Below are 115,343 nucleotides of genomic sequence, written 5' to 3'. Positions count from 1 at the left end.
ATGGTGACACCCAGTTTTTCCTGAACCTCGGCCAGTTCTTCAGAGGCATCCGCGTAGAATAGATTGATAAACTGCACATTTTCCAACTTCAACAAGTCACCCAGATCATCAATCAAATGGGCGGCATCCCGACTTCTGACCATCGAAGAAGTCCCGCTGCGCCAAGCAAGACCAACTTTTTTGCCGTCACCCAAACCATCCAGCCAGCTTTGCCAATTCTGTGCCTGATCCACATCCACAACAAGCGGGACAGCGTCTGTCTTGGTAAAACTGTCCAAGTCAGGGCGCAGATAACGTGCCAACGCCCCGATCGGCATATGATAGTCATATGTCGTTTTACGATTTTTGCGTCGTGGATAAACGTTAAAATCCGGGAAACTTCTTTGATAGAGCGACACCAATTTGGCCTCGCATTCGATATCCACCTGCTTGATCCCGGCTGGCAGGTCACGCAGCATGGAAACAAAGCTTAGCTGATCACCAATCCCTTGTTCCGCCCATATCAAAATCTTTTTACCTTCAAGGTCTTCCCCACGCCAAAAAGGCCCGTCGGGGCGGTTGAGCAATTGGGGAAAACGTGCTTCCAGACGATACCAGGCCTCTTCCAGATCACGGCCAAGTTTGACCATCATGCCGCCGGACTTACCATAAGCTTCAATCATTTCCGGATTGCGCGCCAAGGCTTCGTTGTAGTGAACGAGGGCCTGTTCGTAATCCAGTTTCTGGTCACAAAGCATCCCCTGGCAATAGCTGTAAAGCGCATGGTCCGCGTGGTGTTCTTTCAGTTTTTTCAGATAATCCCCAGCCTGATCAAATTCATAAGAAATGGCATAATGCTGCACCATTTGCGACAGCCCGAACAAATGATCCGGCTGAATATCCAGAATTTTAACCAGCGTCGCCTGAATATCTGACTGCCCCTTCACCCCCTGATAGCTTGCCTTTTCAACAAGGCCATCCAGATGATCCGGGTTGCTTTCAAGAAAGCTATCAATCAGTCCCTGATACTGTACGATATCTTCCTGATGATAATAAACACGCCCCAACAGACGGGTTGCAGCCCAATCCTGCGGGTCAGCTTTAATCCGTTTTTTAAGAAACTGAACAGCTTCGCGTTCGCGATCAAACTGGCGCAGGGTCTGGACCATTTTTTCCAGTAGCGCACCTGACTTGACCAAAATTTCACAACCCAGCACCAGCATATCACAGGCTTTTTTCTCAAACCCGAATGCCATCAGCGCATTGGCTGCGTGTATCATCGGCTGGTCGGAGATTTTACCTGTTTTGGTCAGCGCAACAAAGCTCGCCCACTTTTGATTGGGCATGGCCTGCTTTTCGACCTTTTTATCAAGGATCGAAATCAGGTTATGGAATTTGCGAACGTTCTTTTCCACTTAGGAAGGCTCAGATTTTTTAGAAACCAGAACGGGCGCATTCTCTTTTTCGCGCAGAACATCGACATCTTCATATGTTTTTGCAGAGGTTTGCGGACGCTGTTGTTCTTCAAGGCTACGTGTATCCGGTGGTGTAACAATCCCGCCAGAGATCACCATTTTCACCGCTTGTTCTACCGTCATACTAAGTGGGATCAGGTCGCGCTTTGGAACAAACAACAGGAAGCCAGATGTCGGGTTTGGTGTGGTAGGCAGGAAGATATTTACACATTCGTCTTCCGTCAGGTTCTGAACTTCCCCTTCTGTAGTACCTGAGACAAAACCTATGGCCCAGATGCCGCGACGGGGATATTCAACCAGCACTGCTTCACGAAAAGCCTGTGATTTCTGCGCCAACACGGTTTCAAAGATTTGCTTTACCGCACTATAGATACCGCTGACCACCGGCATACGTGCCATGATCCCCTCGCTGATGCGCACCAGAAGCTTCCCCACGAAGCCAGCTGTCAGCATGCCAACCAACGTCAGGACAATGACAACTACAAGCAAACCAAGGCCTGGCAGGCCAAATGGCAGATAGGTTTCTGGGTTATAGGCTGCGGGGATCAAAGGTGTGACTTTTTCATCAACAAAATCGATGAACAGCCAGGTAAATAAAATCGTGATAGAGATAGGCGCAATGACAAGAATACCTGTCAAAAAATAGGCACGCAAGCGTCCAAGGACGGTCAGGCCTTTTGGTTTTCCGGCATCTTTATCAGTATTATCTTCTTGCGTCATAGCAGCTGTCCCTAGTTGGTAAATTCACGTTTATGCGCGAATGCAGGCATGGTATAGTTTTTAAGTGAGATTAAAAAGAACGAAATGTGAGATAAATGCAGAATTGGGTTGTTCAATACGTCTATGCCACTGAAAAAGGCGAAAACGGTGTCTCTATCGTTCATATCGCAGCAGAAGACGAGGCAGCAGCCAAAGAAATTGCCCAACAAAAAGCCATGGCGGAAGAATATATCTTCACCATCCACCCACAATCTGACGAACAATTCTTAGGAAGCGTCAAACATCAAGCCAATCTTTTGGTCGGCAATGGTGAAGTAATGGATTCTGAGGGGGAATAAAGTCGCTTAAGACTTGTATTTCGCCAGTTCCTGCCCCATACGGCGAATATTTTTCACGAAAATATTGATCAGACCACGCACGAACGGGTCCGCCTTTGCCAATTTGCTTTCAAACACATCGCGAGTAATGATTACGAGGGTGGTTTGCTGAACAGCGCGCGCCGCCGCCATACGGGGAGAATTGTCGATTAGGGCCATTTCCCCAAAAATACCGCCTTTGTTGATGGTCCCCAAAACCACTTCTTTACCGTCGATCATCTTGAAGATTTCAACCATGCCGCGTTCAACAATATAGGCCCGGTCCCCCGGTTCGCCTTCTTTGAAAATCTTATCCCCAGCATAAAAAACTTTACGGTCAATAAAGCGTTTCGCTGCGTGTCCTTGCGCCATTCATGAAACCTTTCAGGATCATTTGTAGTTGGATTTATATTAACTGTTTAAATTAATTATGCAATCCAGTCTAATAGCACAAGGTTAAAAAAATACATTTGATGAAGGTTTTGTATGCGTACTTACCCCGACAGACCCTGGGTTGGCATTGGCGTTGTCGTCCATAGAGGGGAAGAAATCCTGCTCATTAAACGTGCAAAGGAACCTAACAAAGGGATCTGGAGCCTGCCGGGTGGCGCGCAGCATGTGGGTGAAACCGTTTTTGACGGCGCCGCACGTGAAGTTCTGGAAGAAACCGCGATCTACATCAAAGACCCACAATTCATCGACTGTGTTGATTCCATTCACACCGATGAAGATGGACGGGTCAAGTATCACTATACCTTGATCGAGGTTTCCTGCCTTTATGACCACGGTGGTCTAAAAGCCCTGGACGATGCGGCAGCAGCCCGTTGGGTACCCTATTCCAAACTGGGAGAATATGATCTCCCCGCTTTTACACAGCGCGTGATTGATCTGTCTTATCGTTCGCGGAAGGCTTCGTTGACCGAAGAATAAACAGGTTTCAGCAGATACTGCAGCAGTGTCTTTTTACCTGTTGTCACGTCAGCCTGAACTGTCATCCCCGGCATGATCCGGTTGCTTTCCGGGTCATAGCCCACATAGCTTCGATCAAGGGTGATAGTACCTTTATAGTATGGGTCTTCCTGTTCATTCATAAAGGTGGTGGCTGAGATGTTTGTCAGCTCCCCCGTGATCCCGCCGTAACGGGCATAATCAAAACTGGTAATCTTAACCGTAACAGGCTGACCGACACGCATGTGACCAACATCCTTGGTTTCAATCTTCGTTTCAACAATCAGTTCTTTATCCAGCGGAACGATTTCAGTGATCGTTGCACCCGGTGCCAACACACCGCCTACCGTCGAAGCTTCGAGGCCTTTTACGATTCCGCGAACAGGGGCAACGACTTCCAAACGATTTACACGGTCATCCAGTTTTGCCAAGGCTTCTCGAACCTGGGCCAGCTCTGATGTTACCGTTCCCATTTCCTGCAACGCCTGTTCTTTGGCTTTAGCGATATCCTGTGCCAGTCTACTTTTTGCCTCTTCGTGAGCTTCAATCGCTTTGAGACGTTCCTGAACCAGTTTATTCACCTCGCCACGTGATTGGTTCGCCTGACGTTTCAGGTCAAGATAGACGACTTTGGATGTCAGCCCCTGCTTATATAGCTTTTCACGCATCCGAAGTTCATCTTCAATGATGCTCGTCTGTTGACGTTCCGTTGCCTCTTTTTCATCCATAACATCCAGTTCTGTACGTGTTTGTTCAATCTGATTGAGCAATACCTGTCTACTACTGTTCTGGGAACTGGTTTGCACTTGATAAATGGCTTCCTGATCTTTCACCAGGTTTGCGTATTCTTTTCCGACAATGGAAAAATCAGGTTCACGGTCCAGACCAACCGCACGCAGTCGTTCCGCTTTCAACAACAAAGATGCACGACGAGCTTGCATTTGTGCACGTTCAGAATAAGCAGCCGCAGGGTCAAGGCGTAACATAATGTCGCCCGCCTCTACGATCTGGCCTTCACGCACCAGAATTTCTGAAACGATCCCACCCTCAAGGTGCTGAATGGTTTGAATACGGCTGGAAGGCACAACTTCGCCAAAAGAAATCGCAACCTCATCCACTTCTGTCACATAGGACCAGAGGATAAAGGCAACAATAACCAGACCAACCGTCATCATTCCAGCACGGATTAATGAGGAACTGCCTGCTTCTTCCAATACAACGGATTGCGCCAAATAACGCGTTTGGCGTGACCCGATTTTAAACTGGACCGGATGAAGCGGCTTATCACCCTGATCGTTGTTCGTTGTAACTTCTTGACCACTCATAGGAAATCTTTCGGCAAGTGGGGTTTTACATCATCAGTTGGACCATACATTTTCATATGACCATTTTCCAGCCACAGGATTTTATCTGCAATTTTCAAGTGACTTGGCCGGTGGGTCACAATGAAACTACAAACACCTGTTTCTTTCAAATCGCTTACTGTTCTCATAAAGGCCTGATCGTCATCGAAGTCAAGCCCATTGCCCGGTTCATCAAACAACATAATGCGCGGATTTTTAATAAAACAGCGCGCAAGGTTCAGGCGTTGCTGAAAACTGGTTGGCAACTGTCCACCTGTGCCTTCGCCAATCCGCGTCCAGAACCCTTTGGGCAAGTCTTCAATATCTTTCAGAACATTTGCTTTTTCACAGGCAGCCGCGACTTCTTCGTCGGATGCTGCCGGATTTGAAAGACGCAGGTTCTGGGCTATTGTACCATAAAAAAACTGTGTTGTTTGTGGCGCATAACCAATCATTTGCCTTAATTCAACCGGATCAAGCTGTCGAATGTCGGTTTGATCCACACGAATACTGCCAGCCTGCGGCACATACATTCCCAATAAAAGCTTTAAAATCGTAGACTTACCCGAACCGTTACCACCCAGGATGGCCAAAACTTCGCCCGGCTTGATATCAAAATTCACACCAACCAAAGCAGGATCTGCTTCGGGGGAATAACGCAGGGAAACACGACCAAACTCGATAAAACCCTCAATTTTGCGGTTTGAATTCACCACGTGGTCTTTATGTTCGGAATTAATGTTCATCAGATTGTTGATCTGCGTAATCGAAGAGCGTACCTGTTCCACACGGGTCAAGGTCACAAAACCGGACTGCAGCGGGCCTAACACGCGCCAAACCAGGATCATGGAGGCAACCAGTCCGCCAATGGTCATCACACCGTCAAATACGCGAAAAACACCAAAGCCGATCGTTGCCACACCTGATGTAATCATCAGAACATGAGAAATCGTAGTCAGGTAGGTCGTCACTTGCGTGGACTTAAAGCTCGCCATAGAAGCCTGTGCAGACAGTTCACGATAACGCGCCAACCATGTTTCTTCGGCATTGGTATATTTAATCGCCCGCATGGAAGAAATGGTTTCGATCACCAGTTCCTGACGCTTGGACCCAAAACGCGCCGTCGCACTGATCGCATCCCGGATCATCGGTCCAAAAGCCAGTGCGACCAACCAGAACAACACCAACATAAAGATAGGAACAATTGCAACGGCGCCACCCAAAATGAAGATAACTGTAATAAAGATGAAAGAAAACGGAATTTCAAACAGCACCACAGCCATCGGGCCTGTGAAAAAATCACGTACAGATTCGAAGTCTTTGATCCGGGCAACCTGCGCACCAATAGTGGCACGTTCGGTAAAGGCTGGCGGCAAGAACATGATCCGCTTGAAGACCTCGTTCCCGACTATGTGATCAATCCTGGCACCAACAAAAGCAAATATCCGCGTTCGAATTTTACGCAAGACATAGTCGCAGATTATGGCAATTGACACGCCGACACCAAAATAGGCCAGCGTGGACATAGAGCCTGTTGCAACCACCTTGTCATAGACCGCCATCACAAACAGCGGTGTTGCCAAGGCAAGCAGGTTTAGCAGCAAGGTCAGGCCAAGAATTTGATAAACCAGAGAACGGAACCGTTCCATGACCATCCAAAACCAGCCGATTTTCTGTTGAACAAGCTTCTGTTCATCCACATCAACAGATTTAAAAAAATAAGCTGTCCCTTTCAGGACCATGTCATTGCCGCTTAGCGTGACATAATCCCCTGACCCGCCGCTAAAGACACGCAAGCCAAAATCGCTACGTGCCAACGGAATGCAGGCAGCACCATCGTCAGGGACAAACAGGCAGGGCATCAAGCGAGGGTCAATTTTATGAAGTTCAATACGTTCCGGGCGACTTGAATATTGCAGGTTTGCCATTACGTTACGGAAACCTGTGAGATCGAGTTCATCGGCAAAGTGCGGCATAGCTTCCGCGATATTACGTTCCTGACCGCGCCAGCTTAGGGATAAAAGCAGCACTTCAAGGCAGGCAGCAAAATCTGAAATTTCGCGCAGGTTTGCAAGCAGAGGCGACTTTTTAATTGCTTCTGCCGTCGGGACCAGCGGCTTTGATTCCGCGGGGACCTGAGCGACTTCTATTTGCCCTAACGCTTCAGCCATCGGTCTTTTCCGTTTCCTGCTTGGCGCGTTTCTTCAACACAAATTTCGGTTTTTCAGTCACAGAAGCCTGATCGGCCGTTGGCGGAATAACCTTGATCTTGGACTTGATCTGTTTAACTTTTTCTACCTCAGGCACATCCACACTTTCAACATCCTGCACTTTCGCTGGTGCTTTCTGTAACACCGGACGCTTGGGCATGGCATCCCCCATTTGGGTGGCCTGCATTTTTTCAGCATTTTTAAGTTTCGTTCTTTCCAAAACCTGTTCTGCCATCGTTTTAGGCGCAGTTTTTTGGCCTTGTTCAGTTGGGTGTTGAACGACAGGATTCTGTGCAGTTTGTTGCGGCTGAACGGGTGCTTGAGGCTGCACAGGCGGCTGTTGCGGTGCAACGGGCGCCGCAGGAGCAGCCGGTGCAGGTGCAACGGGACCTTTCGGACCTTCTACCTGCGGACCTGGGGCTGCAGGCGGTGGAGTAAACTGTTCTGCTTCACGTTTGATCAATTCCCCATTATTCAAATCATAAACTTCATCCGCCATGCGCAACAGCGATGGACGGTGAGAAACCAGAATCAAAGTACGTTTACCGCGTGCCTGTTCCAAAAATTCCGTCAAAACGCGATCGCCCGCGCTATCCATCGCAGCGTTGGCTTCGTCGAATAACAGGACCACAGGATCAGACATCAACGCACGCGCAATCGCTACCCGCTGTTTAATACCGCGTGGCAGAGAATCGTAAGCGCCGTTACCAACATGCGTGTCATACCCCAAAGGCATACGCGCAACCACATCGTCCAAACCAAGAAGCCGGGCCATACGGAGGGCCTTTTCTTCCAGTTCGGGCTTGAACATGGTCAGGTTATCAAGAATTGTTCCGTTAAACAGCACACCATGCTGCGGCAGATACGCGATCTTTCGACGTACACTGGAAGGATCAATCTCGTTAATTTCCTGTCCACCGATCAGAACCTCCCCTTGCGAGGTACGCATGGCGCCCATCATTAAATATAGAAGCGAGCTTTTACCACTGGCATTGCCGCCGGAAATGCCGATAATCTGGCCGGGTTCCACGGTCAGATTTACATTCTGAAACAAAGGTGGTTGGTCTTCTTCAAACTGCAGAGCCACATTACGCAATTCAATATGACCTTCATATTCGGCGCCAATTGCAGGCAGGTTACCTTGCGTTTCTGGTTGTAATTCAAAGATCTCGCGCATCTTGTCGCGGGCCAGTTGGATTGACTGGAAGCGCGCCCAAATCCCGACAGCGCGTTGCAACGGCTGCATAGAACGGCCTGACAACATGGTACAGGCTGCCAAACCACCAACAGTCAATTGACCATCAATAACAAACGTGCTGCCAAAACCAACGACAGCAAACATGGTTACCTGAGAATATAAAGCCCCAAGCCCCATTGCGGTGGAGCTGTGGCGCGTCACATCATAATCGGTTTTCGCACAAGCTTCCTGCAGACGTTCATAACGGCGCAGCATCTGGGTTTCCATCGCCATTGACTTTAATGTATGAATGCCGCGCAAGACTTCGATAATAAAGTTGAAGCGACGTTCGTCGGCCTGCATCCGTTCAGCCAGGGCGCTACGAAGACTTCCCCCGACCCGCCAGGCGCTCAGGGCAAACAAAGTGATCAGAACAATGGGAACAAACACCAGGCTACCTGCAAGATAACTGATCAGCATCAGGAAGATAAACGCAAAAGGCAGATCAAACAACGTCATCATCGCCTGGCCTGCATAAAATTCTTTAAGTGTACCTAAGGATCCAATACGTTCCAGATGAACACCGGAACCTTCTTTTTCAAAATCATTCACACTGGTTGAAAGTACACGTTCAATCGCCGCACATCCGGCCATATGTTCAAAACGTGCCCCGACCCAGCCACTCAGATAGGCTCGACCGATACGAAGCGCGGCCTCCAGCAACAACGCAATTGCGATGCCGCCAATCAACATCGCAAGCGTATTAAGAGAACTATTCGGTAAAATCCGATCGTAGATCTGAAGCAATGACAATGGCATGGCCAAAGACAACAAATTAATAAAAAGGGAAGCCAAAAGTATGTCAAACATACCGAAGGGGATTTTGGAATTTTTCCCCAACCGGGCAAGCCAGTCGACCTTTTTATCTTTGTCGCGTTTGAACATCTATTTCAATTCTCAATCCCTAATCGCATGAGGCGCAATTCTTATTCATTAATGCCAGCTATAGCACATTCTCAGTTGAATGCAATTTACATAAAATTTTATCTATCTCAATTCCAGACATAACTTAAGCAGATCATAACTCAAACAATTGCACTATTAACCTACAGCCCCAATCACAAACAAACTATTAAGAAATCTGTTTAAAATATGCCTTTAACACCATTTATTTAACTTCCTCTCCAAAATACAGCCTCACCTTGCGAAAGGTTTCATCCTTCCACAATAATTTAGGATAAACCGGCGCCACCACAAGCGCACAAGGCCGATTCCAGCGATCAATTAATAGTGATTCGCACAAAATAAAAAGGATTTTGATCGCAATACGGTTAACTAAAAAGAAACACCTTCCCTGACATGATGATCCATACTTGCGCGTAATGGGATAATTTCCTAGTATCCGCGCTGCTTGGTATGGGTTGACACAAGAGAATATGGGTAATGTTCATTAAACAAAGAAAATCACGACATAAGTTGCCGTTGAAAACGATCTTCGCAACCTGCACTGCCCTTATGTCTTTGCACACATTCCAGGCACAAGCACAGCTTTCTATTATGGGAGTGCTGGATACGCGTTCTCTCCATAAGCCCCGCCCTGCCCCGGTTGTGCAGCAAGCACCACAAACGCAACAACAAAGTCAGCAGCAAATTCAGGCAGTACCGACGTACACCCCACCCCCCGTTTATACGGCCCAACCCAGCCTGAACAATGCCCCACGTACAGCTTTTTCAGCTGAAGAAATTGGGTTCCATAAAGACCTGGGGGTCATTACCGCAAAAGGTAATGTCGAAATTATCCATGATGATCGGGTCCTGATTGCAGATACGGTTTCCTATAACCAAAATAAAAATGTCGTAACCGCATCCGGGAATGTCCAGGTCATTGACCCGGAAGGCAACGTGACCTTAACAGAATATCTTGAAATCACATCTGACCTTAAAACAGGCATCGCAAAGAAACTGGTTTTATCCCTTGCGGACCGCTCTGTCATTACAGCGGCAAACGCACAGCGCAAGGAAGGTCGTTATACCATCGCAGAAGACGCGACTTATTCCCCTTGTGAAAAATGTCAGGATGACCCGGAACGACCCCTCGCCTGGAAACTGACAGCGAAAGAAATCGTTCACGATGGCAAGCAGCGACGTTTGGAGTATTCAGATGTCTTCTTTGAAGTGTTTGACGTACCTGTCCTCTATTTCCCCTATTTTACACATCCTGATCCAACGCGAAAAAGAGAAAGCGGCTTCCTATCGCCCAGTTTTGGATCACGCGGAACCCTTGATGGCTTTATTACTGCGCCATTTTTCGTCAATATTGATGATTCAACGGACCTGACACTGGATCCGACTTATTATTATAACCTTCAACAAGCTCATCTTGGGGCAGAATACCGCCAGCACCTGACAACCGGTGAAATTCGTCTGGGTGGCAGTCTCACCTATGCAGATGGTGGTGAAGGTGCAACCTCTACAGAAAAAGAGGAATTCCGTGGTCACATTGATAGCGAAGGCGTGTTCAATGTTGATCAGACATGGCAATGGGGGTTTGATATCAACCATGCGACTGACGAAACCTATATCCGCCGTTATGGCGTAGATGACCGCTCTGACAACTCCCACCTGGTCTCAGAACTCTATATGGAAGGGTTCCGTCATCGCAATTATATGAAAACAAACCTGAATATTTATCAGGAACAACGCGAAATCAACACCTCTGATCTGCAGGATGCCAAGGTGGAATATCAGTTCCAACATCTCAGCAACCCAAGTTCCACCGGGGCTTACACACGACTGGATGGCGATTTCTACACCGTTAACCGGAAAAACGATGTGCGCACGTCACGCCTTTCCGCCGATACCTCCTGGGTTGTCCCCTATACTTCTGACACGGGTGATTTAATTACGCTGGATGCAAATCTGATCACAGCGGCCTATTACATGTCACGCTTCATCCCGGATAACGATTCAAATAAATATTCGGGTGCGCAGGTTCGGGCTGTACCAAGCCTGAGTATGGAATGGCGTAAGCCTTTGAGTCGGACACAAATGAACGGCCAGGCAAATGAAATCTTTGAACCGATTGTAAAGGTTAAAGTCGCACCGAACGTTGGTCAAAACCATAAAATCGCCAACGAAGACAGCCAGGATTTCGAATTTGACGACACTAATCTGATGAAGACCAACCGCTTTACCGGGATTGATGAAATCGATGGCGGTCAGCGAATTGATTTTGGTTTCAACTGGGGTATTTTTGGACGTGAAGGTGGCTACAGCCAGATGTTTATCGGGCAGAGCTATCGCATGCGCGACGATGACACGTATGACACCAACTCTGGTCACAAAGATAATCTTTCAGACATTGTTGGTCGCGTAGAAGTTAGCCCATCAAACTTCCTTGATGTTCTCTACCGCTACAGATTGGACAAAAGCAACATGTCCCTCAATCGCAGCGAAACCGGCTTTACAGTTGGACCAAAATCAACACGGTTCAACCTGTCTCACCTTTTTATTGAAGGCTCGGGTGATGATTCTGAATATGGTACCCGAGAGGAAATTTACGGTAAGCTCGACAATAAAATCAGCAAGAACTGGTATAGTTCTATCGACGGGCGCTATCGACTAAACGATCCTGAAGGCGGCATCTCATATGGCGGCAAGCTTGGCTATGCCGATGAATGTACTGAGCTTTATCTGGATGTACGCCGCTCCTTCTCCGAAGACAGAGACATTGAACCAAGCGATTCCATCACCCTTCGTCTTGAACTGAAAAATCTTGGTGGTGTTGGCATCTTCTAAAAGATCATAACGAACCAATAAAAAAGGGTTGGAAATCGTCCAACCCTTTTTTTTGTTTCCTGGCGAATATCTGACTAGTCAGTCATTCTTACTTTTACGTAAGAACCCGGTGCATCTTCAAACGCCTTGTACTTGTCACTGCCCGGTGTGCGCGCCTCAACTTTGCCACCAGAATGACGTGAAATCCACTTCTTCCAGTCCTGCCACCATGACCCTTCATGCTGAGTTGCCCCATTCAGCCATGCATCCGGCTCTGATGGTTTCTTGGTGTTTGTCCAATAGCCGTATTTCCCAGAGTTTTCAGGATTGATGATCCCGGCAATGTGACCAGAACCACCCAGAACGAACTTGCACGGACCAGACACACGTTGTGTCAGCGCATAAGTCGATTTCCAAGGTGCAATGTGATCATCGTGCGTAGAGATCATATACATTGGCGTTTCGATCTTGCCCAGATCAATCGGCACACCGTTCAGTTCGATACCATTCGGCTTGCACAGCTTGTTTTCCAAATACATTTTGCGAAGATAGAATTTATGCATCATCGCCGGCATCCGGGTCGGATCAGAGTTCCAGTACAACAAATCAAACGGGAAAGGTTCTTTCCCCATCAGATAGTTGTTTACAAAGAATGACCAGACCAAATCGTTGGCGCGCAACAGGTTAAACACCTGCGACATCTCGGACCCTTCCAGATAGCCCAGGCGTTCCATATGCGCATCCAGCAGTTCCATCTGTTCGTCATCGATGAAGACGCGTATTTCACCACATTCTGTGAAATCTGTCAGAGTTGTAAACAGCGTTGCTGATTTAACCTTGTCAGCCTGATCAGTCGCAGCAAGATAAGCCAGCGTACAGGATGTCAGCGTCCCACCGATACAGTAACCAGCCATATTAACCTGATCTGCGCCAGTGATCTCTTTAATCACGTCGATTGACGCCAATGGACCTTCCTGCATGTAACAGGAGAAATCTTTATGCGCCAGTTTTTCGTCCGGGTTAACCCAGGAAATCACAAAGACCGTATGGCCCTGATCAACTGCCCATTTAATGAGGGAGTTTTTGGGCTGCAAATCCAGCACATAAAACTTGTTGATCCATGGCGGAACGATCAAAAGCGGGTTTTTGTTTACTTTTTCCGTTGTTGGTTCGTACTGAAGCAGCTGAATAAGCTGGTTTTGATAAACGACTTTACCCGGCGTAGAAGCAACGTTTTTGCCCAGTTCAAACGCATTAACGTCCGTCATGGATACTTTCAGCTTGCCCTTGCCCTCTTCCAGATCATCCAGGAAGTGCTGGAACCCTTTCAACAGGCTTTGACCCTGGGTTTCCACAGCTTCTTTGATCACAGTCGGGTTTGTCGCCACAAAATTACTTGGCGCCAATGACTGTACAAAGTTACGGGTATAGAAATCGACCTTGGCTTGCGTACCTTCATCAATGCCTTTTACGTCAGACATTGTGCTTTTGATCCAGCGCGCCGTCAGCAGGTAATATTGCTTCACCGCATCGAAATAAATTTCTTCTTCCCAGGCTTCGTCTTTAAAGCGGCGGTCCCCACTCACCGGTTTTGCGACGGGCTCTGACTCCTGCCCCAGCATACGCTGCGTTACGTGCTGCCAAAGGGCGGTATATTCCTGCCACAGGTTTGCTTGTGCCTGTGCCAGTTTTTGCGGGTCCTGCATCAATTGTGCGGACGCTTTCATAAAGGCTTTACCAACCACATACGGGTCGGGAATTTGGAAGCCATCATCTTCAGCTTGAGCTTCCAGAAATTTCGTCATGATCCGTTGTGAACGATCAGCGAAATCTTGCATAGATTCCAGAATTTCCTGTTGATCCACATTTAGCAAATTTTGTTGTTCTTGGGTCAATCCCCGTTCCTCCCAGAATTGTTCATTTTTTTGCACACTAGATGCAGTCAAATCTAAATCATCATCAATGTCAAATTTGAAGTGTCAAAGTGATACCTAAATTAGACAAGTTTCACACGCGCTATTTTTGCATTGTGCCTATGATTTAATCACAAGCCTTTGTTTTAACTGTGCTGAAACGTCCAAATACGTGAGTTTACTTATGGTTTTAATAAATCCATAACCTGTTCATGTAATTCAGGTGTCGCGGCTGCAACCAGTCGCCCATCCCAATCCAGGGTTACCTCGCTACCGTCCCAGCCGGTTGCGATTCCACCAGCGCCTTCAATCACGGGCACCAGCGCCATCGCATCATAAGGTTGTAATCCTGCTTCGATAACTAAATCAATGTGACCCGCCGCCAGCAGCGCATAAGCATAACAGTCCGTCCCGTAACGCGTGCACTTGGCCTTTGCCTTTACACGGTCAAACGCCGCACGTTGGTCATCCGTAAACAAATCCGCATCTGTTGTAAAAAGACTGGCCTCTTCCAAAGCCACACCTGTTCGCACGTGACAGACTTTTCCGTTAAAGGTCGTCCCTTCCTTGGTCCCCACAAAGCGTTCCTGCATCATAGGAACATCCAGCACGCCGACAACGGGCTTGTTGTTTTCCAAATAAGCAATAAGCGTCCCAAACCATGGTGCCCCGCAGATGAAAGACCGTGTTCCATCAATCGGGTCCAGTACCCACATGTGCGTGCCGTCCCCATCCTTGATACCATGCTCTTCGCCAAATATCCCGTGCGCAGGATATTTGGCTTCAATCAGATCACGAATGGCTTGTTCAGCCGCCCGGTCAGCAATCGTGACCGGGCTTTCATCTGCCTTATCAATGATGGCAACATCACTGCGGAAATATTCCTTGATGACCTTGCGCGATGCTTCCGTCAAACTTTCAGCAAAGGTAATGAGTTCCTGCGACATCTTATTTGTCTACCCCGCCCATGCAGAGGTATTTAACCTCAACGAAATCTTCAACACCGTATTTGGAGCCTTCACGGCCAATGCCGGACTCTTTGATCCCGCCAAAAGGTGCAGCTTCGGTTGAGATAATGCCTTCGTTGATCCCGACGATCCCATATTCCAGACCTTCCGATACACGCCAGACACGGCCCAGATCACGGGCATAGAAATAAGCCGCCAGACCGAATGGTGTGTCATTGGCTTTCTCAATAACTTCTTCTTCGCTCTCAAACTTGTAAAGCGGGGCAACAGGACCAAAGATTTCTTCAGATGCCACACGCATGTCTGTTGTCACACCTGTCAGGATCGTTGGCTGATAGAATGTCCCGCCCAGTTCATGCGGCTCCCCGCCCATAACGACAGTCGCCCCCTTATCTTTGGCATCATTGACCAAGTCCTGCACTTTATCAATAGCCGCCTGATTGATCAACGGGCCCTGGGTCACGCCTTCTTCGTTACCATGACCGACTTTAAATTCTTTCACAGCAGCAGCCAGTTTTTCAGCAAAGGCATCATAGACACCTGCTTGTACAAAGATACGGTTTGCGCAGACACAGGTTTGTCCTGCGTTGCGGTATTTCGATGCAATAGCACCTGCCACAGCTGCATCCAGGTCTGCATCATCAAATACGATAAACGGTGCGTTGCCACCCAATTCCAATGAAACCTTTTTCACCTGATCAGAACATTGTTTCATCAACAGCTTGCCAACAGGTGTGGACCCGGTGAAGCTGACCTTTTTAACAATTGGATTGGATGTAATTTCCCCACCAACAGCAGGCGCTTTGCCTTTGTTACAAGGCAGAATGTTCAAAACCCCTTTAGGGATACCTGCCTGTTCCGCCAGTTCGGCCAAGGCCAATGCTGTCAAGGGCGTATCTTCTGCAGGCTTTACGACAGCCGTACAGCCAACAGCAATCGCAGGTGCCACTTTACGAGTGATCATAGCGAGCGGGAAGTTCCAGGGCGTGATGGCCCCGATAACACCGATCGGCTGCTTGATCACAACAACACGTTTGTCCGCCCCATGTGCCGGGATCACATCGCCATAAAGACGTTTGCCTTCTTCTGCAAACCATTCAACGAAGGAGGCACCATAACCGACTTCGCCGCGTGCTTCGGCCAACGGCTTACCTTGTTCGGTCGTCATCATGACAGCCAGATCTTCCTGATTGTCCATAATCAGTTTGAACCAGGCCTGCAGGATATTTGCACGTTCCTTTGCAGTCTTTGCCGCCCAAGGCTTTTGTGCTTTATCAGCAGCCTCAATCGCGCGTGCCGTTTCCGCAGCGCCCATATCAGCAACAGACGAAATCACTTCCCCATTTGCAGGGTTCACAATGTCAAAAGTGGCCTTGTCATCCGCATCGACCCATGCGCCGTCGATATAAGCCTGATTGTGAAGTAAGTTTGCATTTGAAAGCTGCATTATTGTCTCCGATTATTTTAAAATTTCTGTGACGTTACCTGAGCACTATCTATTGAACAAGCTTTGCGTCCAGTTCGTATGCGTTTTTTGGATCTTCGATTTCCAACACCCACAAATCATCGTCACGTTCAACCTGCCTGCGGATATAGTCATCACAGGCGCGTTCATCAACGTAACCGTCTTTCAAGCCATGCATCCAGCCGCGTTCCCCATCAATTGTGGTCACAGGGACGAAGACTGCACAGCCATCATTAAACCGATTAAGCTTAATCAGCACAGAACCTGAATCTGCATCCCCTCTGCGAATGACCATTGCGGAAATAAAATTTATATCGCACATTCGCAACTGAGACTGGACCCACAATCCTGCTTTTAATCGATCAGACACTATGATCTTCCTTTTTGATAATCGAGTAAGCCTATGTTTAAACTAAACGAGAGAATTGACAACGATACGTTTGAAATTTGTGAACTCTCCGCCTGTAAACTCCTATTGATGAATGATCAAAACTATCCGTGGATTTTGCTGGTCCCCATGTTTGCGGATGTGACAGAACTCCATCATCTCTCTATTGGAGATCAAACAAAAGTGCTGGCTGATATCAATCAAGCCTCACAGATCATGGAAGACATGTTTAAACCAAAATCCCTGAATGTTGCGGCGCTGGGCAATGTGGTCAGCCAGCTGCACATCCATATCGTGGCCCGTTTTGAAGATGATGCAACATGGCCTGGCCCCGTCTGGGGGCAAAAACCTGCAATCCCTTACGACGATGAAAAACGTCTGAACCAGCTAAAAGACGCATTCAAGTAATTGCAAATATCCGTAGAAAGAAGTAGAACCTTGGTAGCAAGACACAGGGGATCACAAAACCATGGTTGCCAAACCAATCAAACGACGCTCACGCATTCGCGAACGTAATGAAGAAGCGATTTTAAAAGCAGCAGAAGTCATCTTCGCACAGCGTGGGTTTGGCGCTGCCACAACGGCAGAAATTGCATCTGCGGCGGGCATCCCGAAAGCGAACCTACATTACTACTTCAAGACCAAAGAAGACCTCTATACCCATGTGCTGGAAAACATCCTGACCACATGGCTGAAAGCCGCAGATGATTTTGATGAAAATCATGACCCGCGCGAGGCGTTGGAAAATTATATCCGCACCAAGGTTGATCTATCCCGCACACGTCCTGAAGCGTCTAAAATCTTTGCCAAAGAAATTATCAGTGGTGCACCTTTCCTGAAAAAGCATCTACAGGATGACATCAATCCCTGGATGGATGCCAAAATCAAAATCATCAACGGCTGGATCGAACAGGGTAAAATGGGCCCGGTTGATGTACCGCACATGTTTTTCCTCATCTGGTCCATGACCCAGACCTACGCTGACTTTTCCACCCAGATGGAAATTGTTTTGAAAAAAGACAAGCTGGACCAAAAAGACTTCGACACAGCGGCAAATATGATCGTTAGTTCAATCTTTTCTTTATGCAACCTTAATTAAATTGTCATTTGTGTGATCTACGTCACGCCGCTATTAAGTCTCTACCTTTATATATTGATTGCCTCACCCGTTTAGGGGATGTGACCGGACCCGTTCTGGACTACATCAGGGGCGAACAAACAAGAAAGTCCAAAATAGGATCAGCGGAGCGCGAACAATGTTATCGACTACTAAATGGTCACAACGCGGTGAAGAACCAAAATTAAACGACTTGATGTCCGACCCAATCGTCGGCCTGATCATGGCGCGTGATAACCTGCAAGCCAATGACGTGTGGAAAGTTGTCGAAAAAGCGAAAGAGCAAATCGACAAAAAAGCCGCCTAACCCCCTTCCCTTTTGGGCAAGACAGATGTAGATTGTGACAAAAGCGTCCAAGGGTTGGGCGCTTCTGTTTTATGTAACTGGAGAATATCTATGTCAGGTCAAGTTGGCGCTGCCCACATCCTGTTAATGTATGCTGGCTCAGCCCGCTCAACAGCCACACGTTCCAAAGAAGAAGCCCTGGAACAAATCACTAAAATGAAAGCTGACATCGACGGCGGTGCAGATTTCGCTGATCTCGCAAAAAACAACTCTGACTGTCCGTCCGGTTCTAACGGTGGCGACCTGGGTATGTTTGGTCGTGGCCAGATGGTTCCTGAATTTGAAGAAGCAGCTTTCAACATGGAAGTTGGCGAAACAAGCGGCGTTGTGGAAACTGATTTCGGTTACCACCTGATCCAGCGTACCGCTTAATCCTTTCGAGGTTCATTGTGACAGGCGTTGATCTAGAACATCCCGAAGTCATCTTCATCAAGCGACTTGATGGGACGGGCTATGGTTTTTTCTATTCAACGCCTGCACAGTTTGACAATGCGGCAAATGGCTTCATCTATCCGATCAAGGAACGCATTAAAAAAGAAGCCGAAGAAAAACAGGAAACGCCCAAAAATGCGCGTGAACTGTGTTTAAAAGCCTCCATCACATCCATTGAAAAAGTGTTTGACCCCAATTGGGACGACAGCGCCGGACTGGACGGTGCACGTTGTGTTGCTGCATCCTGTGTTGCTGAAACCAAATGGGATGACACCGTGCCGCAATGTATCGTCATTGAACAGGCAGGTGACGACATCACCCTTCGTGAAGGGTTTGAATTTCTGGACCATCCGGGTTATCCGCTTTCAGTCATTCTCGGCCATAAGGGCGATGGCGGCGGGCTGTGCACTTTCTTTGATACCGAAGAAGAATTCAGACAGCAGGCAACCAGACCGCCCAGCAAGGATGTCTGGCTCCCACAATTGATCTATCGTCTTTATAAACGCACCCCGTCCATCATGACAGGTGTGCCCACACCACCTGCCGAAGAAGGCAAAGGGGTCGGTGTGGAATTCAATGCCTTTACATTAAACCGTAAGGGCCAGTTGATTGAGCGTGCCCGCTAATTAACGCAAATTCGCACGTGACAACTGATCCAAAGACTTTACACCCATCAGGCGCATATCGCGTTCGATCTCAGCACGCATCTGTTCCAGGAAACGTTCAACACCATTTTGTCCGGCTGCGGCCAACGGATAGAGGTACCCGCGACCAATCCCGACAGCTTTTGCGCCCATAGACAAAGCTTTCAAAACGTGGGTTCCACGCTGCACACCGCCATCCATCATGACATCCAGCTTGTCGCCTGCAGCATCAACCACTTCACCCAACGCATCAAAGGCAGTGCGAGACCCATCCAGCTGACGCCCCCCATGGTTTGACAGCACAACACCTGTACAGCCGATGGAGGCCGCCTGTTTTGCATCTTCCGGGGCCATCACGCCTTTCAAGCAGAACTGACCATCCCATTCAGCAACCATATCTTCGATATCTTGCCAATTCATGGTCGGGTCCAGCATCTCGGTGAAATAACGCCCGATGGAGGCTGCGCCACCGCTCATGTCGATATGTTCTTCCAGTTGCGGCAGTTTGAAACCTTCATGGGTGACATAATTGATCCCCCATGCTGGTTTAATGGCAAATTGGATCATGCCGCCCAACGTCAGACGAAACGGAATGGAAAAACCTGTGCGCAAATCGCGTTCGCGGTTACCGCCTGTGATACTGTCTACGGTCAGCATCATCACTTCAACGCCTGCCTCTTTCGCGCGCTGCATCATGGCTTTGTTCAGGCCACGGTCTTTATGGAAGTAAAACTGGTAGACCTGCGGGTTCTTATGTTTCTTGCGGACCTCTTCCAGACTGACGGTCCCAAGCGAGGATACCCCGAACATGGTGCCATATTTTTCAGCTGCAGCCGCCACAGCCCGTTCCCCCTGATGGTGGAACAGACGCTGCAATGCCGTTGGGGAACAATAGATAGGCATATCGATCTTCTGGCCCAGAACTTCAACCGACATGTCAACTTCGTCTACACCACGAAGGACATTTGGGACCAGGTCAACATTTTCAAAGCTGGAGGTATTCTTGCGATGCGTCACCTCATCATCCGCAGCCCCATCAATATAATTAAAGATCGGCCCCGGCAGACGACGACGTGCAAGTTCGCGAAAATCTTTAAAGTTATGGCAATTCTTCAGACGCATCGGTTCTCTCCTGTTATTTCATGCATAGAGAAATGACAGAATGGTAAATTTTGGTCAAGTTATTTTACCAATTTTATAAATTTACATAATATAGCGTTCATTTCTTCGGATTCCTTGAGATTTTGGTTACCAATTTTCCACTTATGCATAAATTGGTATGTGCATCTTATTCTATGTGAACCACTTCACACAGTTTCTCACATTATGTTTATCGCACTTGATTTCATTCTCATTCCTCAACCCGCTACCTTTGTGGTGCATTAAATCTGGAGTGTGTCATGCGTATTTCAACACGAGTTATTATCGGTTTTGCAGGAATGCTGGTAGTCCTTGCTGCCCTGTCCTTCATCGCTATTAAAGAAGTCAATTCCATCAACGCCCATCTGGGTGTGATCAACGAAGTCAACAGCGTCAAACAACGCTTTGTCATCAACTTTCGCGGCAGCGTCCATGACCGCGCCATTGCTATTCGCGATGTGGTCCTTGTAACATCGGATCAAGAAAGAGCCGCTTCGGTCAAAGAGATCGAAAATCTGGCTGATTTCTACGCCAATTCTGCCACACGCATGAAACAGATCATCGCGGGACGCACGGACAACACCCAGGAAGAACTAGATATCCTGGACAGCATCAACGAAACCGAACGCATGACCCTGCCCCTCATTGATCAAATCATTGACCTGAAAGCCAAAGGCAACGCGAATGAAGCACATGCCATCCTGATGGAAAATGCTCGCCCGCTATTTATCCAATGGCTCGCCCAAATCAACCAGTTCATCGACCTGCAGGAAAAATTCAATAAGGAAGCCGGCGCATCTGTCAATGAAACAGCAAGTGGTTTCCAACTGTTGATCCTCAGCGTCCTTGGTGGTGCGATTGCAATCTCCGTTGCTTTGGGCGGATGGAACATCGCCTCCATCCGTCCCTTGACCAAATCAACAGAGATTATGCAACGACTGGCAAAAGGTGACCTGAGCGTAGAAATTCCTGACAATCGTGAAAACAACGAAGTCGGTGATATCCTAAATAGTCTGGATGCCTTTAAAGAGGCAGCCGAAGAAAAGCTTGCGATTGAACAAAAACAGGAAGAGCAACATCGCCTGAATGAGGAACAGAAACGCGCCTCCATGGATAAACTTGCCGTTTCCTTTGAAGAAAGCGTCGGTGGTGTGTCCGGTCATGTTGAAAAATCTTCAAATGAATTAAAAGCTTCCTCTTCCATCATGACCAAGGCAGCCAGTCAGGCGAGTGACAAATCCTCTCTGATTGCCAGTGCTGCTGATAATGCTGCAAACAACGTACAGACCGTTGCAGCCTCCACCGAACAGCTTTCTGCCTCCATCCGCGAAATCAGCATGCAGGTCAGCAAATCAACCGAGATTGCAAGTGAAGCTGTGGAAGAAGTTGAACATACAACACAGATGGTCAGTGGCCTGACATCGGCAGCCCAACGCATCGGTGATGTGGTCAATCTGATTACCAATATCGCGGACCAAACCAACCTTCTGGCCTTGAACGCCACCATCGAAGCTGCGCGCGCGGGTGATGCAGGCAAAGGATTTGCGGTTGTGGCAAGCGAGGTTAAGAACCTTGCCAACCAGACAGCCAAGGCAACGGAAGAAATCAGCCAGCAGATTTTTGACATTCAAAACGCCACCCAATCGTCTGCAGACGCCATCGGCAACATCAGGAACACGATTCAGAATATGAATGGGATTACAGCTTCCGTTTCTGCCGCCGTTGAACAACAAACAGCAGCTACAAATGAGATTGCCCGCAGCGTGGAACAAGCCGCCCTTGGCACATCCGAAGTTTCCACCAATATCAAAGGCGTGATTGACACCATCAACGAAACATCAAGTGCGGCTGTTCAGATCGAAGCGGCGTCGCATGAACTGTCATCTCAATCAGATCACCTGAAAAAGGAAGTCAGCAACTTCCTTCAATCCGTCAAAACGGGATAAATCGCGCTTTTACATTACGGGATGCTTTTCAGGGTCACTATCCAGAAAAGCTTCCCCCAGCAACTGCTGAACGATCACATTACGCACATCTTCCATATCGAGGTTGTGCGCTTCAATCTCTTCCCTGCTTTCAGCAATGATCAGATCTGCATCCTGCATCAAGCGCAATTTCTTAAACATGTCATCCTGCGCAATGCCCATACTCTGACCAATCAGGTCCATGTAATTGACAATCTCAAACGGCCAGCTGGGTTCATGACGCACCAGTTCACGGTGATCAGAATGATAGACACCTGCAAAAGTCGTGATCCCGGCCTCTTGCCCTTTTTTCAAGAAACCAGCCAGATGCTTCTTCGCAAAATCAGGATTGGTCAATGTTGCCAATTGATAACCGACCTTCTGCATGCCCAGATCAACCACTTCAAGCCCCGGAATTGCACTTAACAATTCGATGACAGCCTCCGTCACACCGATGGAGCCTGGATATTCATGCAACGCCACCCGCTTATTAACCGGATGTTTCAGATGCGTTTTTAACTGATCCAGATGTTTGGCCAAAAAAACCGGGAACATGGTCATATCAAACGGCTTGCCGTGATCAACCGCATAGCTGGGAATCAGGTTCTCGTTAAACTGGATCTCGCAGGTTGGACACCATGATAAAACTTCAGACGCCCCGGTCTTTGCAAAGCGATCAATGGTCTTGCCACCTTGTCTGGCTGAATTTTCATCATCGCCCGACCACATCTGCAGAATGCCGCAACAGTTTGCAGGCCCGCCATGGACCTCATACGACATTTCAAGGCGATCCAGCACATCCAAACACAACAAGCCAATGTGCGGCGTTTTAAGCATGTTACAGCCCGTATAAAAGATCAGATCAGGTGCCGCATCACGTTTCGGATGCGACGATGGACTGAGCCGCCCCATCACATCCGGCGGCAACTGCAGACGTGATATCAGACGCACGCCCGTGCTCATGACCTTGAAGCTGTCTTTGCCCTGTTGCTTACGAATCTCCGGTGCATTTTTCTTTTTCAACTGACGTTTTGCCATGGCCAGCATAAAGCGCGGATTGATCCCTTCTTGACAAACAGATTTGCAGAACCCACTCGCACAACAGCTTGCCGCCCAACTTTCAGAAACTGCTGGTCCCTCTCCCGTTTTTAAGAGGGTGAGAACACCGTTTGCGACCTCTTTGGCATCAATGAAGTCCAGATCATCAATGGCAGGCGTCGGACAGACCTCAACACAAGCACCACAGGATGTGCACTTTTCGAGAATCTCATTCACACGATCATTTAAGGATTCGACAATTGATTGGGGATTAAATGCCATAACGACCTCCGAAACTTTATTTAGTCACGCTAAAATGAGAATCAAAGGAGATCAATCGAATCATTGTCGTGGTGACAATATTATCCCAATTCTAAAAACTGATTCGGAAAATAAAAAACGCTGCCAACTTAATGACAGCGTTTTTCGAAATGGCATCTCCAAGGGGACTCGAACCCCTGTTGCCGCCGTGAAAGGGCGGAGTCCTAGGCCACTAGACGATGGAGACCTAATATGTAAACAAGTAAAATAAATAAGAACAGATGTCCATATTTTTCTTGTCTTAACCGAGCAGTGATGGCGACCCCTACGGGACTCGAACCCGTGTTACCGCCGTGAAAGGGCGGTGTCCTAGGCCACTAGACGAAGGGGTCATCGCTGTCGGTGAGCGGGGTTATAGACGATGCTTTGGGCTGCTGGCAAGACCTAAATTTCATTTTTTGCACTTTTTTTTCATCTTCTAACAAAAACCTTATAAAACAGTCAGTTAGACCTTAAAAAAGATGCGTGTTCTAGGTTGCAGCGGATACAGATTTTGTAAATGCTGCATCATCAATCAGCATTTGCACAGATGTGCCCCCACCCCATGTATCCAGTTTCAAACGACCAGCTACATGAAGCTTCTGCCCATTGTGATGTAACAGGGCCTGTCCCAAGTCCGTATCAAGCGCGCGAAAGGCAATTGCCTTTAATCGAACACCGAATTGGTCGGTCAAATAACAGCGCACATGATCGCGTCCAACCACATCGGCACGCTGCACATTCACATCACCCAACACAAACCTTGGCTGCGCATTGCCCGCCCCGAATGGGCCCACCTGTTCCAACTCTTCCATCAAGGCAGGTGTCACACCGCTTGGTGAAATTACACCGTCGCAGCTATAAGTCGGCTGAACATTTTGTTCCACGATCTGCTGACCGATACGATCCTGCATAAAGGTTTTAAATTCTTCCAACTTATCTTCAGCCACCGTAAAGCCTGCGGCCATGGCATGACCGCCCCCTTTGACCAGCAAGCCTGACTGGCGGGCTGCAATAATCGTGTTGCCCAGATCAACACCTGTAACAGATCGACCGGACCCATGCCCCTGCCCGTCCGCAAGCGATATAACGCAAGCTGGCAGGCTGTAACGATCTTTCAGACGCGATGCCACAATCCCGATGACACCGGGGTGCCAGTCGGTTCCGACAGCAATCACAATGCTGGAATGATCCTGTCCGTCCACTTGGGCAATGGCTTCATCCAGAACGTTTTGTTCCAACTCTTTCCTGTCCGCATTATATCCATCCAGCTGGGCTGCGATTTCAGCCGCCAGTCCAGGATTATCGGTTGATAGCAGGTTCGCCCCAAGATAGGACTCCCCCACTCTGCCACCAGCGTTTACACGTGGACCCAGAATATATCCGGCATGATAGGCTTCAGGCGCTTCATTAACACCGGATGTATCAGCAAGCGCGGCCAAGCCCGGGTTCCCCCGTCTCGCCATCACCTTTAAGCCTTGCATCACAAAGGCACGGTTCAGCCCTTTAAGCGGCACAACGTCACAAACAGTACCCAAGGCAACCAGATCAAGCAGATTTAAAAGATTTGGCGCTTTGCGGTCATCATTGAACCATTCTGCTTCGCGCAGGGCACGGTTAACGCCCACAGCAAAGATAAAGGTCATGCCGACAGCGGCCAGATGCGCATATTGACCGTCTTCATCCATGCGCTTGGGATTAATCAGCGCCACACATTCCGGCAGCTTGACTTCGGCTTCATGGTGATCAACCACCACCACGTCCAGGCCAAGCTGTGCCGCTTTTTCCAATGGTTCAAACGATGTTGTGCCGCAATCCACGGTGACAACCACTTTGACACCTTGTTTGTGCAACAATTCCATCGCTTCAGAATTCGGGCCATAGCCTTCGCTCATACGGTCCGGGATATAGATGGTGGATTTTGCACCAACACTGTTTAAGAAACGCCGAAAGAGGGCGGATGACGTTGCACCATCCACATCATAATCACCAAAAATAGCGATCAGTTCTTCATCCTGAATGGCTTGCGCCAAACGCGCGACGGCCTCTTCCATCCCTTTGAAATGATTAGGATCAGGCAGCAGGTCACGGAGTGTCGGATTTAAAAAAGTCTGGGCATCATCCAGATTGACGTTACGTGCCGACATGACACGGCCTGTCAGTTCTGAGACCCCTAAACGCTGGGACAAGGTAATGGCGACACGTTCATCAAAGTCACGTGCCACCCACCTTTTACCGGAAACGGATTTTTCAACATTCAGAAGATAATCCATCTCTTACGTCTTATTCTTCCAGAGCACCAGATCGTTCCAGATCGTGGTAAGCTTCGATAAAACGAACCGTGCCGCTTTTTGAATTCATCACCAGCGAATGGGTCTGTGCTTTTGATCCAACGCGTTGGACGCCTTGCAACAATGCCCCGTCGGTCACACCCGTCGTGGCAAACATAACGTTGCCCTGCACCAGATCATCCAGTGAATATTTTTTTTCCAGATCTTCAATTCCCATGCTGATCGCCACTTTTCGTTCTTCTGGTTTTCTAAAGACCAGACGACCCTGGAATTGCCCGCCAATGCATTTAAGGGCTACCGCACCCAACACACCTTCAAGTGCCCCACCGATACCAATATAAACATCAATGCCACTTTTGGGCTGGCTTGTTGCGATAACGGCAGAAACGTCCCCATCCGGAATCAGTTTGATACGTGCACCTGTTTCGCGAATGCTGGCAATGATGGCTTCGTGGCGTGGACGTTCCAGAACGCAGACAACCAAATCGGCCACTTCACAGCCTTTGGCGTCTGCAATGGCACGCAGGTTTTCTTCGGGTGTTGCATCCAGATCAACGATACCTTCGGGCAGACCACCGCCAACGGCGATCTTATTCATGTAAACTGGGGGCGCCTGAAACAGCTTGCCACGTTCTGCCATCGCGACGATAGACAGGGCGTTCGGCCCGCCTTTGGCAGCAGAAGTGATACATTCCAGCGGTTCAAGGGCGAAATCAATTTCAGCCCCTTCGCCCATACCCACTTTTTCTCCGGTATAGAGGATAGGATTATGCTCCTGATCCCCTTCACCGATAACGACACGGCCATCGATATACATACTATTCAAGGCTTCCTGCAGGGCTTTTGCCGCACAGGTATCTGCCAGTTCTTCATCGCCACGTCCCATGACCGAAGACGCGGCAACCGCTGCAGCTTCTGTTGCGCGGACCGCTTCGAGCGCCAAATTGCGGTTTATTCCACCAAGTTGAGACATTAATCGCCCCTTTTATTAAAAATCTTCAATGCGAATCATACGTGGGGTTTCCACGACACTTTCCAAGGCCTCAATGCCTTCAAGCGCTTTTAACATCGCTTCTTCACTTGTTTCATGCAAAGTTAGAACCAGTGGCACGGACCCGCCAGGGGCACGTGTGCGCTGAACAACGGTTTCCATAGAAACGTCATGTTCTTTCAACACACCTGCCACATCAGCAAACACGCCAGGCTTATCCAGAACCATCAAGCGAAGATAATATGCACCCTTGTGACGTGCCAATGGTGAAGATGGCAGTTTTTCAAGCTTATCAGCAGGAACGGAGAATGTCGGAACGACAAGACCGCGTGCGATATCAACCAGATCACCCACAACAGCCGATGCTGTCGGACCTTCCCCGGCACCACGGCCTTCAAAGACAGTGCGGTCAACAAAGTTACCTTCAACCACAACCGCGTTAAAGACGTCTTCCACACGGGAAATCGGTGTTTCTTTAGACACCATGCACGGATGAACACGTTGTTCAACATGGCCGTTTTTGCGCGATGTGATGCCCAACAGCTTGATGCGATAGCCCAGTTCTTCAGCAAACTGAATATCAACGGGTGATACATGACGAATACCTTCGACCTGCACCCCGTCAAAATCAACTTCGCAGCCAAAAGCAACACTGGTCAGGATTGCGAGCTTGTGCGCCGCATCGACACCATCTACGTCAAAGCTTGGGTCAGCTTCGGCATAGCCCATGTCTTGTGCTTCAGACAGGATCACATCGAAATCACGACCTGTTTCGCGCATGTTGGTCAGCATGTAGTTACAGGTCCCGTTCAGGATACCGTACACACGGTCAAACTGATTACCTGCCAAACCTTCACGCAAGGCTTTGATGATTGGAATACCACCAGCAACGGCTGCTTCATAAGCAACAGAAACGCCTTTTTCTTCGGCTGCCTTGGCCAGGGCAGTCCCGTGATGGGCGATCAGCGCTTTGTTGGCAGTGACCACATGTTTGCCGTTTTCGATAGCTGCTTCGCACAATGCTTTTGCGATGCCGTCGGATCCGCCGATCAGTTCCACAACAACGTCCACATTGTCGTCCGTTGCCATGTCCACAGGATTGTCATACCAGGTCATGCCGTCCAGTGACACACCACGGTCACGGTTACGATCACGTGCGCTTACTGCCGTGACTTCGATGCCACGACCACAACGTGCGGAAATCGCATCGGCATTATCATTGAGAACTTTAATGACACCAGCACCGACTGTGCCGAGGCCGGCGATAGCAATTTTAATGGGTTTGTCCATAGTTCACTTAACCTAACAAACAACGGGAATAGAAAAAGGTCGAAAAATATTAGAGAGCTTCACCAGTATTATGCGTTCGCATAAAGTTTTTGATGTTTCGCACAGCCTGACGGATGCGATGGGCATTTTCCACCACACCGATACGCACATAGCCTTCGCCATGTTCACCAAAACCAACACCAGGGGCAACCGCCACTTGCGCTTCTTTCAGCAGAAGTTTTGAGAACTCAAGCGATCCAAGGTGCTGGAATTTCTCAGGGATCGGCGCCCAGGCAAACATGGTTGCTGGCGGGCTTGGGATATCCCAGCCACAGGCAGCCAGACCGTTAATCAGCAGATCACGGCGGTGTTTATAAAGTTCACGCACTTCATCTACACAGTCCTGTGGACCGTTCAGTGCAGCCGCAGCCGCCACCTGAATGGGGGTAAAGGCACCATAATCCAGATAGGATTTGATGCGTGTCAGCGCACTGATCAGTTCTTTGTTGCCTGTCGCATAGCCAATACGCCATCCCGCCATAGAATATGTTTTCGACATGGAGGTAAATTCAACAGCAATATCCCACGCGTTTTTCACCTGTAAAATGCTGGGGGGTGGGTTGTCGTCGAAATAAATCTCTGCATAAGCCAGATCAGACAAGATCCAGATACCATGATGGCGGCAAAAATCCACGATCTCTTCGTAAAACGCCAGATCACAGACACAAGCTGTCGGGTTGCTGGGATAATTGATCACAATCGCAGACGGTTTCGGCAAGCTATGCTGAACCGCACGTTTCAGGGCTTCCAGCATATCTTCGCCCGGATAGGCCGGGATATTCCGCACAGATGCACCCGCAATCATGAAACCAAAATGGTGGATTGGATAAGATGGGTTCGGCACCAAAATCACATCACCGGGTGTGGTGATGGCAGATGCCAGATTTGCCAGCCCTTCTTTTGACCCAAGCGTCACAACAGTTTCCGTTTCCGGATCGACCTTTACGCCGAAACGACGCTCGTAATAAGCAGCATTTGCATTACGCAGGCCTTTGATGCCACGAGAGACTGAATAGCCATGGGTCTTCGGGTTATTTACGGTCTCGATCAACTTATCCACAATGTGACGTGGAGTTGGAGAGTCCGGGTTACCCATACCAAGGTCGATGATATCTTCGCCCGCCGCTCGCGCCGCTGCCTTCATTGCGTTTACTTCAGCAAAGACATAAGGGGGCAAGCGTTTGATGCGATGAAAATCGTGTTCCATGACCTCAGGAGACCTTCTATATAAGAGTTAAAAATAAAATAGGCTTTCCGTAAAGGAAGCGTGTAGTTGCTTTAGACCACAGCAGCGCCCAAACGAAAAGCCTAAAATTAGGATTCTGTACCGTTTTTTAGATAAAAATCAGTAATCCACGTAGATTTCCGTGCGGCGGTTGCCTGCTTCACCGGATGGCATAACTTCCTGATAGAGCGGTTGGCTATCAGAAACACCGCCCACAAACAGGCGATCACCTGGCATGCCCAGCTTCAGAAGCTGACGGGCAACTTTGTCTGCACGGCTCAGTGAAACAGATTGGTTCACGGCCAGATGCTTTTCAGGTGCCATGTTGCGTGTACGTGAACTTGCGTGCCCAACGATACGGATCGCCCCACCCTGCTGACGATGAATATTCAGCACCTCTTTCAGGATACGGATATCTTCCGCTGTCAGATTAGCAGAGCCATTCCCAAATTGAATGGTCGCCACCTGGAAAGAGCCGGAATACATGGACGGGTTAAACTGTGCCAGTGACAAAGCCTGACCAGCCTGCACCACAGCGGGTTCTGCCGCAATCGGCGCCGTGGCTGTAAAGCTTGGCTGAACATCCGTTGTCATGACGTTGCCAAGAGATGCAACCTGTTGCTGGCGCTGCTGCATATAAGCAGGACCCTGACGGCTGACGCCACCGCTGGAAATCACAACCGTTTCGAACGGATGAGCATTTATGTCCAAAGCATTTGCAGATGGCATAGCCTGCGGTGTCGCAAGTGGACGGGTCTGTGCGATGTTGGCGGCATAGACTTCGCTGACACTGCGGTTGTCACGTTCCGGCTGAACCGTTGGCGTGTAAGGTGTTGATGTCGCAACTTGCGTTGGCACCTTCACAGGCTGACTAACCGTTGGTGCAGCTTGTGTTGGAATTTCAGTTGTCGTCACAGGCGTTGTCGGGACAGCAACAGGTGCTGGCGGCTCACTCGCGACCTCAACCTTTTTCGCATCACCCAGTGCATTTACAACTTCGCCCTGGCGCATAACAGGTTGTGCGTACTGACGCTGTGGCGTCTGTGCAGCAACAAAACCAGATTCAATTTTCTTTTGCGGGGCGGGTGCAGCAGCAGGGGTACCATCTGCAGTTTCGGTTGTTTCCGCAGTTGACGCTTCGGCCACTTCCGGCTCGTCTTCTGTGAAATATTCAACAGAGGAACGGTACCATTCAACGGGGTTAACAGCGTCAGGAACGGAAGAACAACCGACGAGCAATAGCGGCGCAGCCAAAACTGCAGCCTGCGTCATCAGCTTATTTTTCAGTGCTTTGCCCAACATGATCTTAATCCCCTTGAGTTGGCCGTTCTGGCATAAATTCGTGGTACCTTTACTGGCAATCTAAACCAATAACATCATAAGGTTAATACTAAATTACAAATTTCACGAATTTTCTTCATTTAAATAGTTCGAAGCGACGTCCACATAGTGGTCGGTGCCATGTTTTAAACCTGCAATTTGTTCTTCTGTCAGATCGCGCATTTTCTTGGCCGGATTACCTCCCCAAAGCTCCCCTGACTTGACCCGTTTTCCCGGTGTCACCAAAGCGCCCGCTGCAACCATGGCGCCAGATTCAACGACGGCACCATCAAGAACAATTGCGCCCATACCAACAAAAGCGCCATCTTCCAGCGTACAGCCATGGATCACAGCATTATGTCCGACCAAGACATCGTCGCCAATGTAAGTACCAAAACGATCAGCAGTTACATGAACGATAGTACCATCCTGAATATTGCTGCGTTTACCAATACGGATACGTTCCACATCCCCACGAAGGACACAGCCATACCAGATGCTGGATTGTTCCCCGATTTCCACATCGCCAATGATCACTGCATTTTCAGCCAGAAAAACATCATCGGCAATTTTTGGTTCCACACCTTTATATTTTCTAAGCAGAGGTTTCATCTTTTCAATCCTTCATGTCTGCATCCAATAGCGCAAAACCGCGCTGACGGCTTCGGGTTGTTCCATGGTCGATAGATGACCGCATGTTTCAATTTCCACAAGTTTCGCCTGCGGGATTTCTTCTGCCATCTGTTTTGACAGTTTCAAGGGCGTCAATTGATCCTGTCGCCCGACAACAATCAAGGTCGGACAATCAATCTTTGCAAGATCAGCAAAACTATCCACCCGGTTTAACAAAGCGGTCTGCTGGCGGATAAATCCTTTTTCCCCCACCCGATACGCCATGGCATCCACCTGTGTGACCAGTTCTTCATCTTCATAGCGACTGGGATGGATCATCTTGGGCAGCAGTGTTTCAATCACCTGCGCCATCCCCTGATCACGCGCCACTTCTGCAATGGCTTTTCTGAAAGCTGCATGATCTTCCGTATCTGCAAACGGCGATGTATTCAGCAAAGCAACCCTCTTGATCCGTTCTGGACAACGGCGCAGCAAATCAAAAGCGATATAACCGCCCATGGACAGCCCGGCGATGGAGAATTCTTTCGGTGCATCCGCCATCACCCGATCAGCAAAATGTTCGATACTGTCACCTTCGGTAAAATCAGCAACACGAATGTCATACAAAGGCGAAAGTGTCTCAATCTGATGGCGCCACAGGCTGCGGTCACACATCATACCGGGCAAAAGGTATAGTGTTTCTTTTGTCATGATTATTTGATCAGTGGTAAAATTGCTTTGAAGTTATCGGTACCGGAAACACCCAGCCATTCAAACATGACCATTTCAGCACATACAATCTGCGCACCCGCCTGACGAAGACGTTCAATCCCCAGCATCTTGTTTTTAGCTGTGCGCGAGGCAACCGCATCTTCCACCACAAAAACCTGATATCCTTTTTCAATCAGATCGAGAGCCGTCTGCAAGACACAGACATGGGTCTCCATGCCGCTGATAACAATTTGTTTGGGCCCGGCCAAGTCAATGGCTTTGACAAAGCTTGGCTCCTCCATCGCAGAAAAGGTCATTTTTGTGATGACATTTTCCTTGGCCACATGTTCTGCCAGTTCCGGCTGGGTATAGCCAATACCTTCAGGATATTGTTCCGTAACCACATGGGGGACGTTCAGGATCGTTGCGGCCCGAAGCAGTTTTACATTGGCTGCGATGGCATCTTCTTTCTTGAACATTGCATCAGCCAATTTTTCCTGAACATCGACAATCACAAACAAACTGTCTTTCGCATTCATGCGTAAAGCCATGGAGAATATCTTTCATATTGTTACTTTTTTGACACGTTAACCCATCTTGAAACAGAGTGAAAGCGCCATGATGATTGACTTCTTGTCATAATTCCCTAATATCCCGCCAACATATGTTTGGAAAGAAGTTTAAATGAAATTTGCGGACCTCGGTCTTACCGACGAACTCCTCTCTGCCGTAACTGACGCAGGATATGAAACCCCGACACCAATTCAGGCTCAAGCAATCCCACAGGTTTTGATGGGACGCGACATTTTGGGCTGTGCGCAGACGGGAACAGGTAAAACAGCCTCCTTCACCCTGCCGATGATTGATATTCTGGCGTCTGGCCGGGCACGTGCGCGCATGCCACGATCCCTGATTCTGGCCCCAACGCGGGAATTGGCGGCACAGGTTGCAGAAAATTTTGAAACATATGGCAAGAACACCAAACTTTCCATGGCCCTGTTGATCGGTGGCACATCCATGGGCGATCAGATGAAGATCATTGATCGCGGTGTTGATGTCCTGATCGCCACGCCGGGTCGCCTGCTTGACCTGTTTGAACGCGGCAGCCTGATCCTGCGCGATGTTAAAATCCTGGTGATTGACGAAGCCGACAGGATGATGGACATGGGCTTTATCCCGGATGTGGAAAAAATCGTTTCCCTGCTGCCACAAATCCGCCAGACACTCTTCTTCTCTGCCACCATGGCACCCGAGATCAAGAAACTGGCAGACAAATTCCTGATGAACCCGAAAGAGATCACCGTCGCCCGCCCGGCAACCACGGCTGATACGGTGCGTCAGGGTTTGTTGATGGTGAACTGCAAACCATCAGACGGCAAAACAAAACGAAATGCGCTGCGTAAACTGATTGAAAGCGAAGACGTCAAAAACGCTATCGTTTTCTGTAACCGCAAGCGTGACGTGGATATCGTCTGCAAATCTTTGAACAAGCATGGCTTTAATGCCGGACAGATGCATGGTGACATGGTTCAGTCCGCCCGTATGGAAACGCTGGAAAAGTTCAAAAACGACGAAATCACCTTCCTGGCCTGTAGTGACGTTGCCGCACGTGGGCTGGATGTTCCAAACCTCAGCCACGTCTTTAACTATGACCTGCCAAACAACGCAGATGATTACGTTCACCGTATTGGTCGGACAGGTCGTGCGGGTAAAGAAGGTACGGCCCTGAGCCTGTCCACACCAGGGGACAAGAAATACCTGACAGCAATTGTCAAACTGATCGGTGGCAAAATCCCGCCTGTTGAGATTGAAATCGAAGCACCAGCCCCACGTGAAACACGCGAAGCACGTGAAGATCGTAAATCATCCAAATCCAGACGAGACAGCGACAACAAACGAAGCCGCAACAATAAGCGCGACCGTGATATTGCCGATACGGTCATGGTTCAGGAAGAACCAGAAAATGGTGTTGTCATCGGCATGGGTGCCCATACCCCTGCCTTCCTGCTGCGCCCGGTAACCATTGACGAAGAAAAGCCAAAGGCGAAAGCCAAGACGGCTACAAAAAAGAAAGCCCCTGCGAAAAAGAAAACGACAACCACCCGCAAGAAAAAAGCGGAAAAGGTCGAAGAAGTTGCAGTTGAGACCGCTGTAGAAACAGAAGCAACTGTCGAAACAGCTATTGAAGAAAAGCCCAAAAAACCACGCAAGCGTCGCACCACCAAGAAAAAGGCCGAGGCTGAAAAGCCAGCAGAAGCTGAAACTGTTGTGGAAGTGCCGATTGTTGAAGGTTCAGCAGACGAAGCGGAAAGCGCTTAAGATCATACTGAATGCGTCATCCCTGCGAAGGCAGGGATCTCATTGTATCTGAAAAAGATTCCTGCCTTCGCAGGAATGACGCTGTTACTTTAAACAAAATACTCTTTAGGCGGTGCAAAACCGTTAAAGCCTTGGGATGCATACATTGTCGTGTAAGCCCCGGCTGACAACACCTGCACCTTGTCGCCCGCTTTCAGTGCCAGTGGTAGCTGATAGAAGGTGCGCTCATAAAGCGTATCACAGCTGTCACACGTTGGCCCGGCAACGATCACGGGGCCCATGTCATCTTCGCCATATTCGGTCTGGATTTTATAGATAATGGATTCATCAATGGTTTCAGCCAGCCCGCCGAATTTGCCCACATCCAGATAGACCCAGCGAATTTCCTCGCCAAAGTCTTTGATGGAAACACAGACCACTTCGCTTTGCAGAACGCCTGCCTCCGCAACAATAAAGCGACCGGGTTCGGTATAAATCATTGGCCAATTGTCGCCAAAATAGGTAGTAAAATGTTCTTTAATGAAATCCACAAAATCTGACAGTGCAGGAATTTCTTCTGAATAATTTGCCGGGAAGCCGCCACCGATATTGACCATTTCCAGATTCACGCCCTGTTCTGCCAAGGCATCAAACAGGATGGAGACATCATTGATTGCCTTACCCCAGTGCGCCGGGTCCAGTTGCTGTGACCCCACATGGAAGGAAATCCCAAACGGCACTAGGCCTTTGGTTTTTGCCTGCATCATCAGGTCATGTGCCATGTTCGACGAACAGCCGAATTTGCGCGACAAAGGCCAGCTTGCCCCTGCCCCATGGCGGTTGACCAGAATGCGGCAAAAGACGCGCGCCCCCGGTGCGACTTCGGCAATTTTTTCCAACTCTTCAATACAGTCAAAGACGAACAGATCGACACCCAGATCAAAAGCTTTCTTGATATCTCCTTTTTTCTTCAGCGTATTGCCAAAGGAAATGCGTTTCGGGTCCACGCCAACCGCCAGACATTCTTCGATTTCTCCAATGCTGGCCGCATCGAAGCAAGAACCAAGATCATTCAGACGTTCCAGGATAGGACGGGCCGGATTGGCTTTCATGGCATAATAGATATGCGCTTCTTTAAATGAAGAATTCAGTTGCGTATAGCGATCTTCCACCACATCAAGGTCCACCACCAGAAACGGTGAATTCTGATCGGCATCATTTAAAAAAGCAGAAATCTTTGGGGTCATCGAACAGCCCTTCCCATAACAGGCATTATAAAAGTCTGCGCTATATAAGGCCATTTTCAGGAAATGGAAGTGCTTTTTAAAGATGCAGGTGTTTTTTTATGACCTCAAGTCCCTGATCCAGCTGCAATTCAGTATATCCGGCAAAGCCCATGACCATCCCGCTCGGTGTATTTTTGTTTTTATAAAAAGGACTTAAGGGACGAACTGTTACCCCATCCTTTGATAAGTTCTTCGCAAACCCCACGTCATCGCAAGGATGCTTAAATGTCACACATAAATGCAAGCCACCATCGGACGGCATAACGTCCAGATAATCTTTGAATTCCTGTTCAAGGCGATCAATCAGATGATTTCGCCGCGCGGCATAAAGTTTCTTCATGCGGCGCAGATGACTGTCAAAATATCCCTCTTCAAAAAAATCCGCCAGAGCCGCCTGATGTACGATGGAGGCATGACCATCGATATAAGCTTTGGCCGCTTCAAACGCAGGTGTAACAGATTTAGGCACTACAACAAAGCCAAGGCGAAGGGTGGGAAACAAAATGCGACTGAAAGTTCCGACGTAAATCACCCGACCATCCCGATCGATACTTTGCAGGGAGGAAAGCGGCTGACCGTCAAAGCGGAAATCACAGTCAAAATCATCTTCCACCACCCAGGCCTTATGTTCCCGCGCTGTCTTTAACAGTTCCAGGCGTCGGACCAAAGACATGGTGACACCAACCGGATAGTTTCTGGAGGGCGTGACTAAAAAACTTTTGGGCGCATATTCTTTGGGAAGATCGGCAATCTTCATTCCCTCTTCATCAATCGGAACGGGCAAATGCATCACCCCGACGCCTGCCAGAACACCTGATATACCGGGAAAGGCAGGGTCATCCGTCACAACCACGTCGTCTTCATCCCACAAGACACGTCCGATCAAATCCAGCCCTTGCTGCGCGCCGGATACGATAATGATATCTTCTGCCTCACACAAACATCCACGTGTTGTGGCCAGATGTCGCGCGATATGTTGGCGCAAGGGAAGATAGCCTTTAGAGGTTTCTTCCATCCCCAGTTTGGGGCCAGACATCCGCCAACGTCTTGACAACAGGCGTGCCCAGATATCAAAGGGAAATTCATCCAACGCGGGTTTGCCCGGAGAAAAGGCAGCAGCGTTTGATCCCACCCGTTTGTGACGATAAACACCCATCCATTTTTTCGCACGCTGGCTAATCTCACCCAGCTGCATGTCTGAGTTTTCTTCAAGCTTTACGGTTTGCAGAAACTGAACATCCAAATCAGTACTGACGTAAAAACCTGCCCCGGGACGACTGCATAAAAACCCATCCGCCACCAACATTTCAAAGGCTTGATTGACTGTATTTCTGGAAATACCCAAACCTTTCGACAAGGTGCGCGATGGCGGTAAACTGGCACCGGGGCAAATTTCCCCTGCGCTGATCCGGTCGCGTAATTCCCCATAAAGAGATCGATAAAGCGGTTTCTGCGCTGTTGGTTTCCAGTCCGACAGTAATTGGGTAATCAGGATATCCATAAATTGGTACCAATATTTTTTATGAATTGGAACTTATTTTAGAACCAATATTAGGTCATTTTCTTTTCACACGAAAGGAGAAAACGAATGACCACCACTTACCCCATCACCCCACGGACCAAAATGAAGCGGGGCCATCAACGCGCTGAATATGATGTTGACCTGGTAAATTCCATTCTGGATGAAGCCTATATCTGCCACGTAGGTGCCAAAATGGCGGACCGCCCGATGGTTCAGCCGACGGTGCACTGGCGTGTGGACGACAAGCTCTATATCCACGGCTCCAGCAAAAATGGCCTGTTCCAGACGCTTATCAATGGCGAGGAAGCCTGTATCACGGTTACCCTGCTGGATGGGTTGGTCATGGCACGTTCGAGTTTTCACCACTCCGCCAATTATCGCAGCGTCATGATCTTTTCCAAAGCGACCCTGATTAATGATGATACTGAGGCACTGCACCTTCTTGATTTGATGATGAAAAAGATCACGCCAGACCGTTTCGATGGTATCCGTGGTCCAAACCCGCAGGAATTAAAGGCGACGTCGGTTCTACAATTTGACCTGAAAGAAGTTTCCGCCAAGGTCCGTACAGGTCCGCCCGTGGATGACGAAGAAGACTATGCCCTTCCCGTCTGGGCCGGTGTCATCCCACTCACACTGGAAGTCGGAAAACATGTTGACGACCCCCGCTGGGTGGAAGATCATGGGGCAACAGATTAGGAGACACTAATGTCCGGTTGGAGCTGCCCCAACGAAGTCAAAGGCGAATGTGAACATGTCCCGGGTCAAAAATGCGACCCGGGCATGAAAGGCTGTGTCTTATTTGGAAAATTTCGCTTTGCCAATAGCGATAAAAACAGCCCCCGACGCGAACGGGAACGCATAGAAACAATGGCAAAAGACAGCGAAAGACTAATGAAAAAGCGCCTTTAAGAGGCAACAACCTGATTGCGGCCATTATTTTTGGCAGCATAAAGTCGTTCATCAACCAGTTTCAGAACCTGATCATAGCTCATATCCGCCGTCCATTCGGCCAAGCCACTGCTGATGGTCATGGTCAGGACTTTGCCGTCTGCCAGAACCATCTCATTCTTTTCAACCCGTTCACGGATACGTTCGGCGAGGATCAGGGCCCCCTTCAAGTCGGTTTCTGGCAGCAACAGTGCGAATTCTTCCCCACCCAGACGGCCAAAGGCATCTGTCAGACGCAGATTATGTCCGACCAGTTCCACCAACACTTTCAGAGCATCATCACCAATGTCATGACCATGGGTGTCGTTGATGGCTTTAAAGTGATCAATATCAATCATCAGCATGCAAATCGGATTTTTGTTCCGGTTGGAACGTTGACGTTCAGCAACGCAACGTTCAATGAACGCACGGCGGTTCAGAATGCCTGTCAGATAATCCGTCGTTGCCGCTTTTTCCAGCGCAAGTTCGGTTTCTTTACGTTCCGTAATATCACTGAAGGTTACGAAAAAAACATCTACCCCACCCAGACACAGCGGTGTTGCTGAAAACAGCGATGTAAACGGCACGCCCGTGCGCGTGATCAGTTCAATCTCTTCATTCGCCACAAGCCCATTACGTTGAACCAATTCTACCAAGCGCGGACGGATTTGCGGGGTGGCGTAAAAATCTGTGGATTTATATTTTTTGATATCTTCATGGGCAACATCAAGGGCACTACCTGCCTTTTCATTCATTTCAATGATCTGCCCATCATCAATTTTGGAGATCATATAAGGCACAGGCAAGGCACCTAAAATCTTTTGCAGTCGGTCTTTTTCTTCATTCGCGTTGCGTTTCAACATCTGAATGGTCAATTGGTTACCCACACGTGCCAAAACTTCGGGCATCTGTAGTGGACGCGGGATGTAATCAGCCGCCCCTGCTTTAAACCCTTCAACCTTGCCTTCGATTGTGTCCGTTGCCGTAATAAAAATAACAGGGATGTCTTCTGTTTCGGCTTTTGCTTTTAAGCGACGACAGACTTCAAAGCCGTCCATTTCCGGCATCTGAACATCCAGCAGAATAAGGTCTGGTAGAATTTCATTTGCTTTTTCAAGCGCTTCAGGACCATCAGAGGCACAGTTGACACCATAGCCCTTACTTTCCAGAACTTTGCCCAGGACTTTCTGATTTACCACATTGTCATCGACAACAAGGATTTCACTGTTATCAATTCTTTTTTCAATATTCCAATGCATGTCTCGGCCTTTTGCCGCCCCTGTATGGGCAGAAGAATTTACGGTACTTTTTAGCGTACTTCTAAAGGTTATAGATTCCGTTAACTCATTTCAATAAGGAGAACAACCTATTCAGAAATAAGATAACGGCCCCCTACCTTGGGACCAGAGAATACTATCGCATGTTATTTTTCAAGGGAAATATCGGGGAAATATGAATCAACATCAATTTCATCCGCCCCATTCATGATCGCAGCCAGACCATCAAGGGCGCTATCGATATTCTGAGCATCTTCTTCTGTCAGGACTTCACGGGCCGAACCGAGGAAACTCAATACCCATGTGCCTTCTTCCTGCGGGCCGATCAGCATCATGTTGACTTCAACAACACCGTTGCGCCCCTCACAAAGGGCGGTGAAATCACGATTTTCAATAACCTTAACCGGCGTCCCTATGCACATGGCAGACATCCGTTCTGCGCATGTTGCGACCAGAAACCAGCCACAGGCACATCACGTTTAGTTAATTCAACACCGCGACCTTCGATTTCATCAACCAGCATATCCAGCATTTTATAAACACGTTCTTCTGTTTCCGGGCTTAGTCCCAGACTTTCTTCCAACTTATAAGGCACCATGCCAATGATGGTGACAGTTTCCGGAGATTGGCCTTGCAGCTGCAAAATACCCAGCAGATCAGACAAGCCAAGCTGGTGATTGGAAATTTTTGTCTGGAAAAAGGCAGGCACCTGTTCATCAGCCAGACGCACAAGCGTCCCTTCCGGATCACCTGTGTTAACAGAATCCGTTACGATCAGATGCTTTACATCGCGCATGGGTTCCAACAGTTCCGTGCCCGTTGTGCCGCCATCCATCATGACCACATTTTCAGGAACGTCATACAAGCCTTCCAGGGCTTCTACGGCGCGAACACCGACGCCTTCGTCCTGCATCAACACATTACCCAGACCAATTACCAGAATTTCCGTTGTCATATTTTCACCTGTCTTCAATCAGAAAAGAAAGGGTGTCAGGACGTGCTTTGAGAGGGACGGATCCTGACACCCTTTTCAAGGTTTCACCTTAAAGGGCTTTCACCTTTACGATTGGTTTTTGTTCCGTATCCACCATATGGATCGCACAGGCGATACATGGATCAAAGGAGTGTACGGTCCGCAAAACCTCCAGCGGCTTTTCTGGGTCAGCCACCGGGTTATCCATCAGGGATGCTTCATACGGCCCGATATCGCCATTTTCCGCACGTGGTCCGGCATTCCATGTACTTGGAACAACCGCCTGATAGTTTTTGATCTTGGCATCTTCAATCACCACCCAGTGCGACAGAGTCCCGCGTGGCGCTTCATGATGACCCACACCGCGAATTTCCCCTTTCGGGAAGGTTGGTGCGTTAAAGCTGTCCGTATCACCAGAGGCAATATTATCAACCAGCTTCTGCCATTGCTCTTTCAACGTATCCATCATTACACCCGCGCGGATTGCACGGGCCGCGTGACGACCGATTGTTGAATGGAAAGCCGCCAAAGGAATGTCAGAAGCTCCGGAAACCGCCTTGATTGTAGAAACCGCATCATTGACGTATTTCGTGGTGCCTTCGTGACCTTGCGCCAGCCAGACCATGACGTTCGCCAATGGCCCCACTTGTGCACGTTCCCCGTTAAAGGTCGGTGCCTTAATCCAGGAATATTGACCATCATCCTGGAAATCTGTGTATTGTGGTTCGGTTTCTCCTTCCCATGGGTGCAGGGTCTCATCACCTTCATACCAGGCATGTTTGGAACATTCCGCCACACCTTTCTGGAAGAAGGGATCGTGAAAATCTTTAATTTCTGTAATAGAAGACAGATCACCGGCTTTAATATAGCCACCTTTCAAATCAAACTTGGTACCCTTGGTATCCTGCGGGCAATCTGGAACGGTCAGGTAGTTTGTCACCCCTGCGCCATAACCAGCCCAATCCAGATAGAATGCACCAATGGCTGGAACGTCGGACATGTAAGTTGACTTCACAAAATGTTCCAGCTTATCAATCCAGCCTTTGATCATCATGATCCGTTCCATATTCAGAACCGACTGGCTGTTCATATTGACGGAGTTTGAAATCCCGCCAACAGCCAGATTTTGAATATGCGGGGATTTACCGCCCAGGATCGCAACGATTTTGTTGCAATAGTTCTGAACTTCCAGCGCCTGAAGATAGTGCGCAACCGCCAACAGGTTGACTTCCGGTGTCAATTTCATCGCCGGGTGACCCCAGTAACCGGATGCAAACGGTCCCAACTGACCGCTGGAAACGAATGTTTTCAAACGGTCCTGAACCGCTTTCATTTCGTGCGGACCGTTTAATGGCCAATCAGACAAGCTTTCGGCCAATTTCGATGTGGCAACCGGGTCCGCATCCAATGCAGACACCACATCCACCCAGTCCACAGCGGACAGGTGATAGAAATGCACGATATGATCCTGGATCGCATGTGCTGTCTGAATAATGTTACGCACCAATTGTGCATTGATCGGAACTTCCAGCCCAAGCGCGTTTTCCACCGCACGAACGGACGTGATGGCATGTACAGTTGTACATACACCACAGAAACGCTGGGTAAACAACCAGGCTTCACGTGGGTCACGCCCAACCAGGATTTTTTCGATACCGCGCCACATCTGGCCGGATGACCAGGATTTGCTGACACGACCTTCGTCGTTAACTTCAACATCGATACGAAGGTGGCCTTCAATACGCGTGACCGGATCGACTGTAATACGTGTTGTCACGATTTTTCTCCTAAATAACTAATTTCTTCACGCGTGCTTTGGCTTATGCAGCACAGGCAGTGTTTTAACGAGGACGAGGTACGCCATAATCTCAAAGGCTACGATCCCGACAGTGACCATGATTTCCGCAACGGATGGGAAATAGCTGTACCCCGGTCCCGGATCATAGGTCAGCAGGAACGCGTTAAAGCGATACATAGACCCCGCAAACAGCATGGAGACCGCCGCCCAGATCAGAACGGACGGATTGTTGCGTTTCTCGCGCGAGCTCAAAATCACAATGGGAATGATGAACAACAGGGTTTCCAGGATAAACAAAAGACTGTTCTTATCCCCTGCAAAGACATATCCCAGCTTGCCATTCATGATGATCTCAGCAAAGCGAATGACCAGATAAACACTCAAAATCCCGACAATGATCTTGCCGATTTTGGAAAGCAAATGTGTTTCATCATCCAGATCAAAGGCAACCTTGGACATAGAGGCTTCGAAGATCACGATAGAAAAACCCATGCAAAGTGCCGTCATCAGGGCAAATAGAGGTTGGAAATAAACCGTCTGCCACAATGGTGCGACCTTATAGCCCATCGCCACAAGGAAGGATCCAAGCGAAGACTGGTGCATGGTTGGCAGCAAAATGCCCAATGCGATAAAGAGGAACAGGAACTTGTTCAGAACCTTGATCACTCCATGCGCGCCGATCCGTTCAAGAAAGGCAGGTGCAAATTCGATGATAAGCACCAGAATATAGGTTGCCACACACAAACCAACTTCAAGCATGACGGCATTAAAGTTCATGTGCCAGGGCAAAAGCAGGTTATAGAATTGCCAGTAACGTCCCATATCGATAAAGGCCCCCAGACCACCCAACGCATAACCCAGCAAACTTGCCAGCAGAGCTGCGCGCATCAAGGGGTGATATTGGCCTTTGTTAAACAGATAAATGGTAATCGCCAACGCATACCCGCCACAGGCCAGGGCCGTGCCGATAACAACGTCATAAACCACCCAAATCCCCCAGGGGAAACCGCCATTCAGATTGGTGACAGCGCCCATTCCTTCAACAAAACGAACACCAAGGAAATAAAGCCCGATCACAAACAGGATCATCATGGCCATAAAGAACGGGGTAAAAATAGTTGTGCCTAACGGCTGAGCTTTACTCATGACTTATTCCTCCCCGTTTTTATCTTTGTTGCGTTTCACAAAATAGGTCAGACCTGCCAGGGCCACGGCAGGCAGCGCCATACCTTTATAGATCGTGTGTTGCAGTGTTTCTGATTGTGAAGCGTAAGAGCGATCCTCAAGCGGGGGCATACCCAGCTTATCAAAGGAAACACCCGCGATATGCATAACATTGGTTCCGCCTGCTTCTTTTTCACCCCAGATATGGTTGGTGTAATTCACCCCCAGATCTTTTTCGTGATAGCTTTCCGGTTTGGAAATATCACCACGGGGATAGTTATAGGTATCGCCCTCTTTCAGCGTCATTCGGCGCTTGGCTTCTTCCAGCAACATGTCACGCGGACCAAACAGCGTCGCACCTGTTGGGCAGGATTCTGCACAGGCTGTCATGCCGCCCTTGCTGATACGTTCCACACCTTCCTGATTACACATCTGACATTTCTGGATTTTGCCAAAGGCATCATCATATTCAAACTGCGGCACGTTATAAGGACAGCCGCCCATACAAGTCCGACAGCCAATGCAGGCGTCTGCATGGTGGGTTACGATCCCTGTTACCGGATCACGACGCATGGCCGTTACCGGACAGACAGACACACAGCCCGGGTCAACACAGTGCATACAGCTGCGTTTTTCAAAGGCAAAACCGTTTTCTTCATGGTCTTTGACCTCTGCTTTACCGTCTTTATAGATTTTAATGACGTTCAGCGTATCACCGGACAAGTCTTTCGCACTGTCATATTGCACATCGTCCCCGGAAATGACCGGGTCCATATTGTTGACTTCCTTACAGGCCGCCACACATGCCTTACAGCCTACACACAAAGTTGAATCATAGAGCATGCCCACCGCTTGGGGAGCAGGCTCCAAATTGGGCCGGGCCTCGGCAACAGTGCTTGCACATGCAGCAGCTGTCCCTACGCTCGCGGCCTTTAAAAAGGTTCTACGATCCATCACGCACCCCTCAGTCTTGACTGTCGGACGTTTCAGATGATCCGCTTTTCTTCGCTGCCATGGCTGCACCACCAACGATGGCACCAACAGCTGCACCCGCTGCCGCTGCAGCACCTGCTGTCATGCCGGATGTTTCTTCGCGTTCAGCAATTTCAGGGAAGGCATTTGGCGGTGTATGGGTCTTCACATCTGCCAGCGAGAACAACGGCTTGGTAAAGCCCACACCTTCTTCTGTGCAACCAAAGCAAGGATGACCAACACCGATCGGCCAGGTCCCGCCACCGATGTCATTAAATTCAACTGCCGGACAGTTGGAATAGGTTTCAGGCCCTTTACAGCCGAGCTTATAAAGGCAGTAACCTTTCTTGTGTCCTTCATCGCCGAATTCTTTGGCGAAACGACCAGCATCAAAGTGCGGACGACGTTCACAGTTTTCGTGGATCAAACGACCATAGGCAAATTTCGGACGATTCTGGCTATCCAATTCAGGCAGGCTCCCAAATGTCAGGAAGTGCATAATGGTTGCCAGGAAGTTATAGGGGTTTGGTGGGCAGCCCGGAATATTGACAACGGTCTTGCCCGGCAATACCGCTTGCGTACCTTGCGCACCCGTCGGGTTTGGAAAGGCCGATTGCACCCCGCCCCAGGACGCACAAGACCCAAAGGCAATGATGGCTGCGGCATGTTCGGCAGCTTCGACGGTGTGATCCAGCATGGTTTTACCCGCGATCTTACAGTAAACACCGCCGTCTTTTGTTGGAATGGCCCCTTCAACCACCAGCAGATACTTGCCTGCATTTTCTTTCATGGACAGCTCTTTCATATGTTCCACATGATGGCCGGCACCTGCATCCAGCGTCTGGTGGTATTCAAGCGAGATCATTTCTAGGATCAAGCGTTCCAGCGTTGGGTGCTCTGAACGGAGCAAGGTTTCAGACGGGCCTGTACATTCCTGACCATGCAACCAGATCACAACAGGCCGTTTCTTTGGTTTGGCAACCGCTTCTGCCATCGCGATGGCATCTGACGTCGACAAGCCCAGTGATGCGGCCACACCTGTGCAAAACTTCAGGAAATCCCGGCGACTAACACCAAGTCGTTTCTCGAGCGTTTCGAAATCACCCTTCATAATTCGGATATCCTCCCATTGTGGGGCCCTGCCCCGATGTATTAAATTCGTCCCGTCCACGCATGAGCAAGAGCTGTGCCAAACAAACAAGCTATTGATTTTAAATGCGCTTTAAATTTCGAGGAGTAATTCTCTCATACTTAAGTGGAAGGTCATTCACCTGAATTTCCCAGCGATTGAAAAGTAACTAACCACCTAACTTTAATCCCGAGTCATAAAGTCAGCTTTTACATGAATATTTTTTGATATTAGAGTAATTTTAAAACTCAAATTATGCGAAATGTGGTTTGAAAATTATTTTCAAGACCTAAACATTTCAAAACGAACAATATTTTCGAAAAGAAACTAATCATATTTAAATCAAACTGAAAAAACACCTTCCATTTTTAAGAAAATCGTGTTTGCTTAAAAGAAAAACCCCAAAACATTCTGAATAAGCTGACAAGGACGAAGACTGTGACACAGCACACGACTTCCTTTAGCGTGGAAGAAATGACGCAAAAACTTGAAACCTGCTTCAACACCATTCTGGTCGAAAACATGCAGGGAATTAATATCCTCAATCACGAACTTGAGGTCGAAGCCATTGAATTCACCAAATGGGATGGCCGTGTTATGGGGATGGTTGTCACCCCCTGGTTTGTAAATTTGATCATGCTCCCCAACGACGAAGACGACTGGCACACCTTGCCCATGGGTCAAAAGAAAACCTTCAATTTTCCGTCCAAAGACCTGGATATGATGGTCAATGAAATTGAAGGATTTGGCTATTGCCGAACCTACTCGCTTTATTCCCCCTGCAAGGATTTACCCAACCAGGAATCAGCGCGCATTGCTGCTGCCATGTTCCTGCGCGACCTGCTGGATGAAACCAAGCGCGTCACCCCGACCTATTCAGAAGAACAGATCGCAAGATACCTTAAAAAAGAAGATATGGTTCATCAGGAAGAACTGAAAAAACAATTCTCCGAACCTATTGAAATAAAAGAAGAAGTCAATCGCCGCGACCTTTTGCGCGGCAAAATCAAAAAAGACAATTAACCAATCGAGCTTGACCATGCAGGAACGCGCCACCATCCTTGTCGTTGATGACGAAGTCAGAAGTCTGGAAAGCTTAAACCGCATTCTGGAAGATGACTTCAATGTACTGACGGCCGAAAACACCATTGAGGCAGAAAAAATCCTGAAAACCGAATGGGTGCAGATCATCCTGTGCGATCAGCGCCTGCCCGGTCTAACAGGGGTGGAATTCCTGAAAACCGTGCGCCATAAATGGCCCAATATCATCCGCATGATCATATCGGGCTATACCGATTCCGAAGACATCATCAGCGCACTCAACGAAGCCGGAATTTATCATTATATTACAAAGCCCTGGCAGCCTGAAAATCTACTAATCACCATTAAAAATGCAGTCCAGCTTTTTGATCTGCAACGCTTGAATGAATCGCTTTCAATCGAGCTGAAAGTTTCTCCCGACACCTTTGAGAAATCAGTCTCAAAAAAACAGGAAAAACTTAAAAAAAATTATCAAAGTGACGATGGAATTGTGCGTTCAACCAACAGCCCGATGAATGAGGTCTGCGACAAAATCAAGCGGGTGGCCCCTTATGATGTTTCGGTGCTGATTTCCGGGGAGTCAGGGACCGGGAAAGAACTGGCGGCACGCGCCCTTCATTACAATTCACATCGCGCAGACAAACCTTTCATCGTTGAAAACTGCGCTGCCCTGCCCGACCAATTGCTGGAAAGTGAGCTGTTTGGTTACAAAAGCGGGGCCTTTACAGGTGCTGTTGAAGACCGCGTCGGCTTGTTTGAACGTGCCAATGGCGGGACCATCTTTTTAGATGAAATTGGCGAGGTTTCCCCGTCTTTTCAGGTCAAACTGTTACGTGTCCTGCAAGAAGGCGAAGTTCGCCCGCTTGGGGCCAGCCGCACCCGGCAGGTCAATGTGCGTGTCATTGCCGCAACCAACCGGGATTTGGCTGCAGATGTAAAATCCGGACGGTTCCGCGAAGATTTATATTATCGCCTAACACCTGTGAACATTCACATCCCCCCTTTGCGCAAACGGATTGCAGATATTCCTGTCCTGGTCGATAAACTGCTGGATCATGCCATGAAAAACCTGGGCAAACAGGCAGATGGCGTTAGTGATGAGGCGCTCGCCTGCATGCAGGCCTATCACTGGCCCGGCAATGTGCGTGAACTGCAAAACGAACTACAGCACCTTTTGGTCATGAGTGACAGCAAAACACTTGGTGCTGATATGCTTTCTGCCAGAATCCTGCGCGCTGCCCCCACAGACGAAGAACTGGAACTCCAAAGCCTTTCAAACTTAAGCGGCAATCTGAAAGATCGGGTCGAAGCCATTGAAGCCCGCATCCTGAAAGAATGCCTGATCCGCCATCAATGGAACAAAAGCCGTGCGGCCAAGGAACTGGGACTATCGCGCGTTGGCCTGCGATCCAAACTGGAACGCTACGGCCTTTCAAAACTTGAACAAATCCAACCGGAATAGAGAGCACTCAACCTCGCAGTTTCATTGGGATAGTAGGCAAATATTGCCTCTTTTCGAAGCGCAAAATTAACGCTAAAATAACCTTATCGTGAAATTATGCCTCCTGTTATGGAACCGCAACAATGACCGTTAAGATGATGAAACCACGTGATATGAAAAAAACAGTCCGCACAATCGGAATTGGCAGCGCTTTTCTTGCCATGTTGTCTTTATCGGCCTGCACATCCAATTTTCTGGTCGGTGACGCCATTTCAGCCGTAGCAACCGACAAAACGATCAGTGATCACCTTGTATCATACGTCAGCCGTAAAGATTGCTCGACAGTACGCACTGAACTGGGCCTTTCCTACTGTAAAGAAGATGACCCGCGCATGCAAAAGCAAGCAAAGACCCATTGTTATCGTGAACTGGGCAAAGTCACCTGCTATGAAGAAGCGGACCTGACAAGCGTGCGCCAGGGCATAGAAGATCGCAAAGAGGCCCCGCGACAGTGGCAACGCAAATATTAAGCGCTTAAAAATTCAAACATAAAAAAAAGCCCGCCGAACTCTCGACGGGCTTTTCTATTCTTTAATCAAGCTTAGTCAACGAGCTTGATGTCAGAAGCTGCTTCTTTACCGCGGCTGATGGCGATTTCGAAAGAAACTTTTTGGCCGTCGTTCAATTGCTGAATGCCGGACTCATGCAGAGCAGAGATGTGTACGAACACGTCCTTGCCGCCTTCTTCTGGAGAAATAAAGCCATACCCTTTTGTAGAGTTGAACCACTTAACTGTACCTGTAGCCATTAGTCTGTAATCCTTAAATCTGTTTAGTTCGTCCCCGTGAAGGAACATCGAGAGTTCGAAGTAGTCTACGATCGAAGGCAAAGGAGAACTCAAGGAACTAACAGGTTTTAGGTCAATTCAGACCATCCACGGTAAGGTTCAGCTTAAGACTCGGTTTTTATCCTTAAAACGAGCGAAAAACGTAACTCACCTAAATTTGTATGGGAGTTATTTACAAAAATCAATTTAATATTATATGACAGAGCGTTAAGTTTGACCTTGATTTTTCACAAAAAAGCAAAACTTACAGCTCTGTATCACCTGGAGCCACAGCTTCCCTGCGGCTTTCATCCAATGCCAGCACCTTGATCTTGCCATTGGCAATTTTGAATTCGTCATACCCAAAATCATAAGCCAATGCCAAAAGTGTATTCAGCACTTCCTTGTCACTTTTGCGGAATTTGTCGTTTGACATCCAGTGATTTGCCAGCGATTGAACCACCATCTGCTCGACCGTCATGGTGTTCTGTTTTGCTTTATCCACAAGTGCTTTGAGCGCCCATTCGCTGATAACTTCATCAGCGATTTCAAATTTCTTTTTGTTGATGCGAATAAATTTGGTCATGCCCAGCCCCTTTTTATAATTTCTAACAATCTTTTATTACAGGTTCTGATTTTTATGAAGAATAAACTGATCCAACCAAATTTTTGATCCGTAATAAACATACGACCACCTTGGCATAGTAATAACCCCATCCTTGAGGATAAGATTATGGATCAGAAACTAAACATCGGCGTATCAAGTTGTTTGCTGGGCGAAGAAGTCCGTTTTAATGGTGGTCATTGCCGCGATCGTTTCTTAACAGACAAAATGAACACCTTCGCTTCCTTCACCCCAACCTGCCCGGAAATGGCAATTAATATGGGCGTACCACGTGAATCCGTGCGCTTGGAACGTGACGAAACTGGCCGCATCACCATGCGTGCCCCAAAATCACGCGCTGATTACACCAATGATATGGAAGCTTTCAGCAAGGACTGGATTGAAAAAGTCGATATGCTCGATCTGGATGGCTATGTCTTTAAAAAGAATTCCCCCAGCTGCGGTGTCTTTCGCGTGAAAATCTACGAAAACAACCAACCGGCTGAACGTCGCGGCACAGGTATGTTTGCAAAAGCCGTTATGGACCGCCTGCCTGAACTGCCCGTGGAAGAGGATGGTCGCCTGAACGATCCCCTCCTGCGTGAAAACTTTGTAGAACGCTGCTTTGCCTTTCGTCGCGTTAAAGACCTGTTTCAACAAGGCTGGACACGTAAAGACGTTGTTGCCTTTCATTCACGCGAAAAGCTACTCTTGATGGCGCACAGCCCGAAACTATACAAAGAACTGGGTCGCCTTGTTGCCACCATCAAAACATATGACCGGGATGAATTTAAGATCATCTACATCAAAAGCTTTATGGAATGTATGAACCACAAGTCTTCTAAAGGCAAACACGCCAATGCACTGTTTCATATGGCGGGGTATCTCAAATCCAAACTGACCTCCGTTGGGCGTCTGGAACTCAATAAAACCATCGAAGATTATCGCAATGGGCTGGTACCACTAGTTGTGCCAATGACCCTGATCAGCCATATGATCCGCAGATTTGACGAATTATACCTTGCGCAACAGTCCTATCTGACCCCACATCCAGATAGCCTTGCTTTAAGGAACCACACATGATGACCCGTTTTTTCAGCATTTTCACGCTTGTTTGCGCCATAGGAGCTTTCCTGATGCCCGATACCCACGCAAAGACCATAACAGCCCATGACTTCAGCTTTCAAACAATAGAAGGCGACGACCTGCCCCTTTCCAGCTTTAAGGGAAAAGCAGTGTTGATCGTGAACACGGCCTCACACTGCGGCTTCACTCCACAATATAAGGGACTACAAGCGGTTTGGGAGAAATATCGCGATGAAGGTCTTGTCGTTCTTGGCGTGCCTTCAAACGACTTTGGCAAGCAGGAACCTGGACAAGCCGATGAAATCAAGGAATTTTGCGAGGTTAACTACGGAGTCGACTTCCCCTTAAGCGACAAGACCGTTGTAAAAGGAAAAGAAGCCCATCCCTTTTACAAATGGGCCCGCGAAGAACTTGGCTTTATCGCCGCCCCAAAATGGAATTTTCACAAATATCTGATCAATGGCGACGGCAAACTGGTTGACTGGTTTGCCACCACCACCCCACCAAGTTCGTCTATTGTCACAAACAAGCTGGAAAAACTCCTCCGTGCCCAATAACCCGACAATCATGTGGTTTCGGCAGGATTTACGCATCCAAGATAATCCTGCCCTCGCCCACGCTGCACAATCCGGCCCTTTCCTTCCTATCTATATTCTTGATGATAAGAATGCCGCTGACTGGCAAATGGGCGGGGCCGGTCGCCTTTGGCTGCAACACGCTTTAAACGACCTCAATACATCCCTGAAAGGCAACCTGCAGGTTTTCATAGGCGATGCATTTGAAATTTTAAAAAGCCTGAAACCAAAAGAAATACACTGGAACAGATGTTACGAGCCTTGGCGTATAAAACGCGACAAGGACATCAAATCCTATTTTCAGGATAAAGAAGTTACAGTGACGTCTCACAATGGCTCACTCCTGTGGGAGCCATGGGAAATCGCTAAGAAAGATGGCACACCTTATAAGGTCTTCACCCCCTATTATCGAAAAGGCTGTCTGGGTGCACCGCCCCCTCGTCCAGAAATTGACACCCAAAAGCTTCCACTAGAACAGCGAGACATCAAACCGATTGAAATTCTGAACGATAAACGAGACTGGACACAAACGACGATTCAAAATTGGGACATTACGGAAAAAGGCGCACATAATCGACTGAACGATTTTCTGGAAACAAGTCTTCACAATTACAAGAACGGTCGTGACTTTCCCGCCCTTGAAACCGTATCCCGTTTATCGCCTTATCTGCATTTCGGGCAAATCTCACCGCATCAGGTGTGGCACCATGCACGGGGTTTTGCGGCCCTTCATCAGGTTGATCAACATATTGACCATTTCTGTTCAGAACTGGCGTGGCGGGAATTTTCCTACAGCCTGTTGTTCTATCAGCCGAATTTGCCCACCGAAAACCTGAACGCCAAATTCAATCCTTTCACTTGGTCAGAGGACGAAGAAAGTTTTGACGCCTGGTGCCTTGGCAGAACAGGATATCCTCTTGTCGATGCTGGCATGCGGGAACTTTGGCAGACGGGCTTTATGCATAACCGCGTGCGCATGGTCACCGCCTCCTTTTTGATCAAGAACCTGATGATTGACTGGCGCAAAGGCGAAAACTGGTTCTGGGACTGTTTGTTCGATGCAGATTTAGCCAATAATGCAGCGTCTTGGCAGTGGGTTGCCGGGTGCGGGGCTGATGCCGCTCCCTATTTCCGTATTTTCAATCCCGTCACGCAAAGCAAAAAATTTGATCCAGATGGAACCTATATCCGGAAATATATCCCTGAACTACGCCACCTTTCCAACAAAGACATTCACGAACCCTGGAAAAGCAAGCAAGGCCTGAACGGATATCCCGCCCCCATAATCGACCTGAAATTCTCGCGCGAACGGGCACTTGCAGCCTACAAAAACCTTTAGCAACGCCATATGAGGGAATAATCAGCCTCGCGATAGATTATTTCCCCGTCCATCACGCCGTCAGCCCGCCAAATGTTGACCTCCTGCGCGACGGCATCTTCTTTATGGCAGAGGGCAAGCTTGTGATCTTCCAGGTCGAAGAGGCTGAATTTCCAATGTCCCGTCTTGCGATCTTCAGGAATGCGAGTTTCAAAACGTAGCCCTTCATCCTGATCAATGTGAAAAGAAAATTGATCAAGCCCAATGGAAAGTCCCTGCCCCTTTGCCTTGATAAAAGACTCTTTTAACACCCAAAGACGGAAGAAATGGTTGCGTTTTTGGCTTTCCGGTAACTTCTGAAATTGGTCAAACTCTTCTTTTGAGAAAACACTTTCTGCAATATCCAGATCAATGTTTTCTTTTACCCGTTCCACATCCACGCCAATATTGCGCCCATCACTGACAGCAAGTACGATCATTCCTTCGCTATGGGAAAGGTTAAAATCAAAATTCGCCCCGCCATCTTTCACATGGGGGCGTCCCCAAACGTTGGTTTGAAACTGCCAATCTCCTGGTTTAACCTCTGGATTGTATTTCGAAAGAACCGTGCGCAACACCCCGCGTGAGAGCAAAAAATCCTGTTGCAGCTTTTCTAAGACGAAGCTCTTCATGCGTTCCTGCTCAGACACACTCAAAAGTTTAGCAATGGATCTAGTCAAAGTTTCACCCATCACAATTCGGGGGGAAACCAGCCAAATATGAAGTGCATTTTTTAGATGTATTTTCATTTATAAATTTTCAATAGATTCGCCAAATGACGCAAAATAAAACATAATTCCACACCCTTAAAGAGTGTTTTACGGCCTATGAAACGCAAAATATACACTATTTGGGGTAAAACAATCAAATTCCGTATATCACAACGAAAAAGAGATACCCTTTTATGAAAGGTTTGGTTTCCAAATAAAACTTTAATACTTTAAAGGGTATTTTTGAATTGACTCAAAACTTATAATACCAGCATTATGTGACAAGTTATGAGTGCGCCATCTCTGCTGTACTCTCTTATGGCGCTAACTACATCAAATTAATCTAAGATAAAAATTCTCGGTCAAACCAAAGGAAAAAGTTATGAGTGACGGAATGCAACAACTCTCAAATGGTGTCAAACTGGTCAGCGAAACCGTACTGCCAGGCAGCAGCCTGTTGATGGACGGTCGTGTAAAAGAAGGCGCTGCCCATATGGCCGTTGGTTTGGCCGCACGCGCATTTTTAGGCCCAATCGGTTGGGGCATTGTTGCTGCCAACTCTTTCTCCAAGTCAGTATCTGACCAAGGCATTGTTGACCACGTAACAGATGTAGCAAAAGATGCAAAAGACGCACTGAAAAGCAAGAAGTCTAACGTTGTTGAAGCTGAGATCGTTGAATCTGAAGAACCAGCTGAACCTGCTGAACCAGCAGCGAAAAAGACAACGGCTGCAAAGAGCACCACTGCTAAAGCCTAAGTTTTAAGCCCGAAAGTTTGGTTTATCCAGCTTTCGGGCAATTTCTATCTATCCAAAGACGAATAAATCTCAAACAGCCGATGTTTGGGAAGGGGTAAACTTGTGTCCATTTCAGGTCAAAACGCAGCTGAAAATGTTGTGGTGGCGCCACACGATCAACCATCATTGAATATCGCTGCCGCACCTGAACGCAAACGGCCTGCGCACCGTATCAACACGCTTTTTGATGAACAAGTCGCACGCACGCCCAAAGCCCTCGCCCTGATCAACGGGCCAATCTCCATCACATTTGAAACATTAAAATCAAAAGCTGACGCCCTTGCCCATGCCCTGATCTCCGCTGGTTTAAAACCGGGTGCCAGTGTGGGGGTGCTTGTCCATCGTTCCGCCGATCTCCCCCAGGCCTGCCTTGCTATCTATAAAGCAGGGGGCATTTATGTGCCTTTGGTTGCCGATCACCCTGTTGATCGTCTGAACTATATGATTGATCAGGCGAATATTAATCATGTCATCATCCTTGATGGGCTTACTCTGCCTGACAGTTTGACGCGTACACCGCAGGTTTTACGCCCCGAAAGCCTTGCCATTAATGACAATCAGCACGCCTGTGCCTTCCCCAACATTACGGATATTGATGCGCGTGCGGCCATTCTCTTTACATCTGGTTCTACCGGTCGTCCCAAAGGAGTGGAACTTTCCCATCGCGCTATTGTGAATATGGTGCAAGGGCATATTGAAGAACATAAACTGGTGGCAACCGATCGCATTCTGTTGTCATCATCACCCGGGTTTATCCTTGGCTTTCGTGAAGTTCACCTGACCTTTATGACCGGGGCGGCCCATGTCGCCATCAACCGGGACCAACTGGACGATCCAGATCAGGTCATCAAAGTCATGGAAGAACAGGCTGTTTCCGTTGCCCTTTTCACCCCGTCTTACCTTAAAATTCTAAACCATGTTGTCCCCAAGGGCCTGCGCCTCATCCTCACCGCAGGGGAACGTCCCAATCTGGAGGATGCACGTCATTACGCACAGTTTGTCGAATATTGGAACTGTCACGGCTCAACCGAAACCTGCGGCACCTACGCCATGTATCAGGTCAGCCCGGATACCCCTTCCCCCTTACCATCGGGCAAAGCTTTTCCAAATGCGACCCTTTTGCTGTTGGATGAAAATAAAGATCAGGTCGGTGATGAAGAAGAAGGCGAGATTTATATTCTCAGCCCCGGCCTCGCCAACGGCTATCTAAACCAACCAGATCTGACCGCAGACAATTTTGTTCAAACCAAATGGGGCCGTGCTTACCGCACAAAAGATTTTGGCCGCTGGGATAAAAACGGCAACTTGATTGCCCTGGGACGCAGTGACGATGTGGTCAAAATTGATGGTCAGGCTGTTACGCTGAGTGAAATTGAACATGCCTTAAAAGATCATCCCAATGTCAATCAGGCCGTCGCCCTTCTCGTTAATGGACGCCTGACGGGTGCAATGGAAAGCAAACTTTCCCCTGCCCCGTCACTGGATTACTGGCGCGGTTTTCTGACCGAAAAACTTCCTGGCTATATGATCCCGGCCCATTTTATTTGTCTGGATAAAATGCCTGTCAGTTCCGCTGGTAAAGCAGATCGGATGAAGATCGCTGAACTTGCCGCCAACAGTTTCAGCAATCGTGATGAAGGCACCCTACCCGAAAGCGCAGAAGAAACTGCCCTCGCCGCAGCCTGGATGCAAGTTCTGGGACTGGATACAGTCTTCCTTGAAGATAACTTCTTCTCTTTAGGGGGCACGAGCCTGGGAGCCATTCAAGTCAGTCTGCAGCTTAAAAAAGCAGGCTTAGAACTGGCCCCACATACCTTGCTTGCCCATCCTGTTCTTCAAGACCAGGCACACACCCTGCGCCCGCTTCAGGAACTGTCACTTCTGGATGAAAAGGAAGGGTTGGCAAGTGCCGTCCAATGTGATTTCTGGACGGCCTGGAAATTAGGTCGATCCCAAGCAGGGTCTGTCGTTTCACGTGTTTTGGTTGCCGAAGGAAATGTCGGGGCAGATGCACAATGGCAAGCCGCCTGGCAACAGCTATCTGACCGCCACCCAGCCTTGCGCACAGAATTTTTTGAAGCCCCGGATGAAACACTGCGTTGGCGCATCAAAAACCAGACAGATGTGGACTTCAGCATTGAAACGGCGTCCACAGAAGACAAGGCGCGTGCGCTTTTAGACCAACAATTTGCCAAACCGATCAATCTTGATGACGCCCCATTGGTGCGCGCTGGTCTGGTTCGTGTGGAGGAAAATGCCAAAACCCTCTTTTGGTTTGTCCTGCATCACAGCGTAGTGGATGGCCTATCCGCACAGGTCCTGCAAAATGAACTGTTTGATATTCTGTGTGGCAATGACCTGCCCGCTGTAGGAAACGGCACAGCACTTTCCAGCCATATTGAAAAGCAATATCTGGACAGCCTGGACGCCGATACAGACCGCCAATACTGGCAGGATATTCTGGAAAGCGCGCTCTCCACACAGGATGGAGAAGCCTTTAGCGATTATGGCGTGGATAAACGCCGCCCGCTTGACCCGTCCGGCACCATCGCAAAACCGTTTTATCAGACATTATCGCCAGAAGAAGTCAGCAAGCTGGAACAACTCGCCCGCCTGAACGGCGTGGGATTGCACAGTTTATTGCTTGCCCTTCTGGCCCATGAAACTCGCCGTCGCACGGGTAAAGAAACCGTTGTCATCGGTTCCGGTATCACCAACCAGCCTGCGGGGAATGAGGCGGTCGTCGGTCTGTTTGTTAATCTGGTGCCAACCGTTCTGGACCGGATTGAAGGTCAAATCACACCCGCCGATGATTTTAAACGCACACAGATGCATATGGGTGAAGTCGGTCAACACGCCCACCTTCCAGCAACCGAAATTGTCTCTACCTTCAGAACACGCCATCCTGATGTGCGCCCCATGCGCACGACCCTGTTTGATATCTCCTTCACCGCGAACCCAAGCAGATATAACAGCGATGACGAAAAAGGCCTGTCCCTTCAGCCCTGGCGGCGCAATACGGATACCCTGCAACCTGCGGCGGGTCTGGAACTGGCTTTTCATCATGAAATGCGCGCAGACGGATCGCTTGAACTTGGCCTCGTCTGGAACCCGGATGTTTATTACGAAGAAACCGCATCGGACTGGCTGGCCGGATTTGCAGGCTGGGCGCGCTGGGTTGCCGCAGATTTAACCCGTGCAAACGCTGCCCTTCCTGCCCTTCTACCCGACGAAGAAGCCTTACTGCAAAAATGGGAAAACGGGCCTGCAAACAAACGCGAAGACAAACGGTTTAACGAATTGTTCAGCGACCTTGTCAAACAAGCCCCTGATCACCCGGCTGTCATCAGTAATGAAAAGATCATTACACGGGCTGAACTGGAAATCGAAGCCAACCGCATTGCCAATGGCTTGGTCGAAAACGGCATTAAAGCAGGCGACGTAGTCGCCGTTCTGACCGGATCAAACATGATCCTACCCAGCGTTATTCTGGGTGTCTGGAAAGCAGGCGCGCATTATCTGCCGCTTGCCTTGGATGTGCCCTCTGAACGACAGGCCTATATCGCCGACGATGCGGGGGCTGAAATCCTCATCTGCGTTGAAAATGCACATGTGCCGGATAATCTGGTTGATCGCATGACCAAAGTTCTGCGCCCGGAAGATCTGGGACAGGACATCAGCGCCGTAAATGTTCCTGCGCCCCATGATGATGTAGCCTATATCATTTACACCTCCGGCACGACAGGGCGCCCCAAGGGGGTATTGTGCTGTCATGACGGGATGAACAACGCCATTTTCATGACAGAAGAAGCCATCGGGTTTAACGCGGATGATCGTATCGCCATGGCTGCCAGTTCAGGTTTTGATGCGTCCTTGTGGGAACTGGGGATGGGTTTGCTGCTGGGTGGTGCCGTGGTCCCCATCAGTCATGAATTACGCGATGATCCCTGGGCGATGAAGCAATATTATCGTGATGTTGGCGTGACCATTGCCTTCCACGCACCATCCTATGTGCGTATCAGCCGGGATGAACCCTTTGGTTCCCTGCGTGCCCTTTTGACAGGTGGGGAAACACCAAGCCATGAAGATTTGGCCGCCCATGGGCATGAACTTGATTTCTTCAACGCCTATGGCCCAACCGAAACATCCATCATCGTCAGCCTAACCCATGTGCCCGCTGACACATCATCTGATCGTGCCTTGCATGTGGGGCGCCCCGGTGCGAACGAGGTGATTTCCATTCGTCGCGATGACGGCAGTCCCGTTCCGCCGGGTACCATCGGTGAAGTCTGGCTGGGTGGTGTTGGCGTCGGTAAAGGGTACCTGAACAAGCCGGACCTGACAGCTGATCGATTTGTCCTCACAGATAATGGGCGTTTTTATCGCACGGGTGATCTGGGGCGTTGGACAACCGATGGCAAACTGGAACTTGCCGGACGAATGGATCACCAGGTCAAACTGCATGGTCAGCGTCTGGAGCTGGAAGAAATTGAACAAGCCGTCGCAAAGATGGAAGAGGTTGCCGAAGCGGTTATTCTGTTACATGAAGCCGCAGCAGGTACAAAAACCCTGCAGGCCTTTGTGCGCTTAAATGACGGACAAGACCTGCGCACACCTGCGGATTGGCGCGCAACCCTTGGCGAACATCTGCCGCCCTATATGATTCCGGCAGCGATTAGTGTGGTGGACCATATCCCGGTCAATCAGTCCGGCAAGCTGGATCGCAATGCCCTGCTGGCCCTTGCCCCACAGGAAAGCCAGCCGGATGATTTGACACCGCCCATGCTCGGCATTGAATCAACGGTCGCCGAAGTCTGGCAGGACATGCTGAATGTTTCGGTTCATCGCGAAGATAACTTCTTTGCCCTTGGCGGTAACAGTCTTCTGGCCGTAACCATCGCACACCGTCTGTCAAAACAGCTGAACCGACAGGTGGCTGCACGCGATCTCTTTGGTGCGCCAACCTTATCTGGTTTTGCGGAAAAAGTCGCGGCGTCCGCCCCAGCCAGCGCGGATGCGGCAGAACGATCAGATATCGCAACTGAAGGGGAACGGGAATTCTGGACGGCGGAACAAGCAGGACTTGATACCCGGACCTTTATCATTTTGGTGCAACAGGACGTCCATGGCGATGTGCCGTCTGCTGAAATCTGGGATGAAGCCTGGGCCAAAGTTGTTGCCCGCCATGGGGCCTTGCGCACCTATTACCGTGAAGATGGCGAAGGTATTTTACGCCGTCGCCTGGTTGGTCAAACCGATGCCAAGCTTGCCCACACGGTGGTTGCGGACCAACAAACACTGCGCGAAATGGTGCGCAAGTGGCAAAGTGAACCATTGGCGATGGAACAGGCCCCGCTCTGGCGCGCGGGCGTGATTTCTGAGCGTGAAACCGGGACAACCACCTTCTGGCTAGCGCTTCATCACGCGGTTGGAGACGGCCGATCTGTCGGGATTATCCTGCATGATATGGCGTCTTTCATCGAAGGTATTGAGCTTACACCACTGGAAACCGACCTGGATGAAACGGGTGCGGCCTATAACGCCTATCTGGAAGGTCCAGCTGCCGAGGAAGATCGCGCTTATTGGAAGAACATCATGGCCCCGGTGCCCGATGTGGCCTTTGATGAAAATCCACTGGATATGTCACGCGAAGAAACACCTTATATCGGCACGCACCGGATCAAGACCTATCTGGATGCGGACACAGCCAAAGGCCTTTATCAGATTGCCAGTGATCACAAGGCAAGTATGCATGCGCTGATGCTGACCTTATTGGCGCTGGAGACAAAACGTCGCACAGGCCGGGAAGAATTTGTACTTGGCACCACCGCATCATCGCGTGAAACCGCAGAAGATAACGAAGTCGTTGGCTGTTTCGTCAATATGCTGCCCCTGCCCTATCAGTTAAACGACGATATTGTCTTTGGCGATCTACTGGAAGAAACGCAACAAGCCCTGATGGGGGCTTTGCAGCATGAACGCTTCCCATTTGCGCAGATTTATCATGATGTTTGGGCAGAACGTCCACATCTGCGCCATCCTTTGCGTTTCCCCCTGTTTGATTTTGTCGTTACAGAAAACCCAGCACCTGAAGTCATCGGTGGCGTCTTTACCCGCCCGGCCGTTGTAGGCGCAGAACAGGAATATGAATATACCGACTGGCCGCCAGGCCAGGATATGGTGCTGATCCATGAACGTCAGCCTGATGGATCATTGCTGATGGAATGGCATGTAAATGCCGAAGTTTATCAGCGTGATACATCCGAAACTTGGTTTAAAGCGCTGGCGGACTGGGCACGCTGGCTGGGTCAAAACCCGGTCCGGGCTGGTGACAAACTGCCCGCCCTGCTACCGTTTGAGGAAGAACAGCTTCTCAGCTTTGAACAAGGCCCTGTTCGCGCACGTCCTGACCATTCCGTCCATGAACTGTTTGAAAAGCATGTGCTGAATACTCCTGAAGCGGCTGCCATCCGTAAACTAGATGGGGTAATCAGCTATAACGAACTGGATCAGGCCGCCAACAAACTGGCTCATGGCCTCTTAAATGCAGGGCTAAAATCCGGCGATGTGGTTGCAGTCTTAAGTGATCGATCTGCCGAACTTTCTGTAGCCATGATGGCTGTCTGGAAAGCAGGTGGCATCTACCTGCCGTTGGCCGCCGACCTGCCGGGTCCGCGCCTTACAGATATGGCAGCGGATGCACAGGCTGACATTTTGATCGTACTGGACAATCACGAGATTGCCCCTGATCTGAAAAACAAGGTCTCGACTATTCTGCATTTAAGTGATCTGGACAACGATTTACCCGCAACCAAGCCACAGAATATCAAACCGTGCGAAACTGCCTATATCCTGTTTACCTCTGGCTCAACAGGACGCCCGAAAGGCACAAAGGTCGGACATCGCGCTTATGTCAATCTGGTCATGGGGATGATTGAAGAATATGACATGACAACGGCTGATCGTACGTTGATGTTCTCTTCCCCATCATTCGATGTATCGCTTTCTGATATCGGTGTGCCACTCTCTGTCGGGGCGTCCTTAAGTCCGGTTTCTTATGAGACCCTGAGCGCCCCGAAAAAGCTGGTCGAGATGATCAATCAGTTGGAGATCACCATCGTCGATATCACCCCGACCTATCTGCGACTGCTGGATGGCGTGAAACTGCCAAGCGTGCGCATTCTGGTAACGGGCGGGGAAGCACCTTTCGCACAAGACGTGGCAATCTATGCCAAACGTCACAAATATTATAACGCCTATGGCCCGACGGAAAACACCATCACCAGTTCCCTGGTCATTCTGGATGGAGACAAAACCGACAGCTTTACCTGTGGAACGCCGCTGCCCAACACCTTGATGGAAATCCGTAATGAAGCGGGCGTACGCCTTCCCTTTGGGATGATGGGTGAAGTCTGGCTGGGTGGTGAGAATTTGGCCGAAGGTTACCTCAATCGCCCAGGTGAGACCAAACACGCCTTTATCAACACCGCAGATGGCCGTCGATATCGCACGGGTGATTTGGGAAAATGGCACGCAGATGGTCAACTGGAACTGCTGGGCCGGATCGATGATCAGGTCAAACTGAACGGTATCCGGGTGGAAACGAGCGAGATTGAAGCCGTAATCTCCCAACATCCCCATATCGCACAGACAGCTGTAATTGTAGATCGTACCGATAGCCGATCACACAAGCTTTACGCCTTTATCAAACTGGAAGCAGGCCGTAAGGCACCCGAAGAAGATTTCTGGGGACCTTACCTGAAAGAACGCCTGCCTGCTTACATGATCCCAACAGCCATTATCCCTGTTGACGACATAAAAGTTACCCATGCAGGCAAGGTTGATAAAAAAGTCCTGCTGGATCAAGTCGGTACCCGCACTCAAAACGACCAGCGCACCAAACCAACTGATGCGGTGGAATGTCTGGTCGCGGATGTGTGGCGCTCTCATCTGAACTGCGGTGACATCCATCTGGAAGATAATTTCTTCTCCCTTGGTGGGCATAGTCTTTTGGCCATTGCGGTTGCCAATGATCTGGAAAATAAACTGAATTATCCGGTTCCCGCACGTGAACTCTTTACCGTTCCAACTCTGGCTGGTTTTAGTGAACGGGTGCGCCTTGCTGAGAAGGCCGAACAGGATCAAGCCAAAACCAGTGACCTGGCGACCGAAGGACAGCGCGAATTCTGGATTGCTGAACAGGCAGGCCATGATACCCGTGGCTTTAACCTGGCCCTCACCTTAACTGCCACGGGTACACCGCCCAGTCCGAAAATCTGGTCTGATGCCTGGAAGAAAGTGATCCAGCGTCACAATGTATTCAGCACCATTTTCTTTGAAGATACAGATGGGCTGTTGCGTACCAGACATTTATCCGACATGCCAACCATCTTAACGGTCAGCCATGCCCGTGATTTCAATGCTGTGCGAGATGATATCCTGACCTGGCAATCTCAGCCATTTAAGATGGACGAAGGCCCCTTATGGCGCGCAGGCCTTGTCATTCTTGAAGATGCATCCGTTGTTTTCTGGCTATCGCTGCATCACGCCATCGGAGATGGCTGGTCCTTGGGCATTATCGCACAAGAACTGGAAGCCGCCCTTCGAGGTACGCCAATGGATGACGCCCAGCAATCCTTTGATGTGGCCGCTGCCAAAGAAGTAGATTACCTGCAAAGTAAAGACTGCGCAGATGATCGTCGATATTGGATGGAGATGCTGGAAGGGCTGGCGCAAACATCCCACAATGATGTTGCTGCCTTTGATGAATGGCCGCTGGACCATAAACGTCCAACCGGACGCGTAGCACAAAAGTCCAAAGGCAGCCATTGTCTGCGCCTGCGCCTAAGTGCTGACATCATGATGGGCCTGCAAGATTTGGCGCGTAAAAACGATGCCAGCCTACATGCTGTCATGCTGTCCTTGATGGCGATGGAAGTCCAACGCAAAACAAGCCGCAGTGCTTTTGCTTTAGGGACTGTGGCCTCGCGCCGGGAAAGTAAAGCAGAGGCTGATTGCATTGGTTATTACATCAACATGCTACCCGTTGCCTGCCATCTGGAAAATGCCAAAAGCTTTGATGATATCATCCGTCATATGCAGAAAAACCTCGCAAGCGGCCTGACTCATCAGCGTTATCCCTTTGGTCGCATTAGCAAAGACTTTAACGAAATCGTTGATGAACCGCGTCATCCTGCACGCATGCCTGTCTTTGACTTTGCCGTTACTGAAAACCCGGCTGTTGAAGTCAAAGATATTCCAACTGACTGGTCTTTAAGCGCATCACACACCAAACCATCCGATCACGCCATCAAGTATGAATTGCGCCCGGCTGGCCCGGCGCAGGATATAGTCCTGATCCATGAAGGGCGACATGATGGATCACGCGATCTGATCCTGTTTGTAAATGCCAATTTATATGAACAACAAACGGCTGAAAACTGGCTGACAGCCATCAACTATTGGGCGGAGCAGCTGGGCTATAAAGACCTGCGCAGTGACTCGCCGCTTCCTAAACTGACCCAAACAGAAAAAGCCTGGCTGGAAGACCGCCATGGGGAAAAACAGGATTGGCCAGCACATACCTTCGCCGATTGTTTCCGCAAACAGGCCCAACGTCACCCCAGCCGCCCTGCCCTTGTGGGCGAAGATGGCACCATTACCTATCAGGAAATGGATCACCTGACAGATGACCTTGGCAAACATCTGATCAAAGCAGGGGCTGAAAAAGGCCGTGTCGTTGCTGTCTTGTCTGAACGATCTGTTCGCCTGCCGGAAACCGCGTTGGCGATCTGGAAAACTGGGGCTGTCTATTTACCTATTACAGCAAGCCTGCCCGAAGATCGCATGGCTTACATGTGTGAAGATGCTGATCCCACATTACTTGTGGTGCTGGATGATCATGAAGTGCCGGAAAAATTGCAGCACCTGCCGATGGTACGTCCAACGGAGCTTGGCGACGATGTTCCAGACATTGATTTCCCGGACATCGACGCAGATGACCCTGCGTATATCCTTTACACGTCGGGTTCAACAGGGACGCCAAAGGGCGTTTTGATCCCACACCGGGGTTGGAACAACTTCGCCAACGGCATTGCGAAAATGCTGAACATCACCCATGAAAGCTGCCTGATCATCAGTTCTTCCCCCAGCTTTGATGCCTGGAATTCCGATGTGGGGATGTGCTGGACCCATGGGGCGGCAATTTATCCCATCACGCGTGAGCAGATGAATGATATTGAAGGTATCAAAGCCAGCCTTCAAAAATATAACGTCACGCATTTTACCCTGCCGCCTTCTTATCTGCGGCTGTTTAACCAGACGCATTTCCCGACGCTGCAAAGCATCATGACCATTGGCGAGCCACCGATCCCAAGTGATGTCGCCCATTACGCCAAATCCCTGAATTATGTAAACGGTTATGGCCCAACGGAAAACAGTGGCGCCACTGCGCTGGGGTATCTGACACCGGATACAACCATTTTCCACGCTGGGCAGCCCATGCCTAATGTTGCCGTTTATATTCTGGATGACAAACACAACCCCGTGCCACCGGGTTCACAGGGTAAAATCTGGACCGGTGGGGAAAGTCTGGGGATTGGTTATCTAAACCTGCCTGAAAAGACAGATGAAGTCTTTGTGGAAACACAATTTGGTCGCCTTTATGATACAGGTGACTTGGGCCGCTGGACGGCTGACGGCAACCTGTTGGTTGAAGGACGCGCCGATACACAGGTGAAACTGCGCGGCCAACGGGTAGAACTGGGTGAGATTGAAAGCAAGCTGGAAAAACACTGCGACGTCCAACAGGCTGTTGCCCTGGTCGAAACGGCTGAAGACCGCACGCAGACCCTTTGGGCTTTTGTTGCCTTGAAAGGATCAACACCAGAACCTTCACAGGCTGACTGGCAGACCTTGTTAAGTCAGGACCTTCCCAATTACATGATCCCGACCTGTGTGATCAAGGTGGATGAAATTCCGGTTAATCTATCGGGGAAAGTGGATCAAAAAGCCTTGTTGGCTGTGGCGCAGGACCTCAAGCAGTTTAACGACGGTTATGATGCGCTAAACCGCACCCCGCCTGCCAATGATACGGAACGACGCATTGCCCAATTATGGGAAAGTCACTTCCCTGGGCGCAAAGTCGCACGTGAAGATGATTTCTTCGCCATGGGTGGGGACAGCCTGCGAGTGATCGCGGTGATCAATGCGCTGCGTAGCGACTATGAATGTAGCATCAACGATTTCTACGAAAACCCTGTTTTAGCCGACTTTGCTGCCTGCTGCACCCCACGTCCACATCATGTCCTTGAAGGATTGAAAGCCGCCAAGGCCCATTGGCAGGCCTATGATGATGGACTTGCAACCTATGAAGCAGAAATGAACGATGCGCTTTCCTGGCCACTGACGGATTATCATCAGCGCAATGCCCAATATGACGATCTGAACCTGTCCAAACGGAAAATCTATAAAAACGTGCTGATCACAGGGGCAACCGGATATCTGGGCGCCTATCTTTTGCGTGAACTGATGGCTAATGAAGACCGCAAGGTTACTGCACTTGTGCGCGCATCGGATAATCAGGCGGCACAAAAACGCCTGCAGGAAGTTCTCGCCCTTTATTTCGGGGATGCGGAAGCCATTAAGCTTGCCAATTCAGCACGCCTTCGCATTCTTTCCGCTGATCTACGCCAGGATAAATTTGGCCTGACGGATGAAGTTTACCAAACCATCGCAAACAATATTGATGCGATCTATCACAGTGCGGCTAACGTTAATCACTTCGGGCATTATCACGAACTTTATGCCGATAACGTCACAGCGACCGAACGCTTGCTGGACCTTGCCGCCACACGCGCGAATGATCCGGCAGATTTTCATCATGTTTCAACCATTTCAGTTGCCGGGACACCACCGGAAAATACCTTTGAGCTGTTTAGCGAATATACGCCGGTGCCGGAAAAACCAGCGGAAAACTATTACATACGCACCAAGCAGGATTCCGAAAAATGCGTAATTGCCGCACGTGATCGCCTGACAAATGCAACCATCCACCGGGTGGGCAACATCGTCTTTTCTGCTGAAAATCCGATTTTGCAAAAAGGCGTCAAAACCAATGCCTTTTTCCGACAGCTGGCATCTTTCATTCGCCTGGGAAAGGTGCCGAAGGATTTGCACGTCTGGCTTTGCCATGTGGATTATCTGGCAAAAGCCTTGGTGATGATTTCTGAAACAAATGCCTTAAAACATGAAACCCATCATCTGGAACATCATTTCATGCACACAATTTCCGATCTTTTAACCAGAAAAGATATGGAAATTGAAGGGATTGAATCCAGCAGCTTTGGCGATTTTATCGACCATCTGATCAAAGTTTCAGATGATCCAGTCTATAACGAACCATTATCCGATCTGGTTGAGGCCATGTACCTCACCCGCGGGGAAGCCCCCCAACCAAGAGGGCGCAGACTCGAAGTTATAACCGAACGGACACAGACCTTGCTCAGCCGCATTGGCTTTAGCTGGCCTGATGTACCCGTCAGCGGATTACGTCATCTTTTAAACAACGCACAGCATCATTTCAAAGATGATTCTGAAACATCAATATAAGGAATAGACCTGATGTTAACGCATATTCAAAATCTCGGATTTCGCGCGGCAGAATTTTCAATCGCCCCATTGTCTGAGGCTGAAAGAAATCAGACGTTAAAAACCTTGCGCCACTACTATGGGGAAGCAAGCCAGTCCGTCTTCGTCCCGCACGAAAAAGAAAGCGAATTGCGCCTGGCTCTACAGGAAGCCGCCCCCACGCTTGCAAAATTGGGGCTGGAACTGCGCGAACGTCTGGATCAGGATTATTCCCTTATGCTGATCAAACGGACCTGGATCGATCATCTTGACCTGGATACGCGTTCTGCCGTTCTGTTTGCCCTGTCTTTATCCATGGGTTCCCCCACACCAACCGATCAGGTCGATAAAAAAGTCGTCTGGGACATCCGTACGCTTGGCGATAAAATGGAAAAAGGCCATGTGCCGACATTTTCCGAACACGCTTATGAAGCCGCCCTTCACACAGACACCCAATATTACGAAGACCCGGAACGTTTTATGCTGCTTTATTATAACCAGCCCGCAAAATGCGGCGGCGGTCTTTCTTATTGCCGTGACGTAACCTCGATCAAAGAAGAAATGTCCAAAACACAGGATGGCCGCTGGGCGCTGGATGTGCTGGAAACAGAAGAACTTCCATTCCGCATCCCCATGACCTTTACATCGGATGGATCACAAACAGCAGAAGAAGTGACTTTTGCGCCTATTCTCGCCCAACGTCCCCATATCCGGTATCGCAAAGATACCTTGGAACGCGGCTTTAAACTGCATCCGGAAAAAGACACACCAACAGTCCGCAAAGCCTTAAATTTGTTTACGGAAGAACTTTTTAAACCACAACCTGCTTTGTCGGCTTTTGTTGAACGTGATTCCATGCTAGCGTTGAATAATCACGAATGTTTACACGGTCGATCTGAATTTTCAGATCCCGAACGTCATGCATTTCGTATCCGTATTGCCGCCCAGCAAGACCAGATCAACGTCTAACCATGAAGAATTATCGTTAAAATGAACTGTATGAGACCTGAATTTGTCACACATGTCCTGATCAAACAGACATACGCAAAGGTCGATTTGATTTAACATGAATATCATCAAGCAAATCGGCATCCTTGATTTCATACATCGTGAAACCCAGGGCATCACCCGTAAACTCTTCATTTTAACGACGTCTGCCGGGGTAGCAAACGCGTTGAACCTTGCCATCATCAACGCAGCTGTTGAATCCATCGCAAATGACGGGCCAAAATGGACAGATTTCGCCCTTTTTGCCCTGTCGCTGACGCTGTTTGTCTATTCCCTGCGCTATATTCTTTATGAATCCACGCAACTGGCTGAACAAGCCATTGCCAGCGTGCGCATCCGTCTTGCAAACAAGGTACGCAAAATTGATCTGCTGTCCCTTGAATCCATTGGGGCTGCCGACATCCATTCCCGTGTCAGCCGAGACACCACCGCCATTTCACAGGCTGCGCGCCCGCTTTTCGCCTGCGCACAAGGGATCGTGATGATCCTGGTGACCCTGATTTATATCGGGGCGGTTTCCCCCATCGCCATGGGGGCGTGTCTGTTGTTAATCGTAGCAGGTGGTGGATATTACATGCAGCAACGATCAACTTATGAAGAAGGCCTGCAAACTTCATCTGATACCGAAGATCGTCTGTATAACGACTTGGATAACCTGTTGAAAGGTTTCAAGGAAGTTCGCCTGAACAAGCCCAAAAGCGAAGACGTCTATTCTGAATTCAGAACGTCCGCGTCAAAGGTGCGCCGGGTACGTGGCAAGGTTATGTTACTCTTTTCCGACAATATCGTCTTTGTCGAAATGTTCTTTATGCTGCTGCTGGGCACCATCGTTTTCGTATTGCCGAACTTTTCTGATGGTATTGCCGAAGATGTGACCAAGATTGTGGCCGCCATCCTGTTCTTCTTCCAGCCCCTTGGCAATGTGACCATGGCGATCCCGATGTTTTCTGCCGTGAATGTCACCGTGGACAACCTGAAGCGTCTGGAAAATGAACTGGACGATGTGCTTAAAAAGCAACCGGATAACCCGGATCAGGATATTGAAGATTACAGCAACTTTAAAAATCTGACCCTGAAAGACTTTGGTTTTGCCTATCATGATCATCATGGCAAGCAACGCTTCCATGTCGGGCCGTTCAACACCACACTGAACCGGGGTGAAATTGTCTTTCTGGTCGGTGGTAACGGGTCTGGTAAAACCACCTTTATGAAGCTGCTGACCCATCTTTATCAGCCAACCGAAGGGGCACTTTATGTGGATGATACGGAAATCGACACCCACAATGTCCAGTCCCTTCGCAACATGTTTTCCTGCATTTTTACCGACTTCCACTTGTTTGATAAGCTCTATGGCTTACAAGAAGTCGATGAAGACAAGGTCCATGCCCTTTTAAAGATGATGGAGATCGACCATAAGACCGGATATGAAAACGGCGCCTGGATGACGACTGATCTGTCCACCGGGCAGCGCAAACGTCTGGCTATGGTCACAGCTTACCTTGAAGACAAACCGATCTATATCTTTGACGAAGTGGCCGCCGATCAGGACCCGCAATTCAGAAAATATTTCTACGAAACTTTGCTCAAAGACCTGAAAAAAGCAGGCAAGACCATCATCGTTGTCTCCCATGATGATCATTATTTCCATGTGGGTGACCGGATCTGGCAAATGGATTACGGCCAGCTCAGTGAGATCAAAACAACCAGGCCCCCCCGCAGACGCTCCGTTAAGACAGAGGATAAATCATGACAGAGGAACAGAAATCACCATCATGGTTTAAACGCACGTCCCGGGCCACTGGACGTTTTTTCAAACGTCAAATTCCTTTTTTCGTGCTTGGCGGGCTTCTGCTGGGGATGGGTTTTATCGCCTTTTTCCATCATATCGTGGTGTCGATCAATCCCGGAGAACTGGGTGTTCTGTGGCGCAGACTGGCTGACGGGACTGTACTTGATCGCACCTATAACGAAGGGCTGCATTTCATCCTGCCCTTTAACCGCATGTATCGCTACAACGTGCGTAACCAGAAGATCAATGACGAACTGGACGTGCTGACCGTCGACGGGTTGACCGTCAAGGTCGATTATTCCATCCGTTATTATCTCAAAGCTGAAAATCTGCCCTTGCTACATGCCAAAGTGGGTCCCAATTATGCAGATGTGGTGGTCAAACCCGAAGTCAGATCAACCATCCGTACCATTTTCGGGCAATTCAGACCGGAAGAAATCTATACTTCGCAGCGCGCCATTCAGGAACAGGTCAATGAAGTCGCGCGTGAAAAATTTCATGCACTTTATGTTGGACTGGATGGGGTGCCAATCCATAAGATTGAACTGCCAAAAGTCATTTCATCAGCCATCGAAGAAAAACTCGCAACCCAACAGCGTGAAAAATCCTATGTCTTCCGCAGGTCCATCGCCATCAAGGAAGCAGAACGCCTGCAAATTGAAGCCAATGGTCTGAAAAACTATAACAAGACGTTGGCCGAAAGTCTGGATCAGGACCTGCTACGCTGGTACGGTGTTAAAGCGACAGAACAGCTATCCAAATCCGATAACAGCAAAGTCGTTGTCATCGGCAGTGGCAAAGACGGCCTGCCCATCATCCTTGGACAGGATAAATAACAATGGAAGGCTTCTTTCGACGGCTGAAATATTATTTCTACGCCTCAATCGCCATAACCTTGCTCGTGATCTTTTGGCCCCACGGTCCGCATTTCAACGATATGGCCCGTGACCGGGACGCCACATTGGCAGATAACCTTGATACACTGAACGTTGGCGTCAGCTGGCCCATCGAAAAACGTGGGCCCGACCTGGTCCAGGGTATGGAACTGGCCATTGATCACATCAAGGACACGGGGCTGTTGAAAGACACCACCATCCAGTTGGATGTGCGCGATGATATGGGAGAGATAAAAAAAGCTCAAGATATCGCCACCGCCTTTGCTGATAATGAGACCATGAGCGCGGTGATCGGTTACGGCCATGACCGTCAGGCAACGGCTGCAAGCATCATCTATCAAAGTGCGCACCTGCTGCAAATCGTTGTCGGTGCTCACAGCACGCAATTGAACCAACGCGATCAACCTTACCTTATTCGCGCGATCCCATCGGCCAAAGATTTTGCAGGCAAACTTGCAGCGTCCCTTGGCGATAAACCCAAGACCTTTGCCCTTATTCGAGAAAAAAGCGGCTATTGGGAAGAGTTTGCAGAAGATTTTTCGATCCATCTTTATCACAAGGGGGCGAAACGGGTCTTTCATCGCACCTACCCGGTTGAAATCCCGCCGGACTATGTTCATGCCAGTCTGGAAATCCGCGAATTAGATGCGGATTTCATCCTCTTTGCCGGGCAAGCGAACGAAGCCGGACGGTTCATCAAAAAGGCACGCGACATCGGTATCACCCAACCAATCCTCTGTTCCTGCACAGATATCGACACATTGCGCAAGGCTGTTGGCAAACATCAGCAGAACGTTTTCCTGCCGGGCTTTTATGATCCCAATCTGACCAGTCCAGTTAATCAGAAATTCTTCACGGATTATCAGACGAAATTTGGTAAAAAACCGAACCGGTGGGCGGCGCAAGGCTATGACGCCTTGTTTGTCCTTGCCCATGCGGTCCGGCAAAGTCAGTCCGTTAAACCATCTGACATCGCCTGGACAATCCGGTATATGCCACCGGTTGAAGGCACATCCGGTCAGTTTGACTTTACAGAAGATGGTGATCTGACAGGCAAACCCGTCTACATCCACTCCCTACAAACGCCATCAGGCTAAACGCTGAACAAAAAAAGGGCGCAGGATCGAAAAAGAGGCAAAATTTCGAACCCTGCGCCTAAGTGTGCGATGTTCTAGGGAGAATGCATCGCAGGAAAGAACTCGTTCTAGGCCGCGCCACCCAGATGTTTCAGGTACTTATCAATATTACTTTGCAGATTTGCAGCTTCTTCTGAAAGCTTAGTGGAGGTGCCACGTAGATCATTGGCAAGGTCGCCCGTTTTCTCAGCTTCCCCGCCTACAGCATTGACGATCTGATCAATTTCGGATGACCCGTCAGTAATGCCTGACATGCTCGATGAAATTTCCACCGTCAGGCTTTCCTGTTGTGCCACGGTTGAGGAAACTTCAAACTGAATGTCATGGATTTGCGAAATCACATCGTTGATCTCCCCAATCGCAGACTTCGCATCCACCACCTGGTTTTGGACATCCGTAATGGTCTGAGAAATCTCATCCGTTGCATCCGATGTCAAACCTGCCAGACGCCCAACTTCATCGGCCACAACCGCAAAGCCTTTACCGGATTCACCGGCACGCTGGGCTTCGATAGTGGCATTCAAGGCCAACAGGCGGGTTTGGGACGCAATATCACTGATCATGCGGGTCACTTCACCGATCTTGGAGCTGGAATTTTCAAGTTCCATCACGGCCTGATCCCCAACCTTGGCCACAGAAATCGCAGCTTCAGCTGTTTCTTGCGCCTTGGTGGTTTTTCCGGCCATATCAGAAAAGTTGGTATTCAACTGACCTGTTGTATCAGCAGCAGAAGCTGCACTGGCGCGGTTTCTTTCAGAAATACCTTTAGCCTGATGGGCTTGCGTAACCGTTTCATGAGATTGTGCATCCAGTGACGTGGATAAACCTTCCAGAGTTTTAGCTTGTTCTGCTACCACTTGGGCTACAGCCGTTACTTCTTCCATAATCTTTGAAGAAAATTCTCGTTCCTTGGCCTGCTGGGTAATATCGGTCCAACTCAACATGGTACTGACATGATTGCCGTGCATACTCAGGACAGCTTGCGTATCCAGTTCAATATGACATTCTTTATAGGTCAATTGCTGTTTGTGTGGCAGATTATCGGGATTGAGTAACCGGGCCACAAAATCACCGCCTTGTGCAAACACATCTGCGCTTTTGCCAGACACGTCATTGTCCACGCCCAGGTTCAGGAATTCACGGGCCGCCGTATTGGCATAGTTCAGCTTGCCTTCCAAGTCACACAAAACGATACAGGACGCACTGGTGTCAATGATACGCTGGCGACGATAAGCTTGACGTACACTTTCGCGCAATTGCTCCAAAGCTGATGCCATAGTGCGGAATTCATCTTTTCCGGTAGGCGGGATTTCAACAGCTGTATTCCCGCCGCCCAGAATTTTCATTGCATCGGCAAATGTTTTAAGCTTGGAAAAAACAGCAAAGCGCAGCAGCACCCAGCCACCGACAGCACAAATTACCAGTGCCAACCCGACAATCGAAATCGCCTGATTTCGGATATCCAGCAGGTTGTTCTTAAACTCGCTAATATCACGGGTCAACGACACCGTCATCCAGGTATCACCCGTTGAGGCAGGAACATCGACAAACAACGTCTCAAGGCTTTGTTGGTCTACACCTTCGTTGCCTTCTTCTTTCGTCGCCCCATCAGGTTTACTTTCCAGCAGGACTTCCTTCTTGTCGTTCAGAAGCTGCACATCACCAGATAACGCACTGCCCAGCTGTTTAAACTGCGGTAATGGATCAGTGATGATTTCAATATAACCAGCCACCTTAAATCCGCCGATTGGCATGATTAAACTATGGACAGGTGCCCCGCCTTTTGTACGCCAAGTAAAGGCAATAGGCTTGCGTTGCGCGGCCTTATCGCGTTTCTTAAGTTGCTCAAATATGGATGCATTCTTTAAGACAGACTGATCAATCCCCTTTTGTGAAAAGGTCAAATCTTTAAGTTCTTTGTCAAAGACATGCACGCCACGTAAAAGAACAATTTTATTCACAACTTCCTGTGCGCGAAATGCCTCACTCGCGCCGATTTCCAGTTTTTTAAGATCATTTTCCCGTGCCCCTTGCAGCAACACACGATCACGTGACCATTTGTTTGCAATCGGAAAAATCGTTTCATAATAGCTTTCCGCGATATTCTGTTGCACCAAAAAGGAGGCAATCTCACCGGAAGTATCATTGAAGTTTTTGACAGAAAATTTCTCGTATGAATTACTCAGCCAGATCAGGGTTGTGATCATAACTGCAGTACTAAAGACGCCAATCAGCGCCATAATTTTACGTATGGTCCAATACATATATCTCAATCCTAGAAGCAAATATTTTTATTCAAGGCTTGTTGTCTCCTCGTTTGCTACTTGAGCATCTGATAGGGCAAGAACTATTCCTCCTTTATTCTCCCCTAATTTATTATGGCCATCAAAAAGGGCGAGAGCAAGTCCAAAGAAACTCTCGCCCTAGTTACATCAGTGACCGATAATCTGACTCAAGAAATCTTTGGTTCTCTCTTCCACTGGATTGCTGAAGAACTCATGTGGTTCGTTTTCTTCGATGATCTGGCCGTCANTTACATCAGTGACCGATAATCTGACTCAAGAAATCTTTGGTTCTCTCTTCCACTGGATTGCTGAAGAACTCATGTGGTTCGTTTTCTTCGATGATCTGGCCGTCAGCCATGAAGATGACGCGGTCAGCCACTGTTTTGGCGAAGCCCATTTCGTGGGTAACACACAGCATCGTCATGCCTTCTTCGGCCAATTGTACCATAGTATCCAATACCTCCTTAATCATTTCTGGATCAAGGGCAGAGGTGGGTTCGTCAAACAGCATGATCTTTGGTTCCATGCACAAGGAACGTGCAATCGCCACACGTTGCTGCTGACCACCGGAAAGCTGGCCCGGGTATTTGCCCGCCTGTTCCGGGATTTTTACCCGTTCCAGATAATGCATGGCGCGTTCTTCTGCGACCTTGCGCGGTTCCTTGCGTACCCACATGGGGGCAAGTACGCAGTTTTCCAGAATAGTCAGGTGCGGAAACAGGTTGAAGTGCTGGAAGCACATACCCACTTCGCGGCGAATGGTATCGATGTTTTTCAGATCGTTGGTCAGTTCCACACCATCAACGATGATCTGGCCCTGCTGGTGTTCTTCCAAACGGTTGATACAGCGGATCATGGTGGATTTACCGGAACCGGAAGGTCCACAGATTACGATCCGTTCGCCCTTATGGACGTTCAGGTTAATGTCACGCAGAACATGGAAGTCCCCGTACCATTTGTTCATATTGATCAGTTTGATCACGTCTTCTTTGGAGACTTCGTGATCCAGATTGTGGCCCGCGCGCAGTTCGGCCTCGGTCACGGTATCTGTAATTGCATCAGGATCTTTTGTCATTTCTCATTACTCACTTAGCGTTTGTGTCCGGTGTGAAGTTTGCGCTCCAGTGATTGACTGTATTTGGACATGCCATAACAGAAAACCCAGAAACAGAACGCTGCAAAAATATAGCCTTCCGTCGCAACGCCGCCCCATTTCGGGTCAACGATGGAGGATTGCACGGTCGCCAGAATGTCCAGCAGACCAATGATCAGCACCAGTGTGGTGTCCTTGAAAAGCGCGATGAAGGTGTTCACGATCCCCGGGATCACGAGCTTCAACGCCTGGGGCAAAATGATCAGCCCCATGGAGCGCCAGTAGCCAAGGCCAAGGGCGGCCGCCGCTTCAAACTGACCTTTCGGAATGGCTTGCAAGCCCCCACGGATCACTTCGGCCATATAGGCGGACTGGAACATGGTAATCCCGATCAAAGCGCGCAGCAGCTTTTCAAAGTCCCAACCGGATGGCAGGAATAAAGGCAGCATCACAGACGCCATAAAGAGAACCGAGATCAGCGGCACACCGCGCCACAATTCAATAAAGGTCACACAAACAAAGCGGACCGTCGGCATTTCAGAACGACGACCCAAGGCCAGGATCACCCCAAACGGCAGGGCTGCAACGATACCGACGTAGGACAAAACCAATGTCAGCATCAAGCCACCCCATTGGTGAGTTTCCACGTGCGCCAGACCAAACATACCACCCAGCAGCAAGATCCCGACCACAACCGGCAGCACGGTCAGACCCGCCACGCCGATCCAGGCTTTATAAGGGAAGTTCTTGATGAACTGCGGCACCACAACGAGGGCCAACAGAAGGAAGCTGAGATCCACACGCCATCTTTCTGCCTCGGTATAAAAACCGTAAGTAAAGAAGCCGAGACGGGATTTCACAAACACCCAGCAGGCACCTGCGCCTGTACAGGCTTCCGGTCCGTCGCCTGCAAAGTTTGCTTCAAAGAACACCCAGTTTAACAGCGGCGGGACAAATTCCCACAACAGATAAAGAGCAAAGAGGGTCATCAACGTATTGGCAGGCGTTGACACCAGATTCTGGCGCACCCAGGCAATGGGTCCCGTGGTGGATACGGGCGGTGGGAGCGCTTCTTTTTCAACATATTTTCCCATATTAACGCTCCTTCAGGGCCATGGATTTGTTATACCAGTTCATCACGACTGACAAAGTCAGGCTGATGGTCAGGTACACGGCCATTGTCATGGCAACGATTTCAACGGCTTGTCCGGTCTGGTTCAGGGTCGTGCCCATAAAGACCGAGACGATATCGGGATAGCCAATCGCGGTTGCCAGAGACGAGTTTTTCGCAAGGTTCAGATACTGGCTGGTCAGCGGCGGGATCACCACGCGCATGGCCTGCGGGATAATGATCAAACGCAGCGACACGCTTTTCTTGATCCCAAGGCTTTCAGCTGCTTCTGTCTGACCATGGGGGACGGCCAGAATACCAGCACGCACGATCTCGGCGATAAAGGCAGCGGTATAGGTGGTAAGCGCCATAAGCAAGGCAATGAATTCGGGGATGATTGGCACACCACCGCGGAAGTTAAAGCCTTTCAGACCCGGCATATCCCAGCTGAGCGGAGCACCAAGAAGAAGGAAAACAACAAGCGGCAAACCAATGATCAGGCCAAGGCTGCTATATAGAACAGGGAACTGCTGTCCGGTTGCTTCCTGGCGTTTGCGAGCCCATTTTGACAGAACAATGCAGCTCATAATACCAAGAATAAAGGCAGCAACAACAAAGTTGAAACCGGCTTCCAAAATCGGTGCAGGTACATAAAGGCCACGGTTATTCAGGAAGAAGATACCTGCAAACTCTGCACTGTTACGTGGGCTTGGCAACGGTTGCAGAACGGCGAAATACCAGAAGAAAATCTGCAAAAGCAACGGAATGTTACGCAAAGTTTCCACGTAAAAGCTTGCAACTTTGGCAATCAGAAAGTTCTTGGACAGACGGGCCACACCCATCACAAAGCCCAAAAGCGTTGCAAGGATAATACCCACAAAAGAAACAATAACCGTGTTTAACAGACCAACCAGGAACGTACGACCGTAAGTTGACTCGGAACTGTAGGGGATCAGGCTCATCAAAATTTCAAAGCCTGCCGGATTATTTAAGAAATCAAAGCCCGTTGTAATCCCTCGGCTTTCCATGTTCTGCAGCGTATTCTGGAAAATTGTCCAACCCAACCAGATCAGGACAGCAACCAGCAACGCCTGAAAAACATACCCACGTACTTGTGGGTCATTCAGCATCGAGGAAGATTGTTTGGGCTCAGTGGCGATGTCGTTATTGTCATTCGACATTTGCACACTCCAAACTGTAACTTATTAGAAAAAAACGGGTGTATTTCGCTTTTTAAAAGGTCAATACACCCGTCTGTATAATCGAGGTCTTAGCGTACTGGCGGTGCGTACTGCAGACCACCTTTAGTCCACAGACCGTTCAGGCCACGTGCGATTTGCAGTGGTGTGTTTGGACCAACATTGCGGTCAAACATTTCGCCGTAGTTACCAACCTGTTTGATGGCGTTGAATGCCCAGTCTTCAGACAGACCCAGTTTTGCACCTGCATCACCGGATGTACCCAGCAGACGCTGTACGTTTGGATTTGCGCTTGATTTCATCTCATCAGCGTTCGCAGATGTTACGCCAAACTCTTCAGCGTTGATTTGTGCAAACAATGTCCATTTAACAATGTTGAACCACGCATCATCACCCTGGCGTACAACCGGGCCCAGTGGCTCTTTAGAGATAACTTCAGGCAGAACGACTGCAGAACCTGGGTTTTCCAGTTTAGAGCGCAGCGCATAGAGCTGTGATTGGTCAGACGTCAGGATGTCACAACGACCAGCGGCGAAGCCTTGTACTGTTTGATCAGATGTATCGTAAACAACAGGGCTGAATTTCATGCCGTTGAGCTTGAAGTAATCAGACAGGTTCAATTCAGTTGTTGTACCAGACTGAATACAAACAGACGCGCCGTCCAGTTCCAGTGCAGACTTAACACCCAGTTCTTTTTGAACGAGGAAGCCCTGACCGTCGTAGTAGTTAACGCCTGCGAAGTTCAGACCCAGAGACGTATCACGTGTGTGCGTCCATGTTGTGTTACGTGACAGGATGTCAATCTCACCAGATTGCAGGGCAGTGAAACGTTCTTTTGCTGTCAGCGGAATGAATTTAACTTTGTTGGCATCACCCAAAACAGCCGCAGCTACCGCGCGGCAGGTATCCACGTCAAGGCCAGTCCAGTTACCTTTTTCGTCAGGCAGAGAAAAGCCTGGAAGACCTGTCGATGCACCACAGATCAGCTCGCCACGTGCTTTTACAGCTTCCAGAGTGTCTGCTGCCATTGCAGCAGTTGCTGTAACAGCCGTTGCAACGAGTGCACCAGCGACGACAGATAGTGAATTCTTCATTTGATATTCTCCTGAGATATGATGTCCGGTGTGACAGAAAACCTGCATTAAAAAACCGGACGCCTTCCTTGTCAATCAGTTTATTTTAAGTTTGGCTCATGCCATTTTTATATGTTTGAAGCGTGCTGTGTTTACCACGGCACACACCAAGTATATAAAATCGGGCTTTGGATTTGCTTGCTTTTATGAGCTGGTTTCGGCGTTATTTTCAAACTTTCCGTCACCAAACCGATAAATCACAGAATTTTATTGCAGTGTTTTACGTTTTCATAAAATCACAGCAAGGAAGCCTCTTTTTGTTTTATGCATTTTTTATAAACCACAGAGCGCATCGCTAGAATTTTGCAAATGGTGCACTCCCCTTCGCAAACAGTTACAAAAAGTGCACCAGGTCACACCAATTTTCACAAACTTCAAATGCCTAATAAAAAAGGGATGGCACTTTTGTACAAGCACCATCCCTTCCTTTGCACCTTAAGGGGTAAACTCCATTGTAGGGGAGACTCTCGGGTCAAGAGCGATTACATTCACCGCAATAAGGAACCAGCAATTCTCTGCGAATCTTATCTGCACGACAGCCTCGGCTGATCAGGAAATGCAGCTTGGTAAAGGCTGCTTCCAAGGTTAAATCAACACCCGGGACCACACCGATTTTGTTAAAAACATCCCCGGTCGCATAAGCGCCCTGATGAACAGCACCCTGAATACATTGCGAACTATTGACCACGACAATGCCTTTGTCGCTGGCATCCGATAGAAAATCGATCAGACTTTTATTGGTGCTGGGCGGGTTCCCCACCCCATAGGACAGAATGATCAGTGCCTTTAAGTCTTCACTGTCCAGCATTCCACGAAACATCCTGCCGTCCATGCCGGGATAAAGCTGCAACATGGAAACCGCATTAGGTTCAAACGCTTTGGTGTGGAAGTCCGGTGTTTTTCGACGATGGATCAGGTTTTTATTGAGATCCACATTAATCCCTACCGTCCCAAGCCAAGGAAAGTTGGGCGAATCAAACGCATCAAAGCCTGTGCTTTTTAATTTGCGTGTTCGATTGCCCCGCATAATCCGCCCATTGAAATAGAGACAAACTTCAGGAATATCGTAATCAGCTGCCAGAATAAGACTGGTCACCACATTAGAAAAGGCGTCATTGCGCAATTCAATCAGCGGAATTTGCGCCCCCGTGACAATCACTGGCTTATTCAGCCCCAGCAACATGAAAGACAGGGCCGAGGCCGTATAGGCCATCGTGTCTGTTCCATGCAGAATGACAAAACCGTCATATTTTTCATGATGTTCAATGATCGTATCGGCGATCTTGCGCCAGTCCGATGGATGAACGTTTGCGCTATCAATCAGGGTTTCAAATTCAATCAGGTCATAATCTGGCAGGGGCGTCAGCGTGCGCCCCTCCAGACGACGGGCCAAAAGATCAGCAAATCCATCGACGGGCTGATAGCCCTGATCGGATGTGCGCATGCCAATGGTCCCGCCCGTATAAACGATTAAGATACGTGGTTTCGTCATGGCGATCTTCCTTCCTGTGGTGACAACATGGATTGCGGACTTAACAGGCGATCAAGTTCAACTTCATCCAAAAGCTTTTCACCAATCACCAGCGAGCGTACGGTTTCCCCGGTCTCTAACGCCGTCTGCGCAATCCGTGAGGCGTTGCTATATCCAATATGGGGGACAAGGGCAGTAATGCTACCGATACTTTGATTGAGCAAATGAGAACAGCGGTCCACATCAGCCTGAATGCCCTTTACGCAACGTTCTTCGAACATCTTGCAGGTTTCGCGCAGCATCTTGATGGAATTAAGAATGTTATAAACGATCATCGGTTCCATCGCATTTAACTGCAACTGCCCGGCTTCTGCCGCAAAGGTAACTGCCAGGTCACTGGCGATCACCTGATAAGACGCCTGATTAACCGCCTCGGGAATCACCGGATTTACCTTACCCGGCATGATGGATGACCCGGGCTGCATCGGTGGCAGTTTGATTTCTCCAAAACCCGTGCGTGGACCGCTTGAAAGCAGGCGCAGATCATTGGCGATTTTGCTGAGTTTAACGGCAAATCGCTTCAAGATGCCGGAAAAAGCAACAAAGGCGCCCATGTCAGAACTGGCTTCGACAAGGTTGGAGGCAAGTTTCATATCTTTGCCCGAAATTTCAGCCAGATTTTGAACTGCCAGCTTGGCATAATCCGGGTGCGTGTTGATCCCTGTGCCAATGGCCGTGCCACCCAGGTTCACTTCACATAAAAGCTTGGAGGCTTCGCGCAAACGGTCGATATCTTCCCCCAAGGTCACCCCAAAGGCTTCAAATTCCTGCCCCAGTGTCATAGGCACGGCATCCTGCAACTGTGTGCGACCCATCTTGACCACATCAGCGAATTCATCGCCTTTTAACTGAAATGCTTTGATCAGGCTGGAAATACGATCAATTAACGGATCGGCAGCAAACTGGATGGCCAGACACGCTGATGTAGGATAGGCATCATTGGTGGACTGCGAACAGTTCACATGATCATTGGGGTGAAGATGTGTATAATCGCCTTTGCGATACCCCATCTTTTCCAGCGCCAAATTGGCAATCACTTCGTTGGCGTTCATGTTGGTGGAAGTCCCCGCCCCGCCCTGAATGACATCGACCACAAACTGATTTTGCAGGCGTCCTTCAGCAATATCACGACAGGCCTTGATGATGGCATCCGTCTTTACCGGATCGATCAGCCCCAATTCCCCATTGGCCTTGGCAGCTGCCCATTTCACCATAGACAGGGCCTTGACCAGTTCCGGGAAATGACTGATCGGCACGCCCGTAATTGCAAAATTATCTACGGCACGCTGGGTCTGGATTCCATACCAGATATCTGCTTCTAACTGCATGTCTCCTAACAGGTCATGCTCTGTACGTTTGTTCACCTTTATACTCCATCAAAAGGATTTCACCGCGCCTCTTGCCTCCATTTAAAGATGAAAGGCCAGATGTGACAATTTGACAGAAGGGAACACCTTGGCGCATTATAGTGCATAAGCTGCACCAAAGCGCACCAGTGTAGTCTATTGTAGTTTGAAGGGAAGTTTCTATAATCCCGGCCCACTTTAATGACGACAGAGCAAGGTTCGCCTCACATGAGTGACGATTTCGCCAGAAATTTAAAATTCGCCTGCGGTTACTATAAGTCGATTGCGGAAGTGTGCCGCAAACTCAATTTAAACCGGGCGCAGTTCAACCGATACCTAAGTGGACGCCACAAACCATCGGCCAATGCCATGATGCGTCTGTGTGATTTCTTCGGGATGGAAGAGTTTGAATTTCTGCTGCCCCATGACCAGTTTCAACGGCTTTTGCAGGTCAAACCCCGCAGCCAGGTCGTTGAAAAAAGCAGCTATCCAGAACTGGAACATCTTTCAAAACTGCATCAGGCCGGTGGCAACAGCCTTGAAAAGTATCTCGGTTATTATTTCGAATATTATTATTCCATGTCCTCGCCCGGTAAAATCCTACGCACACTGATCTGCATTGAGCGCCAAGGCGATGGCGTTTATTACCAACGCACAGAACGGTTTCAGGAAGCCACCAAAAATGTGGTCTGTCATGGCCGTTACAAAGGCGTGGCCCTGTTTCTGACCGACCGAATTTTCATGCTCGATTACGAAGCGCTGACCGGATACGAAATCACGGAAACCATTTTATTTCCAACTTTCCGCAACAAACTGTCCCGCCTGACAGGATTGAAGCTCGGCGTTTCAGGAAGTGGCGAACGTATGCCCTGTTGTACTCGCGTCGTCTATGAATATCTGGGCAGATCCATCAACAAGCACCGCGCCCTTTCATTGTGCGGGCTTTATGACCCGGATGAGTCAGAGATCGAAGACAGCCTGAAACAGGCACTTGCCAACACGATTTCACCTGATGAAATGCACTTCCGCGCCCGTCACTGATGCTTAGATTTAAGAATGATTATCATTTCTATTGACAATCATTCTCAATTGCACCATATTCCATCGCAGGAACAGGAGGACTTGCCATGTATGTGTGTGTTTGCAATGGAATTCGCGAGAAACAGGTGCGAAAAGCGGTCAATGACGGCGCGGCAACTGTTGGGCGTGTTTTCAAAGCCCATGGCTGCAAACCGGAATGCGCCCAATGCGTCAATTGCATGCGCAATGTAATTGAGCAGGAATCATCGCAAGACACTACTCTCCTTGCCGCAGAATAAAGAAAAGGCCCTGCACAGTAAAATGCAGGGCCTTTTTCTTAATCTGATTTATATGATCAGGAAGATTTGGACTGAATGTAGTTTTTCAGGCCCATCTTGTCGATCAGACCCAGCTGTTTTTCCAGCCAGTAGGTGTGATCGTCTTCGGTATCTTCCAACAAACCAACCAGGATTTGACGCGATACGTAATCCTGCTCTTTCTCACAGAGCGCGATAACTTTCTTCAGTTCTTTGCCCACCATCAGTTCATACTCAAGATCGTTTGCCAGCATGCTGGGCACATCTTTACCGATCTTCAGCGCATCACGGGCCGATACATCCGGTGTGCCTTCCAGAAACAGGATGCGTTCCACCAGTTTGGAGGCGTGATCCAGTTCTTCTTCCTGCTCGTGCTTGAGGCGTTCATAAAGCTCCGTCATGCCCCAGTCATCATACATGCGAGAATGGATGAAATACTGGTCAGCGGCGCTCATTTCATGTGTCAAAAGCCCATTCAGAGCGTCGATTACTTTCTTATTGCCTTTCATCTGAATGGCTCCTTACGTTTGTGATTGAATATAATTTTGCAGACCCTGTTCTTTAATCTGCCACTGCTGCACTTCGATCCAGTCGAGGAATTCTTCTTCATCCTCGATAATATCATCCAACAGATCGCGTGACACATAGTCCTGTTCTTCTTCACACAGGGCGATAGCAGCGCGCAGGTCCGCGAGCATATCTGTCATCAAATCGAATTCGCACTTGATGATATCTTCGGTATCTTCACCGATACGTAACTTGCCAAGGCTTTGCAGATTGGGCAGGCCTTCCAGAAACAGAATCCGTTCAATCAGCTTGTCCGCTTGTTTCATATCCTTGATGGACTTTTTATATTCTTTGCCACCGATTTCCGTCATACCCCAGTCATTAAACATGCGTGAATGCAGGAATGTCTGGTTAATGGAAATCAGTTCATTGCCCAGCACCTTATTCAGTTGGGCGATTACTTTTTTACTACCCTTCATGGGTAACTCCTTAAAAACAGAGATTTACACAAGAGCAGGAGACACCTCAGCAATATGGATATTTCCAGCCTCCCCTTCAAGTAAAAAAGATAAATAAAATCAAACTGTTAATTATAATAATTATTATCAATTGACGTACAACTAAAGCATTTCCTAATAAGCATTTAATCCTGCGGATTTAAGATCCTTTCGCCTCTTCCATGCAAAGCCACTTTTGAAATTATTTTTAGAAAAACCATAAAAAGTTATTGCAACTCATTCTTACTTGCTCTAGTGATATTGCAATTGATAACAATTCTTATTTTCAAAGGTTCCTCATGAAGGTCTTTAATTTCTTAAAAACAACTGCTGCCGCTGCTGTCATTCTGGCCGCAGCTTCTACTGCGCAAGCGGGTGCACCCAACACCCAGGACATCGTAAAAAACTATTCTGACATCGCCCTTGCGATGTATCAGGATTCCCTGTCTGAAGCTCAAAAACTGAAGAGTGCAATTTCTGCCCTTGTTGCGAACCCATCTGACACAACATTGAAAGCTGCACGCGAGGCTTGGGTTGCTGCCCGTGTCCCTTACCAGCAAACCGAAGGTTTCCGTTTCGGCAACGCCATCGTTGATGACTGGGAAGGCAAAGTAAACGCTTGGCCGCTGGATGAAGGCCTGATTGATTACGTTGATGCGTCTTACGGCAAAGCATCTGATGAAAACCCGGCTTACACGCTGAATGTGATTGCTAACAAAAAAGTGCGTATCGGCCCAGACATGATCGATGCCACCAACATCACCCCTGCCCTGCTTTCCGGTTCCCTGCACGAAGCGCAGGAAGTCGAAGCCAACGTTGCAACCGGATACCACGCCATTGAATTTATGCTATGGGGTCAGGACCTTAACGGCACAAACGCCGGCGCTGGTAATCGCCCAACAACGGATTTCGACACTAAAAACTGCACAAACGGCAATTGCGACCGTCGTGTTCAGTTCCTGACTGCGGCAACTGACCTTCTGATCACTGATCTGGAAGAAATCGTTGGCGCGTGGTCTGCTGACGGTGCGGCACGCAAAGACATTGCGGGTAAATCTGAAAATGATGCCCTTGCAACCATTCTGACGGGTCTGGGTTCTCTGTCTTACGGTGAACTGGCAGGTGAGCGCATGAAGCTTGGCGTCATCTTGCATGACCCGGAAGAAGAACATGATTGCTTTTCTGACAACACCCACAACTCACATTACTATAATCAGGTCGGCATGAACGCCATTTACACAGGCAGCTACACACGTGTTGACGGCTCTGTCGTATCCGGTGCAAGTGTTGGTGACCTGGCGCAATCCAAAGCACCAGAAGCACATTCTCGTCTCAGCACTCTGCTCGGGACAACAAATGCCAAGATGCAAATCATGAAAGATACAGCTGACAGCGGCAAGATGGCTTACGATCAAATGCTGGGCGAAGGCAATAAAGCAGGCAACAAAATCTTATTGGACGTTGTTGATGGTCTCGTTGCACAGACACGCGGCATTGAAAATGTCGTGTCCAAACTTGGCTTGAAAATCGAAGTCGAAGGTTCTGACAGCCTGGATAATCCGACAGCGATTAACTAGGCATTCTACAGGCTTGTTAACATCTCTTTGGGGTAGAGGGAATTAGGAGACACACCATGCCTATATCCAGAAGAAGTGTTATCGGGGGAAGCGCGGCTTTGGTCGCGCTTTCCGCGTATCCACTTCTGGCCAAACCGCATTTAAGCACGGACCGTCCGATGCTGCCCAAACGCACAGAGCCATCATTCAGTGATCAGATTACTGAAGCTAACCTGACAGCCAAGGAACGGCCACGCAAACTCTTTGCAAACGGGCCGACTTTGCCGTTTTGGACCTATAGCGATGATCCTCTGCCCATCATCAAGGTCCCGAAAGGTAGCCGTCTTAAAACACATTTTAAGAACGAACTGCCCGAACATACCTCCATCCACTGGCACGGCATTCGCCTGCCCAATCACATGGACGGTATTCCCTATGTCACACAGTCGCCAGTGAATACGGGGGAGAATTTTACTTACAATTTCACCCTGCCCGATAGCGGGCTCTTTCCCTTTCATTCCCACTGCAACACGGCGGAACAATTAGGCCGTGGTCTCGCAGGTGCCTTATTGGTAACGGGTGACGAAACCCAACCTTATGATGATGACGTTCTCTGCATCATCAAAGATTGGCGTTTGGGGAAAAACGGGGAATTTCTGGACTTTGAAACCGATGCGGGGGCCAGTCGTGGTGGAACTTTCGCAACCGTTCGCACCGCCAACCTGCAAAAACTCCCTGTCCTGAATGTGCCCGCCAACGCGGATGTGCGCCTGCGTCTGATGAGCGTCAATAACTCTCGCGTCAGCCAGATCGGCATTGAAGGTCATAATGGTGCCGCGATTATTGCAACGGATGGCCAAGGTGTTTCCCCGTTTCCGCTAAAAACCTGGCGGTTGGGATCAGCCATGCGCATTGATGTAGTTGTTCGCACCCCGGCACCTGGTGGCGAGGCTATCATCTATGACTATTTCGCCCCGGAACTTGTGCCGATTGCCAAGCTGAAATCCACCAACATTGATATGAAACGTGGGGAATTTGATCCGGCCCCACTTTATGCCCCGGATATTGCTGAACCTGATCTATCCAATGCCATCCACAAACGCATTGATTTCACAGCAACCGCAACACCAAGCTATGTTGAGCTACCCAATGGTGAAGTGTTGGATTATGCTGACAGCCTCTGTCTGTCTGATAAAACCTTCTGGGCCATGAACAAACAGACCTGGCCAGAAGATGGCCATCAAAAGCTACCTGCACCGATCCTGAACCTGAAACGCAACCGCACCTATGTTCTGGAACTGGTCAATGGCACGCCCCATATGCATCCGATCCATATTCATGGGCATACGTTCCTCTATCTCAATTCCAATAAAAAATCTTTGCCGAAACATTTTACCGATACCGTCCTGATCAAACCGAAGGAACGCATCCACGTGGCGTTTGTAGCAGATAACCCGGGCGACTGGATGTTCCATTGTCATATCATTGAACATGCCGAAACCGGGATGATGAGTATCTTACGAGTAACCTGAACATGAAGAAAACAATTGCCGTTATGGGCTTGTTGCTGGTGTCTACACCGGCGCAAGCCTCAAAGCTGGATTTTGCGTTGGGCAAAGCCCTGTTTGACCGCCCCTGGTCTTCTGCGCCAGCATCAACACAAGCAACCGACGGCCTTGGCCCGCTTTTTAATGCGCGATCCTGTGTCGCCTGCCACCCCAAAGGCGGGCGCGGTAAAATCACAGTGCAGGAAAATGGTGATATCGGTGGGATTGGATATGTCCTACGGCTGGGCAATGATAACGGCGAAGGTGATCCCGTCTATGGTCGTCAATTGCAAACCAATGCGATCCATGGGCAAAAGGCGGAAGGACGTGTTTTCCTTAAAGATGGGTATTATGAAATTCAGGACCTTGCTTATGGGGCCATGTCAAAAAACACCAACTTTGCAGGTCGCTTGTCCCAACCCTTGCTTGGCTTAGGCTTGCTTGAACAGATAAGCGATGAAACCATCCTTTCCCTTGCTGACCCCGAAGATACAGACGCGGATGGCATTTCGGGTCGTGCGAACATAATCGACGGACAGGTAGGACGTTTTGCCTGGAAAGCAGCTGCCCCCACCTTGCGCATTCAGGCGGCCAATGCCTTTTCAAACGATATCGGCATGTCCACCCCAGTTCATCCTCAGCACGAAGGCGACTGCACAAAAGCACAAGTCGAATGCGTTAAAGGGCCGCATGGAGATAGCCCGCAATTCGAAAATCTGGAAATCGACAGTCAGATGCTGAATTTAGTCACCGCTTATCTGCAAGGATTAAAGCCACCCAAATCTTCACCTGCTGATGATCAAGGACTTTTCAAATCAACGGGCTGTGCAGATTGCCACATCCCGACATTGCCGATAAAAAATGGACATCAGGTTACAGCATATTCCGACTTGCTGCTGCATGACATGGGCCCAGCCCTGTCTGACGGTATAAAAGAAGGTCTGGCAACAGGATCAGAATGGCGCACGCAACCGCTTTGGGGCACCAAGGACACCAAATATTTTCTGCATGATGGCCGCGCGCAATCGGTTGAAGAAGCCGTCAACTGGCATGGTGGAGAAGCGCAAAAGGCCAAAGAACGCTTTAATGCCCTGAATAAAAGCGATAAAACTATTCTCCTTAACTTTGTAAACAGCCTTTAGGATGTGGTTGATGAAACGAATTGCCCTGTTATCTCTTTTTCTCCTGCTTCCTTTTCGCGCTGAAAGTGCCCCATCGATGCAGGATCTTTCCGTCAAAGTGGCCGAAGACTTTATCCTGCCTGCCTATGAACGCTTGGCTGTTCAATCCAGAAATCAGGCCGAACATTGGGCGAAAACTTGCGATATTGATGATTTGAAGCCAGCTTTCCAGCAGACCTCGGATGCCTGGGCGGCAGTGCAACACATGAACTATGGTCCCATCACCTTTCTTCTGCGTCGAGATCGTCTCTATCACTGGCCAGAACGTCGCAATGCCGTTTCCAAAAGTCTGAATAAAATTTTAGCTACCAAGCAAATCCCTGATGATTTCACAACCACGAGCGTGGCCCTGCAAGGCCTGCCTGCGCTTGAACGTTTGCTGTATACGGATATGGAAAGCGATAAGTTTTCCTGCCAGTTAGGTCAGGCCATTGCCCGCAACATTCAGGACATCACCGAAGGGGCCTATCAGGACTGGCAGGAGCTTGTGACATATTTCAAAGAAGGCAAAGCTCATCCAATTTATTTTGATACCATGGATGAAGTGGGCAATCGCCTGTTCACTGAACTCTTAGCTGGCTTTCAAATGATCTCTGATCAGAAGATCGCGCTTCCTATGGGCAGCAGCCTTGAAAAAGCAAATGGCAAGCGGGCCGAAGGATGGCGCAGCAAGCGATCAACGCGATACATCCAGCAAAGCGCCCTGGGCCTGATGGCAATGTCGCGTCCTTTTATGGAGTTCCTGCCCGGCGAAGCTAAAAAACAAGTGCAGATTCAATTCTCCCTCTTTGCACGTCGTGCCAACACCCTGCCCATCTCGATCAAAAACGGGGTTAAGGATGAGGCAGGCCGCCTGCAGATCAGGAAGTTTCTTGATGAAAGCCGCAAGACCCGCAATCAACTGGTTGACACCTTCACCAAATATCTGGGGCTAACAGTCGGGTTTAACAGTCTGGACGGGGACTGACATGCAACGTCGCCACTTTCTAAAAGGAACCGCGGCCTGCCTTGCCGGAACGATCTTTCCGACCCTGCCCCACGCGGCACCTCTGTCAGAGGGTTGGTATAGCGGCTTTAAGGACGATAAAGGGCAGTTTGGCGTTGCCCATATCGCCCCTGACCTACGTGCGACCGCCCTTTTTTACACACCGCTGCGCCTGCATGGCATAAGTCTCAATACCTCACAAAACCTGATCATCGCGCCTGCGCGCAGGCCGGATACTGCCCTTTATGTGTTTGAGATGGCGGAAAGAACGATGCAGGTCGTAACCGCGACAAAGGGACGGCATTATTACGGTCATGGCGTTTTTGATGAAGTGGAACCGCATTATTATACAACCGAAAACGATTATCAGAATGAACGCGGCGTCATCGGGATTTATGAATTCAAACATGGGTTCAAGCGGATCGGCGAATGGTCAAGTGGCGGGATCGGTCCCCATCAAATTCTGCAATTTGAAAAACATCTGATCGTTGCCAATGGCGGCATCCTCACCTACCCTGAAATGGGCCGGGCCAAACTGAATATCGACAGCATGGCCCCGAACCTGACGTATATAAATACCGATACCGGACAGATTGAACAGAAAGTGCGTTTGCCAGCTGACCTCCATAAACTTTCCATCCGCCATATTGATGTGAACGCAAAAGGTGAGGTTTTCATTGCTCTACAAGATCAACTTTTCAGCCGATCAGATGTCCCACTGGTCTGGAAAGTCTCAATCAACGGCGTAGCAAGCCCCCTTCCCGCCCCCGAAAGTGGCTGGAACATTTTCAAGGGCTATATCGGTAGTATCAGCGCCGTTGGCGATACCGTTTGTGCGACGTCGCCGCGTGGTAATGTAGCTTATATCTGGCAGAAAAATCCCCTACGCATTGATCAGAATGATATCTGCGGTATTGCCCCAACGGGTACAGACAGCTTTCTTTTCAGCGCAGGGGATGGAACGTTACGGGACCTGACTGGCCGGATATCCAAACAAGCCCTTCACTTTGACAATCACCTAAGCCTTATCTAAAAGGTGGCGAATACATCCCCCAGCGCTTGGCGATATTTCAAAAATACGACTTTAGTTCTGCTTTATACCTATAAATTGGTATATCAGGGGTTCTCTAAAGCGTGTATCTTCTGTAAATTAAGACCACTGAAACAACGAGAAGCCCCCACTTCTATGTGCCGTATCCTGATTGCAGATGACCACCCCCTTTTCCGGGTTGCTTTAAAAGACACCCTGTCTTTCCTTGAAGAAGAATACACAACGCTTGAAGCAAGTACGCTAAGCGAAGCCCAGGACCTGGCTGATGATGATCTGGATTTGATCCTGCTTGACCTTTCCATGCCTGAAACCAGCGGTTTTTCCGGTTTGGTGGCCTTACGTTCCAAAGTCCCGTCTGTGCCGATTGTGATTGTGTCCGCCAACGAAGATATCGAAACGGTGCGCAGTTCTGCCCAATATGGCGCTGTTGGTTTCATCCCGAAAACGACCGCACCCGAGATTATGGCAAAAGCCATTGATACGATCTTGAACGGCGGTCGCTATTGGCCCACCGAAGATGCTATCAAACCCATGGCCGAAGAAGACCGCACGCGCCGTTCTGAATTTGAAGACAAGCTCAGCAAACTCACGCCATCAGAACTACGCGTGCTGGAACTGATGAGCGAAGGCATGTCCAATAAGGCCATTGCGTTTGAACTGAACATCAAAGAGTCCACGGTTAAAACTCACGTCACCGCGCTATTGCGCAAACTTGATGTGTTTAACCGCACGCAGGCTGTACTGACCTCCAAGGAAATGGGCTTTAAGCCCCGATAGACTGGCGCACACCTTTGCTGAAATGGTCATCCTGATTGACCAGATGGGCCATCAACGCGCGCATCTTGGCAGGACGCACAGGCTTGCTTAAGAAATGATAGCCCTCTTCTTTCAGGCTTTTGCGCATCTCTTCTGTATGATCGGCGGAAATCACGATTGCTGGCAGGTCGTGGCCGTAAATACGTCGCACCCGTTCCACCACTTCCGGTCCGATCAGCCCTGCATCCAGATGATAATCAGCCATGATCAGATCGGGTGAGAAAGACGACCAACTGAGCTGTTCAATCAAATCATCCCCGGACGTGCCCACAAGCACGCTGCAGCCCCATTCCTGCAAGTAAGTCTGAAGCGCCATCAACACGCTTTCGTCATTATCAACAATGGCAACAACCACACCGCCCAGATCACTGACGGCCAGTTTCTGCGTTTGTGGCAGGCGGCTGATTTCGGTGCCGATCGGCACGTCGATGGAAAAGACCGACCCTTTTCCTTCAATCGACCTTACCTCAACCGGATGATCCAGGATATAAGCAATGCGGTCCACGATGGCGAGCCCGAGGCCTGCCCCACCGTCTTCAGTCGGCTTAACGCGTTTTTGGCCTTCCAGCCTGTGGAATTCTTCAAATATGCGCTGCAATTCTTCTGGCGGAATGCCCGGTCCCGTATCCCAGACTTCAATCCGGATGGACCGCCCGCGTTTGCGCGCTGACAACATCACACCGCCGCTATCGGTATAGCGAATGGCGTTGCTTAAGAAATTGCGGATCACACGGCTAAGCAATTGATAATCAGATTTCGCAAAAAAGTTCGGACAGTGCAGTCGGAACTTCAACCCATTCTTGCGCGCAACCGTTCTGAATTCGGTTTCAATGGCACTTAACAACTGCTGCAACGGGAAGTCCGTAACTTTAGGCTCCGTCGTGCTGGCGCCCAGACGGGATATATCCAGCAGGTCGGTCAGCAGGTTTTCCGTGCCACGCAAGGACTGATGGACCTGTTCCACAATCTTGTGGTTATCCATCTTCAATTCCCGCATGCGCAAGGTCGCAATCATCAGGCGCGCTGCGGTCAGGGGCTGCAACAGGTCATGGCTGGCGGTTGCCAAGAACTTGTCTTTGGACAGGTTCGCCTGTTCAGCCACATCTTTGGCGATCTTCAGCGCAGCCTCAATCTGGCGGCGTTCTTCAATCTCGATCTGTAGTTCTTTTGTGCGTTGCTGGACTTCTTCTTCCAGCACTTCCTTGGCTTCCAGAAGCTGACGGGCATTCTGCCTGATCCCGACCGAGATCAGATAGACATTCCCGACAATCAGTCCGGTTAATGTGAGCGCGGAGAATGAATGCATCAATTGAAACAGCTGCATCTGACGCAAATCGTTTCCATCGTGTGGGATCAAAAGGGTCGCACCGGAATAAGCCACAATCAACGTCCCCATCACGGCAAACCAGAACAGCACCTTTTCACTTTTTGTCGTGCGAGTACGATCCATTGCGGTTTTCCGCGAAACACGTTCGCGCACAAAACCGGGCAGATATTCCCGTGCTTTCAGGATCATCACAATGGCGATGGAGGCCATGAAAATCCAGCTGGCCTGATTGTGAATGGCTTTACCCAGCAAGGAAAAATCAGAAAAGAATTCCCGCCCCATCATGGGACCAAGGACCCTTTTACCATAAAGGATATTCAGCCCCGTTGTCCCCAACAGAACGAAACACACAGCCGCTGTCCAATGGGCAGGTTTTTGTAAGGGCACCAGCTTATCCAGCACCCAACCGACCGGGCCACTTAAAACCTTGATGCGACCAGTGAAGAATAGAAAAACAAGAGTCAATAAAAGACCGACGGCAATGATCTGACGGCCATAGTTGGCAACCACATTTGACCGGGTCGCAAGCCAGTCATTCCCGCCCTGTCGGATCAGCACACCTTTGTCTTTATCCGGGATATTGACCCGGCCCGGCATGCCGTCACGGACTTGTCGCCAAAAATCGGCACGCGGGTTCGTGATTTCCTGTTCTTTTTCAGACTCGTAGGGGCCTGGCTCATAGGTCTGGGCATTGACAGGTGTCAGCACAGCCAGAAAAGCCAACAGGCAAACACATATGATCAGCCGAAGCGTCATCGACGGTCCTTTTAAGAAAACAGGGGGACGCCTATTGTGCCTCAAAAAATTGCGCAGGTCTATTGCGCAGCGCGGTGGCTCATTTGATCGGCCGTTTCATCCAGATCAAAAACGATCCGTTCCATACCACTTAGCGCAATAAACCGTTTGCCACGTGCTCGGCTGATCAGGGTCAGGCCAGCTTTTTTCGCCAGTTGCACCCCCCAATGAGTCGAACCGGAACGTGAAATCAGAACGGACACATTCATAGACACAGCTTTCATGACCATTTCAGAAGTCATGCGGCCTGTTGTGTACATATAATAATCGCTGCCCTGCAGCTTGTTCAGATACAGATAGCCCGCAATTTTATCCAACGCATTGTGACGCCCCACATCTTCCATATAGATCAAGGGCTTGTTGTCTTTACACAACACACAGCCGTGGATGGAACCTGCCTTGCGATAAAGGCTTGGCGTTGTCTTAATGGTTTTCAGCAAAGGTTCAATCCAGGACGCATTGATGCGTACACCATCGCCCAGAACGACATCTTCCAGCTTGTCCATGATATCACCAAAGACAGTGCCCATGCCACAGCCTGAGGTCAGAACCTTGCGTTTGAGTTTTTCTTCATAGTTGGTCACACGTTCGGTGCGGACCACAACGACGTCCAGTTCCTCATCAAATTCGACTTCGGTGATGACGTCATCGTCTTTTAACATATTCTGATTGACCAGATAGCCAACACCCAGCAGTTCCGGGTAATCGCCAACGGTCATGAGCGTGACAATTTCGCGATTGTTGAGGAAGAGCGTCAGGGGACGCTCCTCCACAACAGGAATTGTCAAAGGACGGCCAAAACTGTCTACACCTTGCACCTCAGCGGTGGTTGACGCAGATTCAGGATCAGGTTTGATGATGAATTCATCACCCACCAGGTCAGTATCAAGGTCATAAATGGTCATTCAGCAACGCCCCCTTGAGCAATATGTTCTTCGTCTTCCGGTTTGTGGTCGACTTCGATCCCGTGCTCTTCAGCCCAGGCGGCATGGTGCTCTTTCGCCCATGTCTCATCCACATAACCTGTTTTCATACCATCAATCGCACCTTCCATACCGATGGTACCGATATAGATATGCCCTAAGATGGCGATGCACATCACCAATGCAATAACCGCGTGGATAATTTGCATCAATTGCATGGTCGGCAGCGTGCCAAACAGATATGGGAACAACAAGGTCAACCCGGTATAGCTGACGGCAATCCCGCCCAGCACAACCAGCCAGAACATTGTTTTTTCACCAAAGTTGAATTTCGCAGATGGTGGATGCACCCCTTTGGAGAACAACCCGCCGCCCTTCAAAATCCAGTTCAGATCATAACGGTCCCAGACATTATCACGTGTCCAGAAAATGATCGTAAAGACCAAAGACACCATAAACACCCAGGCAATGTTGTTATGGATGAACTTGCCAGCCCCAGCCAGGCTGGAAAACCCTTCCGGTCCAAGAACCGGTAACAGAACAGCACGTCCATAAAGCATATTCAAACCGCTTAGCCCCAGCAGGATAAAGCTGCCTGCCATGGCCCAGTGGTTGTAGCGTTCAACCGCCTTGAAGCGTTGAATTTTACGACCAGACAGTTCGCCATCAAGATTGATGCGGCCACGAACCAGAAAGAATAACACCAGCGCAGCCAGCATCCCGGCAATCCCCATGGCCCCATAGGTAAAGACCATGTTATTGCGTACATTACGCCAGTCTTCCCCATTGGCACGGATCAAGTAGCCACGGCTTTTATCCGGCGAGGTGGTTTGACCACGTTTGCCTTCTTTGATCTCGCGCCACATGTCCGGTGATGAACCATATGTTCCGGCATCACCTGGAAAGACACTGGTGGATTGTGCCTGTGCTGTCAGGCTTGTTGTCCCGACAATTGCCGTGCCCAAAAGGAACGCACAGATCACGATGAACAGTTTATTTAAAAGTTTGGACCTCATGTGAGAGCCCCTCTTTCTTATAAGAAATTCGATTTAAGGAAGGGAGAAGGACGAGAGGGCGCCCTTCCCCGACAGCCTAAATCAGCCTTCCTTGTTTTTCAAACCGTACGCAGTACCCCAGCCCCATGCACCGGAGCCAAAGCCGCGCTCAGCAGCACGATTGCGGTAGATGTCGGAAACTTTGTCGCCGTCACCTGCCAACAATGCTTTCGTGGAGCACATTTCTGCACATAGTGGCAGTTTGCCCTCACTCATGCGGTTGCCGCCATACTTTTTGTGTTCTTCAACAGAACCATCTTCTTCCGGACCACCGGAGCAGAATGTACATTTGTCCATTTTGCCTCGGGAGCCAAAGAAACCGTCCTGCGGAAACTGTGGTGCGCCAAATGGGCAGGCGAACAAACAGTACCCACAACCGATACAGATGTCCTTTGAATGCAGAACAATACCATCGCTGGTTTGATAGAACGCATCCACCGGACAAACGGCCATACAAGGCGCGTCTGAACAGTGCATACATGAAACCGACAGACTGCGCTCACCCGGTTCACCATCGTTGAGTGTTACAACGCGGCGACGGTTAACGCCCCATGGAACTTCATGCTCGTTCTTACAAGCTGTGACACAGCCGTTGCACTCTGTGCAGCGTTCGGTATCACAAAGAAACTTCATTCTTGCCATAGCTTAGCTCCTTACGCCTTCTCAATTCGACACAAGGTGACTTTGGTTTCCTGCATTTGGGTAACCGAGTCGTAGCCGTAGGTGCCACAAGTGTTTGAAGATTCACCAACCACATATGGATCGGTATGTTCTGGATATTTGCCACGCAGGTCTTTGCCCTGGAACACCCCACCGAAGTGGAATGGCATAAAGACAACACCGCGTCCGACGCGTTCAGTGATCAACGCTTTCACGCGCACTTTACCGCCTTCGGGTGAATGAACCCAGATCATGTCATCAGCGCGAATATTCGCGTTGTTGGCGTCATAAGGGTTAATTTCAGCAAACATGTCCTGTTGCAGTTCAGCCAGCCATGGGTTGGAACGTGTTTCCTCACCACCGCCTTCATATTCAACCAGACGACCAGATGTCAGAATAATCGGGAAGTCTTTGGAGAAGTCATTCTTCTGAATGGATTCATACATGGTTGGAAGACGATAAGCCTGCTTATCCTTATAAGTCGGATAGTCCTTAACAAGGTCACGATCAGGTGCATAAAGTGGCTCACGATGCAGCGGCACAGGATCCGGGAATGTCCAGACCTTGGCACGTGCTTTCGCGTTCCCGAACGGTGAACAACCATGCTTGATGGCAACACGCTGGATACCACCTGAGAGGTCAGTTTTCCAGTTGGTCTTGTCACCAGCGACCTTTTCAATCGCCGCACGTTCTTCTGCTGTCAGATCCTTGTCCCAGCCCAGTTTCTTAAGCATAGCCATGGTGAATTCAGGATAACCATCCTTAATCTCAGAACCAACAGGGTAAGACCCTTCTGCCAGGATGTTGTTACCATCATGTTCCACACCGAAACGGGCACGGAAGTTCAGGCCACCTTCAGCAACTGGCTTGGATGGATCATAAAGGATATGTGTGCCCGGGTGACCCATTTCTGGTGTACCCCAACACGGCCAAGGCAGACCGAATGTTTCGCCATCACATGGACCGCCCACAGCTTTCAACGTTGTTTTGTCGAAGGTGTGACGATATTTCATGTGCTTGCGGATACGTTCTGGTGACTGACCAGTATAACCAATTGTCCACATACCACCGTTGAATTCGCGGGTGATATCTTCGATCAATGGCTCGTCATTGTTGACCTTGATGTTTTTAAACATCTCAGCATCAAAACCAAACTTCTTGGCAAAGAGATACATGATTTCATGATCTGTTTTTGCTTCGAAAAGCGGCTCAACAATTTTTTCACGCCACTGCAGTGAACGGTTGGACGCAGTGACAGACCCGTAAGTCTCAAACTGTGTCGCAGCCGGCAGCAGGTAAACGCCATCTGTGCGATCAGAAAGAACGGCAGAAACAGTTGGGTACGGATCAACAATGACCATTGTATCCAGTTGTTCCATCGCCTTTTTCATCTCTGGCAGACGAGTTTGCGAGTTTGGCGCATGGCCCCAGAAGATCATGCCTTTTACGTTTTCAGGCTGGTCGATCTTGTCTTTCGGGACAAGAACACCATCAATCCAACGCGAGACAGGAATACCTTTGGACTCCATCAGTTTCTTGGTTTTAAAGCGACCAAGGACATAGTTGTAATCCACATCCCAGACACGACACCAGTGTTTCCACGAGCCTGCTTTCAGACCGTAATAGCCCGGCAGCGAGTGAGAAAGAACGCACATATCAGTTGCGCCCTGTACGTTATCGTGACCACGGAAGATGTTTGTACCCCCGCCGGATACACCCATATTACCCAGAACCAGTTGCATCACACAGTAAGCACGTGTGTTGTTGTTACCGTTGGTGTGCTGGGTACCCCCCATACACCAGACAACAGTGCCTGGACGGTTTTTCGCCATCATACGCGCAACACGTTCCAGCTGTTTGCCGGGAACGCCTGTTACACGTTCTGTTTCTTCCGGTGTCCATTTGGCAACTTCAGCGCGGATATCATCGATACCGTAGACACGTTGCTGGATGAACTGCTTATCTTCCCATTTGTTTTCAAAGATATGCCACAGAATACCCCAGATCAGGGCAACGTCAGAACCGGAACGGAAACGCACGTATTCATCGGCATGTGCAGCTGTACGTGTGAAACGCGGATCGCAAACGATAAGTGGTGCGTTGTTCTTTTCCTTGGCTTGCAGGATATGATGAACCGCAATCGGGTGTGCTTCTGCCGGGTTGGACCCGATCAGGAAGACAGCCTTGGAGTTGTGGATATCATTGAAGCTGTTGGTCATCGCACCATAGCCCCAGGTGTTTGCAACACCCGCAACTGTGGTGGAGTGACAGATACGCGCCTGGTGGTCTACGTTGTTTGTGCCCCAGAAGGCCGCAAACTTACGGAAGAGATAGGCTTGTTCGTTGTTATGCTTCGCACTGCCCAACCAGTAAACGGAATCAGGACCGTCAGACTGGCGGATTTTGCCAAGACGATCACCAACTTCGTTGATGGCATCTTTCCAGGACATACGCTTCCATTTGCCGCCTTCCAATTTCATTGGATATTTCAAGCGGCGTTCACCAATGGCGTGTTCACGAACAGAAGCACCTTTTGCACAGTGACCACCCATATTGATCGGGCTGTCAAAGTCAGGTTCCTGTCCAACCCAAACACCATTTTTAACTTCAGCAATGACCCCGCAGCCCACAGAACAGTGTGTGCAAACGGAAGTTACTTTCTTTACGTCGCCTGCAGTGGTCGTGGCAGCTTGCGCTTTTTTTGCCCGAACCAAAGAGACTGTCGAAGCAGCCGCAATACCTGCAGCTGTCAGACCGGTACGTTTGAAAAAGGTTCGACGATCAATCGCCTCCCCAATAACGCCCGACAAAGCTTTCGACAGACGGGGGCCATTCGCAACCCCGCTGTTGACTTTTGTCAGCATCGTTTTCTCCCTAATGTGTATTAGACACTCGCCAATTCGTAATATTTGGCGATATGATCGGTTTTGGAATAACCACCCTTGGTGCCTGCTTCTTCAACAGAAGCAGCAGCCTTGGCTTCGCCTGAAACAACTGCAACAGTGCCGACAGCAGCGCCGACGGATGCAGCCTTCAGGAAGTTACGGCGACCCAGGTCAGTCTTTCCTTCCTTTTGGTCCATTCCTAGACTCCTAAAACTTAAGGGGCAGACGATCACCAATTATGATGCGATCCGAAAGCCCTTGGTTTCAACATCCAGAAAACGCAAACCCAATGTACCCAACGGCTTATAAAAGTTCGCACTTTCTGCATTTTTCAAATCGCTGAAAAACTTCTCAGCCCAGGGGCTGATATGGTTTTCAAAAAACTTCTCTTCTTCATCATCGCCAGCGTCTGCACCAAATTGCTTGGTGATCAGACCAACCATGACGTCAAACAGAAATGCGATATGGTCTTCCGGTTCCTTGATCTCTTCTGAGCGTTCAATACCCAGACGACTAAGGTCGTCGCGCACGTTCGCCAAGGGCTTATCATTTAGAAAACCGGTCAGGTAATGGGAAGCAAAGGGGATCAGCTCGCCTTCGGTCACACCGATGAAGAGAGTGTTGTATTCATCTTCTGCTTCAGTTTCAGACGTCTTTGACGCCGCTTCTGCCAGCTCACCCAGAGCTGAACCTATCGGTGTCTCATCTGCCGGAAATTCGGCAATCTCTTTTAGCGATTCTGCATTGGGGTGCGCGGACAGCAAACGGGCGATAAGCCCATAGATCCCCGCACGTGCGCGTTCTTCTTCACCAAGAGAGCAGGTTGCAACAACCGTTTCTGACATTCTTTTCCTCCCAAATTCCAGTTAGAACACTGGATCAATACAGAATAAGACGTTCCGATAAAAAATGATCTCCCCCTATGGTCGGAGATCAGCGTAATTATGTTACAGAGAAAACGAGTATTGGACTATTCGTCCTCACCCTCGCCGACTTCATCGTCGTCATCATCCACAGCCTCTGCGGTTTCTTCAAGCTGTTCTTCTTCACCTTCAGCGGTTTCTTCTTCCTCAACAGGCTCGGTGCGGCTGTTTTCTTTCATCAGCTTTTGCAGCTCTTCCGCCACCCCTTCGGCCAGGGGCTGGATGATGGTGAAATCTTCGTCATAGTCATTCAACCCATCCAGATTGGCAAAGATGGGGTTGGATCGCCATAGTTTGCGCAGCGCCAGACGTTTCAGCTCTTCCGGCACGCCCGTTTGCATAAAGGCAGAAAAATCGGACTCAGGCGTTAATGTTTCGACATCAGGCAGATCCGCAATCATGGCTTCCTGTTCCACCGTCAATGCTTCTTCCTGAACAGGTTCTTCATTGGCAACGACGGGGATATTCTCAACGGGCGCTTCTTCAGCAACAACAACAGGTTCAGGTGCAGGAGCTGTTTTGGCGTCCTGCTTTCGCTGTGACCATCTGCTTAAAAAACCTTGCGCGCTCATGCGTTTCCTCCCGCCGGGCGACGTGCCAGATTGTCGCGTTGGCGGCGTAATTTACGTTTCTTGAACTTCTGTTCCACATGATGTTCGCGCACAAAATTTTCAACCCAGATCCGCACCCCATCCGGCATGGGAACAGATTCCACAATCTCTTCCCCGCTTTCCAGATAATCTGCGGCTTCATAGGGGCATGCGGTCATCAAAAACGGTTCCACATCGCGGTCTTCGGCTTCTTCCCCAGGGCGTAGGACAACAAAGATGGTGGGTTGGCCACTTTCCAGATTGTTTTTATAGCCTTCGGTTTCACGCTGATAGAGTTCCACATTCATGGTCTGTGCGAGATAAACCGTGCGCCCTTCTTCTTCGCTGACCACTTCCCAGTCCGCATCGTCACGCGCACCGGGCAACAGATCAAACACATGCCAGGCATATTCCTGCCAGGGATGATCGATTTTTTTGCGCTCAAGCAAAAGGCCCAAGGGCATTGTTTCTGAAACTTGCATGCTTCCCACCAACCGTTTTTGGAAGCTGTAATTCTTCCTCATCTTTATTATATGTCATAGTCCATCTTTAGTCGGAGATGAATTTAAAAAACTCGAATGCTTGACCAACACCCTATAAAAACAAACAATGAATTAATATGAGGAGCCCCCCATGGAAGTGAAAAACAAATGCGTTCTTTTATGTAACTGCGAAGGCACAATGGAATTTGATGCAAAGGCGATTGCAAATGCCTTTGATCAGGAAGCCCCTTTTGTTTTTTCCCAACTTTGTCGCTCCCAACAGCCTGAATTCCAGAAAGCGCTGAAAGACGGTGACCTGATGGTTGCCTGTGGCCGCGAAGCCCCGTTGTTTGAAGAATTGCGTGATGAGCTCGGCGAAGAGGCCCCGGACGTTTTCTACGTTGATATCCGGGAAAAAGCCGGATGGGGCAAGGATGGCAAGAAAGCTAATGCAAAAATCGCTGCCATGATCGCCGAAGCCACCCTGCCCGCCAATATGGTGGAAAGCGTCCCGCTGAAATCAGAAGGCACCGTCCTGGTTTATGGCGCAGCTGACGTGGTAATGGAAGCTGCAGCCATGTTACGCGGTCGTCTGTCCCCCGTTGTCGTGCTAACAGATGCCAGCCATGCTTATGCCCCGGCGCAATCTGACCTGCCCATCTTCAAAGGCCGTGTAAATGTCGCAGGCGGTCATTTGGGTGCTTTTGACATCACCTTTAATGATTTTGCCCCGATCAATCCTTCCTCCAAAGACGGACTGCAATTCACCGACAGTCAGAACAACATCAACGAAAAATTCGATCTGATCCTTGATCTGTCAGACGGGCAGCGGTTCTTCCCGGAAAATCAGAAGATAGACGGTTATGTTCGCATTGCCTCCACCGATAAATCCGGTCTTTTCAAAGCCCTGTTTGAACTTTCTGACATGGTGGGTGAATTTGCCAAACCACGCTATGCCATGGTGGATGAAAGCAAATGTGCCCATGCCCGCAGCAAGATCGTTGGCTGTTCCAACTGTATGGACAGCTGTTCAGCCTCAGCCGTCTTCGAGGTTGGCAATGCGGTTAAGATCGATCCTTACATCTGTGAAGGCTGCGGCGATTGTTCTGCCGTCTGTCCAACAGGTGCGGTTTCCTACGCCCTGCCGTCCCTTGACCATATCCACCGTCGCCTACAAATGCTGATCAGCACTTATTTGAAAGCCGGTGGGAAAGATGCAATCCTGCTGGTTCACGACAGCAAGACGGGTGAAGAAGCCCTGAACATGCTGGGCCAATCCGGTGCGGGCCTGCCTGCGAACGCCCTGCCCTTTGCCTTAAACAGCGTTTCCATCATGGATCACGGCCTCTTTATGGCTGCAATTGCCTATGGGGCAAAAGGTGTGGCAGTTCTTGCACCGTCTTCAGAATATCAGACAGCACAAACAACCAAAGACCAGATTGAACTGGCGAAAACCCTGCTGGATGGTTTTGGACAGGACAGTCAGCGTTTCCACATCATCGACCATGTCATGCCAGACTATATCGAAGACCAACTGGCGAACCTGTCCTTTGCCGAAGCGATTGATCCGATGGAAGGCCTGGCCATCGGCAACAAGCGCCAGCGCACCCGTAAAATCTTTGAAAATCTGGCAACCGTCGAGGCCACCGTCATTCCACTGGCTACTGGTGCGCCTTACGGTCAGGTGAATGTGACTGATGATGCCTGCACCATGTGTATGTCCTGTGTCGGTGCATGCCCAACACAAGCGCTTCGCGCTAATCCAGACAAACCGATCCTCAGCTTCCTGGAACAAAACTGCGTTCAGTGCGGCATCTGTCAAAAGACTTGTCCGGAAAAAGCCATTACCCTTACCCCACAGCTGAATCTGGCCGCCACAGCTGCCAGTCCGCAAATCCTGAAAGAAGATGAACCTGCCGTCTGTCCTGAATGCGGTAAAGAATTCGGCGTTAAAAGCTCGGTTGACCGTGTGGTGGAAAAACTGTCCAACCTGCCGCAATTTGCGAACCCGGACATGCTGGATAACCTGAAAAAATGCGAAGACTGCCGTGTCATCGCCATCGCCAAACAGAACGATCCGTTCCAGGCAGGCGAACGCCCGGTTCCAAGAACGACGAGTGATTATCTGAATTAAGCGCCATATCAATTAGTTTTATGATGAGGGGGAATGGCTTGACCGTTCCCCTTTATCTTTGTGCGCTTTCCATCAACTTAAAAAAACGATAGGATGTATTCCAACGAGCAATATATACACTCGGCGGGGATCGCATGCAGGTAGAAAAACTAGAATTCTCTCAGAATTTACAAAGCACTATTGAATTTACTGAAATTCTCGCGACCAAATTCGGCCATGACGTTGTTACTCTGGAACATCTCTTACTCGCATTAACCAACGATCTTGATGCACGCGATCTATTCAAAGCATTTGGAGTAAATACTGAATTCATTGAAAGGGACATAGATGGGTTCTTTAATCTCATATTCAATAATAGGGTTTCAAAACAGTTAGATCAGTTATCCAAAACAGATTCTTATCGTAATTTCCTCATAAGAATTCAAATTGATCGGCAATACCCAAACCAAAATTTGATTACAGGTGCAAATGCAATCGCAGCATTGCTTCGGGAACACGATAGTAGGGCAAACAATATATTATCTAGTTATGGATTACATTTTGAAGGTGCTGCCGACTTTGCCGCCCGGAAAGAGTTTGAAAGTAAAGAAACAGAAAACACAAAAAACCTAGAAAAAGCCGATGCCCTAAAAGAAAACCAAACTAAAGAAACTGTAAACCCAGAAGACATCCTCCCCCGTGTCTGGCTTTGCCAGTACAAACCGACGGACTCAGTTCGCAGTTTCACAAAAGAAACGGAAACAGGGAAAACCATATGGTGGAAAGTTGGGAATAATAATCAGGGGGGCGCCATGGAAGAAGGTGACCCCATTCTCTATTGGCGCTCGGTTAAGGACAAGAATGACCGTGGCGGGATCGTCGGTGTCGGTTATGTGGTTTCGACCGAAGCCAAAAGAAAACGCGGCAGAGACCTTCATTTCAAAACACGGGTTCTGGACTTCTTTGAAGATGCGCCCCTGCCCCGAGACGACGTCATCAAATTTGCAGGCATTACCCGCAAGAACTGGCAAGGCTCCGTCCTCAAGCTCCCTTCTGCTGAAGCTGTGAAAGTAAATGACCTGCTTGTCCAACGAAACAAAGCGCCCATCATCTGGGACAAGATCGTGCCGCCCAAAGATAAAGAAGATCAGATCAGCTTTCATCGCGATGACGCGGAAACTGATCATGACAGCCTGAGCCGTGCGCCCCTTGCCCTTTCCTTTGCCTGGAAACTTCATGATGTCTGGTGCACAGAACAAGGATTAAAACCTTTCCCGGAACGTACACCGACGATTGATGGCACAAGTTTCGTTGCCCATATTGATGCCCCCTGGGGCGGCGGTAAAACAACCTTTGCCAATATGATTGCAAGCGTTTTAAGTTTGAACCCGCAAGCACAGGCTGGCACGACAAAAAAGACCGGGCCCAAATTCCTGCATGAACGTTATCCGGACCGGGACGACCTAAGCGGCCTGTTTATTTCTGCCGCCCATGAAACCAACAACCTGAAAACACTGGACGGAGAGAATAAATGGCATGAGAAAGCACGCCAGCCTTGGATTGTTGTACCGTTTAATGCCTGGTTGCATCAGCATGTCGAACCACCATGGTGGTGTTTTTATCAAAACATCCGCAAAGCCTGTTTTAAGGCCATCAAAAAAGAGGGGACGCCACATGTCATACAGAAAAGTGATGGCACATATGAAACCCAGAGTACCAACTTTGTGGAGCGACGCCTCACACATGCTCAGTTATGGGCCAAGGAAATCTGGTGGCGCCTCACGAATGGCAAAGTCCTTTTTCAACTTTCCGTGACCCTTATTTCTCTCATAATCGGCACAATTTTGTGGAAAGTTGGTGCACTTGAAGCTGTAAAAAATAAGGCTGGTTTAAACACATCGCTAAGTATTGGCTTGATCGTCTCTTTTTTAACAGGAACAGGGGCATTTATTACCGCAGGAACAACCATAATCGCCGATGCCCTCGCCCCCGGACGCACCATGTTGGGTGAACGGGTAAAACTTGGTTCAGGTGATCCATTGGCCCGTTTTCGAAAACATTTTGCGGGGCTGATGGATAGCATTGAACGCCCCGTACTGGTTATCATTGATGACATTGATCGGTGTCAACCCGAATTCATCGTCGAATTGACCCGTGGACTGCAAACCATTTTGCGCTCGCCGCGCGTAGTTTACCTTGTGCTGGGTGATCGCCAATGGATCGAAAAAGCATTTGAAGTCTGTAACGCCGACATGAACGAAATTGATATTGGAAGCGAATATCGGTTTGGCGGTCGCTTTGCAGAAAAGGCCATTCAAATGTCCTATATCCTGCCCAGCATGGACAATTCACAGGATGACTATGTACGCGAAATTCTGTTGGGGAAAACCACATCCCTTCCCGCAAATGAGATATCTGAAGAAAAATTTCGTGAAGAAGCGCGTAAAGATTTATCAGAAAACCAAAACAATGAAGATATCGAAGAAAGTGGCGAAGACCTGGAAGCCCAGGTCCACGACCGCGCAGACCTCAAGCGCATCGTGCGCGAAGAAGTCATTCTTCGACGGGCAACCAAAAGAGACGAAGTTGAACAAGCCATTCGTCATCACCTCCAGCCTGTTGCCAAATACCTTCCCAACAATCCACGACACATTAAACGAACCATCAATGCCATTTCCATGTATCAGGACAGCCTTGTTCTAACCGAACAATCTTTTGAAAACACCGAAATTGGCGGGCAGCGTTGGCGTGAGCTGGTGATCGGCATTGTTTTAATGATGGGGTATCCCAAATCATGGTCCATTTTAACCGACAATCCAAAACTTTCCGAAATGCTGGAGTTAACGGACAATCAAATCAGTAAACTGGATGACGACGTTGCCGCCAACCTGGAACAATTGAAATCGAAATCTGAGGTTCCAGAACTGATCAAAGGGATCAACTTTGCAGTAAATGACACAGCCCCGGCGATTAAAGTACCCTTGACCCCGGATACGATTGAATGGTTAAAACTGATTATCCCGTCACGTTTCTAAGAAGTATGGGGCAACATTAAACAAACACGCACACCACCAGCTAATCTGTTTGTAAACTCGATCCTGCCGCCAAGGCGTTCAATAATTTCTTTCACAATCGGCAACCCCAATCCACACCCCTCCCCATCAGATCGACCTGCGCGGTCAAAGCGATCAAAGATTGTCGGGATATGATCTTCGGCGATACCGGGACCGTTATCTTCAACTTCAATGCCCACATAGTCCTGCTGAATAGTGGCACGCAGCGTCACCACCGTTTCAGCCGGACAATAGGTTAAAGCGTTATCGATCAGGTTGTTGATAGCCTCGCTTAAAAGAGCAGCATTGGCAGAGACCTCAATTGTTTCTTCTGACGCCTCAAATCCCAGATCAATCCCCTTCTCCATCGCTTTAGGGACCATCCGTCCAGCAAGATCACGGCATAAGGGGACGACGTCAAGCGTCGTCATGGTCAGTTGGGAAGCATCCGGGCTGGCTTTGGCAAGGCTCAGCAACTGATTGATCAGGCGGCTGGACTGATGGGTTGAATGTTTCAAGTGCGTCATACGGGCATGAAGTTCCGCCATGTCGTTGGTCTTTAGTGCCAGTTCGGTCTGGGTCTGAATGGCAGCCAAGGGGGTTCTGAGCTGATGAGCAGCGTTCGATGTAAAGCGGCGCATGGAAACAATACTATCGGACAGCCGCTCCATCATATTGTTGATGGCTCCGATCAGGTCCAACACCTCTTCTGGCACGTCATGTTTGATCGGATGCAGATCATTGGGGTTACGTCGATGCAAAGCTTCCTGCAGGCGAACAAGTGGCTTTAGGCCCCAGGAAATGCCCCACCACATAATCGCGGCAGCCACCACAATCAGGATAAATTGACGAAACAGGGCCTCGCGGATCATTTTATTAATCAGGGCTTCGCGTGCATCGGTGGTTTCAGCCACCTTGACCAAAACCCGCGTTGAAAGCTGTGGACTGGACAAAAATTCCTGCACCATGCCAACCCGGATATTTTCCCCCTTATAAATCGCGTCATAAAAGACAGGGGCTGTTCCTTTAACCCGGCGATCCAAAGGGGGATGTGGCAGGTCACGATATCCCGTCAAGAACTGCTGACCTTGTGTTTCCACCTGATAATAAATCCGGTCCTGATGTTCACTGACCAGCATCTCCAGCGCCACGTATGGGATATCAACTTCGATTTCCGTGCCCACAATCAACACCCGTTCTGAAATCGCAAGCGCTGAGCCAAGTAACCCGCGATCATATGCTTCGTTGGCAGCCACCTTGGCACTGGAGCGAGCTTCCAAAAACATGATAGCAGAAATAGCCATAAGCCCGGTCATCATCAGGAACATCAGTCGTTTTTTGATGGAGATACGGGCAAACATCACGGTTTCTCCAGCAAATATCCAAGTCCGCGCACTGTTTTAATATTCAGCCCTGTTTCTTTCAGTTTCTTGCGCAAGCGGCTGATGTAAAGTTCCACCGCATTAGGCGTGATCTCATCATCAAAATTGGCAAGCCCATCGGCGATCTGCTCTTTACTGATCACCTGCCCGATTTTGGCGACAAACAGTTCCAGCAGGCAGAATTCCCGTTTTGGAAGGTCCAGCACTTGCCCATCTACCTGTGCAAGGCGTGAAACTGTATTGAATTGCAGTTTCCCGACCTGTACCACCGGGGACTTATGACCACTGACCCGGCGCAACAAAGCCCGAATACGCGCTTCCAGTTCAATCAGCTCAAACGGTTTGGTGAGATAATCATCAGCGCCTAAATCAAGTCCCTGCACCCTATCTTCAATTTGATCACGTGCGGTCAGGATCAGCACCTGTGTATTGGTTTGGCGTGCCCGAAGATTGCGCAAAACCTCCAGACCGTCACAACCCGGCAGGTTTAAATCCAGCACCACAACGTCATAATCCTGGGTGCGCAGAACTTCATCTGCTTCCACTCCGTCGCCCAGTACATCGACCGCCAGATCAAGCTGCGCAAGTGCAGACGCTATGCCATCGGCCAGCGCGATATTATCTTCAACAACAAGGACTCTCATAACGTCAAAAGACTATCTTGTTTTTATCGGCTAAAGAAGATGTTATTTTCAAACTGATCTTCACGCCTACCATCCGGGACATTCTTTATGCCTGCATTCATCGCCCTGTTCTGCACTGTTTTCCTCTTCTCGGCACATCCCGTTGTCGCCCTGGAATTCCTATATCCAGAACAGATAAAACAGGATAACGATCAGGATTTACCGGAAAATACATCTTTGCAACCACAGAAACTGACGATTTACAGCACCACTGATAATTCGGCCATGCGTGAGGTCCTGCTGGATTTCCAAAGCCTCTATCCGCGCATCAGTATCAACTATCATGAACTACAAAGTCTGGAAGTTTTTCAGCGGGTGCAGGAAGATAAAATCGATCAAGGCGCTGATATCACCATCAGTTCCGCCATGGATTTGCAGATGAAATTGGTCAATGACGGTTTCGCCCAAAGCGTGAACCTGACAACCGAGTTTGACCTTCCCAACTGGGCGACCTGGCGCGATGAGGCTTATGGCATTACGTTGGAACCTGCCGTCATCATCTATTATAAACCTTATTTCAAAGACCGCCCCTTACCGCGCAATCGGGCCGAATTAATCCGTTTTCTGGAAAACTCGCCAGCCGGCCTAAAAGGTAGCCTTGCGACCTATGACATTGAAAAAAGCGGCCTTGGATATCTGTTCCTGTCGCGTGATGACAGCCAATATAGCGCCACATGGGATCTGGTGCGTGCCCTTGGCAACAACGATGTCACCCTGCTCTCACAAAGTTCTCAGATCATCGATGGCGTTGCCAGTGGGAAATTCAAGCTGGGTTATAACGTCCTTGGCACCTATGCCATTTCCCGCCTGCAAAATAATCCTGATCTGGGCGTGATCCTGCCGGAAGATTACACCACCGTTTTTACCCGACTGGCCTTTATCCCAAAAACAGCCCAGTCTCCGTCTATGGGGAAACAGTTCCTGGAATATCTTCTCTCCAAACGCGGGCAAAAGCTGTTGTCAGAAAAAGCGCAACTGAATGCCATCCATACCGATGTACAGAATATCCCGGCGCAATTTAAAGAACTTTACGATGATAACCGCAGCCTGCGCCCCATCAATGTCAGCCCTGGTCTCTTAGTCTATCTGGATCAGATGAAAAAGAAAACGATGCTGCAACGCTGGCGTAAAGCATTGAATTTAAAACCATAAACAATTTCGCACTGCAGCGACAGGTTCACGACAGCTTCCATCGGTAGCCTTAAATTATGAACGCACCACAACAAAGTGATGCATTGATTTAAAAGTCTTACAGGAGGCACCCTAAATGTTTAAGTTTTCCCGTCGTTCCTTCCTTGCAGGTCTCGCCGCAATTGGCATGAGCGCTGCTGTTGGTGCAGCTCCAGCACAAGCTGCTGACATTGACAAGCTGCACTTCGTCATCCCCGGTGGTGCCGGTGGTGGCTGGGACGGTACAGCCCGTGGTACAGGTGAAGCCCTGACCAAATCCGGTATTGTCGGTACAGCATCTTATGAAAACATGTCCGGCGGTGGCGGCGGTAAAGCCATCGGTTACATGATCGAAAACGCAGCATCCCTGCATGACACCCTGATGGTGAATTCTACCCCTATCGTCATTCGTTCTCTGACAGGTCGCTTCCCTCACAACTTCCGTGACCTGACTTTGATCGCAGGTACCATTGGTGACTATGCGGCTTTCGTTGTTAAAAAAGACAGCCCATTCACAGACTTCAACCAGGTCGTAAAAGCGTACAAAGACAAGCCACGCAGCGTTGCCATCGGTGGCGGTTCCGCCCCGGGCAGTATGGACCACTTGGTCCCAGCCATGGCCCTGCAGGCCGCTGGTGCTGATCCAACCAAAATCAAATACGTCCCTTATGATGCTGGCGGTAAAGCGATGGCGGGTCTGCTGTCCGGTGAAATTGCGGTCCTTTCCACAGGTTTCTCTGAAGCTGTTGCCCTGGCCGAAGCAGGTGAAGTTCGCATTATTGGCATGACAGGCAACGTACGTAACGATGCCTTTAAGGACGCCCCAACATTGAAAGAACAAGGCATTAATGCCGAATTTGTAAACTGGCGCGGTTTCTTTGCTGCCCCGGGCCTGCCGAAAGAAAAAGCAGATATGTACCGCGCAGCGCTTAAGAAAATGTATGACACCCCAGAATGGGAAGCAGTGCGTGCCCGAAACGGCTGGGTCAACATCTATAACCCTGGTTACAAGTTTGAAGACTTCCTGATCCAGCAAGAAGCCGTCATTCAGGACATGATGCAGAAACTCGGTTTCCTCTAAGCCCCAACTTTGCCAAGCCGAAGTCCGCCTTTTGCTCCCGCATAGGACTTCGGCTTCTTTTTATCTGAATTTCAGGAGTTAAAGTCATGGCCTTGGATAAATGGATTGCCGTTTTCTTTCTCGCCTTTTCGCTGGCTTATGGTTATGCCTCTTATACCTACCCGCTGCTGCCGTTTGAACGCAACATGGCGTTCCTTCCAAATACATTGCCAACGGCCCTGAGTGTCATCGGGATTGTGATCTCTCTTATCTTGCTGCTTGGTAAAAAGAGCGACGAAGAAGAAGGCGCTTCCAGCGATATCGATCTCAACAAGCTGAAAGAATATAAAATCGGTCAGGCCTGTTCCATTCTGGCGGCCATGGTCGTCTATGCCCTTTTGTTGCGCCCCTTGGGTTTCATCCCGACAACCATCTTCTTTCTGGTGGGTTGCGGATGGATTTTGGGTGAACGCAAGCTTCACATTATGATTTCGGTTGCCGCCGTCGGCACAATCGGCATCTGGTATCTGGTTCAGGAAGTGCTGGGCATTTTCCTGAAGCCACTGCCCTGGTTCATTTCTTGAAGGTAGAGGATTAAACCATGCTTGAAGGTATTATGCTCGGCCTGGAAACGGCCTTTTCATTACAAAATTTAATGCTGGTGGTCTTTGGCTGCCTGATCGGGACCTTGATCGGCATGTTGCCCGGCCTTGGCCCCATGTCTATCATCGCCATTATGATCCCGGTTGCCATATCCATCGGTGATCCATCTGCTGCGCTTATTTTGCTGGCAGGTGTTTATTATGGCGCGATCTTTGGGGGATCAACCTCTTCCATCCTTATCAACGCCCCTGGCGTTGCTGGGACCGTTGCCACCTCCTTTGACGGTTATCCCATGGCGCGCAAAGGCATGGCAGGTAAAGCTTTGACCATTGCAGCTATTGCTTCTTTTTCCGGCGGGACCATCGGCGCTTTAATGCTGTTAGGCTTTGCACCAGCACTTTCAACTGTTGCCCTGCTGTTCCATTCCGCTGAATATTTCGCCCTGATGGTTGTTGGTCTTTCAGCAATTGCCGCCTTTGCCGGGTCAGGGAAAGTCGCGAAAGCCCTTATGATGACCGTGCTTGGCCTGATGCTTGCAACAGTCGGTGAATCAGCACTTTTTAACGCACCGCGATTTACCATGGGTCTGTCTGATCTCCAGTCCGGTTTCAGCTTTGTAACACTCGCCATGGCACTCTTCGCCCTGCCGGAAGCACTTTATCTCGTGCTTGATCCAAAACGCGGGCATAACTCCGAAGATGGCGCAGCGATCAAGAACCTGCGCATCACCAAGGATGAAGCCAAGAAGATTGCCCCGGTAATCGGTCGCCAATCCCTACAAGGTTTTCTGATCGGTGTGATGCCCGGCGCAGGTGCAACCATTGCCTCTTTCCTTGGCTATGCAGTTGAACGCAATATCGCCAAAGGCGAAGAACAAGAAGAATTCGGCAAAGGTTCTATCAAAGGCCTGGCTGCGCCGGAAAGTGCAAACAACGCAGCCTGCACAGGATCGTTCGTTCCCCTGCTGACCCTTGGCATCCCAGGGTCCGGCACAACCGCCATTCTGCTGGGTGCATTGATTGCGCTGAACGTTAACCCCGGTCCGCGTTTGATGGTTGATAACCCATCGATCTTCTGGGCTGTGATTATTTCCATGTATGTGGGCAATGTGGTTCTGCTGATTCTGAACCTGCCGTTGATCCCTTATATCGCGAAACTTCTGACCGTTCCGCGGAACTATCTGATCCCGTTCATTCTGTTCTTCACCATGGTTGGTGCCTATATCGGGCAGAATAATGCAACCGAATTGTTGATCCTTGTGGGCCTTGGCATTGGGGCAACCATCATGCGCTTCGCAGATTATCCACTGGCGCCGCTCTTGATCGGCTTTATTCTGGGTGGCATGCTGGAAAACAACTTCGCCCGTGCGGTCAATATCGCCGATGACATCAGCTTCATGTGGGAACGCCCCATGACATTGTCCCTTTTGGTTGTTGGCCTGCTTTTGATTATCATACCAGCCTGGCGCAAACGCCTGGCGGCAAAACGAGATCTCAGCGTCGCCGACGGCGATTGATCCACGAAAGGAATTTGAAAAGAGGGAAAGCTACTTTCCCTCTTTTCTATTGGAGATAAGAATGATCAATGTGACACGGTTTATCTTTGCCCTTGTAATTGGCGGTTTTGGCGGGTGCGTCTTTAACCTGTTGCATTTCCCCCTGCCCTGGCTGTTGGGTGCACTTGCTGGCACCATCATCGCCAGCCTTTCTGGGGCGCAGATCGAAGTCTCCAAAAATATCCGCAGATATATTGCCATCATCATCGGCTTGATGCTCGGCAGCACTTTTACCCCGGATATTCTGGTGCGTATCCATGAATGGGTGCCGACCCTGACAGCCGCTGTGGTCTACGTCTTCATCATCACCGCAGTTGCCCAGATTTATTGTCGTAAGGTGCTGAAGATGGATGGGGTCACTGCGCTTTTTTCTGGATTACCCGGTGGCCTTTCTGAAATGACATTGCTGGGCGAAGAAGCAGGCGCCGACATTAAAAAACTCACCCTCACCCATGCCTGCCGTGTCGCCTGTGTCTTGATGATCATTCCTTTCGCCCTGACTTATCTGTTTGATATGAAAGAGGTTCAACAAACAGACGCGGCCGAGAACTGGAATCTGATTGAAATCGCTCTCTTGATCGCTAGCGGTGCCATTGGGGCTTATATAGCCAAAATCCTAAACGTCCCGGCCAACAAAATTATTGGCCCACTGGTCATCAGTAGCATCATTCATCTAATTGGCTGGATCACAAGTGAACCCCACGCCTGGCTGTCCATCGCCATTCAATTGCTTGTCGGCAGTTCATTGGGGACACGCTTTTACGGCACATCCGTCAAAGAAGTGGGTAAAGTCATGGTACTTGCCATCATGATGACGCTGGTGATGCTGAGCGTAACCTTCTTATCAGCCTATCTGATATCCCTTATGACCGGAATATCTTTCAGCGCCCTGTTGTTGGCCCTGTCACCTGGAGGTTTTGCGGAAATGGCACTGGCGGCCCTATCTATGGGGATTGATCCCGCCTTTGTAACCACCCATCATGCGGCCCGACTATTCGTTATCGTCTTCATTACTCCCATCGTCATCAAGCTGCTACTGAAAAAGACCAAGAGTAAATAGTTTTATTTTTCCAGGTGACCATGAAAGGTAAATGACAGCTTTCTTCTCTATAAAAGTTCTTATGGATGGTTCTTGCGAGCCATTCGGGAACTCATTGCGAAGAGACATCTCCCTATGGGTATTCGCTACCCTTTCAGTGCTGGATCAGGTCGTGCCCTCGATCACCTGATCCGGCATTTTTTTATGTCAGGGTATTGAGCGCCTCACCACTCAAAAAGGCCCGCACGTTCAGGTGCCTTCCTTGCCGCCCCAGCTGTGTCGCTTCAGTGCTTTATAAAGATGATCCATACAGACCCGCACCCGTTGGGCACGAACGATATCCGGATGCGTCAAAAGCCATAGGTCCACATCATATTCGACAAAATCATCATAAACCCGTGTCAAAATATCCGAGTCATCCCCAAGATAGCGGGGTAAAAACACACTGCCGACTTTGGCTTCTGCCAATGTCTTTAAACTCACAAAACTATCGGCACGCGCAACAATGTTGAAATCGCCAATCAGACTGGAAAAATACCGCCCGAAACTGGAAGATGCCAGCGGTTCATCCAGTCCTAGCCAGGGCAATTCCTTCAAATCCTGGTTCTGCGTCACACTCAAGGCTGTATAAATGCCAAATTCCAGCTTCCCGACCCGCCGCCCGATCAGATCCTGCGGCGGTTGTTGGGACGGACGCAGCGCGATATCCGCATCCCGGTTAAACAGATCCAGCCGCTTGTTGGTCATAGAGATATCAAGGGTGATGTCGGGATAGGCCTTCCGTAAGACAGGAACCTCTTCCACCAGAATAGGAAACAGGGAATCGGTTGTGGTGATTCGCACATGGCCGCTGAGGTTTTGCTGCCCACCTGTCGCCTTACGTTTTAAATCTTCTAAAATTTCATCTATTGATTGTGCCGCATCCAGAAAAACCGATCCAGCTTCAGTTAATCGATACCCTTCACGGCGATGCTCAAAGATCGGTTCGTCCCATTGAGATTCAAAGTTCTGGATACGACGGATCACCGTTGCATGGTTAACACCAAGCATTCGTGCGGCCCCTGCGGCTGACCCTTCTTTGGCAACCGCTAGGACAAATTCCAAATCGCTCCATTTTAACCTGTGCATAATTGCACATACTAACTGACTATTTTAGGGGTGGCTATATGAATTATTAACATTACAATTGCGGGTATATTTTTTAGGAAGACGGAGTTTATAAATGAAACGCATGATCAAAATGGCCCTTCTGGGCGGTTTGCTCGTAAGCGCAGCAGCCCCGGCACTGGCTGACAAAGCAGCAGAAGACAAAATCAAGGCCCGTCAGGGGTACTATCAACTGGTCAAAAGCAATGCTGGTCCTTTGTTTGGCATGGCAAAAGGCGACATTGAATATGATGCCAAGGTTGCTGCAACAGCTGCAAACAACCTGAAGACCCTTTCAGTATTGGACAATGGCCATCTCTGGATTCCGGGCACATCCAAAGAAGAAATGCCGGGCAAAACACGTGCGTTGAAAAAAATCTGGGATACCTACCCAGCCATTGGTGACAAAATTGGTGGCTTTAAAAAAGCTGTTGATGCATTGGCTGCAAATGCAGGCAACGGTCTTGACGCACTGCGCGCCAACGTTGGTCCCCTTGGTGGTGCCTGTAAAGCGTGTCACGATGAATTCCGTGCCGACAAGTTCTAAGTCAGTCACATGACACGCAACAAGTCATATAGCTGGAAGCGTGTGTGGGACCTGCCCACACGCGCCTTCCACTGGCTTCTGGTCATTTCCGTCTGTACAGGCTGGTGGTTGGGCGAAAACCTGAGTTTTTCCAACATTTCCTGGCATTTTTATCTGGGATATACAACGGGCGGCCTTGTACTGTTTCGCCTCATCTGGGGCTTGATTGGCCCCAAATACATCCGACTATCCGCGCTGTTTCACAAGCCGCAGACAACACTGGACTATGTGGCAGAAATGAAAAGCCGTGAACCCAGCGGTTATCCAGGACACAGCCCGGTTGGCTCTCTGTCCGTCCTCGGATTATTAGCAGTTCTCGCGCTACAGGTCGTAACCGGATTATTTGCCGAAGCTGACGATCTGTTCTCCGCAGGCCCCCTATCAAGCTATGTGGGGTCAAACATCGTACAGCTTGCCAACGCCATTCACGAGATTAACTCTAAAATCTTGTTGGCGATGGTCGTTCTGCATTTGGCAGCTCTGATGTTTTACCTGATCTGGAAACGAGAAAATCTGATCCGCGCGATGGTAACAGGCAAAAAAATGCTGCTGGATAAAAAAGACGACATTTAAAGAAGTGGACCTGCTACACTAAATTTGAGGATACTATATCATGCCGCCTTCAAAATGGACCCGCTGCACTAAAGTGGAGGATACTTTACTCTGTCATGCAGCCTTCATTTCAAACTTCATAGGGCTGATGTTGCCCAAGTATGAA

At 49.2% G+C, this 115,343-nt stretch carries 94 protein-coding genes and 2 tRNA genes (1 of these 96 running past the window's edge); 41 read left to right on the top strand and 55 right to left on the bottom strand.

Annotated elements, in window-relative coordinates:
• Together RYZ26_RS11940 and RYZ26_RS11935 are read right to left on the bottom strand one after the other, a co-directional pair.
• A protein-coding gene (locus RYZ26_RS11940) for a hypothetical protein (RefSeq protein ID WP_317683443.1) crosses the window boundary here: on the bottom strand, positions 1-1,394 show its 5' portion. 253 nt of this gene lie to the left of the window's left edge; only the first 1,394 of its 1,647 coding nucleotides appear in the window; its start codon is at positions 1,392-1,394; the stop codon falls past the left edge of the window.
• Positions 1,395-2,174: a DUF502 domain-containing protein gene (locus RYZ26_RS11935; RefSeq protein ID WP_317683442.1), complete on the bottom strand. Its 780-nt coding sequence runs from the start codon at positions 2,172-2,174 to the stop codon at positions 1,395-1,397.
• A gap of 95 nt (positions 2,175-2,269) precedes the next feature.
• Between RYZ26_RS11935 and RYZ26_RS11930 the strand changes: the two genes are divergently transcribed.
• A complete protein-coding gene (locus tag RYZ26_RS11930; protein WP_317683441.1) occupies positions 2,270-2,512 on the top strand; it encodes a hypothetical protein in 243 nt (80 codons plus the stop codon).
• 6 nt (positions 2,513-2,518) lie between these two features.
• Here the strand turns inward: RYZ26_RS11930 and RYZ26_RS11925 are convergent, their stop codons facing one another.
• Positions 2,519-2,902: a cyclic nucleotide-binding domain-containing protein gene (locus RYZ26_RS11925; protein ID WP_317683440.1), complete on the bottom strand. Its 384-nt coding sequence runs from the start codon at positions 2,900-2,902 to the stop codon at positions 2,519-2,521.
• 114 nt (positions 2,903-3,016) lie between these two features.
• Here RYZ26_RS11925 and RYZ26_RS11920 point away from each other — a divergent pair, with 114 nt between their 5' ends.
• Positions 3,017-3,460: an NUDIX hydrolase gene (locus RYZ26_RS11920; protein ID WP_317683439.1), complete on the top strand. Its 444-nt coding sequence runs from the start codon at positions 3,017-3,019 to the stop codon at positions 3,458-3,460.
• On the opposite strand, the gene RYZ26_RS11915 is transcribed toward RYZ26_RS11920, so the two are convergent.
• Genes RYZ26_RS11915 through RYZ26_RS11905 form a run of 3 tightly spaced genes read right to left on the bottom strand, consistent with a single transcriptional unit; the run spans position 3,424 to position 9,153 of the window.
• Positions 3,424-4,803, bottom strand: coding sequence for an HlyD family type I secretion periplasmic adaptor subunit (locus RYZ26_RS11915; protein WP_317683438.1), 1,380 nt, complete (start codon positions 4,801-4,803; stop codon positions 3,424-3,426). The genes RYZ26_RS11920 and RYZ26_RS11915 overlap by 37 nt on opposite strands.
• Positions 4,800-6,992 (bottom strand): peptidase domain-containing ABC transporter, encoded by a 2,193-nt coding sequence (locus tag RYZ26_RS11910; RefSeq protein WP_317683437.1) that lies wholly within the window; start codon positions 6,990-6,992, stop codon positions 4,800-4,802. Before RYZ26_RS11910 ends, RYZ26_RS11915 begins: the two co-directional genes overlap by 4 nt.
• Entirely contained in the window at positions 6,985-9,153 is a 2,169-nt protein-coding gene (locus tag RYZ26_RS11905) for a peptidase domain-containing ABC transporter (RefSeq protein WP_317683436.1), read from the bottom strand. The genes RYZ26_RS11910 and RYZ26_RS11905 overlap by 8 nt, the downstream gene beginning before the upstream one ends.
• 570 nt (positions 9,154-9,723) lie before the next feature.
• Between RYZ26_RS11905 and RYZ26_RS11900 the strand changes: the two genes are divergently transcribed.
• A complete protein-coding gene (locus tag RYZ26_RS11900; RefSeq protein WP_317683435.1) occupies positions 9,724-12,006 on the top strand; it encodes an LPS-assembly protein LptD in 2,283 nt (760 codons plus the stop codon).
• A gap of 74 nt (positions 12,007-12,080) precedes the next feature.
• Here RYZ26_RS11900 and RYZ26_RS11895 read toward each other — a convergent pair whose 3' ends face one another.
• The 4 genes from RYZ26_RS11895 to RYZ26_RS11880 all read right to left on the bottom strand — a co-directional run bounded on the left by RYZ26_RS11895 (position 12,081) and on the right by RYZ26_RS11880 (position 16,701).
• Complete coding sequence (locus RYZ26_RS11895) at positions 12,081-13,880, bottom strand: PHA/PHB synthase family protein (protein WP_317683434.1); 1,800 nt, start codon at positions 13,878-13,880, stop codon at positions 12,081-12,083.
• Between the two features lie 200 nt (positions 13,881-14,080).
• Positions 14,081-14,845: a histidinol-phosphatase gene (gene hisN / locus RYZ26_RS11890; RefSeq protein ID WP_317683433.1), complete on the bottom strand. Its 765-nt coding sequence runs from the start codon at positions 14,843-14,845 to the stop codon at positions 14,081-14,083.
• 1 nt (position 14,846) lies between these two features.
• The gene (locus RYZ26_RS11885; RefSeq protein ID WP_317683432.1) at positions 14,847-16,313 is read right to left on the bottom strand and encodes an NAD-dependent succinate-semialdehyde dehydrogenase; all 1,467 of its coding nucleotides are present in this window, start codon (positions 16,311-16,313) and stop codon (positions 14,847-14,849) included.
• A gap of 49 nt (positions 16,314-16,362) precedes the next feature.
• The gene (locus RYZ26_RS11880; RefSeq protein ID WP_317683431.1) at positions 16,363-16,701 is read right to left on the bottom strand and encodes a DUF1491 family protein; all 339 of its coding nucleotides are present in this window, start codon (positions 16,699-16,701) and stop codon (positions 16,363-16,365) included.
• Positions 16,702-16,734: 33 nt separating this feature from the next.
• Between RYZ26_RS11880 and RYZ26_RS11875 the strand changes: the two genes are divergently transcribed.
• The 5 genes from RYZ26_RS11875 to RYZ26_RS11855 all read left to right on the top strand — a co-directional run bounded on the left by RYZ26_RS11875 (position 16,735) and on the right by RYZ26_RS11855 (position 19,240).
• Positions 16,735-17,127 (top strand): HIT domain-containing protein, encoded by a 393-nt coding sequence (locus RYZ26_RS11875; RefSeq protein ID WP_317683430.1) that lies wholly within the window; start codon positions 16,735-16,737, stop codon positions 17,125-17,127.
• 61 nt (positions 17,128-17,188) lie between these two features.
• Positions 17,189-17,818 (top strand): TetR/AcrR family transcriptional regulator, encoded by a 630-nt coding sequence (locus RYZ26_RS11870; protein ID WP_317683429.1) that lies wholly within the window; start codon positions 17,189-17,191, stop codon positions 17,816-17,818.
• 157 nt (positions 17,819-17,975) lie between these two features.
• On the top strand, positions 17,976-18,143 hold the full coding sequence (locus RYZ26_RS11865) for a hypothetical protein (protein ID WP_317683428.1): 168 nt from the start codon (positions 17,976-17,978) through the stop codon (positions 18,141-18,143).
• A 90-nt stretch (positions 18,144-18,233) separates the two neighbouring features.
• Positions 18,234-18,554: a peptidylprolyl isomerase gene (locus RYZ26_RS11860; protein WP_317683427.1), complete on the top strand. Its 321-nt coding sequence runs from the start codon at positions 18,234-18,236 to the stop codon at positions 18,552-18,554.
• A 17-nt stretch (positions 18,555-18,571) separates the two neighbouring features.
• A complete protein-coding gene (locus RYZ26_RS11855) occupies positions 18,572-19,240 on the top strand; it encodes a hypothetical protein (protein WP_317683426.1) in 669 nt (222 codons plus the stop codon).
• Here RYZ26_RS11855 and RYZ26_RS11850 read toward each other — a convergent pair whose 3' ends face one another.
• Positions 19,241-20,380, bottom strand: a complete 1,140-nt coding sequence (locus RYZ26_RS11850; RefSeq protein ID WP_317683425.1) for an alpha-hydroxy acid oxidase — start codon at positions 20,378-20,380, stop codon at positions 19,241-19,243. It lies immediately after the preceding gene.
• A gap of 278 nt (positions 20,381-20,658) precedes the next feature.
• On the opposite strand from RYZ26_RS11850, the gene RYZ26_RS11845 reads away from it, so the two are divergent.
• Positions 20,659-22,344 (top strand): methyl-accepting chemotaxis protein, encoded by a 1,686-nt coding sequence (locus RYZ26_RS11845; protein ID WP_317683424.1) that lies wholly within the window; start codon positions 20,659-20,661, stop codon positions 22,342-22,344.
• A gap of 9 nt (positions 22,345-22,353) precedes the next feature.
• Here RYZ26_RS11845 and RYZ26_RS11840 read toward each other — a convergent pair whose 3' ends face one another.
• From RYZ26_RS11840 to RYZ26_RS11790, 11 genes are all read right to left on the bottom strand, one after another.
• Positions 22,354-23,682, bottom strand: coding sequence for a (Fe-S)-binding protein (locus RYZ26_RS11840; protein WP_317683423.1), 1,329 nt, complete (start codon positions 23,680-23,682; stop codon positions 22,354-22,356).
• A 150-nt stretch (positions 23,683-23,832) separates the two neighbouring features.
• Positions 23,833-23,908 (bottom strand) — tRNA-Glu (locus RYZ26_RS11835).
• A gap of 69 nt (positions 23,909-23,977) precedes the next feature.
• Positions 23,978-24,053: transfer RNA gene (locus RYZ26_RS11830), tRNA-Glu, on the bottom strand.
• A 138-nt stretch (positions 24,054-24,191) separates the two neighbouring features.
• Entirely contained in the window at positions 24,192-25,973 is a 1,782-nt protein-coding gene (gene recJ, locus RYZ26_RS11825) for a single-stranded-DNA-specific exonuclease RecJ (protein ID WP_317683422.1), read from the bottom strand.
• A gap of 10 nt (positions 25,974-25,983) precedes the next feature.
• On the bottom strand, positions 25,984-26,964 hold the full coding sequence (gene glpX, locus RYZ26_RS11820; RefSeq protein WP_317683421.1) for a class II fructose-bisphosphatase: 981 nt from the start codon (positions 26,962-26,964) through the stop codon (positions 25,984-25,986).
• A gap of 15 nt (positions 26,965-26,979) precedes the next feature.
• Entirely contained in the window at positions 26,980-28,272 is a 1,293-nt protein-coding gene (locus RYZ26_RS11815) for a homoserine dehydrogenase (protein ID WP_317683420.1), read from the bottom strand.
• A gap of 49 nt (positions 28,273-28,321) precedes the next feature.
• Entirely contained in the window at positions 28,322-29,518 is a 1,197-nt protein-coding gene (locus RYZ26_RS11810; RefSeq protein ID WP_317683419.1) for an LL-diaminopimelate aminotransferase, read from the bottom strand.
• A gap of 138 nt (positions 29,519-29,656) precedes the next feature.
• Positions 29,657-30,838, bottom strand: a complete 1,182-nt coding sequence (locus RYZ26_RS11805) for an OmpA family protein (protein ID WP_317683417.1) — start codon at positions 30,836-30,838, stop codon at positions 29,657-29,659.
• Positions 30,839-30,940: 102 nt separating this feature from the next.
• Positions 30,941-31,468 carry a gamma carbonic anhydrase family protein gene (locus tag RYZ26_RS11800; RefSeq protein WP_317683416.1) on the bottom strand — a complete coding sequence of 176 codons (528 nt, stop codon included), beginning with the start codon at positions 31,466-31,468 and terminating at the stop codon, positions 30,941-30,943.
• 12 nt (positions 31,469-31,480) lie between these two features.
• On the bottom strand, positions 31,481-32,179 hold the full coding sequence (locus RYZ26_RS11795) for an alpha/beta fold hydrolase (RefSeq protein ID WP_317683415.1): 699 nt from the start codon (positions 32,177-32,179) through the stop codon (positions 31,481-31,483).
• A 2-nt stretch (positions 32,180-32,181) separates the two neighbouring features.
• On the bottom strand, positions 32,182-32,730 hold the full coding sequence (locus tag RYZ26_RS11790; protein WP_317683414.1) for a hydrolase: 549 nt from the start codon (positions 32,728-32,730) through the stop codon (positions 32,182-32,184).
• Positions 32,731-32,863: 133 nt separating this feature from the next.
• On the opposite strand from RYZ26_RS11790, the gene RYZ26_RS11785 reads away from it, so the two are divergent.
• Positions 32,864-34,498, top strand: a complete 1,635-nt coding sequence (locus RYZ26_RS11785) for a DEAD/DEAH box helicase (protein WP_317683413.1) — start codon at positions 32,864-32,866, stop codon at positions 34,496-34,498.
• Between the two features lie 89 nt (positions 34,499-34,587).
• On the opposite strand, the gene RYZ26_RS11780 is transcribed toward RYZ26_RS11785, so the two are convergent.
• Together RYZ26_RS11780 and pdxR are read right to left on the bottom strand one after the other, a co-directional pair.
• Positions 34,588-35,724: a type III PLP-dependent enzyme gene (locus RYZ26_RS11780; protein ID WP_317683412.1), complete on the bottom strand. Its 1,137-nt coding sequence runs from the start codon at positions 35,722-35,724 to the stop codon at positions 34,588-34,590.
• A gap of 76 nt (positions 35,725-35,800) precedes the next feature.
• Positions 35,801-37,264, bottom strand: a complete 1,464-nt coding sequence (gene pdxR / locus RYZ26_RS11775) for a MocR-like pyridoxine biosynthesis transcription factor PdxR (protein ID WP_317683411.1) — start codon at positions 37,262-37,264, stop codon at positions 35,801-35,803.
• 87 nt (positions 37,265-37,351) lie between these two features.
• Between pdxR and RYZ26_RS11770 the strand changes: the two genes are divergently transcribed.
• Both RYZ26_RS11770 and RYZ26_RS11765 read left to right on the top strand, forming a co-directional pair.
• On the top strand, positions 37,352-37,984 hold the full coding sequence (locus RYZ26_RS11770) for a pyridoxamine 5'-phosphate oxidase family protein (protein ID WP_317683410.1): 633 nt from the start codon (positions 37,352-37,354) through the stop codon (positions 37,982-37,984).
• Positions 37,985-37,993: 9 nt separating this feature from the next.
• Positions 37,994-38,197, top strand: coding sequence for a hypothetical protein (locus RYZ26_RS11765; RefSeq protein ID WP_317683409.1), 204 nt, complete (start codon positions 37,994-37,996; stop codon positions 38,195-38,197).
• On the opposite strand, the gene RYZ26_RS11760 is transcribed toward RYZ26_RS11765, so the two are convergent.
• The 7 genes from RYZ26_RS11760 to RYZ26_RS11730 all read right to left on the bottom strand — a co-directional run bounded on the left by RYZ26_RS11760 (position 38,194) and on the right by RYZ26_RS11730 (position 45,510).
• Positions 38,194-39,474: a diguanylate cyclase gene (locus RYZ26_RS11760; RefSeq protein ID WP_317683408.1), complete on the bottom strand. Its 1,281-nt coding sequence runs from the start codon at positions 39,472-39,474 to the stop codon at positions 38,194-38,196. The two genes, RYZ26_RS11765 and RYZ26_RS11760, sit on opposite strands and share 4 nt — an antisense overlap.
• 164 nt (positions 39,475-39,638) lie before the next feature.
• A complete protein-coding gene (locus tag RYZ26_RS11755) occupies positions 39,639-39,914 on the bottom strand; it encodes a HypC/HybG/HupF family hydrogenase formation chaperone (RefSeq protein WP_317683407.1) in 276 nt (91 codons plus the stop codon).
• Positions 39,905-40,447 carry a HyaD/HybD family hydrogenase maturation endopeptidase gene (locus RYZ26_RS11750; protein WP_317683406.1) on the bottom strand — a complete coding sequence of 181 codons (543 nt, stop codon included), beginning with the start codon at positions 40,445-40,447 and terminating at the stop codon, positions 39,905-39,907. The genes RYZ26_RS11755 and RYZ26_RS11750 overlap by 10 nt, the downstream gene beginning before the upstream one ends.
• An 88-nt stretch (positions 40,448-40,535) precedes the next feature.
• On the bottom strand, positions 40,536-42,242 hold the full coding sequence (locus RYZ26_RS11745) for a nickel-dependent hydrogenase large subunit (RefSeq protein ID WP_317683405.1): 1,707 nt from the start codon (positions 42,240-42,242) through the stop codon (positions 40,536-40,538).
• Positions 42,243-42,269: 27 nt separating this feature from the next.
• Entirely contained in the window at positions 42,270-43,409 is a 1,140-nt protein-coding gene (gene hybB / locus RYZ26_RS11740) for a Ni/Fe-hydrogenase cytochrome b subunit (RefSeq protein WP_317683404.1), read from the bottom strand.
• Positions 43,410-43,412: 3 nt separating this feature from the next.
• Complete coding sequence (gene hybA, locus RYZ26_RS11735) at positions 43,413-44,381, bottom strand: hydrogenase 2 operon protein HybA (protein WP_317683403.1); 969 nt, start codon at positions 44,379-44,381, stop codon at positions 43,413-43,415.
• A 10-nt stretch (positions 44,382-44,391) separates the two neighbouring features.
• Complete coding sequence (locus RYZ26_RS11730; protein WP_317683402.1) at positions 44,392-45,510, bottom strand: hydrogenase small subunit; 1,119 nt, start codon at positions 45,508-45,510, stop codon at positions 44,392-44,394.
• Between the two features lie 456 nt (positions 45,511-45,966).
• Here RYZ26_RS11730 and hybE point away from each other — a divergent pair, with 456 nt between their 5' ends.
• The 3 genes from hybE (at position 45,967) to RYZ26_RS11715 (ending at position 48,540) form a co-directional block, all read left to right on the top strand.
• Positions 45,967-46,551: a [NiFe]-hydrogenase assembly chaperone HybE gene (gene hybE / locus RYZ26_RS11725; RefSeq protein ID WP_317683401.1), complete on the top strand. Its 585-nt coding sequence runs from the start codon at positions 45,967-45,969 to the stop codon at positions 46,549-46,551.
• Between the two features lie 16 nt (positions 46,552-46,567).
• Positions 46,568-48,031, top strand: a complete 1,464-nt coding sequence (locus RYZ26_RS11720) for a sigma-54-dependent transcriptional regulator (RefSeq protein WP_317683400.1) — start codon at positions 46,568-46,570, stop codon at positions 48,029-48,031.
• A 122-nt stretch (positions 48,032-48,153) separates the two neighbouring features.
• Positions 48,154-48,540 (top strand): hypothetical protein, encoded by a 387-nt coding sequence (locus RYZ26_RS11715; RefSeq protein WP_317683399.1) that lies wholly within the window; start codon positions 48,154-48,156, stop codon positions 48,538-48,540.
• Positions 48,541-48,611: 71 nt separating this feature from the next.
• Here RYZ26_RS11715 and RYZ26_RS11710 read toward each other — a convergent pair whose 3' ends face one another.
• Positions 48,612-48,818, bottom strand: coding sequence for a cold-shock protein (locus RYZ26_RS11710; protein WP_317683398.1), 207 nt, complete (start codon positions 48,816-48,818; stop codon positions 48,612-48,614).
• A gap of 283 nt (positions 48,819-49,101) precedes the next feature.
• On the bottom strand, positions 49,102-49,422 hold the full coding sequence (locus tag RYZ26_RS11705) for a hypothetical protein (protein WP_317683397.1): 321 nt from the start codon (positions 49,420-49,422) through the stop codon (positions 49,102-49,104).
• Between the two features lie 147 nt (positions 49,423-49,569).
• On the opposite strand from RYZ26_RS11705, the gene RYZ26_RS11700 reads away from it, so the two are divergent.
• From RYZ26_RS11700 to RYZ26_RS11690, 3 genes are read left to right on the top strand one after another with little or no spacing between them, the layout of a single operon-like run.
• A complete protein-coding gene (locus tag RYZ26_RS11700) occupies positions 49,570-50,523 on the top strand; it encodes a YbgA family protein (RefSeq protein ID WP_317683396.1) in 954 nt (317 codons plus the stop codon).
• Positions 50,524-50,576: 53 nt separating this feature from the next.
• Positions 50,577-51,083, top strand: coding sequence for a glutathione peroxidase (locus RYZ26_RS11695; RefSeq protein ID WP_317683395.1), 507 nt, complete (start codon positions 50,577-50,579; stop codon positions 51,081-51,083).
• Positions 51,073-52,440: a cryptochrome/photolyase family protein gene (locus RYZ26_RS11690; RefSeq protein ID WP_317683394.1), complete on the top strand. Its 1,368-nt coding sequence runs from the start codon at positions 51,073-51,075 to the stop codon at positions 52,438-52,440. The genes RYZ26_RS11695 and RYZ26_RS11690 overlap by 11 nt, the downstream gene beginning before the upstream one ends.
• Here the strand turns inward: RYZ26_RS11690 and RYZ26_RS11685 are convergent.
• On the bottom strand, positions 52,437-53,150 hold the full coding sequence (locus RYZ26_RS11685) for a 4'-phosphopantetheinyl transferase family protein (RefSeq protein ID WP_411576869.1): 714 nt from the start codon (positions 53,148-53,150) through the stop codon (positions 52,437-52,439). The genes RYZ26_RS11690 and RYZ26_RS11685 overlap by 4 nt on opposite strands.
• Positions 53,151-53,550: 400 nt before the next feature.
• On the opposite strand from RYZ26_RS11685, the gene RYZ26_RS11680 reads away from it, so the two are divergent.
• The 6 genes from RYZ26_RS11680 (at position 53,551) to RYZ26_RS11655 (ending at position 71,381) form a co-directional block, all read left to right on the top strand.
• Positions 53,551-53,925 (top strand): DUF6072 family protein, encoded by a 375-nt coding sequence (locus RYZ26_RS11680; RefSeq protein WP_317683392.1) that lies wholly within the window; start codon positions 53,551-53,553, stop codon positions 53,923-53,925.
• Between the two features lie 102 nt (positions 53,926-54,027).
• A complete protein-coding gene (locus tag RYZ26_RS11675) occupies positions 54,028-66,573 on the top strand; it encodes a non-ribosomal peptide synthetase (protein WP_317683391.1) in 12,546 nt (4,181 codons plus the stop codon).
• A 12-nt stretch (positions 66,574-66,585) separates the two neighbouring features.
• Complete coding sequence (locus tag RYZ26_RS11670; protein ID WP_317683390.1) at positions 66,586-67,560, top strand: TauD/TfdA family dioxygenase; 975 nt, start codon at positions 66,586-66,588, stop codon at positions 67,558-67,560.
• A 97-nt stretch (positions 67,561-67,657) separates the two neighbouring features.
• A complete protein-coding gene (locus RYZ26_RS11665; RefSeq protein WP_317683389.1) occupies positions 67,658-69,349 on the top strand; it encodes a cyclic peptide export ABC transporter in 1,692 nt (563 codons plus the stop codon).
• Positions 69,346-70,224 (top strand): prohibitin family protein, encoded by an 879-nt coding sequence (locus RYZ26_RS11660; protein ID WP_317683388.1) that lies wholly within the window; start codon positions 69,346-69,348, stop codon positions 70,222-70,224. Before RYZ26_RS11665 ends, RYZ26_RS11660 begins: the two co-directional genes overlap by 4 nt.
• A gap of 2 nt (positions 70,225-70,226) precedes the next feature.
• Entirely contained in the window at positions 70,227-71,381 is a 1,155-nt protein-coding gene (locus tag RYZ26_RS11655) for an ABC transporter substrate-binding protein (protein WP_317683387.1), read from the top strand.
• Positions 71,382-71,488: 107 nt separating this feature from the next.
• Here the strand turns inward: RYZ26_RS11655 and RYZ26_RS11650 are convergent, their stop codons facing one another.
• From RYZ26_RS11650 to RYZ26_RS11620, 7 genes are all read right to left on the bottom strand, one after another.
• Complete coding sequence (locus RYZ26_RS11650) at positions 71,489-73,684, bottom strand: methyl-accepting chemotaxis protein (RefSeq protein WP_317683386.1); 2,196 nt, start codon at positions 73,682-73,684, stop codon at positions 71,489-71,491.
• 274 nt (positions 73,685-73,958) lie between these two features.
• A complete protein-coding gene (locus RYZ26_RS11645; RefSeq protein ID WP_317683455.1) occupies positions 73,959-74,669 on the bottom strand; it encodes an amino acid ABC transporter ATP-binding protein in 711 nt (236 codons plus the stop codon).
• Positions 74,670-74,794: 125 nt separating this feature from the next.
• The gene (locus RYZ26_RS11640) at positions 74,795-75,892 is read right to left on the bottom strand and encodes an amino acid ABC transporter permease (protein ID WP_317683385.1); all 1,098 of its coding nucleotides are present in this window, start codon (positions 75,890-75,892) and stop codon (positions 74,795-74,797) included.
• 1 nt (position 75,893) lies between these two features.
• Positions 75,894-77,090: an amino acid ABC transporter permease gene (locus tag RYZ26_RS11635; RefSeq protein ID WP_317683384.1), complete on the bottom strand. Its 1,197-nt coding sequence runs from the start codon at positions 77,088-77,090 to the stop codon at positions 75,894-75,896.
• Positions 77,091-77,179: 89 nt separating this feature from the next.
• Positions 77,180-78,202 (bottom strand): amino acid ABC transporter substrate-binding protein, encoded by a 1,023-nt coding sequence (locus RYZ26_RS11630; RefSeq protein WP_317683383.1) that lies wholly within the window; start codon positions 78,200-78,202, stop codon positions 77,180-77,182.
• 511 nt (positions 78,203-78,713) lie between these two features.
• Positions 78,714-79,733, bottom strand: a complete 1,020-nt coding sequence (ansA, locus tag RYZ26_RS11625) for an asparaginase (RefSeq protein WP_317683382.1) — start codon at positions 79,731-79,733, stop codon at positions 78,714-78,716.
• Positions 79,730-81,136: an aspartate ammonia-lyase gene (locus RYZ26_RS11620; protein ID WP_317683381.1), complete on the bottom strand. Its 1,407-nt coding sequence runs from the start codon at positions 81,134-81,136 to the stop codon at positions 79,730-79,732. Before RYZ26_RS11620 ends, ansA begins: the two co-directional genes overlap by 4 nt.
• A gap of 210 nt (positions 81,137-81,346) precedes the next feature.
• Here RYZ26_RS11620 and RYZ26_RS11615 point away from each other — a divergent pair, with 210 nt between their 5' ends.
• Together RYZ26_RS11615 and RYZ26_RS11610 are read left to right on the top strand one after the other, a co-directional pair.
• Positions 81,347-82,159 (top strand): helix-turn-helix domain-containing protein, encoded by an 813-nt coding sequence (locus RYZ26_RS11615; protein ID WP_317683380.1) that lies wholly within the window; start codon positions 81,347-81,349, stop codon positions 82,157-82,159.
• Positions 82,160-82,245: 86 nt separating this feature from the next.
• Complete coding sequence (locus RYZ26_RS11610; protein WP_317683379.1) at positions 82,246-82,437, top strand: (2Fe-2S)-binding protein; 192 nt, start codon at positions 82,246-82,248, stop codon at positions 82,435-82,437.
• Between the two features lie 56 nt (positions 82,438-82,493).
• Here RYZ26_RS11610 and bfr (RYZ26_RS11605) read toward each other — a convergent pair whose 3' ends face one another.
• Both bfr (RYZ26_RS11605) and bfr (RYZ26_RS11600) read right to left on the bottom strand, forming a co-directional pair.
• On the bottom strand, positions 82,494-82,964 hold the full coding sequence (gene bfr / locus RYZ26_RS11605; RefSeq protein ID WP_317683378.1) for a bacterioferritin: 471 nt from the start codon (positions 82,962-82,964) through the stop codon (positions 82,494-82,496).
• A gap of 12 nt (positions 82,965-82,976) precedes the next feature.
• Positions 82,977-83,441: a bacterioferritin gene (bfr, locus tag RYZ26_RS11600; protein WP_317683377.1), complete on the bottom strand. Its 465-nt coding sequence runs from the start codon at positions 83,439-83,441 to the stop codon at positions 82,977-82,979.
• A gap of 317 nt (positions 83,442-83,758) precedes the next feature.
• On the opposite strand from bfr (RYZ26_RS11600), the gene RYZ26_RS11595 reads away from it, so the two are divergent.
• The 6 genes from RYZ26_RS11595 to RYZ26_RS11570 all read left to right on the top strand — a co-directional run bounded on the left by RYZ26_RS11595 (position 83,759) and on the right by RYZ26_RS11570 (position 90,556).
• The gene (locus RYZ26_RS11595) at positions 83,759-85,036 is read left to right on the top strand and encodes an imelysin family protein (protein ID WP_317683376.1); all 1,278 of its coding nucleotides are present in this window, start codon (positions 83,759-83,761) and stop codon (positions 85,034-85,036) included.
• A gap of 56 nt (positions 85,037-85,092) precedes the next feature.
• Positions 85,093-86,547: a multicopper oxidase family protein gene (locus tag RYZ26_RS11590; RefSeq protein WP_317683375.1), complete on the top strand. Its 1,455-nt coding sequence runs from the start codon at positions 85,093-85,095 to the stop codon at positions 86,545-86,547.
• Positions 86,548-86,549: 2 nt separating this feature from the next.
• Complete coding sequence (locus tag RYZ26_RS11585; RefSeq protein WP_317683374.1) at positions 86,550-87,704, top strand: di-heme oxidoredictase family protein; 1,155 nt, start codon at positions 86,550-86,552, stop codon at positions 87,702-87,704.
• A gap of 10 nt (positions 87,705-87,714) precedes the next feature.
• Positions 87,715-88,710 (top strand): imelysin family protein, encoded by a 996-nt coding sequence (locus RYZ26_RS11580; RefSeq protein WP_317683373.1) that lies wholly within the window; start codon positions 87,715-87,717, stop codon positions 88,708-88,710.
• 1 nt (position 88,711) lies between these two features.
• Complete coding sequence (locus RYZ26_RS11575; RefSeq protein ID WP_317683372.1) at positions 88,712-89,761, top strand: DUF1513 domain-containing protein; 1,050 nt, start codon at positions 88,712-88,714, stop codon at positions 89,759-89,761.
• A 153-nt stretch (positions 89,762-89,914) separates the two neighbouring features.
• The gene (locus RYZ26_RS11570) at positions 89,915-90,556 is read left to right on the top strand and encodes a response regulator (protein ID WP_317683371.1); all 642 of its coding nucleotides are present in this window, start codon (positions 89,915-89,917) and stop codon (positions 90,554-90,556) included.
• Here RYZ26_RS11570 and RYZ26_RS11565 read toward each other — a convergent pair.
• The 9 genes from RYZ26_RS11565 to RYZ26_RS11525 all read right to left on the bottom strand — a co-directional run bounded on the left by RYZ26_RS11565 (position 90,543) and on the right by RYZ26_RS11525 (position 100,235).
• Positions 90,543-92,678: a NahK/ErcS family hybrid sensor histidine kinase/response regulator gene (locus tag RYZ26_RS11565; RefSeq protein WP_317683370.1), complete on the bottom strand. Its 2,136-nt coding sequence runs from the start codon at positions 92,676-92,678 to the stop codon at positions 90,543-90,545. The genes RYZ26_RS11570 and RYZ26_RS11565 overlap by 14 nt on opposite strands.
• Before the next feature lie 59 nt (positions 92,679-92,737).
• Positions 92,738-93,622, bottom strand: coding sequence for a formate dehydrogenase accessory sulfurtransferase FdhD (locus RYZ26_RS11560; RefSeq protein ID WP_317683369.1), 885 nt, complete (start codon positions 93,620-93,622; stop codon positions 92,738-92,740).
• Positions 93,619-94,656, bottom strand: coding sequence for a formate dehydrogenase subunit gamma (locus RYZ26_RS11555; protein WP_317683368.1), 1,038 nt, complete (start codon positions 94,654-94,656; stop codon positions 93,619-93,621). Before RYZ26_RS11555 ends, RYZ26_RS11560 begins: the two co-directional genes overlap by 4 nt.
• 81 nt (positions 94,657-94,737) lie before the next feature.
• Complete coding sequence (fdh3B, locus tag RYZ26_RS11550) at positions 94,738-95,337, bottom strand: formate dehydrogenase FDH3 subunit beta (protein ID WP_317683367.1); 600 nt, start codon at positions 95,335-95,337, stop codon at positions 94,738-94,740.
• Positions 95,338-95,348: 11 nt separating this feature from the next.
• On the bottom strand, positions 95,349-98,219 hold the full coding sequence (locus RYZ26_RS11545) for a formate dehydrogenase subunit alpha (protein WP_317683366.1): 2,871 nt from the start codon (positions 98,217-98,219) through the stop codon (positions 95,349-95,351).
• A 20-nt stretch (positions 98,220-98,239) separates the two neighbouring features.
• A complete protein-coding gene (locus RYZ26_RS11540) occupies positions 98,240-98,437 on the bottom strand; it encodes a twin-arginine translocation signal domain-containing protein (RefSeq protein WP_317683365.1) in 198 nt (65 codons plus the stop codon).
• Between the two features lie 39 nt (positions 98,438-98,476).
• Positions 98,477-99,085: a TorD/DmsD family molecular chaperone gene (locus RYZ26_RS11535; protein ID WP_317683364.1), complete on the bottom strand. Its 609-nt coding sequence runs from the start codon at positions 99,083-99,085 to the stop codon at positions 98,477-98,479.
• Between the two features lie 125 nt (positions 99,086-99,210).
• Positions 99,211-99,735: a DUF3306 domain-containing protein gene (locus RYZ26_RS11530; protein ID WP_317683363.1), complete on the bottom strand. Its 525-nt coding sequence runs from the start codon at positions 99,733-99,735 to the stop codon at positions 99,211-99,213.
• On the bottom strand, positions 99,732-100,235 hold the full coding sequence (locus tag RYZ26_RS11525) for a DUF3305 domain-containing protein (RefSeq protein WP_317683362.1): 504 nt from the start codon (positions 100,233-100,235) through the stop codon (positions 99,732-99,734). The genes RYZ26_RS11530 and RYZ26_RS11525 overlap by 4 nt, the downstream gene beginning before the upstream one ends.
• Positions 100,236-100,386: 151 nt before the next feature.
• Here RYZ26_RS11525 and RYZ26_RS11520 point away from each other — a divergent pair, with 151 nt between their 5' ends.
• Entirely contained in the window at positions 100,387-102,369 is a 1,983-nt protein-coding gene (locus RYZ26_RS11520) for a 4Fe-4S dicluster domain-containing protein (protein WP_317683361.1), read from the top strand.
• A gap of 134 nt (positions 102,370-102,503) precedes the next feature.
• Positions 102,504-105,383 (top strand): P-loop NTPase fold protein, encoded by a 2,880-nt coding sequence (locus RYZ26_RS11515; protein ID WP_317683360.1) that lies wholly within the window; start codon positions 102,504-102,506, stop codon positions 105,381-105,383.
• Here the strand turns inward: RYZ26_RS11515 and RYZ26_RS11510 are convergent.
• Positions 105,380-106,762 carry a sensor histidine kinase gene (locus RYZ26_RS11510; RefSeq protein ID WP_317683359.1) on the bottom strand — a complete coding sequence of 461 codons (1,383 nt, stop codon included), beginning with the start codon at positions 106,760-106,762 and terminating at the stop codon, positions 105,380-105,382. The two genes, RYZ26_RS11515 and RYZ26_RS11510, sit on opposite strands and share 4 nt — an antisense overlap.
• Complete coding sequence (locus RYZ26_RS11505; protein WP_317683358.1) at positions 106,762-107,427, bottom strand: response regulator transcription factor; 666 nt, start codon at positions 107,425-107,427, stop codon at positions 106,762-106,764. The genes RYZ26_RS11510 and RYZ26_RS11505 overlap by 1 nt, the downstream gene beginning before the upstream one ends.
• 87 nt (positions 107,428-107,514) lie before the next feature.
• Here RYZ26_RS11505 and RYZ26_RS11500 point away from each other — a divergent pair, with 87 nt between their 5' ends.
• The 5 genes from RYZ26_RS11500 to RYZ26_RS11480 all read left to right on the top strand — a co-directional run bounded on the left by RYZ26_RS11500 (position 107,515) and on the right by RYZ26_RS11480 (position 112,914).
• Positions 107,515-108,618 (top strand): ABC transporter substrate-binding protein, encoded by a 1,104-nt coding sequence (locus RYZ26_RS11500; protein ID WP_317683357.1) that lies wholly within the window; start codon positions 107,515-107,517, stop codon positions 108,616-108,618.
• A gap of 115 nt (positions 108,619-108,733) precedes the next feature.
• Positions 108,734-109,717 (top strand): Bug family tripartite tricarboxylate transporter substrate binding protein, encoded by a 984-nt coding sequence (locus RYZ26_RS11495; RefSeq protein WP_317683356.1) that lies wholly within the window; start codon positions 108,734-108,736, stop codon positions 109,715-109,717.
• Positions 109,718-109,803: 86 nt separating this feature from the next.
• Entirely contained in the window at positions 109,804-110,280 is a 477-nt protein-coding gene (locus RYZ26_RS11490; RefSeq protein ID WP_317683355.1) for a tripartite tricarboxylate transporter TctB family protein, read from the top strand.
• 17 nt (positions 110,281-110,297) lie between these two features.
• Positions 110,298-111,815 (top strand): tripartite tricarboxylate transporter permease, encoded by a 1,518-nt coding sequence (locus RYZ26_RS11485; protein ID WP_317683354.1) that lies wholly within the window; start codon positions 110,298-110,300, stop codon positions 111,813-111,815.
• 61 nt (positions 111,816-111,876) lie between these two features.
• Positions 111,877-112,914 (top strand): AbrB family transcriptional regulator, encoded by a 1,038-nt coding sequence (locus RYZ26_RS11480; protein WP_317683353.1) that lies wholly within the window; start codon positions 111,877-111,879, stop codon positions 112,912-112,914.
• Between the two features lie 228 nt (positions 112,915-113,142).
• Here RYZ26_RS11480 and RYZ26_RS11475 read toward each other — a convergent pair whose 3' ends face one another.
• Positions 113,143-113,997, bottom strand: coding sequence for a LysR family transcriptional regulator (locus tag RYZ26_RS11475; RefSeq protein WP_317683352.1), 855 nt, complete (start codon positions 113,995-113,997; stop codon positions 113,143-113,145).
• 118 nt (positions 113,998-114,115) lie between these two features.
• On the opposite strand from RYZ26_RS11475, the gene RYZ26_RS11470 reads away from it, so the two are divergent.
• Entirely contained in the window at positions 114,116-114,586 is a 471-nt protein-coding gene (locus RYZ26_RS11470) for a c-type cytochrome (RefSeq protein WP_317683351.1), read from the top strand.
• A gap of 9 nt (positions 114,587-114,595) precedes the next feature.
• The gene (locus tag RYZ26_RS11465) at positions 114,596-115,198 is read left to right on the top strand and encodes a cytochrome b/b6 domain-containing protein (RefSeq protein WP_317683350.1); all 603 of its coding nucleotides are present in this window, start codon (positions 114,596-114,598) and stop codon (positions 115,196-115,198) included.
• The last annotated feature ends 145 nt before the right edge of the window (positions 115,199-115,343 follow it).

The organism is Terasakiella sediminum, from assembly GCF_033100395.1.
In the GTDB taxonomy this organism is placed as follows: domain Bacteria; phylum Pseudomonadota; class Alphaproteobacteria; order Rhodospirillales; family Terasakiellaceae; genus Terasakiella.
The sequence above is the reverse complement of the archived record's forward strand: the minus strand, read 5'-3'. Positions and strand labels throughout refer to the sequence as shown.

Bases quoted from the DNA above. Each gene is read 5' to 3' on its own strand.
- recJ (WP_317683422.1), bottom strand. From the start codon at position 25,973: ATGGATTATCTTCTGAATGTTGAAAAATCCGTTTCCGGTAAAAGGTGG.
- RYZ26_RS11765 (WP_317683409.1), top strand. From the start codon at position 37,994: ATGTCCGGTTGGAGCTGCCCCAACGAAGTCAAAGGCGAATGTGAACAT.
- RYZ26_RS11850 (WP_317683425.1), bottom strand. From the start codon at position 20,380: ATGCGTCTGAAGAATTGCCATAACTTTAAAGATTTTCGCGAACTTGCA.
- RYZ26_RS11805 (WP_317683417.1), bottom strand. From the start codon at position 30,838: ATGTTGGGCAAAGCACTGAAAAATAAGCTGATGACGCAGGCTGCAGTT.
- RYZ26_RS11700 (WP_317683396.1), top strand. From the start codon at position 49,570: ATGGATCAGAAACTAAACATCGGCGTATCAAGTTGTTTGCTGGGCGAA.
- RYZ26_RS11720 (WP_317683400.1), top strand. From the start codon at position 46,568: ATGCAGGAACGCGCCACCATCCTTGTCGTTGATGACGAAGTCAGAAGT.
- RYZ26_RS11870 (WP_317683429.1), top strand. From the start codon at position 17,189: ATGGTTGCCAAACCAATCAAACGACGCTCACGCATTCGCGAACGTAAT.
- RYZ26_RS11860 (WP_317683427.1), top strand. From the start codon at position 18,234: ATGTCAGGTCAAGTTGGCGCTGCCCACATCCTGTTAATGTATGCTGGC.
- RYZ26_RS11650 (WP_317683386.1), bottom strand. From the start codon at position 73,684: ATGTATTGGACCATACGTAAAATTATGGCGCTGATTGGCGTCTTTAGT.
- RYZ26_RS11565 (WP_317683370.1), bottom strand. From the start codon at position 92,678: ATGACGCTTCGGCTGATCATATGTGTTTGCCTGTTGGCTTTTCTGGCT.
- bfr (WP_317683378.1), bottom strand. From the start codon at position 82,964: ATGAAAGGCAATAAGAAAGTAATCGACGCTCTGAATGGGCTTTTGACA.
- RYZ26_RS11535 (WP_317683364.1), bottom strand. From the start codon at position 99,085: ATGTCAGAAACGGTTGTTGCAACCTGCTCTCTTGGTGAAGAAGAACGC.
- RYZ26_RS11485 (WP_317683354.1), top strand. From the start codon at position 110,298: ATGCTTGAAGGTATTATGCTCGGCCTGGAAACGGCCTTTTCATTACAA.
- RYZ26_RS11705 (WP_317683397.1), bottom strand. From the start codon at position 49,422: ATGACCAAATTTATTCGCATCAACAAAAAGAAATTTGAAATCGCTGAT.
- pdxR (WP_317683411.1), bottom strand. From the start codon at position 37,264: ATGGATATCCTGATTACCCAATTACTGTCGGACTGGAAACCAACAGCG.
- hybA (WP_317683403.1), bottom strand. From the start codon at position 44,381: ATGGATCGTAGAACCTTTTTAAAGGCCGCGAGCGTAGGGACAGCTGCT.
- RYZ26_RS11640 (WP_317683385.1), bottom strand. From the start codon at position 75,892: ATGGGAAAATATGTTGAAAAAGAAGCGCTCCCACCGCCCGTATCCACC.
- RYZ26_RS11840 (WP_317683423.1), bottom strand. From the start codon at position 23,682: ATGGCATTTAATCCCCAATCAATTGTCGAATCCTTAAATGATCGTGTG.
- RYZ26_RS11695 (WP_317683395.1), top strand. From the start codon at position 50,577: ATGCCCGATACCCACGCAAAGACCATAACAGCCCATGACTTCAGCTTT.
- RYZ26_RS11935 (WP_317683442.1), bottom strand. From the start codon at position 2,174: ATGACGCAAGAAGATAATACTGATAAAGATGCCGGAAAACCAAAAGGC.
- RYZ26_RS11930 (WP_317683441.1), top strand. From the start codon at position 2,270: ATGCAGAATTGGGTTGTTCAATACGTCTATGCCACTGAAAAAGGCGAA.
- RYZ26_RS11920 (WP_317683439.1), top strand. From the start codon at position 3,017: ATGCGTACTTACCCCGACAGACCCTGGGTTGGCATTGGCGTTGTCGTC.
- RYZ26_RS11505 (WP_317683358.1), bottom strand. From the start codon at position 107,427: ATGAGAGTCCTTGTTGTTGAAGATAATATCGCGCTGGCCGATGGCATA.
- RYZ26_RS11815 (WP_317683420.1), bottom strand. From the start codon at position 28,272: ATGGACAAACCCATTAAAATTGCTATCGCCGGCCTCGGCACAGTCGGT.
- RYZ26_RS11580 (WP_317683373.1), top strand. From the start codon at position 87,715: ATGAAACGAATTGCCCTGTTATCTCTTTTTCTCCTGCTTCCTTTTCGC.
- RYZ26_RS11490 (WP_317683355.1), top strand. From the start codon at position 109,804: ATGGCCTTGGATAAATGGATTGCCGTTTTCTTTCTCGCCTTTTCGCTG.
- RYZ26_RS11780 (WP_317683412.1), bottom strand. From the start codon at position 35,724: ATGACCCCAAAGATTTCTGCTTTTTTAAATGATGCCGATCAGAATTCA.
- RYZ26_RS11615 (WP_317683380.1), top strand. From the start codon at position 81,347: ATGAGTGACGATTTCGCCAGAAATTTAAAATTCGCCTGCGGTTACTAT.
- RYZ26_RS11785 (WP_317683413.1), top strand. From the start codon at position 32,864: ATGAAATTTGCGGACCTCGGTCTTACCGACGAACTCCTCTCTGCCGTA.
- RYZ26_RS11800 (WP_317683416.1), bottom strand. From the start codon at position 31,468: ATGAAACCTCTGCTTAGAAAATATAAAGGTGTGGAACCAAAAATTGCC.
- RYZ26_RS11680 (WP_317683392.1), top strand. From the start codon at position 53,551: ATGAGTGACGGAATGCAACAACTCTCAAATGGTGTCAAACTGGTCAGC.
- RYZ26_RS11590 (WP_317683375.1), top strand. From the start codon at position 85,093: ATGCCTATATCCAGAAGAAGTGTTATCGGGGGAAGCGCGGCTTTGGTC.
- hisN (WP_317683433.1), bottom strand. From the start codon at position 14,845: ATGTCGCAGGAACTCATTACCTTTGCTGAAAGTTTGACGGAAGCATCG.
- RYZ26_RS11545 (WP_317683366.1), bottom strand. From the start codon at position 98,219: ATGCTGACAAAAGTCAACAGCGGGGTTGCGAATGGCCCCCGTCTGTCG.
- RYZ26_RS11520 (WP_317683361.1), top strand. From the start codon at position 100,387: ATGGAAGTGAAAAACAAATGCGTTCTTTTATGTAACTGCGAAGGCACA.
- RYZ26_RS11715 (WP_317683399.1), top strand. From the start codon at position 48,154: ATGACCGTTAAGATGATGAAACCACGTGATATGAAAAAAACAGTCCGC.
- RYZ26_RS11575 (WP_317683372.1), top strand. From the start codon at position 88,712: ATGCAACGTCGCCACTTTCTAAAAGGAACCGCGGCCTGCCTTGCCGGA.
- RYZ26_RS11465 (WP_317683350.1), top strand. From the start codon at position 114,596: ATGACACGCAACAAGTCATATAGCTGGAAGCGTGTGTGGGACCTGCCC.
- RYZ26_RS11555 (WP_317683368.1), bottom strand. From the start codon at position 94,656: ATGAGGTCCAAACTTTTAAATAAACTGTTCATCGTGATCTGTGCGTTC.
- RYZ26_RS11635 (WP_317683384.1), bottom strand. From the start codon at position 77,090: ATGTCGAATGACAATAACGACATCGCCACTGAGCCCAAACAATCTTCC.
- RYZ26_RS11610 (WP_317683379.1), top strand. From the start codon at position 82,246: ATGTATGTGTGTGTTTGCAATGGAATTCGCGAGAAACAGGTGCGAAAA.
- RYZ26_RS11515 (WP_317683360.1), top strand. From the start codon at position 102,504: ATGCAGGTAGAAAAACTAGAATTCTCTCAGAATTTACAAAGCACTATT.
- RYZ26_RS11665 (WP_317683389.1), top strand. From the start codon at position 67,658: ATGAATATCATCAAGCAAATCGGCATCCTTGATTTCATACATCGTGAA.
- hybB (WP_317683404.1), bottom strand. From the start codon at position 43,409: ATGAGTAAAGCTCAGCCGTTAGGCACAACTATTTTTACCCCGTTCTTT.
- RYZ26_RS11790 (WP_317683414.1), bottom strand. From the start codon at position 32,730: ATGGCTTTACGCATGAATGCGAAAGACAGTTTGTTTGTGATTGTCGAT.
- RYZ26_RS11540 (WP_317683365.1), bottom strand. From the start codon at position 98,437: ATGGACCAAAAGGAAGGAAAGACTGACCTGGGTCGCCGTAACTTCCTG.
- RYZ26_RS11760 (WP_317683408.1), bottom strand. From the start codon at position 39,474: ATGCATTGGAATATTGAAAAAAGAATTGATAACAGTGAAATCCTTGTT.
- RYZ26_RS11560 (WP_317683369.1), bottom strand. From the start codon at position 93,622: ATGACCATTTATGACCTTGATACTGACCTGGTGGGTGATGAATTCATC.
- RYZ26_RS11770 (WP_317683410.1), top strand. From the start codon at position 37,352: ATGACCACCACTTACCCCATCACCCCACGGACCAAAATGAAGCGGGGC.
- RYZ26_RS11660 (WP_317683388.1), top strand. From the start codon at position 69,346: ATGACAGAGGAACAGAAATCACCATCATGGTTTAAACGCACGTCCCGG.
- RYZ26_RS11630 (WP_317683383.1), bottom strand. From the start codon at position 78,202: ATGAAGAATTCACTATCTGTCGTCGCTGGTGCACTCGTTGCAACGGCT.
- RYZ26_RS11925 (WP_317683440.1), bottom strand. From the start codon at position 2,902: ATGGCGCAAGGACACGCAGCGAAACGCTTTATTGACCGTAAAGTTTTT.
- RYZ26_RS11500 (WP_317683357.1), top strand. From the start codon at position 107,515: ATGCCTGCATTCATCGCCCTGTTCTGCACTGTTTTCCTCTTCTCGGCA.
- RYZ26_RS11885 (WP_317683432.1), bottom strand. From the start codon at position 16,313: ATGCAGCTTTCAAATGCAAACTTACTTCACAATCAGGCTTATATCGAC.
- RYZ26_RS11570 (WP_317683371.1), top strand. From the start codon at position 89,915: ATGTGCCGTATCCTGATTGCAGATGACCACCCCCTTTTCCGGGTTGCT.
- RYZ26_RS11755 (WP_317683407.1), bottom strand. From the start codon at position 39,914: ATGTGCATAGGGACGCCGGTTAAGGTTATTGAAAATCGTGATTTCACC.
- RYZ26_RS11910 (WP_317683437.1), bottom strand. From the start codon at position 6,992: ATGGCTGAAGCGTTAGGGCAAATAGAAGTCGCTCAGGTCCCCGCGGAA.
- ansA (WP_317683382.1), bottom strand. From the start codon at position 79,733: ATGACGAAACCACGTATCTTAATCGTTTATACGGGCGGGACCATTGGC.
- RYZ26_RS11730 (WP_317683402.1), bottom strand. From the start codon at position 45,510: ATGAAGGGTGATTTCGAAACGCTCGAGAAACGACTTGGTGTTAGTCGC.
- RYZ26_RS11810 (WP_317683419.1), bottom strand. From the start codon at position 29,518: ATGGAACACGATTTTCATCGCATCAAACGCTTGCCCCCTTATGTCTTT.
- RYZ26_RS11495 (WP_317683356.1), top strand. From the start codon at position 108,734: ATGTTTAAGTTTTCCCGTCGTTCCTTCCTTGCAGGTCTCGCCGCAATT.
- RYZ26_RS11655 (WP_317683387.1), top strand. From the start codon at position 70,227: ATGGAAGGCTTCTTTCGACGGCTGAAATATTATTTCTACGCCTCAATC.
- RYZ26_RS11905 (WP_317683436.1), bottom strand. From the start codon at position 9,153: ATGTTCAAACGCGACAAAGATAAAAAGGTCGACTGGCTTGCCCGGTTG.
- RYZ26_RS11525 (WP_317683362.1), bottom strand. From the start codon at position 100,235: ATGCAAGTTTCAGAAACAATGCCCTTGGGCCTTTTGCTTGAGCGCAAA.
- RYZ26_RS11480 (WP_317683353.1), top strand. From the start codon at position 111,877: ATGATCAATGTGACACGGTTTATCTTTGCCCTTGTAATTGGCGGTTTT.
- RYZ26_RS11915 (WP_317683438.1), bottom strand. From the start codon at position 4,803: ATGAGTGGTCAAGAAGTTACAACGAACAACGATCAGGGTGATAAGCCG.
- bfr (WP_317683377.1), bottom strand. From the start codon at position 83,441: ATGAAGGGTAGTAAAAAAGTAATCGCCCAACTGAATAAGGTGCTGGGC.
- fdh3B (WP_317683367.1), bottom strand. From the start codon at position 95,337: ATGGCAAGAATGAAGTTTCTTTGTGATACCGAACGCTGCACAGAGTGC.
- RYZ26_RS11670 (WP_317683390.1), top strand. From the start codon at position 66,586: ATGTTAACGCATATTCAAAATCTCGGATTTCGCGCGGCAGAATTTTCA.
- glpX (WP_317683421.1), bottom strand. From the start codon at position 26,964: ATGTCTCAACTTGGTGGAATAAACCGCAATTTGGCGCTCGAAGCGGTC.
- RYZ26_RS11585 (WP_317683374.1), top strand. From the start codon at position 86,550: ATGAAGAAAACAATTGCCGTTATGGGCTTGTTGCTGGTGTCTACACCG.
- RYZ26_RS11470 (WP_317683351.1), top strand. From the start codon at position 114,116: ATGAAACGCATGATCAAAATGGCCCTTCTGGGCGGTTTGCTCGTAAGC.
- RYZ26_RS11795 (WP_317683415.1), bottom strand. From the start codon at position 32,179: ATGACAAAAGAAACACTATACCTTTTGCCCGGTATGATGTGTGACCGC.
- RYZ26_RS11685 (WP_411576869.1), bottom strand. From the start codon at position 53,150: ATGGGTGAAACTTTGACTAGATCCATTGCTAAACTTTTGAGTGTGTCT.
- RYZ26_RS11510 (WP_317683359.1), bottom strand. From the start codon at position 106,762: ATGTTTGCCCGTATCTCCATCAAAAAACGACTGATGTTCCTGATGATG.
- RYZ26_RS11595 (WP_317683376.1), top strand. From the start codon at position 83,759: ATGAAGGTCTTTAATTTCTTAAAAACAACTGCTGCCGCTGCTGTCATT.
- RYZ26_RS11875 (WP_317683430.1), top strand. From the start codon at position 16,735: ATGTTTAAACTAAACGAGAGAATTGACAACGATACGTTTGAAATTTGT.
- RYZ26_RS11845 (WP_317683424.1), top strand. From the start codon at position 20,659: ATGCGTATTTCAACACGAGTTATTATCGGTTTTGCAGGAATGCTGGTA.
- RYZ26_RS11900 (WP_317683435.1), top strand. From the start codon at position 9,724: ATGTCTTTGCACACATTCCAGGCACAAGCACAGCTTTCTATTATGGGA.
- RYZ26_RS11750 (WP_317683406.1), bottom strand. From the start codon at position 40,447: ATGACAACGGAAATTCTGGTAATTGGTCTGGGTAATGTGTTGATGCAG.
- RYZ26_RS11710 (WP_317683398.1), bottom strand. From the start codon at position 48,818: ATGGCTACAGGTACAGTTAAGTGGTTCAACTCTACAAAAGGGTATGGC.
- RYZ26_RS11865 (WP_317683428.1), top strand. From the start codon at position 17,976: ATGTTATCGACTACTAAATGGTCACAACGCGGTGAAGAACCAAAATTA.
- RYZ26_RS11530 (WP_317683363.1), bottom strand. From the start codon at position 99,735: ATGAGCGCGCAAGGTTTTTTAAGCAGATGGTCACAGCGAAAGCAGGAC.
- RYZ26_RS11645 (WP_317683455.1), bottom strand. From the start codon at position 74,669: ATGAACAAATGGTACGGGGACTTCCATGTTCTGCGTGACATTAACCTG.